Origin of the sequence: Marinobacter oulmenensis (assembly GCF_014201735.1) — a bacterium.
GTDB classification, from domain to species: Bacteria; Pseudomonadota; Gammaproteobacteria; order Pseudomonadales; family Oleiphilaceae; genus Marinobacter; species Marinobacter oulmenensis.
Genome location: NZ_JACHFE010000001.1, coordinates 230,102 through 341,928, shown reverse-complemented (window position 1 = coordinate 341,928; position 111,827 = coordinate 230,102). Strand labels below are relative to the sequence as shown.

The following is a 111,827-nucleotide window of genomic DNA, read 5'->3' as shown; positions in this document are numbered from 1 at the left end:
GTTTTCGGATTCTTTACGGCAATCGGACCGGAAGGCATTGTCGAACTGCCGGACATCAACAGCTACCTGAATTTCGTGCTCAAGATGTTCTTCGCCTTCGGTGTGGCCTTCGAGATCCCCATTGCCACCGTGCTCCTGATCCTGTCCGGTGCCACCACCCCCCAGGATCTGGCCGCCAAACGCCCCTACGTGGTGGTGGCCTGCTTTATCATCGGCATGATGCTGACACCGCCGGATATCATCTCCCAGACGCTGCTGGCCGTGCCCATGTGGATCCTGTTCGAGTTCGGCATCATCTTCGGGCGCATGGCCCACCGGGAGGCGGATGCCGCCAGTGAAGAGCGACAGGAACACGAATGAACCTGGCACTGCTCCCGGACGGAGATTTTCTCTCTGATCACCGGGTACGTCTGACCGGCAGGCGCCTGGAGCACCTGAAAACCGTGCTGCGCGCCAATGCCGGTGACCGCATCCCGGTGGGCCGGGTGAATGGACTGATCGGCGAAGGCCACATCCGGACCCTCACCGACACCGAAGCCGAACTCGATGTCACCCTGCACCGCAAGCCCCCGGCGCCCCTGCCGCTGACACTCGTCCTCGCCATGCCCCGGCCCAAAATGTTCCGGCGGGTACTGCAGACCTGCGCATCACTGGGGGTCAAGGATCTGTGGCTGATCAACAGTTACAAGGTGGAGAAGAGTTTCTGGCAGACCCCGTGGCTGGGCGATGAGGCCTTGCAGGAAAACCTGACCCTTGGTCTGGAGCAGGCCATGGACACGGTCATGCCAAGGGTACACATCCGAAAGCTGTTCAAGCCCTTCGTGGAAGACGAACTGCCGGGCCTGGTGTCGGGCCGGACCGCCCTGGTTGCCCACCCGGGAACCGACCAGCCCTGCCCCACTCACGTGGCCGATCCCACCGTGCTGTGCATCGGGCCAGAGGGGGGCTTTACCGATTACGAGGTGGGCAAACTGGTGGAAGCCGGCTGCCAGGGCGTACACCTGGGGCTGCGGATTCTGCGGGTGGAAACCGCCGTACCGGTGCTGATCAGCCGACTGTTCGATCTCTGCATCTGAACCGCCGCGCCGGGGTACAAGAGCTCAGGCCGGGCTGCTTCCGGCTTTACGGTTCTGCCAGAACCGGATAACGGGCGTCAGCCCCAGCACCAGCAGGGCGCCAGCCACCACGCCGATAATGCCGTTCAGCAGGGTGGGCAACAGCGTCGCCAGCAGCCCGCCAAAACTCTCGGTGAAATGATGCAGCGCCTCATAAACCGGGGGCACGCCATGCACCAGGATGCCGCCGCCCACCAGGAACATGGCAATGGTGCCCAGCACAGACAGGGTTTTCATCAGGTAAGGCGCCAGCCAGAGGATCCAGCCGCCCAGGCGCTGGGCCAGCGCATTGTCCTGCTGGGTCAGATACAGCCCGCCATCGTCCAGTTTTACAATACCGGCCACCAGCCCGTAGACCCCCACGGTGATCATCACCGCGATAATCGTCAGCACCAGGAACTGTATGCCGATCCCCTGCCCCGCCACGGCGCCGAGGGTAATGGCGATGATCTCCGCCGAGAGGATGAAATCGGTCCGGATGGCGCCCCGGATCTTGTTCTTTTCATAGGCCTTCAGATCGGCGTCGGTTTTCTTTGCCGCCGCTTTCAGCTCCTCCCGTTGATGGGCTTCCTCCTCGGCATGAAAGAACCGGTGGGCCAGCTTTTCAAAGCCTTCAAAACACAGGAAGGCGCCACCGAGCATCAGCAATGGCCCAACCAGCCAGGGCGCAAAAAAACTGATGGCCACGGCGGCCGGCACCAGAATCGCTTTATTGATCAATGAGCCTTTTGCCACCGCCCATACCACCGGCAGTTCCCGGGCCGGCTTCACACCGGTCACCTGCTGGGCGTTCAGCGCCAGGTCGTCCCCCAGTACCCCCACGGTTTTCTTGGTGGCGGTCTTGGTCATCAGGGACACGTCGTCCAGCAGCGTGGCAATGTCATCAATCAGGGCAAGCAGGCTGGTTCCAGCCATAGACAGTTCCTTTGTCGTTGGTTAATCCACAAGACCCATGGCCGCGGCGGCAATCCGGTTCTTCACCGGTGGCAACTGGTCAAACCAGCGCATGCCGGTATTACGCAGCCAGCGAATGGGCAGTTCGTCGCGGCCAAAGAGCTGTTTGAAGCTTTCCATGGCCGCCATCATGGTCAGGTTTTCGCCCTTGCGCCGGCGTTGGAAACGCCCCAGCACCAGAGAATCGCCGGGCGACTGGCCCAGATTTCGGGCGCGCTCTAGCTCCTCCAGCAGAACGCGCACATCACCATAGCCCAGGTTGGCCCCCTGGCCCGCCAGCGGGTGGATGGTATGGGCGGCATCGCCCACCAGCACCAGCCCGTCGGCGACATAGTCCTTGGCGTGGCGCTGGCGCAGAGGGAAGGCGTACCGGCGGGAGACCGCCTGAACCTCACCCAGCCGGAACTCAATCGCCTCGTTCAGTTCCCGCAGGAAATCAGCGTCATCCAGTGCCATCAGGCGCCGGGCCTCGATGGTGTCCTGGGACCAGACGATGGAGCAGACATGATCGTCACCCTGCTCGTTCAGCAGAGGCAGGAAGGCCAATGGTCCGGTGGGGGAAAACCGCTGCCAGGCGGTGAATGCGTGAGGCTGCTCGGTCCGCACCGTGCAGACTATGGCCTGCTGGTTGTAATCCCATTCCCGGGTAGGCAGCCCGGCCCAGCCACGCAGTCGCGACCAGCCGCCGTCGGCAGCCACCACCAGATCCGCGTTCAGGTTCCGCCCATCTTCCAGGGTCAGGCCCTCACCCCGGCGCCATCCGGCCACCTGTTGGCCATCAAAGACGGTAACGTCACTCTCGGCCAGGGCGTCGAACAAACCGTGGACAATGTGGCGGTTCTCGACGATGGTGCCCAGATCCCGGGCGTGCAGTTCCGAGGCGTCAAAATGAATACCGGCGGTGCCATCGCCATCCCAGACCGTCATCTCCCGGTAGCGGCAGTGGCGCCACTGAGCCACCTTCTGCCAGACGCCCAGTTCAGCCAGCAGCTTCTCACTGGCCCGGGACAGGGCACTGACCCTTGGTTCGAAGCCTTCCACGTCGGTGGCCGGTGCCGGCTCGGTGCGCAGGGATTCGGCCGATGCCGATTCCACCAGCCCCACTTTCCAGCCCTGCCGGGACAACCCCAGGGCGACAGCGGAGCCAATCATGCCCCCGCCCGCCACCAGCACATCAAACGTGCTGTTTGTGCTCTCATTGCTCATGTTGTGCAGCCTCTTGCCCGGACTGACCGGGCGTTATGGCAGGGCGCCGGCCGCCAGTACCCATGGCGTGACGGGCAAACCAGCGCTTGGCGCCCACCACCAGGTCCAGCCCGATCAGGCCGGCATCCCGGACGCCGGCAACCGGAGCCTTCTGCTGGCCAAACAGACGCACCAGCGAGTCCGAGAACCGAACCGTCTGCTGCCAGTCGGGCCAGTGCAGGCGCTGGTATTCGCCTAGCACCGACAAACTGCCCAACGGCGTGCCCTGCTCCGATGCCACCCGGAACTGCTCAACCAGGGTCATCAGCCCCCGCAGGGCCAGATTGAAGCCCTGGCCCGCCACCGGGTGCAGGGCGTGGGCGGCATTACCCACCAGCACCACGCCGGGCCGGACAGACTCATCAACCGTGGTCAGCTTGAGCGGATAGTGATGACACTCACCAATCCGGGTGAAACGGCCAACCCGCCAGCCAAACCGGTCCTGCAGGCGCCGGCACTTGTCGTCGTCAGACAGGGCCAGCACCTCCGCCAGATCGGCATCCGACAGGGTCCAGACCAGGGCGGACCGGTGTCCGGCCTGTTCCGGCGAACCGTGGGGCAGCAGCGCCATGGGCCCTGCCTCGGTAAAGCGTTCGTAAGCGGTGAACTGATGGGACTCGCTGGTGGTCACGTTGGTGATCAGCGCGTTCTGGCCGTAGGACTCGGTGCGCGCCACAAAGCCCAGCTTTTCGCGCAGGCCCGAACGGCCGCCATCCGCCACCACCAGACACTGGCCTCTGAGCTCAAACTCTTCCTCCGCCTTGCGCACGCGTACCGAGACACCCTCGGTTGTCGGCTGCATGCCGACCACCTCCGCCGGCGCCTGCCAGGTGATACCGGTATCCAGCAGGGCACGCATCAGGCACAGGCCAAGCCACCGGTTATCCACCACATAGCCCATGGCTTCCTGATCATGGTCCCCGGCGTGCAGGCGGGTCGCCCCGAAATGGCCCCGGTCCGAGACATGGATATGGCGGATGGGCGTGGCGAATTCCGACACGCTCTGCCAAAGCCCGAGCTCCTCAAAGACCAGCCGGGAACCCCAGGCCAGGGCCGTGGAGCGGGCGTCATAACTGGGCTGGTAATCGCCGGGCAGTGCGTCCGGCGCCAGTGGTACGGTTTCCACCACGGTCACCCGGATGTCCGGCGCGACACGCGACAGGGCCAGCGCCAGGGTGGCACCCGCCAGGCCGCCACCGGCGATAATCAGGTCGGTATCCAGTTTGGCTTCAGTCACCGTTTCAGTCCGCCATCAGTGCTTCAATCTCGGCAATGGTCTTGGGCACGCCATCGGTCAGCACCCGGCAGCCCTCTTTGGTGACCACCACGTCGTCTTCGATGCGGATGCCAATGCCCCGCCATTTCTCGTCCACTTCGGTGTTATCCGGGCCGATATAGAGTCCCGGCTCCACCGTCAGGGCCATGCCCGGCTCCAGCAGGCGCCAGGCATCGCCAATCTTGTAATCGCCCACGTCGTGGACATCCAGACCCAGCCAGTGGCCGGTGCGGTGCATGAAGAAAGGCTTGTAGGCCTCACTGGCGATGGCGTCATCCAGGGAACCGGACAGGATGCCCAGGTCAATCAGCCCCTGGGTCAACACGTTCAGCGCCGCTTCGTGAGGGTGATTCCAGTGATTGCCCGGTTTGACCGCCTCGATGGCAGCGTACTGAGCCTCAAGCACCACATCATAGACCGCTTTCTGTTCCTCGCTGAAGCGGCCGCTGACCGGGAAGGTCCGGGTGATGTCCGAGGCGTAGCACTCCAGCTCACAGCCGGCATCAATCAGCACCAGATCACCGTCCTTCAGGGGGGCGGAATTCTCGATGTAGTGCAGGATGCAGCCATTGGCCCCACTGCCGACGATGGAGGGGTAGGCCGTGGAGCGGGCGCCGTGCGCCATAAACGTATGGATCAGCTCGGCTTCCAGGTTGTACTCGTAACCGCCCTGCCGGGCCCGTTTCATGGCGCGGCAATGAGCTTCGGCGCTGATGCTGCCGGCCTTCGCCATGACTTTCACTTCCGCCGGGCTCTTGCACAGGCGCATGTCATGGAGCAGGTGTTCCAGGGCAACAAACTCGCCGGGAGGATGGGCACCGGATTTCACCTTGCTACGGATCATGCGGGTCCATTCCAGTACCCGCTGGTCAAAGGTCTGGTCCTTGCCCAGCGGGTAGTAGACCCGGCTGCGGCCTTCAATCATGCCCGGCAGAATGTCGTCGATATCCGCAATCGGAAAGGCATCATCCAGCCCGTAGCGCTCAATCGCGCCCTCGGGCCCCACCAGAAAACCGTCCCAGAGTTCTTTCTCCGGGTGGCGCTCCTTACAGAACAGCACCGTCTCGCCGTGTTCACGGCCGGGAATCAGCGCAAGCACTGCTTCCGGCTCGCCAAAACCGGTCAGATACTGGAAGTCGCTGTCCTGGCGAAACGGATGCAGCACATCCCGGTTGCGGACCCGCTCCGGGGCGGCCGGCAGGATGGCAATACTGTCCGGGGCCATGCGCTCCATCAGCTTGCGCCGGCGCGTGGCAAATTCTTTCATCGGGATCATCGAAGCCATAGGGTCTCCAGATCAGTGCAGGGTCGGACCCTGGGCCGGCTTTTCCGGCTCATTGAATTCGGTGAACACGGTCACCGCGCCCAGACGGACATACTCGGTGATTTCCAGCAGTTGCTGTTCGCTTTCCTCGTCGGCTTCTTCCTCTTCCGACAGCTGGCTGATGGCCACCAGATCCTCGATCAGCTCGCGGATCTCGTCGGGAGCCTGGCCCAGGGATTCCCCGGCGGCCATGGCCATGCCTTCCAGAAAGCCGCGCACCCAGGCCACCAGTGCCTCGAGCCGTTGCTCGATGGCGTAGTCCTCGTCCGGCAACAGCGGTTGGAAAGTCATGTCGTTGGACTGCAACTGCTGCAGGGCATTGCGGTACGCCGCGTTCATGAACGGTACCAGGTCCTCGGACTCGTCCAGGGCCTGTTCGGCCAGCCCCATGTGTTCGCAGACCATGGCCAGCCACTCCGGTTCTTCGATACGTGAGCCGGCCGCCAGCCGACCACTGAGCACTCCGTGCAGTTCGGACGGATGGCTGAACGCCCGGTGGGCGGTAAACACATTGGCCCAGCGCTCGAATTCCGCTGCGCGGGCCGCGCCTGACGTTTCGGTCTCAGACATGAAAACGTGGTTTCCTGCATCGGGGAGCCTGCCGGGCCTGCCGGCAACTCCGGTTCATGGATTGGGTCACTATCCTAGCATTCCGGCACAGCCGGTGGCACTGATACCGGTCAGATGGCTTGCATTTGCGGCGCCTTCAATAAAAAATGTTATAACATATCGAATCTGGAGAGCGATCCATGTCCCGACGAATTCCACACCTGTTTCTGGCACTGCTCCTGCTCCCCCCGGGTACCAATGCGGCGGACAACCCGGGCGCCCACGAGCATGGCCACGCCCAGCTTCAACTGGCCATCGACGGCAGCAAGGTTGAGCTGTTCCTGTTGTCGCCGGCCGTTAACCTGGCGGGCTTTGAACATGCGCCCCGGACCCCGGAACAGCGCCAGACCATGGACGAGCTCGCCGCATGGAGTCGCCAGACACCGCTGGTCAACACCCGCACGGGCACCTGCTCGGTCCAGTCCCACTCACTGCATGCCAGTTGGTCCGGGCATCAGGAAGATCACAATCATGAACATGCCGATGATCAGGAGCATGCCGGCCATGCCGACCTGGAAATCAGCCAGACACTGACCTGCCCGGACCTGATCGGGGCGGACACGCTGGTCACACCCCTGACCACGCGCTTTACCCGGATGGAACAACTGGATGTTCAGTGGGTTGGCCCGGCCGGCCAGGGCGCTGCGCAACTGACCGCTGACGAGGACCGATTCAACACCGGAGACTAACGATACGGCTCGATGGCCGTTGCCTCCATGGAATAGGAAGAGGCGCCCATGGCATTCTCGGTGTCTTCAATCACCAGGGTGCCTTCCACCCAGACCGGCTCGAACAGGAACTCATGCTCAAACCCCTCCGGGTAAGTGATGTGGATGATCTGGTTGGGCGGCGGCGGGGGCACATGGATGCAGGCCCCGTAATACGGCACCAGGAAAAACTCGAGGATACGGCGGTCCGTTGTGGTTTTCAGCGGCACCACAAAGCCGGCAATGCGGCCAGAAACATCGCTCATTTCGGGCACCACACGGCCAGTCATGATCTCGTCCGGCAACAGCGCCGGACCGTCGCCCTCGTGTTCGATTTCCGGCATGCTTTCGAGCAGCGCCAGATCCTCCTTCGGCATGAGTTCCAGCCAGTCGATTTCCCGGGGCTGGGCCTGGAGCAGTGAGGAGAACCCCAGCAGAACAGCCAGAATACAGGCACTCAGGGGGCGATGGGACAGCGGCATTGAAAAGTCTCCAATAAGTAACAGAACCGGCCGGCACAGAACCGACATCATACAGCGACAGGTACCTGAGAAACATGCGCAACAAGGCCACACAAGCCGACACCGGCGACATTCCGGCGGTCCAGACCCGGGGGCTGTCCTTCACCTGGCCGGGCCAACAGCAGCCGATGGCCTTCCCGGACATTGACCTGAACCCGGGCGACCATCTGTTCATTCACGGCCCCAGCGGCAGCGGCAAGAGCACCCTGCTGAACCTGCTGGCGGGCATGATTCTTCCCGGTGCCGGGGATATTCACCTGCTGGGCACCCGAATCGACGCCCTCAGGGCCGGCGCCCGGGACCGGTTCCGGGCCGATCACATCGGCGTTATCTTCCAGCAGTTCAACCTGGTGCCCTACCTCAGCGCTCTGGCCAACGTCACCCTGCCCTGCCGCCTGTCCGCCCAGCGCCTTGCCCGCACCGGCAACCAGGCGGAGACGCAAGCCCGACAATTACTGGACCAGTTGGCCATCCCCGAGGACCACTGGCACCGGGGTGTCACCCGGCTGTCCATCGGCCAGCAACAACGGGTCGCCGCTGCCCGCGCATTGATCGGCGCACCCGGCCTCATTCTGGCCGATGAGCCCACCTCCGCCCTGGATACCGATAACCGGGACCGTTTTCTGGATCTGCTGCTGAAACTGGCCGAACGCAGTCGAAGTTCCGTGCTGTTTGTCAGCCATGACCGCAGTCTGGCGCAGCATTTCCACCAGCAGATCGCCCTGGGAGAGTCAGCATGAAAGCCCTGAAACTGACCCTGTCCCTGGCCGTCGCCAGTCTCTGGTACCGGCGCCGCACACTGTCACTGGTGTGCCTCACCCTCACCCTCAGCGTGACCCTCCTGCTGGGCATCCAGTATCTGCGTACGGAGGTCCGCAGCGCATTCACCAGCACCATCAACGGCACCGACCTGATCGTCGGTGCCCGCAGCGGGCAATTGAACCTGCTGCTATACACGGTTTTTCATATCGGCAATGCCACCAACAACATTCGCTGGTCCACCTACCAGGACCTGAAACAGGACAGCCGTATAAACTGGCTGATTCCGATCTCCCTCGGAGACAGCTACAAAGGCTTCCGGGTGGTGGCGACCAATGACCAGTTCAGCCAACGGTTCCGCTATGGCGACAACCAGGCACTGGAGCTCAACGAAGGGGCATGGTTTGGCGACCTGTTCGATGTCGTACTCGGAGCCGGAGTGGCCCGCCAGCTTGATCACCAGGTGGGTGACCGGATTGTGCTTTCCCACGGCGGGGGCAGCACCAGTTTCAGCAACCACGACCAGCTGCCCTTCCGGGTCTCCGGCGTGCTGTCTGCCACCGGCACACCGGTGGATCAGGCGGTGTACATCAGCCTTGAGGCCATGGAAGCCATCCATGTGGGCTGGCAATCCGGCGTCGCCATTCCCGGGCGCACGCTGACCGGGGACCAGGCCCGGGCGAAAGACTTTACCCCGGATGCCATTACCGCGGTGTTCGTTGGCCTGGAGCAGCCGATTATGACCTTCCGGGTCCAGCGCGAGCTGAACCAGTACCAGCCGGAACCGCTCTCGGCCATCCTCCCGGGCGTCGCCCTGAGCGAACTCTGGCGCATCATGGGCCAATTTGAGCGGGCACTGCTCGGCATCAGCGTTTTCGTGGTACTGACCAGCCTGGTCGGACTGATCACCGTGCTGATGACTCTCCAGGCCCAGCGACAGCGGGAAATCGCCATTCTCAGGGCCACCGGCGCCTCCCCTGCCCTGATCGCCGGGCTTTACATCTGTGAGAGCCTGGCGCTTGCACTCACAGCCTGCGGCGCGGCCGTGCTGATCGGCGCCGGAACCATTGCCTCGCTGTCATCCTGGATACTTGAAAGCTATGGCATTGCCATCAGCCTCCGACCGCTCACGGACCAGGAATGGCTATTGCTCGGGGCCGTGCCGGTGGCAGCGCTGATCGCCTCTCTGGTCCCGGCAATCGGCACAGGGCGGGCCAGCCGGCTGAGGGGGTTCTGATGGTTCGTTCCGCCAGCGGTGACGGCCATCACAGAAGCCCCGTCCATGACAGGGCGGTAAATTGACCGGTCTGGCGTCGGCACTTATAGTTACTGACACTCAGAGAGCCGCCACCGGCTCACTCATTCATCAATGTTGGGCAGGCCATGGAACAGTCCGAAGTAAAGGCGCTGGCGGACAAGCTGGAAAGGCTGATCGAACGCTGTGAAAAACTGGAGCGGGATAACGCCATGCTCCGGGAACTTCAGGATGACTGGAACCGTGAGCGCGCCCAGCTGATGCACAAGAACGATCTTGCCAAAAACAAGATCGAAGCCATGATCGGTCGCCTCCGGGCGCTGGAGCACCATTGATGTCAGAGCAGCCAACCACCGTTGAAGTACGGATACTCGACAAGGACTATCTGGTGGCCTGCCCTCAGGAAGAGCAGGAGGCCCTGTTGCGCGCCGCCCGCCACCTGGACAGCAAGATGCGGGAGATCCGCTCCAGCGGCAAAGTCTTCGGCACCGAGCGCATTGCCGTCATGGCCGCCCTGAACATCACCCACGAACTGCTCGAGCAGGACTCCATGTCGGACGCCACCAGCAGCCTGCTGCGGGCGATGGACAACCGGCTTGACGAAGCCCTCGGAGACACCCCCGAAAACAGATAGTGCAACGGGGTTGCAATCGCCCCCGACACTGGCCCTATAATGGACTCAACTTCCTGGGCTGTTCGGGGTGTCGGATACGTCCTCGAGCCGATGCGCACTACCCAGGTGGCTACTTCAGGGCATTGTGAGCATGCCTCCCACGGGAGGAAGCCTAATATGTCACAGCGGCCACCGACCTTGAACTCTGGGTTCAAGGGCCACATCCGATAACGGCAGCCCGGGAAGCTTTACCACCATGCCCCAGTATCACCCCAGGCAGGCATTCGAGCCTCATCCGGACAATCTCTCCCGAAGCCAGTTACGCAAGCACCTGCGCCAGCAGCGCCGGGCACTGTCTTTCGAACAGCAGCAACGGGCCGCCGAAGGGCTGGCACTGAACCTGCTTCGCCATCCGGACCTGCACCGGGCACGCCACATCGCGGTCTACCTGCCCAATGACGGTGAAATTGACCCGGGCCTGTACATGGACCTGGGCCGTCGCAAGGGCATCCAGTTCTACCTGCCCATTCTGCACCCGATCCATACCGGTCGATTGGTGTTCAGCCCCTACCGTGACGGCGTCGAGCTGAAGGCGAACCGTTTCGGCATCCCCGAACCCTCATTCCGGGCGTCACGGCGTCGGCCTCCCTGGGCCCTCGATGCGGTGCTGTTTCCGCTGGTGGGATTCGATGCCAATGGCGGCCGGCTGGGTATGGGGGGCGGCTTCTATGACCGGACCTTTGCCTTCAGCCGCCTCCGCCCCGGTATGGCACCCAAGCTGATCGGCCTTGCCCACGAATTCCAGCGGGTGGACGAACTGCCCGTTGAGTCCTGGGACGTGCCGCTACAGGGCGTCGTCACAGACCGGCACTGTTACCGGTTCAGGCGCGGGACTTTGCCGCCAAAGACGGATAGCTGACAGGCGATCAATCGCCCGATCGGGCAATGTCGGCGGCAGGAGGAGCAACAGCACTGGCGCCTTTGTCTTCCGACGCCTGGATGGAAGTGAAACCGGTGATGACAAGGCCGACCGCGAAGATGATCACGATGGCTCGGAGGATGTCAGGCTTGCTTCCCATGACTGGTGTTCCCGTTTTCCCTGAAGGTTTTGGCTGGTTTTTCAGATAAATGATTCCATTATCTAGAATCAATATCACAGACTAACACGCGTTTGAAATTTTACAATTTTTTGCCGATTAAAATTGCGTAATCGTTCACTTTTTAACCAAGGCAGGCCTTCCCTGGCCTTCAGGCGACAATGACGGCCCGCCCATACTGAGCCGGCCGCCAGACCATTCCTTACTTTACCTTTCCGTTGCCCGCCCCGAGAAACAGGCGGTAGGCCTCGTTGTCGGTCATGTTCTCGTACTCGAAACCGACCTTGTCGAGCATCTGCTCGAAATCTTCGGCCTCGGCCGCATCCACCTGAGCGCCCAACAGCACACGACTGTAGGCCGCGCCATGGTTGCGGTAGTGGAACAGGGAAATGTTCCAGCGCGTCCCCAGCGACATCAGGAACTTCAGCAGCGCACCAGGACGCTCGGGAAACTGGAACTGGTAGACCACCTCGTTATGCACCGATGGCGCGTGGCCGCCCACCATGTGGCGGATATGCTGCTTGGCCAGGTCGCTGTCAGTCAGATCAATCACCGAGTAGCCGGTTTCCCTCAGCTCCTGGACCAGTTCATCCCGGCCATGGCCTCCGGCCTGGATCTGGATGCCCACGAAAATGACCGCTTCCCGGGAATCTGCGTACCGGTAATTGAACTCGGTGATGCTGCGCTTGTGCAGCGCATTGATAAACGTCTTGAAAGCCCCCGGGCGCTCCGGAATGGTGACGGCCAGGATCGCCTCGCGCTGTTCGCCGATCTCGGTGCGCTCAGAGATGTAACGCAGCCGGTCAAAGTTCATGTTCGCGCCACTAAGCACGCCGGCCAGATTCTCGCCCTCGATACTCTCGCGCTGAACGTACTTTTTCATGCCGGCAATCGCCAGGGCACCGGCCGGCTCCGCAATGGAGCGGGTATCCTCGAACACGTCCTTGATGGCAGCACAGATCTCATCGGTGGAGACCGTGATAACTTCGTCGACATTATCCCTGCAGATCTCCCAGGGTTCGGCTCCGATCTGCCGGACCGCCACCCCGTCGGCAAAGATCCCGACCTGATCGAGCACCACGCGTTCCCCGGCCGCCAGTGCCGCCTGCAGGCAGTTGGAGTCCGCCGGCTCCACCCCGATCACGCGGATTTCAGGGCGCAGGTACTTGATGTAGGCCGCCATACCGGCACACAGGCCACCGCCACCGACGGGGATAAACACTGCGTGTAACGGCTTGGAGAACTGCCACATCAACTCCATGGCCACGGTGCCCTGACCGGCGATCACGTCCGGGTCATCGTAGGGCGGAATGTAGGTGTAGCCGTGTTTCTGGATCAGTTCCTGGGCATGGGCGGCAGCCTCATCAAAGGCATCGCCCTTGAGCACCACCTTCGCGCCACGATCACGCACGGACTTCACCTTGATGTCCGGTGTGGTCTGCGGCATGACAATCACCGCCTTGATCCCCAACTGTTTGGCGGACATAGCCACACCCTGGGCGTGGTTGCCTGCGGAGGCGCAGATCACTCCTTTGGCCTTCTGCTCCTCGGAAAGCTGGGCAATCCGGTTGTAGGCGCCGCGAATCTTGAAGGAAAACACCGGCTGAAGGTCTTCGCGCTTAATCAGAATGTTGTTGCCAAGGCGCTTGGAAAGACTACGGGCTTCAGTCAGGGGTGTTTCGATGGCGACGTCATAGACGCGCGCATCAAGAATCTTCTTGATATAGCGTTGCGGCATGGTGGTTCCGGTGCTGGTGGGTGTATGAAAACCCACAGTGTAGAAAGTTTGCACGCCAGCCGTCTATAAGCCGGGCCCTCCAGGGCGTTATAATGGCTGAAAATTCATTCCTACCCGGAGCCCCCATGAATCAGGACGAGTTGAAGCAAGCCGTAGCCAAGGCCGCCGTGGACCATATTGTCCCGCACCTGGACAGCGACAGCGTGGTCGGCGTTGGCACCGGCAGCACCGCCAACCTTTTCATTGATTATCTGGCCGAGCACCGCAACGGGTTCGATGGTGCGGTTGCCAGCTCCGAAGCCACCGCAGAGCGCCTCAAGGGTCACGGCATTCCGGTCTATGACCTCAACAGCGTCAGCGAACTGGAGTTCTACGTTGACGGCGCCGACGAAACCAATGAACACCTGGAACTGATCAAAGGCGGCGGCGGCGCCCTGACCCGGGAGAAAATCGTGGCGGCCGTGGCCCGGAATTTCATCTGCATCGCCGACGGTTCCAAGAAAGTGGATATCCTTGGCCGTTTCCCGCTGCCGGTGGAAGTGATTCCCATGGCGCGTAGCCATGTGGGCCGGGAGATTGTGAAACTCGGCGGAGACCCGGTCTACCGCGAGGGCTTCACCACCGATAACGGCAACATCATTCTCGATATCCACAACCTGGACATATCCCGTCCCATCGAGATCGAGGAACGCCTGAACAACATTGTCGGGGTGGTCACCAATGGCCTGTTTGCGCTGCGTCCGGCCGACCTGCTGTTGCTGGGCACCGCCGAGGGCGTGCAGCGCATCGAGCGTGATCAGCACTAGGCAGGCGACCAAGGTTTAGTTTCAGAGCGCAACGGACTTACGTATAATTGCGCCGAAATTTCAACCGCAGTTGACGCTGCCTCATACGAATCAGGAAGGATCGCACATGCAATTCGACAACATTCCCGCTGGCAAGAACCCGCCTGAAGACATCTACGTCGCCATCGAGATTCCGGCCAACAGCTCACCGGTAAAATACGAACTGGACAAGGACATGGGCGCCCTGCTGGTTGACCGTTTCATGGCCACCCCGATGTTCTACCCGGCCAACTACGGTTTCATCCCGCACACCCTGGCCGATGACGGCGACCCCCTGGACGTACTGGTTGTAACTCCGTACCCGGTTCAGCCGGGCTCTGTCATCCGCGCCCGTCCGGTTGGCGTGCTCAACATGGAAGACGAAGCCGGCGGTGATGCCAAGCTGGTGGCCGTACCCCACGACAAGCTGACCACCACCTATCACGATGTGAAGGAAATCGAAGACCTGCCGGAACTGCTGCGCGACCAGATCAAGCACTTCTTCGAAAACTACAAAACCCTCGAGCCGGGCAAGTGGGTCAAGGTTCAGGGCTGGGACAATGCGGACGCGGCCAAGAAAGCCATCGTCGATTCCATCAACGCCTACAAGGGTTGATCGCAATCCCATAAAAAAACCGGGCCTGGCGCCCGGTTTTTTTATGCCTGCCAGAATGGAAATCAGCCGCGGGACAGTAGATCCCGCATATCACTGATCGCGGCATTGGCCCGTGACAGGTAAGCCGCCATGGTCAGCGAATGGTTGGCCAGAATGCCGAATCCGCTGCCATTGAGGATCACCGGGCTCCAGACCGGGCGCTGGGCACCCTCAAGCTCGATAATGATCTGCTGCAGACTGGCGGTGGCGTTCTTGTCCTGAAGCACATTGCGGAAATCCACCTCGATGGCGCGGAAAATGTGCAGCAGCGCCCAGGCACTGCCCCGTGCTTCATAGAACACATCGTCAATCTCGGTCCATGGCGTCTGGACATTGCCGGCGGTACCGCCGTCGCCCGCCAGCGGGTCGTCCGGGTCCACGTTGGCAACGGTTTCCGATACCGAGGCCTTGCCGACACTCTCACTCAGTGTCCGGGACAGACTGCCAAGACGGGTTTCCAGGTCCGCCAGCCAGTTATTCAGGTTATCCGCCCGGGCAAAGAACTGGGCCTTGGAACCACTCGGGTCCGAGAGTCGGTCCAGGTAGCGCTTAAGGGCCTCAATGCCACGACGATACTCGTTTTCGGTCGAGGGGATGGCCCAGCTGCCGCTGTCGAAATGGAACTGGGGCTCGGCTATAACCAGATCCGGGTCTTCCGCTGACTGGCTCTGGGAGCGGCTGATGTCACGGCGCATGGCCCGTGACAGATCCCGGATCTGGACCAGGGCCCCGTATTCCCAGTGTGGCATGTTGTCCAGCCACAGCCCTGGCGGAAAGATGTCATTGGAAATATACCCACCGGGCTTGTTCAGCAGGGTTTCGGTCATCCGGATCATCGTGGCCGTGGTGGCAAAACCGGTCACCGGCTCGCGATCCATGCTGCTGGCAAGTGTCCGGGTGTGATCACGGACCGAGAAAGGCTCCGGCTCGCTACTCCAGTACATGCCAAGCCCTGTGGCCACCACCAGGTAAACCACCACGACAGCCAGCACCAGCTTGCCGATCACGCCCCGGCTTCCCGTGTAGTCCTGCACGTCTTCTTTCCGGTCCCGGAAAAACTGTCTGATTCTACCCGGCATAAGACTTCTGCTCTCCATTGATTAGTGGCCAGCCGAACGGTCGATAAGAGACTCGATACCTCGATGGTATCTCATGGCGCGCCCAATACCCAGAGGCTACCGCCTAACCCACCACCCATGCCAGCCGGTATGAGAACTGGCCCGGGTGGGTCGTTGACAAACATTTACAGTCTGCAGCCTACGCCGACACCCCTAAACACTATAGACTCTATACTACGACCTGATGCCTGACCGGAATCTCCGGCACCCGCTCCAGGGCCAAGGCAGTAACCCAGCAGCGTAGGGAGGCAGGCTGGAACGCAATGACCGAAGAGAGCCAGCAAGACAAGCTTCGACAGCACTTTGCCCGACGCGTGACCACCCAGGCCCGCGTGGTACTCGACACCTGGCAGAAACTGCACGAAAACCGTGACCAGGCCCCCGCCTACCGCGAAGAACTGGTAACGGCCAGCGATAAGCTGGTGCGTTATGCCCGGCGTTTCGAGATGGACAGCCACGCCAGTGCCGGCAGCGGCGTTGTCGAAGCATTGGCCTGCTGGCAGGTCGGTCATGCGCTTGAAGGCGACATTTCAGACAACCTGGATCAGGCTATTGAAAGCCTGCGCGCGATCACCCAGCGGCGCACGGATCAGGGCAACTGCGCCCAGCGTTATCGCCGCACCCCGGTTTATATCGCCCTGTCCAACAGCGACCTGGCTACCCGTCTGATCCGCCAGATGGACTTTTTCGGGTTCCGCGCCTCGGCCTTTGATTCCCCCGAAGAGCTGGTTGAGGCCTCCGGCCTGAACAAGCCCGAAACCATCCTCATGGATGTGGACTTCGGCGGTGAGCCCCAGAGCGGCATAGCCACCGCTGAGGTGCTCCAGAAACATCACGAAACCCCGGTCCCGATTATTTTTGTCAGCACCGAGGATGGCGGCATCGAAATCCGGCTGCGCGCGTCACGCTGCGGTGGCGAGGAGTTTTTCTTCCCCGCCATGGACCCCGGCCAGGTTATCGAGAAGATCGAGTCCTACACCCATGGCAACAACATGGAGCCCTACCGGGTGCTGGTGCTTGATGACTCCCATGCCCAGGCCCGTTACACGGAAACCGTCCTGAAAAAGGCCGGCATGATCGCCCATGTCATCACCGACCCCATGGAGATCATACATGCCCTGGACGAGTTCTCGCCGGAGATCATCATCCTGGACATGTACATGCCAGGCTGCACGGGCATGGAGATCGCCCGGGTCATCCGTCAGCAGGACCGTTTCCACAGCGTGCCCATCATTTATCTCTCGGCGGAAGAGGACGTGGGCAAGCAGTTGCAGGCCATGAGCCTCGGCGGCGATGACTTCCTGACCAAACCCATCGACCCCAAACACCTGGTAGCCACCCTGCACAACCGGGGCCGCCGGGCCCGCTCACTGCTGGCCCTGATGATCCGCGACAGCCTGACCGGCCTGTACAATCACACCCACACCCTGCATCTGCTGGAGCAGGAGATCGTACGCGCCGGGCAGAAAGACCAGCCCCTGTGCTTTGCCATGCTGGACATCGACTACTTCAAGCAGGTCAACGACACCTACGGCCACCCCATTGGTGACCGAATCCTGCGAAACCTGTCCATGTTTCTGAAACAGCGCCTGCGCAAGACCGACCACATCGGCCGTTACGGCGGTGAGGAATTCGCCATCATCCTGCCCGAAACCGGGCTGGACGGCGCCACCCAGGTGATCAACGAAATACGCGCCAGTTTCTCCGAGTTGATGCAACAGGCAGGCAACCAGGAGTTCAGCGTCACCTTCAGCTGCGGCATTGCCGACTGGCGGGGCGACACCGCCCAGGCCCTGTGCGAACGGGCCGACAGGGCCCTCTATACCTCCAAATCCGAAGGCCGTAACCAGGTAACCCAGGCCGGCAGCTGAGCCTGGGCGCCGGCCTCACCCCGACGGCCATGAAACCAATGTCGAATACCCGCCAGTGAGTCCTTGGTCAAAAATGGCCGGCATCAACGAAATGTCATCGCCCGGCCGATAATTGCTGTTGTAACCTTCCTCAGACCAATGGAGGGCATCCGGAATTGTCAAAAACTGTTGATCCCTGAACAGCAAGCACGCACCATTGGGGCAACATGCCGTTATCTTCGGCGATCGTGTTGAAAATACATCAAGGTAGTCACAAACATGTCGACCATTCTTGTGCTTCATGGCCCCAACCTCAACATGCTCGGGACCCGGGAACCGGAGGTGTACGGTCACGAAACCCTGGCCGACATTGATGACCGCCTGCGCAATGAAGCGGCGGAGCAAGGCCATCATCTCCTGCACCTGCAATCCAATGCGGAGTATGAGCTGATCGAAAGGGTACACGAGGCCCGGTCGGAGGGTGTCGATTTCATCATCATCAATCCGGCCGCCTTCACGCACACCAGTGTTGCCCTGCGTGATGCCATGCTGGCTTCAGGCATCCCGTTCATTGAGGTTCACCTCTCCAATGTGCATGCCAGGGAGCCGTTCCGCCAGCATTCCTACTTTTCGGATATCGCCGTCGGCGTTATCTGCGGGCTGGGCAGCCAGGGCTACGATCTTGCCCTGAAAGCGGCCCTGCAACGAATTCACTGATAGACCTGAGACACTGTTATGGACATTCGCAAGATCAAGAAACTGATTGAACTGCTCGAGGAATCCGACGTCGAGGAACTGGAAATCCAGGAAGGCGACGATTCCGTTCGCATTTCCCGCCGCCGTGAGCAGGCCGCCGGCCAGTACATCAGCCATTACTCGGCTCCTGCGCCCGCGCCCCAGGCAGCTCCGGCCGCCGCACCGGAACAGCCGGCTGCCGCTCCGGAAGCACCGGCCGAGCCCCAGGGCCATTCGGTCAAATCCCCGATGGTCGGTACTTTCTACCGCGCCCCGTCGCCCACCGCCAGCTCCTTTGTGGAAGTGGGCCAGACCGTCAAAGAGGGTGACGTGATCTGCATCGTGGAAGCCATGAAGATGATGAATCAGATCGAAGCGGACAAGTCCGGCACCGTCACCGACATTCTGGTCGAAAATGGCCAGCCGGTTGAGTTTGACCAGCCCCTGGTCGTCATTTCCTGAACTCGGTGAATCTGAATCATGGCCATGTTAGATAAAGTTCTGATCGCAAACCGCGGTGAAATCGCCCTGCGTATTCTCCGCGCCTGCAAGGAACTGGGCATCAAGACCGTTGCGGTCCATTCCCAGGTCGACCGGGAACTCATGCACGTTCGCCTGGCGGATGAATCTGTCTGCATCGGCCCGAACAGCCCGGTGGACAGCTACCTGAACATCCCGACCATCATCAGCGCGGCGGAAGTCACCGACTCGGTAGGCATCCATCCGGGTTACGGCTTCCTGGCGGAAAACGCCGATTTTGCCGAGCAGGTCGAAAAAAGCGGTTTCCGCTTCATTGGCCCGAAAGCGGAAACCATCCGCCTGATGGGCAACAAGGTGTCGGCCATCGAAGCCATGAAAAAAGCCGGCGTACCGACGGTGCCCGGCTCCGACGGCCCGCTGACCGAGGATGACGAACGCACCCTGCGTATTGCCCGCGAGATCGGCTACCCGGTGATGATCAAGGCCGCCTCCGGCGGCGGTGGTCGTGGCATGCAGGTGGTCCACTCCGAAGCCGCCCTGCTTAAAGCCATCCAGATCACCCAGAGCGAAGCCAAGAACGCCTTCGGTGATCCCACCTGCTACCTGGAGAAATTCCTCGAGGCGCCCCGGCACGTCGAGGTCCAGGTGCTGGCCGACATGCACGGCAATGTCATCCACCTGGGCGACCGCGACTGCTCCATGCAGCGGCGCAACCAGAAGGTGATCGAGGAAGCCCCGGCGCCGAACGTGGATCCGGACTCCCGGGCCCGCACCCTTCAGGCCTGCGTGGACGCCTGCAAGGAAATCGGTTACGTGGGCGCCGGTACCTTCGAATTCCTGTACCAGGATGGTGAGTTCTACTTCATCGAGATGAACACACGGGTCCAGGTGGAGCACCCGGTCTCCGAAATGGTCACCGGCGTCGATATCGTCCGGGAGCAACTGCGCATCGCCAGTGGCGAGCCGCTGCAGTACAGCCAGGACGAAATCACCATTTCCGGCCACGCCATGGAATGCCGGATCAATGCCGAAGACCCGAGAACCTTCGTGCCCAGTCCCGGCACAATCAAGCACTTCCATGCCCCGGGCGGCAATGGCGTGCGGGTTGACTCGCACATGTACAGCGGCTACTCGGTACCGCCCTACTATGATTCGCTGATCGCCAAGCTAATCACCTGGGGCGACGACCGGGAAATTGCCCGTCGTCGCATGAAGATTGCCCTGGACGAGATGCTGGTCGAAGGCATCAAGACCAACCAGCCTCTGCATCGCACCCTAATCCGTGATGGTGGTTTCAAACAGGTGGACTTCACCATTCACCACCTCGAAAAACTGATGCGGGAATAATCATGGCCTGGGTGCAACTCCAGATCCCGGCTGATCCGGATATTGCGGATCAGCTGGAGGATCTGCTCATGGAAATGGGCTCTGACGCGGTGTCCATGGAAGACGCGGCGGACCAGCCCCTGTATGAACCCGATCCTGGCACCACGCCCCTGTGGAGCCAGACCACCGTGACCGGGCTGTTCCAGTCGGATCGCAATATTGAGCAGCTGTGCGCCGACATCCGTGACAGTTGGCATCGCCAGACCCAGCAGTCACTGCCGGAAATCGAAGTCACCCTGGTCGAGGACAAGGACTGGGAGCGTGCCTGGATGGATGACTTCCAGCCGCTGCGTTTCGGCGAACGGCTCTGGATCGTCCCGAGCTGGCATGACGCCCCCGACCCGGATGCCGCCAACCTGATGCTCGACCCCGGACTGGCCTTTGGCACCGGCACCCATCCGACCACGGCACTGTGCCTGGAATGGCTGGACGGCCAGGACGTGGCCGGCAAACAGGTGACGGATTACGGCTGCGGCTCGGGCATCCTCGGGCTCGCCGCCCTGCTGCTCGGGGCCGAGCACGTGATTGGCGTGGACACCGATCCCCAGGCCCTGGAAGCCAGCCGCGACAACGCCCGTCGCAATGGCGTGGATGACAACCGGTTGGACCTCTTCCTGCCCGGCGACGATCCGGATACCCGGGCCGACATCCTGCTGGCCAACATCCTGGCGCAGCCGCTGATCAGTCTGGCATCTCGGATGGCCGCTCTGACCCGCCCCGGCGGCAGCCTGGTGCTGTCCGGCATCCTGTTCAATCAGGCCCGCGAGGTGATGGACGCCTACGAGCCCTGGTTCGATCTCGACGAGCCCGAACAGAAGGAAGATTGGATACGCATCACAGGACGCCGCCGAAACGGATGACGAAACAGGCGTTTATGTCTAAACTGCTTCTGTCGACGTGATCTCGCTTTCAGGATTGAAGCATGACCCACAGCAGCCTGCAGACCCAATGCCCCAACTGTCAGACCCGATTCCGGGTGACCGATGAACAGCTGGGGGTCGCCAAGGGCAAGGTTCGCTGTGGCAATTGCATGAGTGTCTTCAATGCCATCGAGCATCAGGTGAAAACGACCGGGGAGTCGTCCACACCGGAGGCCCCGGCAGAGCCGACAACGCCCGAGGAATCCCCCTCCACAGCCGACGACGATCTGGTCTTCGAGGACAATCCCGAGGAAGATGCCACCGAACGCCACTACACTGGCAGCGCGCTTCGCTTTTCCGATGAAGAATTGAGCGACAGCTTCCGCGGCATGGATGAGCCCGAGCCACCGGGTTACAGTGAGCACGATCCCGACTCCGAGCAGACACCGCCGGACGAAAGCTGGGCTGAAGCCATCCTCCAGGAGGATGACAGCGACAAACCGGGGACTTCTGTCCGGGAATCCGTCCCGCAGGAACCGCCCGAACCGACACCCCCGCCCGAACCCGAGGCACCGGAAGAGCCGGAAAACAGGGACAATCCCGAGGATTTCCATCTTTCCGTCGAGGAAGACGAGCGGGTCACAGAACCGGCCCAGCCATCAAGCACCCACACCGCGCCGGACTCGGGCAATCTCTACCACGACCTCCGGCGGGAACCGGTATCTGTCGGCCGCTCCGGCGGAGGCCTGCGCAAAGCGCTCTGGACCCTGGTCGTGCTGGCACTGCTGGGCGTTCTGGTGGCGCAGGTGGCCTGGTTCCAGTTCGACCGGCTCGCTGCCATCCCGCAATTGCGTCCGTTTTACGAGAAAGCCTGCGAGCTGGCCGGCTGCACCCTGAAACCGCTGGTCAATGTGGAGGCCATCCAGAGCAGAAAGCTGGTCGTGCGCACCGATCCCGACAACCGGGGGCAATTGATCGTCGACGCCGTCATGATCAACCAGGCCGCTTTCGAGCAGCCATTCCCCGCCATTGCCCTGGCTTTTTCCAACCTTAATGGCGATATTGTGGCCCAGAGCACCTTTTCTCCTGACGAGTATCTGGCCGGTGACGCCAGCGATCTGGACGCCATGCCCCCGGAGACGCCGGTTCGCATTGCCATCAACATCCGCGACCCCGGGCGCGACGCCGTCAATTACACGCTGACCTTCCGGCCCCGTTCCCCCTGACCCCGGTCAATTTCCCGGGGCCCGGAAGTTGACAGCACAAAAGTCAACCAGAAAGCGCGAAAAATAATCAGTTTTTTCGGTTGTCCGCCCCTTCAATCAGGCTGCCCCCAAAGGTATTATTACCGCCCTTCGGACAACTGACCGGTCACAATTTGACCAGTCATTCTGTCCGGCTCTTGCTGAACACCCTGTGACACGGACTCAGACCATGCTGCCAACGGCAAAAATCGGGCCGTACACACTGCCTAATCCGCTGATTGTTGCGCCCATGGCGGGCGTGACGGATCGGCCGTTCCGGCAACTGTGCCGCCGAATGGGAGCCGGGCTGGCGGTTTCAGAAATGGTGATCGCCGACAGCAAACTCTGGAATACCCGGAAATCGCGTACCCGCCTGGATCATCAGGGCGAACCCGAGCCGCGGTCGGTACAGATTGCCGGTGGCGATCCGGCCATGCTCGCGGACGCCGCCCGACAGAACGCGCAGTTCGGGGCCCAGATCATCGACATCAACATGGGCTGCCCGGCCAAAAAGGTCTGCAACAAGGCCGCGGGGTCAGCACTGATGAAAGACGAGACTCTGGTCCGTGACATCCTTCAGGCCGTCGTCGCAGCTGTGGATGTACCGGTCACACTGAAGATGAGAACGGGCTGGGACCGGGATCACCGCAATGCCCCGGCGATCGCCCGGATGGCGGAAGACGCGGGTATTCAGGCCCTGGCCGTACACGGGCGTACCCGGGCCGACAAGTACAACGGTGACGCTGAGTACGACACCATTGCCCGGGTCAAGGAGAGTGTGGGCATTCCGGTCTTCGCCAATGGTGACATCAGCACACCGGAAAAAGCCCGGCAGGTGCTCCGACACACCGACGCTGACGGGCTTCTGGTCGGCCGTGGTGCCCAGGGGCGGCCCTGGATCTTCCGGGAGATACTGCATTACCTGGAGACCGGTCAGCATCTGCCCGAGCCGCCACTGGACGAGGTTGAAGGCATCCTGCAGGAACACCTGTCGGAACTGCACCGGTTCTATGGCGAAACCATGGGTGTTCGCATTGCCCGCAAACACGTGGGCTGGTACCTGCAGGCCCATGATGAAAGCAGAGAGTTCCGTAAACGCTTCAATGCCATTGATGACGCGCTGGAGCAGAAAGACAGCATTGAACACTACTTCGCACGCATACGAAATGGAGAGGTATTCGCAGCATGACTGCTGAGACTTTGACAAACGACAACCCGGGCATGCCGGCCAACGACGAAATCAACCAGCTGCAGACCGTCAACGGCAGTGGCAACAGCGTAACACTGCGCGACAGCGTCGAAGTTGCCCTGAAGAACTACTTCCAGCAACTGGACGGCGCACCGGTCACCGATGTTTACCAGCTGGTGCTGTCCGAAGTGGAAGCGCCGCTGCTGGAGCAGGTAATGAAGTACACCCGCAACAACCAGACCAAGGCTTCCACCATGCTTGGCCTGAATCGCGGCACTCTGCGCAAGAAGCTCAAGCAGCACGGTCTGCTATAATACCCGCAACCCTCAAGGGCCTCCCGGATCAGCTTCGCGAGGCCCTTGTTGTTTGCATCGAGAACATTCATTACCCGGCATATCCGACCAGCGAAGAACGTACCCATGGCAAATCAGGCTAATACCCCAGTCCGTCGCGCCCTGATCAGCGTGAGTGATAAAACCGGCATCGTCGATTTCGGCCGAGCCCTGACCGAACGCGGCGTTGAGCTGCTATCCACCGGTGGCACTTTCCGACTGCTCAGGGAAAACAACGTACCGGTTACCGAAGTGTCCGACTACACCGGCTTCCCCGAAATGATGGACGGCCGGGTAAAGACCCTGCACCCGAAAATCCATGGCGGCATTCTCGGCCGTCGTGGTACCGATGATGCAGTGATGGGCGAGCATGGCATCAACCCCATCGACATGGTGGTGGTGAATCTCTACCCGTTCGAAGACACCGTCGCCAACCCGGACTGCGACCTGGCCACCGCCATTGAAAACATCGACATCGGCGGCCCGACCATGGTCCGTGCCGCGGCCAAGAACCACAACGATGTCGCCATCGTGGTCAACGCCTCGGATTACAGCCGGGTACTTAAAGAGCTGGATGACAACGACGGCGAGCTCACCTACAGCACCCGTTTCGACCTGGCCGTAAAAGCGTTCGAGCACACCGCCGGCTACGACGGTGCCATTGCCAACTACCTGGGTGGCCGCACCCCGGACAACGATAACGCCGATTTCCCCCGCACCTTCAACGCCCAGTTCGTGAAGGTCCAGGACATGCGTTACGGCGAGAACCCGCACCAGCGCGCCGCCTTCTATGCCGAGCGCAACCCACGTGAGGCCTGCGTGGCCACCGCCAAGCAGCTGCAGGGTAAAGAGCTGAGCTACAACAACGTAGCCGACACCGACGCCGCCCTGGAATGCGTGAAACCTTTTGCCGATCCGGCCTGTGTTATCGTCAAGCACGCCAACCCCTGTGGCGTAGCCATCGGCGCCGACATTGAGCAGGCCTATGATCTGGCCTTTGCCACCGACCCGACGTCTGCGTTCGGCGGCATCATCGCCTTTAACCGGGAACTGGATGCAGCCACCGCCAAGGCCATCGTGGATCGTCAGTTCGTGGAAGTGATCATCGCGCCGACCATCGCGCCGGAAGCGGTCGAGGTCGTTGCCGCCAAGAAGAACGTGCGTCTGCTGGCCTGTGGCGAGTTTGACGGCACCCGCGCCAAGTCTCTGGACTACAAGCGTGTGACCGGCGGCCTGCTGGTGCAGGATCGTGACCTGGGAATGGTCGCCATGGAAGACGTGAAGGTGGTGACCGAACGCCAGCCCAGCGAGCAGGAACTGAACGACCTGCTGTTCGCCTGGGAAGTGGCCAAGTACGTGAAATCCAACGCCATCGTCTACGCCAAGGCCGGACGCACCATCGGTGTCGGCGCCGGCCAGATGAGCCGCGTGTACAGTGCCAGGATCGCCGGCATCAAGGCCGCGGATGAGAACCTGGAAGTGAAGGGCTCGGTGATGTCTTCCGATGCCTTCTTCCCGTTCCGGGACGGCATTGACGCCGCCGCCGAGGCCGGCATTACCGCCGTCATCCAGCCGGGCGGCTCCATGCGCGACCAGGAAGTGATCGATGCCGCCAACGAGCACGGCATTGCCATGGTCTTCACCGGCATGCGCCATTTCCGCCACTGATCGAGTACTCAGGAGAACAGCATGAACATTCTGGTTATCGGCGGCGGTGGTCGCGAACACGCCCTGGCCTGGAAAGCGGCCCAGTCTCCCCAGGCGGACAAGGTTTTCGTGGCCCCCGGCAACGCCGGCACTGCCCGTGAACCGAACCTGGAGAACGTCGACCTGGACGTACTGGACCTGGACGGCCTGGCCAATTTTGCCGAGCAGAACAACGTCGGCCTGACCATTGTCGGGCCGGAAGCCCCCCTGGTGGCCGGTGTGGTCGACAAGTTCGAGGAGCGCGGCTTGCGTATCTTCGGCCCCACCGCCGGTGCCGCCCAGCTCGAAGGTTCCAAGGCCTTCACCAAGGATTTCCTCGCCCGCCAGAAGATTCCGACGGCTGACTACGCCAACTTCACCGATGTGGACGAAGCCCTGGCCTACGTGCGCGAGAAAGGCGCGCCGATCGTGGTAAAAGCCGATGGCCTGGCCGCCGGCAAAGGCGTGATCGTCGCCATGACCCTGGAAGAGGCCGAGGCCGCCATCCGCGACATGCTCGCAGGCAATGCCTTCGGCGATGCCGGCAGCCGCGTGGTCATCGAGGAGTTCCTGGACGGCGAAGAAGCCTCCTTCATCGTCATGGTGGACGGCCAGAATGTGCTGGCCATGGCCACTTCCCAGGACCACAAGCGCGTGGGTGACGGCGATACTGGCCCCAACACCGGCGGCATGGGCGCCTATTCACCGGCGCCGGTGGTCACCGCCGATGTGCACCAGCGCATCATGGATGAAGTCATCATGCCTACCGTCAACGGCATGGCCGCCGAGGGTCACCCTTACAAGGGCTTCCTGTACGCAGGCCTGATGATTGATGGTCAGGGCGCGCCCAAGGTCATCGAGTTCAACTGCCGGTTCGGCGACCCGGAAACCCAGCCCATCATGCTGCGCATGCAGTCTGACCTGGTGGAGCTGTGTCAGGCGGCGGTGGACGGCAGGCTGGATCAGTGTGACTCCCGGTGGGATGATCGCGCCTCGGTCGGCATCGTCCTGGCAGCCGGTGGCTACCCGGGCAGCTACAATAAGGGGGATGTCATCTCCGGGCTGCCGGAGACCGAAACCGAGGGCGAGAAAGTCTTTCACGCCGGCACCCGGATGGAAGGCGACCAGGTGGTCACCAGTGGCGGACGGGTCCTGTGTGCGACGGCTCTAGGCAACACCGTGACCGAAGCCCAGCAGAGGGCCTATGCTCTGGCTGCACAGGTCACCTGGAACGGTGTATTTTACCGCAAGGACATCGCCCACCGTGCGATTGCCCGGGAACAGGGCTGACACACTCGACAACGGACTTAACAAGGTCTGCTGCTGATGCCTGAAGCCATCTGGATTACCTTCGCCTTCGGACTGGGTCTGATGGTGAAGGCCATCGGCCTGCCTCCTTTGGTGGGCTACCTGGCCGCCGGGTTTGCCCTGAGCGGCCTGGCCACCTTTACCGACCTGTCTGTCGGGCAGACCGACGTTCTGGAGCATATCGCCCACCTCGGGGTGCTGCTGCTTCTGTTCACCGTTGGCCTGAAACTCAAGCTCAAGTCCATCATCAGCCCGGAAGTCATCGGGGGCGGGCTGCTGCATTTCGGCATCACCTGCCTGATCTTCACGCCGGGGCTCTACTGGCTTCTGGATCTGGACTGGATGACGGCCCTGCTGCTGGCGGTGGCGCTTTCCTTCTCCAGCACGGTGCTGGCGGCCAAGGTGCTCGAAGGCAAACGGGAACTGCGGGCCTTCCACGGCCGGGTGGCCATTGGCATCCTGATCATGCAGGACCTGATTGCCCTGGTGGTGATGAGCCTGGCTGCGGGCAAGACCCCGTCTGAATGGGCGCTGATCGTCTTCGGCCTGCCACTGCTGCGACCGGCTCTCTATCGCCTGCTGGATGCCAGCGGTCACGACGAGCTGCTGGTGCTGCTCGGCCTGCTGCTGGCCCTGGTACTTGGCGGTCTGGGCTTCGAAGCCGTCGGCCTGAGCTCGGAGCTCGGCGCCCTGGTGTTCGGCGCCATGCTGGCCAACCATCCCCGGGCCCAGGAACTGGCCAAGTCCCTGTGGAGTGTCAAGGAGATGTTCCTGGTTGGCTTTTTCCTGCAGATCGGTATCGACGGCCTGCCAGACCAGCAGGCGCTGATCTTTGCCCTGGTCGCCGCCCTGGTGCTGCCGCTCAAGGGCATTCTGTTCTATTTCCTGCTGCTGGCTTTCCGGTTGCGCTCACGCAGCAGTTTCCTGACGGCCCTGTCGCTGACCAACTACAGTGAATTCGGGCTGATCGTCGCCAGTGTCGCCCTGCCCCAGTGGCTGGTGCCCCTGGCCATCAGTGTGTCCCTGTCCTTTGTCATTTCAGCCCCGCTGAATCGGGTTTCGCATTCCCTGTTCGAGCGCATCCGTCACCGGATCGGCCGGTTTGAAAGCCAGAAACGGCACCCGGATGAACAACCCATATCCCTGGGCGACACCCGGATTCTGGTGATGGGTATGGGGCGTACAGGAACCGCCGCCTACGACTGGCTGAGAGCCACCGAGAGCCGGCTGATGGGCCTGGACTCGGACCCCGCCAAGGCCGAAAAGCACCGGCACGACGGGCGTAACGTGGTGTTTGCCGATGCCGAGGACATCACCTTCTGGGAAGGTCTGCATATGCCGGAGCTGCAGTCTGTGGTGCTCGCCATGAGTGACATCGAAGGCAAGCTGATCGCCACCCGGCGGCTGCGGAAGCTGGGCTTCACCGGCTACATCGTGGCGCACACCATGTTTGCTGATGAGGCAGACAGAATCCGGGCCGCAGGTGCCAACCAGGCCTACCTCACCATGAGCGAAACCGGTGTTGCCCTGGCCAGCCACCTGCAGGACTACCAGGAACACGCACACCCCGGAAGCCGGACCTCCTAAAGGGCACAGGTCCGGAAGCCGGGATCATGGCTCGTCGTTCTCCATTTCCCGGAATGGGGCCAGGCGTTACCCTCTATAGGAAACACAAAAAAACAGACCCCGCCGGCTTGCGCCATGCGGGGTCTGCTGGATATCCGGGCGGCCAGGGCCGCCCGGCAGACAACCGGAACCGTCGATTAACCGAACTGGTTCATGGTGTTGTCTTTACCTCCGGCCTTCAGGGCAGCATCACCGGCGAAAAACTCTTTGTGGTCATCGCCGATGTTGGAGCCAGCCATATCCTGGTGCTTCACGGTAGCGATGCCCTGACGGATTTCCTGGCGCTGAACTCCTTCGACGTAGGCCAGCATGCCCAGGTCACCGAAGTAGCCCTTGGCCAGATTGTCCGTGGACAGAGCCGCGGTGTGGTAGGTCGGCAGAGTGATCAGGTGGTGGAAGATACCTGCTTCTGCAGAACCCTTGCGCTGGAAGTCACGGCACCATTCGTCGGCCAGCTGGGCCAGCTCAGTGCTGTCGTACTCTTCGCTCATCAGCTTGTCGCGGTCGTAAGCGGACACGTCCTTGCCTTCTTCCTTCCAGGCGTCGAATACCTGCTGACGGAAGTTCAGGGTCCAGTTGAAGGACGGGCTGTTGTTGTAGACCAGCTTGGCATCGGGCACGACTTCACGGATGCGGTTCACCATGCTGGCGATCTGGCCAACGTGGGGCTTCTCGGTTTCAATCCACAGCAGGTCAGCACCATTCTGCAGGCTGGTGATACAGTCCAGGACCACACGGTCCTCGCCAGTGCCCGGCTTGAACTGGAACAGGCCGGAAGCCAGACGCTTCGGCTTCATCAGCTTGCCGTCGGACTTGATGACAACGTCGCCGTTGTTGATGTCTTCCGGCTTCTCGATGTAGTCGCCGTCGAGGAAGCTGTTGTACTGGTCACCCAGGTCGCCCGGCTCGTTGGTTACGGCCAGCTTCTGGGTCAGGCCGGCACCCAGGGAGTCGGTACGGGCAACGATGACACCGTCATCCACACCCAGCTCCAGGAACGCCAGGCGAACCGCGTTGATTTTGGACAGGAAGTCGGCGTGCGGCACGGTGACCTTGCCATCCTGGTGACCACACTGCTTCTCGTCGGAAACCTGGTTTTCGATCTGGATACAGCAGGCACCGGCTTCGATCATTTTCTTGGCCAGCAGGTAAGTCGCTTCGGCGTTACCGAAACCGGCGTCGATGTCGGCAATGATCGGCACCACGTGAGTTTCATGGTTGTCGATCTGCTTGATCAGCTCTTCAGCCTTGGCTTTATCGCCAGCGTTCTCAGCCTCTTCCAGGGCGCGGAACAGGTGGTTCAGTTCCCAGGCGTCCGCCTGACGCAGGAAGGTGTACAGCTCTTCGATCAGGCTGGAAACGGCCGTTTTCTCGTGCATGGACTGGTCAGGCAGCGGGCCGAACTCGGAACGCAGGGCGGCAACCATCCAGCCGGAGAGGTACAGGTAACGGCGTTTGGTGGTGCCGAAGTGCTTCTTGATGGACAGCATTTTCTGCTGACCGATGAAGCCATGCCAGCAACCCAGGGACTGGGTGTACTGGGAGCTGTCCTTGTCATAGTTCGCCATATCTTCGCGCATGATCTTGGCGGTGTACTTGGCGATGTCCAGACCAGTCTTGAACTTGTTCTGGGCGCGCATGCGGGCAGCGTGCTTCGGGTTGATGGCATTCCAGGTCGGGTTCTGCTTCAGGATGGAAGCAATCTGGTCGACGTCTTGTGCGTAAGGCATGGTCTCTGTCCTTTCTACGTTTTATGTTCAAACGGTGCGGAAAAGCTGCTGCCGGGCAGCATCCGAAGCCAACTGCCTGCTCAGGAATACGGGCAGGCGATGACGTTATTGGCTACTTTAGTTTCTCTTATTTTATAATTGAAATTTATATGGTGTATTTTCAACATTTTTACCGTGAATACACAGCGCACTCCTAGCCAGTGTGGCAAAGCACCACCAGACGGTCGGATGCAGTGAGTTCCAGATAGAGGTTGCGGGGAGGATTCAGCTGCAGGTGACGCCCCTGTTCATTGGCTTTGGCCCGGAATACCCCCAAAGCCACCTCACCTTCGGCAGCCACGGTTTTTTCGACCACCCGGAAATCAGCGCTGGCGGGCAACGGGTAATCCGCCGGGTCCCGGAACTGGATCTCGGCGCCCCCCTGGGTAAACAGCTCGTCCAGCACCAGCCGAAGCTCACGGCGCAGGGCCACCTGGGCCAGCACATGGCTCAGGATCATCGGGCTGATCAGCATTTCGCTCTGGTGGCCGTAGAGCAGATGGCGGTTATCCGGGTCACTCAGTTCCATGATCACATTAGGACGGGCATTGCCTTCCCGGAGGATTTCCTCCAACTGCAGGTAGCCCACCATGGCCCGGGCATCCGCTTCCTCATCGGAACCGATCCGGTCACTGCTGAGCAACAGCACCGTGTCGTAACCGGCCGGCTCCAGCCGCTTCAGGTCTTCTTCGACCATATAGTCCGCATCCAGCAGACGGCCGTTGACCCGGGCCAGATCCGAGCCATAGCGATCAAGCTCGCGCTGCCTTTCCTCCATGGGAATCACTGACACCAGATCGAGACTGAACTCGCGATCGGTGTAGCTGGCGAACTCGGTAACCAGGCTCGGCACGCGGCGATTCCAGCCCAGCACCAGCACCCGCTGGCTGGCCCGCTCCCTGGGCGCAGACGGGCGAGGCGCCTGGCGCTCGATTTCAGGCAACAACGCGGCCTTGGGATCGGGCCCGGTATCTTCATAATCCCTTGCCAGAAGCACCACCCGATCCTCGGGCCGGATCACTGCATCGGTCCGCGCCGGCATGTCCATCCGCCAGCCCTGGCCCGACGCCTCCGGGCGCAACAGGCCCAGTACAATGGCATCCGGCCGCCGGGCCGCCAGGCCGGCCACTGTCTGCCCCTCGGCAGTCTCGCCCCCGCGCACGAAGATCTCATTACCGGTGCCGGCCGTCAGCAGTTCGTTGTAGACCTCGGACAGATTCGGGTGCAGGACGTTCTGGACCATAAGCCTGCTGATGGTGGCATCGCCGGCGACTACCTCGACGGGGCCGGGGTACGCCCGCTCGATCACGGCGAGCTTGCGCATGTCCTGGATTTCGGCGACCACAAAAGGCAACGCCGACGACAGGTGGCGTGCTTCGGCAGCAATCGATAGCAATGCTTTGACGGTCTCGACGTCGGCCGGGACCAGTGAATCTGCCCCCTGCACCTGACTGGGCACAATAACGGCGGCGGCCTCCAGACAGGCCACCCGGTGCAGGGCTTCCGGTTGCAGGGCCGAACCGCTGCGAAGAATCACCTCCCGCGCCCGCCGGCGGATGCCGGGCTCACTGGCCAGTTCATGCAACTGGGTGGCGCCGGCCTCATCCGCCAGCACCACCAGCCGCAGTTTCTGGGTGTCGTGCTTCTCCAGGAAACGCGCCATCCGGGCGGAGGAGCCAAACAGTTCCGCCACCAGGGGCGGCGTCTGGGCGGTCCAGCCCAGCACCACAATGTGGTTTTTCAGGGTGACCGGTGTCAGCCCCCGTTCCAGATCCTCCATCTTGGCAATCAGCCAGCGGGTCAGGATCGCCACCAGCGTGCCCATGAACACCACATAGCCGGAGATGGTCAGGAGGGTCGAGACCACCCGCTGCCAGGTGCCGACATCATCCCCCAGGTAGCCGGGATCGGTCAGCCGCAGGAATGCCCACCAGATGGCATCACTGACGCTTTCAAATTTCCCGGCGTGGGGCAGGATAACCAGCAGCCCGCCGATCAGGGAGATCAGGGCGATAAACAGGCCCACCACCAGCAACTGGAAGCCGGCCCCCTTTACCAGTTGGCGCTCAACAACAAACTTGATTCGATCAACAATACGGAAGGGCAGCATGCACTCATCCAGACAGACAGTTATGCCGCCTAGCATAGAACATCCGCACGCCCGGGGTGTACCGGATTCAGGGCTCTCTGCGCACCGATTCCAGAGCGGAAGCCAGGCTGGGAGCAAACCGGCTGACACCGGGTTCCGGCGCCAGGCCGGCACGGGCCAGCGTGCGCAAAGGCTGGAACTGAAGATCCGCCACCACGATCTGACTGCCATTGCCACGGCAGGTGTCAATCAGCCGCGTCAGGGCCGACAGTCCGCCAGCGTCCAAAAGCGTCACGCCATCCATGTAAAGGACAAAGCCCCGGGCCTCACGGGACAGTTCCGCCAGCTCACCAAAAATCCGGTCCGCCGCCGCAAAGAACAGGGGCCCGTTGATTTTCAGGACACGCCAGCCCTCGGGCAATGAGCCCGCCTCGATGCGGGCACTGTCGGTAATGTCGGTCACCCGGGTCATTCGTGCCATTTCCTGCATGAATAGCACCGCTGCCAGCAATACACCGGCGGTAATGGCAATGACCATATCCAGGGCCACGGTCAGCCCGAAACAGGTCAGGAACACCAGCACATCCCCCCGGGGCGCGGTTCTCAGCAAATGTACGGCCTTGGGGGCTTCGCTCATGTTCCAGGCCACCATCATCAGCAGGGCTGCCATCGCCGGCATGGGCAGGTAGGCCAGCACCCCGGCCAGGGAGACCAGTGCCAGCAGAACCACCACCGCATGCACCATGGCCGCCACCGGTGACTGGGCGCCAGCCCGGTAATTGGCCGCCGAGCGGGCGATGGCTGCGGTCGCGGTAATCCCTCCAAACAACGGCACCAGCATGTTGCCCACCCCCTGCCCGAGCAGTTCGCTGTTGGCACTGTGGCGCTTGCCCGACATGCCGTCGAGCACCACGGCACAAAGCAGCGATTCAATGGCCCCCAGCATGGCTATGGCAAAAGCCGCCGGCAGCAGTTCCGATATCAGGTTCCAGGACAGACCGACCGGATGGCCATCCGGACCGGGCTGTTGCCAGGGCCAGGTGAATTCCGGCAGGAAGGGAGGAATGCCGGCTCCCTGGCTGCCGTCGGGCAGCAGATAGCTGAATCGGGAGCCGATGGTTTCTATGCCCGCGCCGCTGGCATTCAGCCACAGCGCCAGGGCGCTGCCCACCAGCACCGCTGGGAGGTGCGGCGGCACGGGTGTGCGCAGCCGGGGCCAGAGCAGCATGATCGCCAGGGTCACCACCGCCACGAGAGTGCTCATGGCATCCAGGCCCGGCAGAGCCTCGCCCAGCACTGCCAGCTTGCTCCAGTAATGCTCCGGCAGCTCCGCCACCGATAACCCGAAAAAGTCCTTCAGCTGCAGGGTGGCAATCACCACCGCGATGCCTGCGGTAAATCCGAGCGTGACGGCTTCGGGTATATACTCAATAAACCGGCCCAGGCGCATCACCGACATGATGACCAGCAATATGCCGGACATCAGGGTGGCCACCAGCAGGCCACCCAGGCCGTAGGTCTGGGCAATGGGATAGAGGATCACCACGAACGCAGCCGTGGGACCGGAAATACTGAACCAACTGCCGCCGGTCAGGGCAATGATGAAGCCACCGATGAAGGCGGTGTACAGACCGTACTGGGGCGCCACGCCACTGGCGATCGCCAGGGCCATGGACAGGGGAATGGCGATGATGCCGACCGTTATGCCGGCCATCAGATCTTTTGAAAAACGACGGCCATCGTAGGTTTCATTCAGGCAGGCATCGCGGAAGGCATGGGCAATGCGCAGGGAAAACAGGTGGGCACGATGGGACATGGGATCACTCGCCGGCCGGAAATGTTCTTTACATTATATGCTCACAGTTTGTACATTCAATGTTAATCCTATTAACATGCAACAAACAAACCCGCTACAGGATCCGCGTTCATGGAAAACCGCACCGCCCGACTGACACTACTGATTGACCCGGAAAAGAAAGCCGCCTTTGAAGAATTGTGCAAGGAGGACGACGTCACCCCATCCCAGAAAGTCCGGCAGTTCATCCGGGAATACGTGGAATCAAAGCTGGGCCCGGACTGGCGCGAGCAACGCCAGCAGAACTGCGACTGAGCCATGGAATAGGGAGCAAAGGGATGCGAGCCACACATACCTGCCTGCTAAGCTTCTGTGTATTACTCACAGGATGTGCCGCCATGTCCCCGAATGCTCCGTCATTGACAGCCCCGGACTCCCAGTATGATGCCTGCCTGGTTATCCCCGGCGATGGCTCGTTGCTGACCGTCCCGGAGCTGGCCCGACGGCTGGCCGAAACAGACGTGATCGTGGTCGGCGAATACCACGGTCACCATGGCTCCCATCTGCTGCAGGCCCGCCTCCAGCAGGCACTGTACCGGCAACACCCGGAGCAGTTGCTGACCATGGAACAGTTCAATGTCGACCACCAGCAGGATCTGGACCGGTATCTGTCCGGGCAAACCGGCGAGACCGAAATGATCGAAGACGCCGCAGCCTGGGACAACTACCGGGCCTCCTACCGGCCTCTGGTGGAGTTCGCCCGGCAGCACAACCTGCCAGTCATCGCCGCCAATGCTCCGGCAGACATGGTCCGCTGTGTGGGCCGCCAGGGCCCGGCGTACCTGGAGTCGCTGTCCGGGGACGCACGCAGACAGGTGCCGGAGTCCCCGTTTATCGAACCGCCCGGCTACCGGGAAAAGTTCATCGAAGCCATTGGAGGCAGCCATGGCACCGGCGGCCCGGCAATGTCCGAGCGCATGCGCAATACCTACAAGGCCCAGCTGTTACGGGATAACACCATGGCCTCGGCCATTCTCAAGGCCCATGAGCAGTACCCGGAGTATCAGATCCTGCATACCACCGGCGCCTTCCACAGCGAACAGCGCCTGGGCACAGTTGCGGTACTGGAGCAACGGGCGCCGGCCCTGAGCATTGCCGTGATCTCCCCCGTCACCTGGCCGGAAGACCAGACAGACGCACCGCTGACCGATCATACCGATGCCGGCGATTACCTCTATTTCGTCCAGCCCCTGCCCGAGGAGTTCAGGGACCGGGAGCGCCAGCGCAAAGCCATGGCGGCCCGGTTTCGCAACAGCCCGGAAACCGACTGTGACTGACACCCGCCCTGCCCTGGCGCCTACGACTGAGCGAGCCCGCTGTCCTGCAACGCAGCACGGAAGGCAGCCAGGTCTTCAGCGGTAAACAACACCAGCCGGATGCGCCGGATGTGCTCCAGCGTCGGCATGGTTTCCCGTATGGCTCCTGCCGCCACAGCCGCCGCCTCAGTCAGGGGGTACCCGAAAACCCCGGTGGAAACCGCCGGGAAAGCAATGGACTCCAGGCCGGCCTGATCGGCCAGTTGCAGGGCATGGCGGAAGCAATCCGCCAGCAACTGACCAGACGGCTGATCGACACCATACACCGGCCCCAGGCAGTGGATGACATGGTCATTGGGCAGGCCATGGCCACCGGTCATAACCGCCTGGCCGGGTTCAATCGGTGCCAGTGCACGGCACTCCTCGGCCAGGCCCGGTCCCGCAGCCCCATGGATGGCTCCTGCCACACCGCTACCCGGCAGCAGGCGGGCGTTGGCAGCGTTGACGATAACGTCGATATCCGGCTGATGGGCGATATCGCCCTGGACACACTCGATCAGTATACGGTTCATTACACCTCCAGCCCGCCGCTTCCAAGGGGAAGCGGTTACCGGTAATCTTTGGGCTTTACACAGGATACCAGTCTGGCTACCTGCCACCGACTGACACAAGGAGTCTGCCATGAAAGTTCTATCTGCAGTGATCCTCGGCCTCAGTGCCATTATGGCCGCTGCACTGCTCGCCAACGGCCTGACTGACCTGCGCACCGGCGACCGATACGTCACCGTCAAAGGGGTGGCCGAGCGGGAAGTCCAGGCAGACCTGGCCCTCTGGCCCCTGCGGTTTGTTGCCACCGGCAACACCCTGGACGAAGCCCAGAAGCGGGCCAGCCAAAGCCGGGAAGCCATCATGGCTTTCCTGAATCTCCAGGCCATCAATAAATCGGCGGTGGAGCTGCAGCGACTGGACGTCACCGACACCCGGGCCAATGCCTACGCAGCCAACAACAACCCGCAGAAGTTCATCATCAACCAGACCCTGATGGTGCGCAGCGAAGACATCGATAAAATCCGCCAGGCCGCCCAGAATGTCAGCGAACTGGTGGACTCCGGTGTGGTGTTGTCCTCCGACTACGGTCCCAGCGGCCCGACCTATCTGTTCAGCCGCCTGAACGACATCAAGCCGGACATGATCTCACAAGCCACCGCCTCCGCACGGGAAGCGGCCGAGCAGTTTGCCCGGGATGCCGATGCCAGCCTCGGGGGCCTGCGCCGGGCCAATCAGGGGGTGTTCCAGATTCTGGCCCGGGATCAGGCGCCGGGCGTATCCGAAAAGCAGCAACCGGTGAAGACCGTCCGGGTGGTCTCCACGTTCGACTACTACCTCAAGTAATTTCCTGTGGGCTACTGGGTGCGGACCTGTTCGTCCGTAACCTGGTAATCGCCGGAAAGCCAGCGCACAACCTCACCCGCCGCCGGGTGATCGAAGGCATCGTAGGTATGCATCAGCGCCTGCCGGCGCTCATCACTGAGCCGGCCCAGCCCGGAATCCTGCAACAGCAACAGGTCCCGCTGCATTTGCAGGGCCAGCTCCGTCCCCAGCAGTTCCCGGGCAGCATGGGCAAACGCCTGGCCATACTGGTAATCCGGCCCCAAGCGGTAGCTCTCGGCCAGGGTCATTGCGGGTATCGCAGTCAGTGTCGGTTGCAGGGCCGGATTGATGCCATGTCCCCGGATCCAGGCGGCATTGCCCGCCGGGCGCCCGCTGAACCCCCGCAGGTGCAGGTGCTGTGACATCCGATCACCGTCATTGACCGGGTAGTTGTCCCAGAGCACGGGCTTACGCCCAAGCAACCGGGAAATCCGCTTGAGATGGCCCGGTGATATTTCCCGGGAACAGACTTCCTCGCCGGTCCAGAACACATCCACCGCTGGGTCCAGCGCCTCGCCCAACGTCTGCAGGTAGTCTGCAGGACGCTCCCCGAACACCCGGTCCAGCACCGCATCATCCGAGTAGTAGCTGGGACACATGCTCAGATGTCCGATGCGGGTGTGTTCCCGCACCCAGTGCACAATGTCCGCCTGGGTGCGCGCCAGGTCCGGATAATCCGAACTCATGTCGTCAAACAGGATGGCCAGTTCATCCGGTCCGACGGCTTCCAGGGCCTCCAGCTTGCGCGCCAGCGCCGCCCGGGCCTCATCATCAAACTGGTTGAAAATCTCAAACGGGCTCAGGCCAATGCCAAAGCGAACCCCCTGTTGCCGGCAGAACCGGCCAAACTCCGCGAGCGCCTTCGCTTCGGCCTCCGGATGGGGGTCCTGCCAGCGCCGGCGCAGCCAGGGGTCCGCCTTGGGCGCATACAGGTAAAATCCGTAACCGTGAGGGGCCAGGGTTTTCACCAGTTGCTGGCGTTCCCGCCAGCTCCAGAGCGGCCCGTAAAAGCCCTCAATTATTCCCAGTGTCGCTGTCATCTCCGTCTCCGGGACCGTCATCCGTTCGTTCATCCTCGTGCTTACAGCATAGCCCTATCCGTCGTTAGCTGCCGTTTCTGACGGGGCCTCAAGGAGAATCTCCACCCGGCGGTTCCGGGCCCGTCCACGACTGGTATCATTTCGGGCCTCGGGCCGGGTATCAGCATACCCGGTCGCCCGCATCCGGCCTGCCGGGACGCCCGAGGCTTCCAGCAGTCGCACCACACTGCCAGCGCGGGCAGATGACAGTTCCCAGTTCGAAGGAAAGCGGGCACTGCGGATAGGCACATTATCCGTGTGGCCAGCCACTGTGATGTGATGTTCATTGCGGTTGAGCAGGGGGACCAGCTTCTCCAGTTCGGTCATCCCCGGATTGGAGAGCGCCGCCTCACCCGACGCAAACAAGATGTCATTGCTGATGCGCAGGCTGATACCTCCCGGTGTTTCAATGACCTGGACCCGGTCCCCCAGACCGGCCTCCTGCAGAAACGCCCGGGCCTCCCGGGCCAGACGGACCGACGCCGGCAGCGACGGTTGCCCGACCGTCTCTTTGTCCGCTTCAGCTGTGGGTTCAGCCTGGCTGCGGGCCATCGTGACCTGCTCGGTCAGTTGCTGCCCCGGCGTGTCCGAAGGCCCACCGGACAACGCCAGCATCACCACAAACATCACCAGCAGCAGGGTAATCACATCCAGATAGGTCATCAGCCAGCCGTCTTCCCCGGTACTCTGCACCAGCGGGATACGCTGGCCCCGGGAACGGCGGGCAGAGGGAGAACCGGCCGGGTCCAGCTCAGCCATTGCCGGACTCCCCGCCGACGCCCGCCCGGGCGCTGGAAGGCTGGGCCGCGGGCGGCCGCACATCGCGAATTTCGTCGTCGTAGCTGGCGATAAAGGATTTCAGGGTTTCCCGCATCAGTGAGGGGCTGCGCTTGCGGCACATCATGGAAATGCCCTGCATCACCATGCGCATGAGGATTATGCGCTGCTCGGTGCGCCGCTCCAGTTTCACCGCCACCGGACGGAACACCAGATTTGCCAGCAGAATGCCGTAGAAGGTGGTCATCAGGGCCACCGCCAGTTGATGACCGATGGCCTCCATGTTGCCGCCACCCAGCAGGAACATCATGTTGATCAGCCCAACCAGGGTGCCGATCATGCCGAAGGCCGGGGCAAAGCTCGCCATCACCCGGAACAACTGGGCCTCGGCGTGCTCACGGGCGCGCAACCGGGCGACCCGCCATTCCAGGAAATCCATGATGTCGTCTTCGGTGTTCAGCTCGATCACCAGCTGCACCCCGGACCGCAGGAACGGATTGCGCACACTTTCCAACTGGCGCTCCACCGCTGCCAGGTCACCATCGATCCAGAGCCGGGAGATACGCACCAGTTCTTCAATATCATGCTGGGTGTAGAGCTTTTCGTTGCGCACCACCGTGCCAAACAAACGAAACACCCGAAGCACTTCCCGCAGAGGAAAGGAAATAAAAGTTGCCGCCAGGGTGCCGCCCACCACAATGGCCAGGCCGGGCAGATTGACGAACAGGGCCGGGTCTTCGGCTGACCAGAACAATACACTGGCCAGCACCCCGATGCCCGCTAACATGCCGATGAGCGTGGAAGGATTCATTGGATCTCCATCAAGCCACAATCCCGCTAGACTGTTACCATAGACAAAAATGAGAAATAACATTCTGACCGGAGTGGAACCATATGGAAATCAAAACCTTTGCCGATCTGATTGACTGGACCCGCCAGCTTCATGCTCACCTTGCCCGATGCCTGCATGAATCTGCGGCCCTCAATAAGGATGAGCGTGCCAGCGCCCTGCTCGACTATATCAGCAGTCACGAGTCACTTCTGGAGAAAGCGGTGAGTGAATACCAGAAGCAGGCGGATCAAAAAGCCATGCAGACCCGGCTTTATGACTACGGTGTACACAAACCCATCTCCAAGAACCAGGCCTGTGACACCCATTACCAGGAGCTGGATTTTGCCGGCATTGCCCGTGAGATTTTTGATTTCCATGACCAGGTGATGAGCCTGTACGACGCCCTGATCGGCAAGGCCGAAATCCCGGAAGCCAAGGAACTGCTCGAGGACCTCAAATCCCTGGAACAGCATGAAGCCATGCGCATGGCCAGCCAGATCGGTTCGATGAACGATATGTAGCGGGACACTACCAAATGGTCTGAGGTCGACTATCGGATACCCAACATAGTTGCTATCCTGAATGACGGTTCAGGGTGGAGGTTCGCACACACTCGCGGACCGGCACCGACGATAAAAACGACAAGAGGATAGAAGAGCAATGAAGATCCGTTCTGTTCTTTCCGCGGCTGTACTGGCAGTGGCAACCACCTTTGCCGCCACTCAGTCGCTTGCACAGGAGAGGTTCACTCTCAGGCTGGCAGAAACCTGGGGGCCCAACTTCCCGATCTTTGGTGACACCAGCAAACGCATGGCCAAACTGGCCGAAGAAATGTCCGATGGCCGCCTGCGCATCCGCATCGACTCCGCCAACAAGCACAAGGCGCCGTTCGGCGTGTTCGACATGGTCAAGGCCGGTCAGTACGACCTGGGCCACTCCGCGTCCTACTACTGGAAAGGCAAGGTTCCCGAAACCCTGTTCTTCACCAGCATGCCCTTCGGCATGACCGCCATTGAGCAGTACGCCTGGTTCTACCACGGCGACGGCATGGATCTCATGCAGGAGGTGTATGAGCCGCATAACATGCTGTCGTTCCCGGGCGGTAACACCGGCATCCAGATGGGTGGTTGGTTCCGCAAGGAAATCAACTCACTGGAAGACCTGAAGGGTCTGAAGATGCGGATCCCGGGCTTTGCCGGGGAGGTCTTTGCCGAAGTGGGCGTCAGCCCGACCAATATTCCTCCGGGTGAGCTCTACACCGCGCTTGAACGCAACACCATCGACGCGGTTGAGTGGGTCGGTCCGGCACTGGATCTGCGCCTGGGTTTCCAGCAGATCGCCGACTATTACTACACCGGTTGGCACGAACCGGCAACCGAACTGCAGTTCCTGGTTAACAAGGACACCTGGGAAGAACTCCCGGCTGACCTGCAGGCCATCCTGAAGACAGCCATGCGCGTCTCCGCCTACGACATGCTGGTTCAGTCCCAGCACGCCAATGCGGAAGCCTGGGCTAACATCAAGGAAGAGTATCCGAACGTTCAGATCAAGAACTTCCCGGAAGACGTCTTTCAGGCCATGTACGACGCCAACAAGAAACTGCTCAAGGAAGCGGCCGGAAGGAACGAACTGGCAGCACGCATTGTTGAGTCACAGGAGAACTACCTGGACAAGACCCGTGCCTACACCGACATTTCTACCCGCGCCTACCTCAACACCATGGGCGAAGTCGAGTAAACTGTCGGCCGCTCGTGCATAAGGAGCCGGGATTGCTCTTGCAGTAATCCCGGCTTTCTTGTTTAAGCAACCGGAAAAATCGCCAGTCCGCTTGGCGGAGGATCAGCAATAATGCGGTGGATAATCAAACTGGATGAAGGCCTCGCACGCCTCTCCAGCCTGTGTGGCTGGGTGGCGTGCGTGGCCATGATCCTGATGGCGGCCAACGTTTTCTACGATGTGGTCGCCCGTTACGCCTTCAACGAAGTCTCAATCGGCCTGCAGGAAATGGAATGGCACCTGTATTCGGTGGTGTTCATGCTCGGCATTCCCTATGCCCTGCGTTCTGATGGCCATGTCCGGGTGGATGTTTTCTACACCAACTGGGGCCAGAAGACCAAAGCCATGGTGAACCTGATCGGAGCGCTTATCTTCATCATTCCGTTCGCCTACCTGATCGGCACCTATGGTTACGAATTCGCCCTGGATTCCTACAACATGGGCGAAGGTAGCGGCGACCCGGGGGGTCTGCCCAACCGGTGGATCATCAAGGCCGTCATTCCCCTGACCGCGTTCTTCATTGCCACCGCCGGCCTGAACATGGCGACCTTTGCCCTCCGTGTTCTCAGTGGCGAGAAAAGCTATGAAGTCGAGCACAGCGGGGAGGGTCTGGCATGATCGGTATGATTATGTTCGGGGCCGCCCTGGTCCTGCTGATGCTGGGTTTCCCGGTCGCCTTCACCTTTGGTGGCGTGGCCCTGTTCTTTGGCGTCTTTGCCGAAGGCATGGACCTGTTCGCTTTCATGCCGTTCCGCATCATGAGCGTGATGCAGAACAAGGTACTGATGGCCGTTCCCCTGTTTATCTTCATGGGCGTGGTCCTGCAGCGTACCAGGCTGGCAGAGCAACTGCTGACGTCCATGGGGCGCCTGTTTGGCGGCCTGCCCGGTGGCCTGGCCATTTCCACCATTCTGGTGGGTGCCCTGCTGGCCGCCTCAACCGGTGTGGTCGGGGCCAGCGTGGTGGCGATGGGCCTGATTTCCCTGCCGGTCATGCTCGCCCATAAATACGATAAGCGCCTGAGTACCGGTACTATCTGTGCCTCCGGTACGCTGGGCCAGATCGTGCCGCCGTCGATTATCCTGATCATCCTGGGTGATGTTCTCGGGCTGCCGGTGGGCGATCTGTTCAAGGCCGCCGTATGGCCGGGCGTGGTGCTGATCGGCCTGTACATCGCCTATATTCTGGTACTGACTCGCCTCAAGCCGGAAACGGCGCCGGCCATGCCCACCGACAACACCCGCTCCCGAAAACGCGAGATTGTCGATGCGCTGATCGCCATCATCCCGCCACTGGCGTTGATTGTGGTGGTCCTGGGTTCCATCTTCACCGGGATTGCCACCCCCACAGAATCCTCCGCTCTCGGCGGTGTGGGTGCGGTGGTTCTGGCCATCATCTACCGTCAGTTCTCCTTCCGCATGGTCTGGGACAGCGCCCGGGATACCGTCAAGGTCACTGCAATGGTGTTCGCCATCCTGATCGGTGCAACCGCCTTCTCCATGGTGTTCAGCTATACCGGTGGCGACTATCTGCTGGAAGACTGGCTGCACATGCTGCCGGGCGAGGAATGGGGCTTCATCATCCTGTCCATGCTGGTCATCCTGGTGCTGGGTTTCTTCATCGACTTCGTGGAGATTTCCTTCATCATCGTGCCGATCCTGGCGCCGGTCGCAGAGGCCATGGGCATCAACATGCTCTGGTTTGCCATCCTGATTGCCATGAACCTTCAGACCAGCTTCCTGACACCACCGTTCGGGTTCTCGCTGTTCTACCTCAAGGGCGTGGCACCACCGGAGGTCCGAACGATCGACATCTACAAGGGGATTATTCCGTTCATTCTGATCCAGATTCTGGTGCTGGCCAGCATCATTATTTTCCCGGAATGGTACGGCATGAGCTCCACTTACTGATGGCCTCCCTGCGGACCGGGCGCCCTGCCCGGTCCGTTCTCCCCCTCCCGGCTTTTATTAGCAATCTGACATTTCCCCATCGTTTTCTATACTGATGCACAGGCCCTGACTGCGGACCGGGCCCTGACGTAATCACATGAATAATGACAACAAATGACCGCACTCACTCAAGGGGTCGTAATGGACTACTACGATGCCATTATCGTCGGCGCCGGCCCGGCCGGTTCAACGCTCGCCAGAACGCTGGAATCGGCAGGGCGACAGGTGCTCATTATCGACAAAGCGCCTTTTCCACGGGACAGGACCTGTGCCGGGTGGATCACCCCCTCGGTGCTCGACAGCCTTGGAATTGACCCGGTCAGCTACAGTACCGGCCGCACCCTTCAACCCATCCGGCGTTTCCGCATAGGCATGATGGGTCAACAGTCGCCGGTGGAAAACGACCATCGGGCGGTGGTCAGCTATGGTATCCGCCGATGTGAATTCGACACCTTTCTGCTGGAACGGGTGACCTCGCAAAAGTGCCTGGCCACCCCGGTGGACAGTATCGTCCGGCGAAACGGTAACTGGGTGGTCAATGAACGGTGGCAGGCACCATTGCTGGTGGGAGCCGGCGGGCACTTCTGTCCGGTTGCCCGTCTGTTGGGCGAAGCGCCTGGCGGCCACGAAAGTGTCGTCGCCGCCAAAGAAGTGGAATTCGAAATGACCCGTGAACAGGCCCATGCCTGTGAAACCCGGGGTGACACGCCGGAACTCTGGTTCTGCCGGGACCTGAAAGGCTACGCCTGGGTATTCCGCAAAGGACGCTTCCTCAACATCGGGCTGGGGCGCGAAGACAGCCATCGCCTCACCGAACACCTGGAAGCCTTTGTCGCCAGCATGAAAGCCCATGGCCGTGTTCCGGAAGAGCTGCCGGGGCGTTTCAAGGGACACGCCTACCTGCTCTATGGTCACGCCCACCGGCCACTGGTGGACGACGGCGTCATGCTGATCGGGGATGCCGCCGGTCTTGCCTACACCCAGAGTGGCGAGGGCATTCGACCTGCCATTGAATCCGCTTTACTGGCGGCCGAAACCATCCTCCGGGCGTCGGACTGCTCGGCTACCGCCCTGCAACCCTACGGCGAGCGCATTGCGGATCGCTTTGGTCGCCGTGACGCTGGTATCGAGCCCCAATGGCAAGTGCCTCACTGGGTCAAGCAGTCCGTGGCCAGTGCCCTGATACGTTCGCAATGGTTTACCCGCAAGGTGATTACGGAAAAGTGGTTCCTGCATCAGGAGGTGCCGGCACTCACGCCTCTCACCTGAACGCAGAGAGGCCGGGCACAGGCCCGGCCTCTCTGGAAGCAACGCCCGAAGCGGGCGACTGATCCCGGGGATCAGAACTTGACGCGCATGCCGGCCAGGTAACCCATGTCGACGTCGTCTTCATCGGTATCGCCGATTTCAGCGAACAGGCGGACATTCTTGGCAGACGGGAACTTGTAGGTCACGTTGGCGTACCACTCAGTGATGTCTTCGCCTTCGTCCGGATCGGTGTTCACCATACCCAGGGCCAGATCAGTGGTGCTGGCCACTTCCAGGACGGTGGCAATGTTGTACTGCTTGGTTTCCGGCTCGATGTCACCGTCGTCTTCGTATTCGTCAGAGACGCTGTAGTCAGCCGCCAGGCTCATGAAGCCGAAGTCGTAGGAAGCACTGACACCGTAGGTATCCACGGAGTCACCACCGTCGGATTCCTGCAGGGTACGCTGCTGAAAAGCGGCGGCCAGGGTCAGGTCGGCCAGATCGGTGGAAACGAACACGTCGAAGTACTCATCACCCTCGCTGTCGGTGTCCTCGGCTTCCAGCTCATAGGATGCCACCAGATAGACGTTTTCCAGATCAACGTCGACACGCAGGGTGTCGTCACCGTCGGTGCCCTGGCGGTCGAACTGGTCCTCATCGGAATCCAGCTCAACAGACTCCTCGATACCGAACTCGTCAGACGCGAAGTTCTGCTTACCGAATGAGAAAGAGGCGACGCCGTACTTCATGCCCACATAGGCTTCTTCCAGCAGGTCCTCCTCGCCTTCGTCATCCTGGTTGGCGTAGTCCTTGAAACCGAAATCGACACGGCCGAAGGCGGTCAGATCGTTGTTCAGGTCATAGCTGACGTAGTTCTTCATCTCCAGGTCGTCGAAATCGACACCCAGGTTTTCATCCTCACCGACTTCCTGGCGCAGTTGCACCTGAAAGTCGCCATTCAGCTTGTAGGTAAAGCCGTCCTTTTCGTAAATGGTTGCAGCGCTGGCAGAACCCGCGGCTACAGAGGACACAGCAACAGCCAGAAGAAGCTTCTTCATTGGTTTCGACTCCACTAATCGATTGGTTTTATGGGTGTTATTCGCTGGAAAGGATCCAGTTCTTCCACTCGTTCCGAGTTTTCGGGTCGGCTTTCAAATACCAGTAGCGCAGCATTTGATTCACCAGTTCCTGATCCGGAGCCGCCGCGCCAGAAGGCTGGCCGGCCGACGCCTTCACATCAGTCGCAGCTCCGGCCACCGCCGGAGCCCGAAAGCCGCTTGTGGCAGCCGGTGACGAAGAGCGATTGAAGACTTCCACTTCCCGGAGGTAATCCCGGAACACCTGGAAACCCTCTTTCTCCAGCACCGCCACCTGATACCCCACCTCATCACCGCCAGCCGTTTGCAGACGCAGGTCCCGGGAGCGGTTGAACGCCTCCAGTTGCTGCCGGCTGCGGATCGTCGGCGCTGCCAGCGTCAGGGCCGAGTCCGATGCGTCGAAACGCACCACCAGGGCTTCGCTGGTTTCCGGGAAGGTCTCATCCTCCGATCGGCCCACCGACACGGTGCAGTCCACCACCAGTTGGTGAACGCCGTTGGCCAGCACCAACTCGGCTCCCGGCCCCAGGTTCCGCTCTTTGCCGTCGACAACGTGGGTGTCGAGACACTCTCCAAGGGTCAGCCGGACCTCGGCCATAACCGGGGCCGCAGCCACCGAAGCCGTCAGGCCGAAAGAAACAGCAAGGGTTTTCAGACAATGGGTCATCAGTGGTCTTACTCTCGTGGCGGACCGGAAACATCGGTTGATCCTGTTCCGGGCCCGCTCTGAATCTGGAAAAAAGCCGGGGAAACCCGGCATAAAAGTCTCGCTACTCACAACGCAACATGAGCTCAAAGCCGGTTCGCATGGCGTCAACGCCCCAAGCTTTGAAACTAAAATTTATAGGGTGCTCATTACGAGCAAATTACATAATTGCAAAGGTTTTGTTTCAGCTGAAAGACAGGCGGGAAAACCAGAACCAGGGCAACGCCTGGTCCTGGTTTCATGGGATCAATGTGCGCCCTGGCGCACTTCGTAGATGGTGGTGGTGCCGCTCACTTCGTTCCCCACCAGCAGGAGGGGATGCTCGCCCGGAGCCTGGGCGGCCGGGACAAAGAGAATGCTTTCCGGCCCCAGATCGCCTGCGGCATAGGCCGGTGCATTGCCATCGTCAATGCGATCCTCGATGTCGTAGGAGAAATCCCGATTGTTCACATAGTCGACGAACATCGACTGCCCGGGGCGGGAGATGTCGTAGATCATGATGCCCCCGGTGCGCTCCAGGCCGATGAAGGCGTAGGTGTGACCGCCAATGTGGCCCGTTTCGATGGCTTCGGGCTCCGGCCCTTTGGCGTCACTGCGGCTGTCACCGCTGTTCTCATCGTTGTCGTTATTGAAGTCATCCCCCAGACGGTCTGCGGTGATGGCCTCGAACTGGCTGCCACTGTCGAACACCTGCTCCCCGTCAGCGCTCCAGATACTGAAGCTCCGGGCACCGTAGGCCAGAGGTTCATCCAGTTCCCCATCGCGGTTCCGGTCCGCCGTCAGTGTGGTCAGCAGCCGGCCAACGCCCCGCTTGTCGGTGAAATCCGCCTGCCCGAAGAACCCGTTGTCGGCCAGGGGCGCATCGGCAAAGCGGATTTCTTCAACAAAGCCATCGTATGCCCGGGCGTCCCCTTCGTTGGCCATCAGGTAGTAGACTTCGCCGCCTACAGCGGCCGATGCAATGGTGTCCGGCTGGTACATACCCAGAACCGGCCAGTTGGCAATGTTCACGCCGTCGTCCTTGTCGGACACATCCAGTTCGTTGCCGGGCAGACTGTGATCCTTGGTGCCCAGGGCGATGATCCGGCGAACCCTCGCCTGCTCGATATCAATCACCGCAACGGCGTTGTTTTCCTGCAGGGTCACCCAGGCCTCAGCGCCATCCGGGGAGACGGCAATGTATTCCGGTTCGAGATCCTGGGCGACCGAGGAGGCGCCGTCGTGAAGGAAGGCCCGCAGACGGGTATCGCTGTCACCGGCTTCGGTGTCGCCGTCAAACCCCGTGGTCAGGGTAATGCGGTTGCCGGATACCGACGCCACCTGGTAGGGAATAGGGTCGCCTTCGCTGCTGGCAACGGTGAGCCACATGCCCGGATTGACCCGGTAGGCATCCTCCACCGTCAGGGTGGCCGGCTCCTGGTCTGAATAACCGGTGATCATCAATTCGGTGCGGCCGTAGTTACCAAACACCCGGACCTCTGCCGGGAGTTCATTGGCCCGGGTTCCGTCACGATTGAAGTCGGCAAAACCGATGGTGGTCACCACTGGTCGGCCTGGCTCAGAGGCATCGATCAGGCTGACCGAGCCTTCCGGATCGACACTGTAATCGGCATTGGGCTCTCCTTCGTTGGCGACCAGCAGGTGATGACCATCCGGGGTAAAAGTCAGCATATCGGGCAAGGCGCCCACCTCGGCCTGCCCGAGAAACGACAGATCGTCTGCCGAATAAATCTGGACCCGGCCGGTCTCCGTTTTCTCGCGGTTCTCCACGGCAACAGCAACACGCCCGCCGGCCACACTAACGCTATTGATGGCGCCGGCGTCACGCCAGTGGGCACTGGCCGCCAGCGTCGCCGTTTTCCGCGGGGCCCGCGGGTCTGACAGGTCCAGAACATCCAGCGCGCCCTGCTGGGCATTGACGACAAAGGCCTGCCGGGAATCCGGATCATAGGCGACGATCTCGGCGGCACTTTCATCAAATTCGTTGTCGTCGGAGGCATAGCGGCCAATCTGGACCAGAGAAATCCGGGCCGGTGAATCGCCGTCCATTGCCTGGCCGGCGGAATGGCTGGCGTTATTGCCGGCGCAGGCAGCCAGGCCAAGGGTGGCCGAAAGGATACTTGCCGTGAGCACGGCTTTACACAATTCCATGGACATCTCCCTGTTTCTGTCGTGTTTTGGTTGGTGACAGAAACTAGTGAGAAGCCATGACAAAGAAGGGTCAGAAAGAAGACAGTTTCAAGGCAGGACTGTTACAAAAACGGCGACCCGAAGGTCGCCGCTCTATTCACACGCTTACACGCCGGGATTATTCACCCAGGTAGCTGCGGTACATCCACACGGTTTTTTCCTGCTCGGTGATGTAGTCGCTCATCAGCGAGGCGGTGCCTTCGTCCTCGGCATCACCGGCCAGGTTCAGCAGTTGGCGCTGTTTGGCAATCAGCTTGCCCATGCTCTCCACAATGTCACCAACGGCTTCTTTACCATCGGACACGTCCTTGCGCTCAGGCACTTCGGATTTCTCCATGTACGTGCTGTAGGCGTGCGCCGGACGATGCCCAAGGGTCAGAACCCGCTCGGCGATCTCGTCGATTTTCAGCAGCAGATCATCGTACAGCTCCTCGAACTTCGCGTGCAGTTCAAAGAAGTTGTCGCCCTTGATGTTCCAGTGGTAGCCACGGACGTTCATGTAAAAGATCTGGTAGTTCGACAGCAGGTTGTTCAGTGCGTCTGCCAGATTCTGAGTTTTCTCGGTATCGAGGCCGATGAAGTTCTTACCCATGTTGAACCTCCTGATTCGTTGCTGGGTTTTACTCTGGTTTTAACTATAAACTGCAAGGTTTCAATACCCCAGTTTAATCACTCAATTCCGCTTATAGATCCAGCTTATGACTGCCACGGGCAGCTCATAGCAATCACCTATCAAAAGCCATCAAACATTTTATTTGGAAACAATTATCGTTTGCCCTTAAATACAAGCATACACCTGTGATTTGCGGAGCCCGTCATGAGCACACTGAAACTGTTTGTCCACAACCATGGCACGAAGGGTGACCAGTCGTTACTGAAGACCATGACCTTCGCCATTACCCACTTTACGGTGGCCTTCACGGTGGCTTACATCCTGACCGGCGATATCCTGATCGGCAGTCTGATCGCTATGGTCGAACCGGCCATTAACACCGTTGCCTACTTCTTCCATGAAAAGATATGGGCCCGGCACCAGAGAAATACAACCGGGGGCGCGGGCCATTTGCCGCCCGGCGCCCACCAGACTGTCTGATCAAAGGCAACAGCGCCCGGGCTCAGGTGCCCGGGCCACATTCCATACAGTCCTCTCCCGCGCCCGGCCCCATGTTGAGCTTGCCGTTCAGATCCTTCAGCGCTGTGCGCACGCCCTCCTCGATGACCGGATGATAGAACGGCATGGCCAGCATTTCGGCCACATTCATCCGCTGCTCGATCGACCAGGCCAGCAGATGGGCGATGTGCTCGGCCGCCGGCCCGAACATTTCCGCCCCCATGAATCGGCCGGAGCCATGCTCGCCATAAACCCTCAGCAATCCCCGGTTTCGGCCGATGACCCGGCTGCGGCCCTGGTTTTCAAAGCTCACCTCACCCACAGCGAAACAGCCTTTGCAGGCATCCGACACCTGGTCCAGGGTCAGACCAACCCGGGCAATCTGGGGATCGGTGAACACCACGGATAACGGGGTCTTGCGCAGTCCGGCCTTAACCTCCGGCCAACTGGCCGCATTGTCCCCGGCAATGCGGCCTTCGTCTGCGGCCTCATGCAACAGGGGGCGGTCATTGTCGACGTCACCGGCGACAAAGATATGGCTCTCGCCACAACGCAGGGTGTAAGGATCGAACACGGGCATCCCCCGGTCGTCCAGATCAATCCCGGCATTCTGGATATCAAGCTGATCCACGTTAGGGCGACGGCCCGTTGCCGCCAGCAGGTAATCAAAGGTTTCCCGGGCCTGCCGGCCATCAACGCTGTAAGCGATCTCAACGCCGTCATCCGTTCGGCGAACCTCACTGACCTCCGCCCCCGGTTCCAGCGGGAATTCCGAGCGGAAGGTCGCCAGTGCGTAATCCCGGATGCGCCCGTCCTGGATCGAGCCCAGTGAGCCACCCCGTCCGAAAACCCGCACACGGACGCCGAGCCGGCTCAGCGCCTGGCCAAGCTCCAGCCCGATCACCCCGGGGCCGAAGACCGCCACAGAATCGGGCAGATCCTCCCAGTCAAACAGGTTGTCGTTGACCACCAGACGATCCTTTGCCCCCTTGAGCTGGCCGGGGATGGCCGGGCGTGAGCCGGTGGCGATGACAATACGTTCCGCCGTGACTTCGGTGTGATCCCCCACCACCAGGCGGTGAGCATCCAGAAAACGGGCGTGCCCCATCAGCCGATGGGCCTCGGGCAGGGACTGCATGGAACGGACCACAGGCTCCACGAACCGGTCCCGTTCATTGCGTACCCGCTCCATGACCCGGCGGCCGTCGATGGAAACTCCACCCGGGGCGACCCCGAAGAGTTCGGCATGGGCCATCTCGTGGGCCCGGTCTGCCGCGGCGATCAACAACTTGCTGGGCATACAGCCTACCCGGGCACAGGTGGTGCCATACTGGTTGCCCTCGATCAGCACAACCCGGTCGGTGACCCGGCTGACCTGCCGGTAGGCCACCATGCCAGCTGTTCCGGCACCGATAACGGCAACATCCACCTCGCGCTTGTTCATAGCTCTCCCCTGGCATCAAAACTGGCGTCTTTCCGGTAGATTACGGGATCAGTATAGAAACCCGATGGCATTATGACAGGTGCAATTCCGGAAAATTGCCCTTATGCTTGCGCCATATCACATCGTGGACATCACCGGGGGAAGACAAACTGTGCAGACGTATTGGCTGGAATTCGCAACGGTGGCTCTGGTTCATCTGCTGGCCGTTGCCAGCCCGGGACCGGACTTTGCGGTGATGCTTCGCCAGGCTCTGACCCAGGCCCGCCGCAATGCCATGCTCACCGCCGTGGGAATTGGTCTGGCCATCCTGGTGCATGTGGCCTATTCACTGCTCGGAATTGGCCTGATTATCCAGCAGTCCATCCTGCTGTTTACCGTCCTGAAAGTGGTCGGTGCCGTCTATCTGTTGTGGATTGCCTGGCACTGCCTGCGCGCGAAGGCCGGCGGCCTGCACGTGGATACCACCAAACGGGAGTACCAGAGCGGCTGGTCGGCGTTCCGGCTTGGTTTTCTGACCAACGCGCTCAATCCCAAGGCCACCCTGTTCTTCGTGTCGCTGTTCTCGGTTGTGATTGATCCACAGACACCGGTGCTGCTGCAGGCAGCCTATGGCCTCTATATGGCTCTGGCCACCGGCCTCTGGTTTGCCATGGTCGCCCTGTTTTTCACCCACCCCAGGGTACGCCGTGGTTTCAACCGTTTCGGACACTGGCTGGACCGGGTGATGGGCGGCATCCTGCTCCTGCTGGCCGGGCAGCTTCTGCTGTCTACAGTGAGCGGATCAGAGCCTCCGTCTGTTCCCAGCCCAGGCACGGATCGGTAAGCGAGCAACCATAGATCAGCTCGTCGCTGTCATCCTGGCGCCCGAAGACCAGGAAGCTCTCCAGCATGAGTCCCCGGATGGCGTCGTTGCCCGCCCGTCTCTGGGCCATGACATCCCGGGCAATCTCCATCTGCCGTTCTGCCTGTTTGCGGGCATTGTCGTGACTGCAGTCCACCATCACCGCCCGGTTCACGCCGGCCAGTTCCAGCTCTTCCAGAGCCCGGGCGATGCTCAGCTCGTCGTAGTTGGTCATGCCCCGGCCGCCGCGCAGCACCAGATGGGTATCCGGATTGCCCGGTGTGGAGATCATCGCCGGTGAGCCACAATGGGAAATGCCCATGTGGTGATGGGGATGGGCTCCGGACTTCATGGCATTGATGGCCACGGCAGTGCCACCATCGGTGCCGTTCTTGAAGCCCACGGGCATGGGCAGGCCACTGACCATTTCCCGGTGGATCTGGGACTCGGTGGTGCGGGCCCCGATCGCCGTCCAGCTCACCAGGTCGCCCAGGTAATCCATCATGAACGGGCTCAGTGCTTCGGTTGCCACCGGCAGACCCAGATCGGTCAGCGCCAGGAGCAACCGGCGGGATCGTTCCAGCCCCAGTTTCAGATTGCCGTCACCGGTGCGTTCGGGATCGTAAAGCAAACCTTTCCAACCCACCGTGGTGCGCGGCTTCTCCAGATAGGCGCGCATGACAATCAGGAAACGGTCGCTGACCTCATCCGCCAACGCCTTTAACCGGCGGGCGTAATCCAGGGCTGCGTCCTCATCATGAATCGAGCAGGGGCCCATCACAATCAGCACCCTGTCATCCTCGCCGTGGAGCACCTGGCGAACCTGCTCACGATACCCGGCGATCCGGCGAGTCGCCGCCTCGCTTACCGGAAACTGCGCCCGAAGCTCCAGAGCCGTGGGCAGTCGGGTTTCCTGGCGGTTCTGGCAACGGCTCAGTTGCTGCGAGTCCAGAGTTTCAGCGCTCAGTGGCATGTTCATGTCTTGCTTCCTGTTTCCCTGTGTCAGAATCAAAAAAGCCCCGGCTGGGCTACCAGTCGGGGCTTTCTGAGTCCGGTGGCAGCCTGGGTTGCTTGCCGGGCTGCCTTCCTCGTTGTGTTCGGTCGATGAAGTTCCTATGGGCGGCCCGGGCTCTGGCTAAAATAAAAGCCATAACCAAACCACCAGAAAAACACAGCAGAACCTGCGGCCTTCAGCTCTTGGCCGAAAGCTTTCAGAACATTCAATTGACAGGCTGCGTTTAAGGTCTTCATGCTTTCCACTATATACCCGTGGTTTTAAGTTTGGCAACACCTGTTACCGGGAATTCCTGTTTGCCGCCCCTATTCCACTCCGGAGGCCCTGATGAATCCTGCTGCCCTTCTCCGCTCACGCCTGTCGGCCGTGACTCTCTGGCTGCTGCTGTTACCAGCACTGATTGCCACATCCAACCTGGCCCACGCCGAAACCCGGGTTTTCGAACTCAGCAATCGCCCGGCGGAAGACGTGGCCGGACAGATACGCCCACTCTACCAGCAGGATGGGGTTGTCCTGACCTCTCAGGGGCAGCAACTGGTGGTCCGTGGCGAGCCCCGGTTGCTGGAGGAAATCGGCATGCTGGTAAACTCGTTCGATGTGCCACCGGTGCAGATGCGGGTGACCGTGCGCTACCGTCAGGACATCGGTGGCAAGCGTTCCGGCGGTGGCGTTTCCATGAACAATGGCGCCGCCAGTGCCAATGTGCAGAGCAAGACTATCAGCACAACGTCGAGCCGCCAAAGGCAGTTGGTGGTGCAGGACGGTCAATCGGCCCATATCACTTCTGGCACTGTCCGCACCCTGCCCTTTGCCGTTAAAGGCGGGCGTAACCCTGCGGCCATCCTGCAACAGGTCTCAACCCGCAGCGGCTTTGTGGTCAGCCCCCGGGCCCTGTCGAATCAGGCAGTAGAACTGACCATTGTATCCTTCGAAGAAGATCCGGCCGCCATTGAGGGTTATGAAACTGAAGCCCTGATGACCATCCGCCAGGTAGAACCGGGACAATGGGTGCCACTGGGTGGAACAAAAACGGAAATGACCGGCCAGCAGGAGGGCATCACCTACCGCGTGACCGGCAAGCGTTCAGAAAACATGGCGGTGGAAGTGAAGGTGGACGTACTGCCCTGATCAACCGCCCCGCCGGCCGATCAGAATATCCCGGGCCTCATTCAGTCGGGCGGCCAGATAATCATTGCCGCCCCGGTCCGGATGCAGTTTTAGCATCAGTTTACGGTGCGCCGCCATCACCTCCTCACGACTGCATCCCGGCGCCACCCCGAGTACGGCACAGGCTTCCTGCTCATCCATGGCGCCGCCACTGCCCCCGGCACTCTTATCCTGGCGCTGTTCATGGTCGCTCGCAGTATTCTGCCCCAGCCACTGGCGAATGGTCGGGAGATGCTTCAGCAATGTCGGCAGTTTCCGCAATAACGGTACCAGCGCCGCCAGCCCGGCAGTGATGACGTGGACCCGTCCGGTCAGCACCATGAACAGCAGAAGCGCACCGGCGACGATCAGGGCGACTTTCCAGATCGCCCCTTTACGGCGCTCCGGGCTCAGGGCGCCCCATTTTTTCAGCACAACAAACACCGCCAGTGCCAGGGCCAGGCCCAGAATCAGTTGCATAAAACCCATCCGATTATTACGCCCACTAGTCCGATAACGAACCGCTATCGTAAATGAGACGCAGTATTTATACTGTCTTTTCTCCGTCAACGGGTGACAAAGGCAAACAGCTTTTGTAGCATCCTATTCTTAAACTTGAACTGACATTCTATTAATAGACCCTGTCTTTGTCGCCACCGTCTGATTGTCATCTAATGATGTCAGCCTTCCTTATCGTGGCGACTGTATCGTCATCAGGAACCCCAGCTCCAGGAACAGACTTATGCGCACTGCTTCCCGCTTCGTTATCGTGATCATTTTCCTCGGCCTCGTGCTGGGTGGAATCTTTGGCTACAAGTTCTACCAGTTCGGCCAGATGGAAAAACAGCTCTCACAACCCCAACCACCGGCCCAGATCTCGGCTACCGACGCGATCACCGAGAAATGGAAGCCCACCATCAAGGCGGTGGGCAGCATCGAAGCCATCAATGGTATTGAGGTCGCCAACGAAGTACCGGGCGTAATTGAGTCCATCAGTTTCGAATCCGGCGACACCGTCAGCAAGGGCGACGTGCTGGTACGCCTGGATGCAGACGTCGACAAGGCCGCCCTGCGCACCAGCCGTGCCGAACTGGAACTGGCCCAGCAGGAATTCCGGAGAGTCTCGGACCTGCTGCCGAAGCGTGCCATCTCCCAGTCCCAGTATGACGAAGCCAAGGCCAATTTTGATGTCGCCAAGGCGGGTGTCAACGAGGCTGAAGCACAGCTTAACAAGAAAGTGATCCGGGCACCGTTCGACGGCACCCTCGGTATCCGTATGGTCGACCAGGGCGAGTACATCGCCACCGGCACGCCGATCGTTGAAATCAACATGCTGGATCCGATCTACGTGGACTACACCCTGTCTGAAAAATACCTGCCGCAGATCGCCCGCGGCTATCCGGTCAGTGTGACCGTGGCTGCGGTGCCGGACCAGACCTTTGAAGGGGAGATCAGCGCCATCAACACCTCGGTCAACCCGGAAACCCGGACCGTTCGGGTGCGGGCAACCCTGGACAACGAAGGCAAGCTGCTCAAGCCGGGCATGTTCGCCACTATCCAGACTGGCGAGCCGAGGGACAACGAAGTAGTCACCCTTCCCAGAACCGCCATTTCCTACAACACCTACGGCGACTTCGTCTTTGTGGTTGAAAACAACGACAACGATGAGCTGGTGGTTAAACGCCGCACTGTGGTGACCGGCGATACCCGTGACGGCCGCGTTGCCATCGTGTCCGGTCTGAAAGAGGGCGAAACCGTGGTTTCCAAGGCTCTGCTGAGACTGCGTGCCGGCCAGCGGGTAGAGGTCACCGAAACCGTAGGGGAAGCACAGGAGGCGTCTGAATAATGCGATTTACCGACATATTCGTTCATCGCCCCGTGCTTGCCACGGTGGTGAGCCTGCTGATCTTTCTGATCGGCGCCCGGGCAGCGATGGAGATGGAAATCCGGCAGTATCCGCAGCTGGAGAGCACCACAGTCACCGTCACAACGGCCTACCCTGGCGCCAGCTCGGACCTGATCAAGGGCTTCATTACTCAGCCGCTGCAGCAGGCCATCGCCGAGGCCAGTGGCATCGACTACCTGACTTCCACCAGTTCCCAGGGCTCTTCCACCATTGAAGCCAAGATGGAACTGAACTATGACGCCAACGCCGCCCTGGCCGAGATCCAGGCCAAGGTAGCCAGTCAGCGCAACGTACTGCCCGCGGAGTCGGAAGACCCCGTTATCACCTCGACTACCGGTGACAGCACCGCGCTGATGTACATTGCCTTCTACAGTGAAGAGCTGGGCGTACCTCAGATCACCGACTACCTGACCCGCGTGGTCCAGCCCAAGCTGCAGGCACTGGCCGGCGTGGGTAAAGCCGAACTGCTTGGGCGCAAGTTCGCCCTGCGGGTCTGGCTGGACCCGGAACGGCTCGCCGCCGTGGATATGACCCCCACGGAAGTGGCAGCAAAACTGCGCGCCAATAACTATCAGGCCGCCGTGGGTAACACCAAGGGCCAGTACGTCGAAGTGGCCATGACCAGTGATACCGACGTGGCGGACCCCGACCAGTTCGGCAACCTGATCGTCAAAAACCAGGATGGCACCCAAATCCGCCTGCAGGACATTGCCAACGTCGAGCTCGGCTCCGAGACCTACGACTCACTGGCCCTGTATAAGGGGCAGCCTGCTACCTATGTCGCGATTGAAATGGCCCCCGGGGCCAACCCTCTTACGGTTGCAGGACTGGTGAAAGACACGCTGCCGGAGATCGAAAGCCAGTTGCCGTCAGGCATGAATGTACGCCTTGCCTACGACGCCTCCGACTTCATCGATGACTCCATCAACGAGGTTATCAAGACTCTCGTTGAGGCTATGATTATCGTACTGGTGGTGGTGTTCCTGTGCCTGGGTTCTATCCGTGCCTCGGTGGTGCCGTCCATTGCCGTACCCCTGTCACTGGTGGGCGGCGCCTTCATCATGCTGATGTTCGGCTTCTCGCTGAACCTGCTGACGCTGCTGTCCATGGTGCTGGCCATCGGCCTGGTGGTGGATGACGCCATCATCATGGTGGAGAACGTGCACCGGCACATTGAGGATGGTGAGACCAAGTTCGAAGCGGCGCTTCATGGCGCCCGAGAGATGGCGACCCCCATTATCGCCATGACCACCACGCTGGTGGCCGTGTATGCGCCCATCGGCTTCATGGGCGGCCTGATTGGCTCCCTGTTCACCGAGTTCGCCTTTACCCTGGCGGGCACCGTTGTGATCTCAGGCATCGTGGCCCTGACCCTGTCGCCCATGCTCTCGGGCATGGTGCTCAAACCGCACGGTAATCCGGGCCGCTTCGAGCAGGTGGTGGAACGTACCTTCTCCGGCCTGTCTTCCGGCTACAAGTCAGCCCTGTCCTCACTGATGCAGACCAAATCCGTGGTGATTTTCTTCGCGGTGGTCGTGCTGGCCTCTATCTACTTCATGGTCAGCATGAGTGAGAACGAACTGGCACCGACCGAGGACCAGGGCATCCTGTTCTACCAGGGACTTGGGCCACAGACGTCCACCCTGGAATACCTGCAGGAACATGGGGATGAGGTCCAGAACCGCATGTCCGACATTCCCGGCTACAGCGAAGACTTCATGATTCTGGGGATCACCGGCCCGAACGCCGTCTTCGGCGGCTTCAAGCTGAAGCCCTGGAGTGAGCGGGAAGTAACCCAGTTCGACGTCCAGCCGCAACTGGACGGCGAGCTGAAGAAAGTGACCGGCCTGCAGACCGCGGTATTTGCGCCGCCGGCCCTGCCGGGTTCCGGTGGCGGCCTGCCGTTCCAGTTTGTGGTCACCACCGGTGGCAGCTATGAACAACTGGACCAGGTGGCCGATGAAATGGTGGGCAAAGCCATGGCCAGCGGTAACTTTATGTTCCTGCAGAAGTCCATCAACTTCGACCGGCCAGTCACCCGCATCCACGTGGACCGTGACCGGGTGGCCGATCTGGGACTGTCCATGCAGGATGTAGGGCAATCACTGTCCAGCATGCTGGGCGGCGGCTACATCAACCGCTTCAGCATGGAAGGCCGTTCCTATCAGGTCATCCCGCAGGTAGACCAGAAGTTCCGGCTGGACGAGCAGGCCCTGAACGATTACTACATCCGCGCGGACAGCGGTGAGTTGATATCCCTGGCCAGCGTGGTGAGCTTCAGGAAGGATGTTGAACCGTCCAACCGTACCCAGTTCAACCAGCTCAACTCCCTGACCATCCAGGGCGTGCCCATGCCGGGTGTGGCCATGGGTACGGCCATGGACTTCATGGAGCAGGCCGCGGACGACGCCTTCCCGCAGGGCTTCAGCTACGACTACACCGGCCAGACCCGGCAGTTGGCCAATCAGGGCAGCGCCCTGATGGTGACCTTCTTCCTGTCACTGCTGGTCATCTACCTGGTGCTGGCTGCCCAGTTTGAGAGCTGGCGCGACCCGTTCATCATTCTGGTGTCGGTGCCCATGTCTGTCGCCGGGGCTATGGCCTTCATTGTGCTTGGCTTCGCCACCATGAACATCTACACCCAGGTGGGCCTGATCACACTGATCGGGGTGGTTTCGAAAAACGGTATCCTGATCGTGGAATTTGCCAACCAGTTGCAGAAGCAGCAGGGCATGAACAAGATCGAAGCCGTGATCGAGGCAGCCGCCATCCGGCTGCGCCCGATCATCATGACCTCCCTGGCACTGATCTTTGCCATGGTACCGTTGCTGATCGCCATTGGCCCGGGCGCCGAAAGCCGGTTCGCCATCGGCCTGACCATCAGTGCCGGTCTGGGGATTGGTACCCTGTTCACGATCTTCGTGCTGCCAGCCTTCTACATCCTGCTGGCCAGGGAGCATAACGATCCGGACAATGACTCATCCTCAGAGGATCAGGCGCCGACCGGAGCCACTCCGGCCAACAGCCACTGACCTTCGGGCCAGTAACAAAAAAGCCCGTCAGGAGTACCTGACGGGCTTTTTTTATGTCCGGGGAAAAACACCCGGCGTTTATCAACTCAGGCGTTAGCAGCCACCGCAGACGCTGCTTCCCGGTGGCTGGCCTCCCGCGCCTGCAGCGCCCGACGCCATTGTACGGTTTCACTGGGCAGTTCACCGAAGTGTTCACGATAAAGCGCCGCAAAACGGCCAAGGTGGGAGAAGCCCTCATCCGCCGCGTACCAGGAAATGTGTGGAACATCGCAGGTGCAGTCCACCAGGCGACGACGAACCCGGATCAGCCGACAGCGCTGATAGAAGCGATACGGCGTCAGCCCGGTTTCCCGTTTCATCAGGTAGTAGAGGTTGCGCTCGCTGACCCCGGAATGACTGGCCAGTTCACGTAGATTGAACGCCCACTCGGGCTCATTCCGGATCTTCTCAATGACCCGAACCAGACGACGGTCCAGTTCCGGCGACAGACTCACCTCCCCATCACCGCCGGCGTTCAGCGCCATCTCCAGCTGGGAAAACAGGGCTTCGGCCCGACGACAGGCATCGCGATGATCCCGGAAATAGTCCGATAGAAACAGGAAACGGTGAACCTCTGCTGCCAGTGCCTCGGACAGTTGCCGATCCGGCCAGCGGGGAATGTCCCCATTGACTGGCAATACCAGAATCAACGTTGTGGCCTCTCCGGCGCGCAAGACAAACTCTCGTTCTGCAGGAATCATCGCCAGGGGGAAAACGGGCAATTGGGCACCGCCGCCAAGGGTAACATCACAGCGGCCCTGCACCGGAATAACGAGCAAAGCCGTCGGCAGACGGCAGGCAGTGAGGGTCATATCCTGGGTGGTGGTCAATACCGAGACGGTGCCGGCTTCGGCATGGAGCGCCGACAGGGACCCTACAACCGACTGGCTCCGGTCGACTTCGCAGTCGATGGCCTGGCACCCCAGCAAATCCCGGATCGCGTGTAACCATTCTCCGGAGGCGGCCTGATTCAGCCGCAGGTAGGCATCCAGTTCCATTTTTGCATCCTGGTGGCGCATAAGGGCTTATATGAAAAGTGAGTGATCGGGCCTTTTTAAGGCACTCACGCTTCAGGCCCTAGCCAAATTTTGCAAAACGCTCAAAAACTGGACAGCATTTCATTTTTTCTTGACGCCTATCAAGCAGGGGTACGGTTGCTGGAAGGCTCCGCGTCCGCCAGGGAAAGGCCTGCCAGTGGAGACGGCCGGGCCATCAGATAGCCCTGCCCCCGGTGGCAGTTGAGTTCCTGTAACCGGCTCTTCTGCAGTTCGGTTTCGATCCCCTCCGCTATTACCTCCAGATCCAGGGCATCGGCAATGGCCAGGATCGCAGCGACGATTCGGGAATCCCGCCGATCCGGCCCCAGCCGGCTGACAAACTGACGATCAATCTTGAGCACGTGGACCGGCAAAGTCTGGAGGTATGCCAGCGACGAATAGCCAGTGCCAAAATCATCCACCGCCACTGTGACGCCCTTGTCGCCAAAGGCCCTGAGTTGTTCCAGGCTGCGCCTGGACAGATTCATCAGATGGGTTTCGGTGATTTCCAGTTCGGGTAGCCAACCAGCCTGACGGGTGGCCTCAAAGAAAGGGTCCAGCAGGTGTTCAAGACGGCTGTCGGCAATCTGGCGGGCCGAGATATTGATCGCCAGCCGCTGATCACCCTTGCCAATGAACGTATCGGAGTCCAGGTCCCGACGAATGCAACGGACCAGTTGCTCCGTCAGCTCATGAATGACGCCACGCTGCTCCGCCAGCGGTACAAATTCGGCCGGTGAAACCGCCCCAAACTCCGGATGCTGCCACCGCAACAGTGCCTCCAGGCCCACCAGTCGGCCGCTGTCGAGGTCATACTGCGGCTGATACACCACGGAGAATTCCTCGGGTGAAACCTTGAGCGACGCCACCAGCGATTCAGAGATCCGGCGCTTGTGTTGCCCGTGCTCGCTCTCCTCCGCACTGTAGACGCGGTAACAGGCCCGCCCCGCCATCTTGGCGCTGTACATGGCCCGGTCCGCTTTCAGCAGCAGATCACCGGCAGTCTCCGCGTGTCTCGGAAAAATCGCCGCCCCGACCGATGCTGACAGGAAATACTCATGCTCACCGACCACAACTGGCCCCTGGAAAACACTGTTCATGCGACGACACACCGGCTCCAGTTCCGCCTCTTCCCGTAACTCGATGATGGCGGCAAACTCATCGCCAGACAGCCGGGCAACCACATCGCCTTTGCGGAGCACGCCCTGGATGCAGGCCGCCGCCTGCTGTAACACCCGATCACCACTGTCATGGCCATGCAGGTCATTGACCGACTTGAAAAAATCGAGATCTATATACAGAACCGCAAAAAGATTCTGCACCGATTTACGCTGGCTGGCCCGCGCCTTCAGAAATTCCTGGAACAGGGTCCGGTTGGGCAGTTCCGTCAGGGGATCGTAATAGGCCATCGCGGCCAGGCGTTCATCATTGGCGGTGAGTTCGCCCACGTCCATGAAAACACCAACATAGAAGGCCCGAGCACCACAATGGACCGTGTAGATGGTCAGCCACTGGGGATAGTTTTCTCCGCTTTTACGGCGGTTCCAGATCAAGCCTTCCCAGCGTCCGGAGTGTTCAAGGCGCTGCCACATGTTCTGGTAGAAATCCGCGGAGTGCATGCCCGAGCTGAGGATCGCTGGTGTTTTCCCGATCACCTCGTCCGCCCGGTAACCGGTCAGGGATCGGAACCGGTGATTCACATAGGTGATGTGGGCGTCCATCGTGGACAACAGAATCGCCTTGGGGTGATTGTCCACAAGCGCTCTGAAATCCTGATCCTCCAATACGTGCATACGACCCGCCTTCCCTGATGATATTCGCGATTTTTGTACACCAGCATATGCGTTAACCGGACAGGACCTATCCATATATTGCAGAAAGTACCACCGGTTTGACGAAAGTCGCCGCAAACCAGGCGTGGCCCCACCAGAATTGCAGAATACGGATATCGGCCTGCATCTCACCGGCGGGAACCACTGTCCCTTATCCCGTTCACTACCAATCCCAAAAGCCAGATCAGCGCGGCCAATGAAGACGTCCTGCACATGCTCCGCGACCGCCCGAAACTGACGGCTGACCGCAACCCGACCGGTCGCGGGAATTTGCCGAACCCGCCCAATAAGGTAATCTGGCGGTCCGATCAGGATTCACGACACCACAGGACCGCCAACACCTTGACTCTGGGCACCCTCTTCTGGCTTTTCATCGCCGGCCTCGCCATCTGGTACTGGTGGCGCGCCAAGGCCATCAAGGACTTCGTACTGAAGGCCGCCCAACGCTACTGCAAGTCCATGGATGTGCTGCTTCTGGACGATGCCGTCTATCTGCGCGGCCTCTGGTTCAAACGGGATAGCGACGGCAAGCTGCGGGTCTGGCGGCGATTCCTGTTCGATTTTACCACCACCGGCGAAGAGCGCTATACCGGCCGCATTATCATGCTTGGGCGGCAGATCCTGAACATGGAGCTCGACCCTCACCGCTTCTGAAACCCTCGCCCCTGGCGGACTGCAACAAAAATGTCACATTTATCCGCCAATCTTGGGGGATCATTTCCATCGGTGTGAGCAGGCATAAGACAGATGATTCAGGAGCACAAACTTCGGGGCTGTACCGGCAAAGCCAGGGCGCTGATCGGCGCACTTCTTCTGGCAATCACCCAGGCCTCCGCAGGCCATGATCTGGAGATCCACGGTTCCAACACGGTCGGAGCCACTCTGGCACCGATGCTGGTCACCGGTTATCTGGAGCAACTGACCGGCGGCTCTGTCAGCACCGGCGGCACTGGCGCCCCCAATGAGAAGATTCTCAGTGTCGGACAGGACAACGACAGGATCAGCGTTCTGGTCGCCGCCCATGGCTCCAGCACCGGTTTCCGTGCCCTGAATGAAGGCCAGGCCAACATCTGGGCGGCATCACGCCCCGCCAAGCCCGCCGAGGTGGAACAACTCAGTGACCGGGCGGACATGACCTCACTGGACAGCGAACATGTGATCGCCATCGACGGGCTCGCCATCCTTGTTCATCCGTCCAACCCCATCGTCAGGCTGAGCATCGAAAACCTGGCCCGGATTTTCTCAGGCGAGGTCCGCAACTGGTCAGAGCTGGGCGGTCCCAACCGCGAGATCCACCTGTACGCCCGGGACAATCGTTCCGGCACCTGGGACACCTTCAGTTCCCTGGTACTGGGCAAGGCGTACGAGTTGCACGAATCGGCGCGACGCTACGAGTCCAACGACCAACTCTCCGATGACGTGGCCCGGGACCCGGCCGGCATTGGTTTTTCCGGCCTGGCCTCGGTTCGCGACAGCAAACTGCTGGCCATCTCCGACGGCAATGCCCCGGCTCTCAAGCCTAACCAGCTCACGGTGGCCACTGAAGACTACCCACTATCCCGCCGGCTGTTCATGTACACCCTGGGCAACCAGACCACCACCATGGCTTCCGGCCTGATCGAGTTCGCGCTCGGTCAGAAAGGTCAGGACCTGGTGGCGGATTCCGGTTTCATTTCCCAGAATCCCATCGCCGTCAAACCCGAGTTTGACGCCACCGTTCCCCGGACCTTCCAGCAGCTCACGTCCAACTACCAGCGCCTGACCGTTAATTTCCGGTTTGCCGAAGGGCGCACCCGGCTCGACAACAAGGCCCTGCGGGATCTGCTTCGGGTGAAGCAGTACCTGCGCCGACACAACCGGACACCGGATGACCTGATGCTGATCGGTTTTGCCGATGCCCAGAGTCATGAACTCCGGGCCCAGATGATTTCCGAACTCCGTGCCCTGTCCGTCAGCACAGCGCTGCGCAAAAACGGCCTGCTGGATGTGGCCTATACCGGCTATGGCCAGTACATGCCGGTTGGCGATACCGGCAGCCCCCGGAACGGGCGGGTTGAAGTCTGGATCAAGCAGTAAGGGGCCCGGCCGGGTGCTTCGGCAATCCCTTATCCGCCTACATACAACTTATATGTTTGGCCCCCTATACTGCCCGGTGCCAACATTCACCAACAGACCGGGACAATGGACATAAAAAGCGAACATCTGTACGCCATCAACCTCAACGTCCGGGGCATCCAGCCCTCGGCGACCCTCCGGATCAACGAGCTGAGCAACCACCTGCGCGCGCAGGGCAAAGACATCATCAAACTGGGCCTGGGTCAGTCGCCCTTCCCGGTTCCCGAGCGCGTGGTCGAGTCCCTCAAGGCTCACGCCCACGAAAAAGACTACCTGCCGGTGCGGGGCCTGAAGGATCTGCGTGAAGCCATCTCCGGCTATATCAACCGCAGTGAGCGCATGCGTTCCACCTGGGAAGATGTACTGATCGGCCCCGGCTCCAAGGAGCTGCTCTTCATGCTGCAACTGGCCTACTACGGTGATCTGCTGATTCCACGGCCGAGCTGGGTGTCCTACGCGCCACAGGCCCGTATCATCGGCCGTTCCGTACACTGGCTGCCAACCCATGCCGAGAACAACTGGCAGTTAACAGCGGAAGAGCTCGACATCATCTGTCGGGACGACCCGTCACGCCCGCGCATCCTGATCCTGAACTACCCGTCCAACCCGACCGGCTGCACCTACACCGACGATCAGTTGCTGGCGATTGCCAACGTGGCCCGCAAGTACAACCTGATCCTGCTGTCGGATGAAATCTACGGCGAGGTGCACTTCGAGGGCAAACACAAGTCCATTGCCCGCTACTACCCGGAAGGCACCATCATCAGCACGGGCCTGTCCAAGTGGGCCGGCGCAGGCGGCTGGCGCCTGGGCGCGTTTATCTTCCCACCGGAACTGCGGCCCCTGCAGGACGCCATGGCGATCATTGCCAGCGAAACCTTCACCTCGACCAGCGCGCCAACCCAGTACGCGGCGATTACTGCCTTCAACGGCGGTGATGACATCACCGAGTACCTGACCCAGTCGCGCCGGGTGCTGAAGGTGGTCGGCGAGTACATGCACCGCCGCCTGAACGAGATGGGCGCGGTGGTACAGAAGCCGGAGGGCGCCTTCTATCTGTTCCCGGATTTCTCCAGCTTCCGCGACAGGCTGGCCAGCCAGGACATCAAGACGGCCCAGGCCCTGTGTACGGCGCTACTGGAAAAAACCGGGGTGGCCATCCTGCCCGCCAGCGACTTCGGCTTCTCACCGGATCACCTGGGCGCACGCCTGGCCTTTGTGGACTTTGACGGCGGCCAGGCCCTGGCTATCGCCGGCGACGAATACGCGGAAAAAGAGCTGGACGACGCGTTCGTACAGCAAGCCTGCCCCCGCCTGGTCATGGCCATGGACAAGATGGAGGGCTGGTTCAACAGCCTGTAATCCCTCCGTGTTAGACTGGCACCCTCGAAATCCAACGCCGGGGGTGCCATGCCCAATCCCGATTACCTGCAAGCCATTACCGATTTCGGCGAAGCGCTGGCCCTGGAGGCCGGTGAACTGATTCGGCGCGAACGCGAGGAAAACACCCTCCGCACCGATTACAAAGAGCAGACGGAACTGGTCACCCATGCCGACGTCATGGCAGACGAGTTCATTACCGGGGCGATCCGCAAGCGCTTCCCGGACCACCGCATCCTCTCCGAAGAAACCATGCCGGACCTGTCCCAGGCTGAGGAACTGGACACTCCGCTGTGGATCGTGGACCCCATCGACGGCACGGTGAACTACGCCTACGGCCACCCGCAGGTAGCCGTCTCCATCGCCTATGCCGAAAACGGCCAGGTGCGCTCCGGCGTGGTGCACGCCCCCTTCCCCGGCGAAACCTTCCGGGCCACCGAAAGCATGGGAGCCACACTGAACGGTGCCCCGATACGCCACAGCGGGGCAGATACGCCGCGCCAGTCGCTGTTCGCCACCGGCTTTCCCTACACCAAAGACGATCTGGCGCCACTGATCCGGCGACTGGATGCCATGATCCACCAGTGCCGGGATCTGCGCCGCATCGGCTCAGCGGCTCTGGACATCTGCTGGGTGGCCTGCGGCCGGCTGGATATCTACTACGAGAACGTCAGCCCCTGGGATTTTGCGGCGGCAAGATTGATCGCAAAAGAAGCCGGGGCCACCGTGGGCCACTTTGGCGAAGTGCCAGAGGGCTACCCGGCAGACCTTTGGGGGAAGGATATCCTGATTTCAGCGCCCGGAGTCTGGGCACCGGTCCGGTCGATTCTCCGGCAGGCGTCCGGGTACGAGTAAGGCCGTTAAAAGGATTCGGAGGGGCGAACGCCGCACAGAATGTTGAAGGCCAGGGATGGCCTGAAACAAGCGCACATGGACGTGCTTGTAGCGGTTCTGTGCGGCGTTTGCCCCTCCGGTCCTCGTTCGCTCCGGGAACTCAGCCCCAGAGGCTCTCAGACACCAGACCCCAGGCCTCATCGAAGTCCGAGGACGGCAGGCGGGTAAACGATGAGCGCACAAAGCGCTGAATGCGGCCCTCGATAAACACCATCACGAAATCCGCACCACGGGTGGCGCTGGTCCGGGGCCGCAGGCCCTGACGGATCTCCCCCTCTTTGAGGGTCTGGCGAATCTGGGTTTCCAGACGCTCAAAGAACTGCGAGGCCCGCTTGCGCAGGGAGACATCCTCGCCCATCAACGCGTCACCGGTCAGCACACAGCACAGGCCCGGGTTGCGCTCGGCAAACACCAGTACCAGATGCACCAGTTGCTGTATCCGCACCCGGGCATCCTCCTGTTCCTGCAGGATTACCTGACAGCGGGAAAACACCGCCTCTTCGGCAAACTCGATCAGCGCCTCAAACATCTTCCGCTTGCTGGGAAAATGCCGGTACAGGGCCGCCTCGGTCACACCGACGGTTCGGGCCAGCCCGGCGGTGGTGATACGCACCCCCGGGTCGCTTTGAAGCAGTTCAACAAGCGCCCGGAGGATACTCTCCCGACGACTGGGTTTGGTATTGGTCATGTAACAGCTACAGCGCTTTTATGGTTTCTGGTTTTCGTTTTTTATCAGAAAAAGGTGCCATCAATGGGCGAAGAGGCACTGGCATAGAGTTTCTTGGGCATGCGGCCGGCCAGATAGGATTCCCGGCCGGATTCAATGGCCAGGCGCATGGCATTGGCCATACGGATCGGGTCCCGCGCCTGGGCGATGGCGGTGTTCATCAATACACCATCACAGCCCAGCTCCATGGCGATGGTGGCGTCGGATGCCGTACCGACGCCCGCATCCACCAGCACCGGCACCTGGGCGTTCTCGATGATCAGGCGCATGTTGTAGCGATTCTGAATACCCAGGCCGGAGCCGATAGGCGCGCCCAGTGGCATGATCGCGACACAGCCCATTTCCTCCAGGCGCATGGCCAGCAGCGGGTCATCGGAGCAGTACACCATGACTTTGAAACCGTCCCTGATCAGTTCCTCGGCGGCGATCAGGGTTTCCGGCATGTTCGGGTACAGCGTCTTGTGCTCACCGAGCACCTCAAGCTTGACCAGGTCGTGGCCGTCCAGCAGTTCCCGGGCCAGCTTGCAGGTCCGTACCGCGTCCTTGGCGGTGTAGCAGCCGGCGGTGTTGGGCAGGATGGTGTAGCTGTCCGGGGACACCACATCCAGCAGGTTGGGCTCATCCGGGTTCTGGCCAATGTTGGTCCGGCGCACGGCAACGGTCACGATCTCTGCGCCACTGGCTTCAATGGCATGGCCGGTCTCGGCCAGATCCCGGTATTTACCGGTGCCGACCAGCAGTCGGGACTGGTAGACCCGGCCGGCGATTTCCAGAGGTTTGTCTTCGGGGAGCTGAATGTCTGCTGAATCTGTCATAGCCTTCCTGAGTCTGTTAAGAAGAAATCCTGAACGGGGTGGGCGGCGGCTCAGCCACCACCGATGGCGTGCACCACTTCCACCCGGTCGCCGTCGTCCAGGATGAATTCCGGGTGCTGGCTGCGGGGAACGATATCCTCGTTAACCTCAACGGCCAGCCGCTTGCCGGCCAGAGCCAGCTTTTCGATCAGCACCGCCACGGTGCTGCCTGCCGGCAACTCTATGGTTTCACCGTTCAACTGAATCTGCATGACTGCCGTCACCTCCGCTCTCGTTTCAAAGCCGCCGCGATCAGCAGTGCCCAGCCAACCATGAAGCAGACACCGCCAACCGGCGTCACCGGCCCCAGCCAGTGGGTACCGGAGAGAACCAACAAATACAGGCTACCGCTGAATAGCACTATACCAGCCACCCAGAAACCACTGGCAACAGCCAGCAGTCGCCGCTTCAACCCCAGCGCCGGCATGAGCGCCGTCACGATGAGGGCCAGGGCATGATACATCTGGTAACTGACGGCGGTTTCGAAGACCGACAGGGCACGCTCGGTCACCACACCACGCAAACCGTGAGCGCCGAAGGCACCGGCGATCACCGCCAGCAAAGCCGCCAGGCCACCAATGGCCAGCGACCAGCGGATGATGGAACCCGGGGTTGTCTTAACTGCAGTCACAGGCGATGGTCTCTCCGGTATCAAGGTTCATCAGGGTCAGCTCGTTGCCCCAGACACAGCCGGTATCCAGGCCGATAAACTGGTCACTGCCGGTTTGGCCCACCAGTGCCGCCCAGTGGCCGAAAACCACGCGGGTTGAGTCCGGCCGGGGAAAACGGAACCAGGGCGCATAGCCTTCCGGGGCTTTATCCGCCGATTCCTTGGCAGAAAGTTCCAGCGTGCCGTCCTCGGCGATAAAACGCATCCGGGTGAAATAGTTGGTGATCGCCCGCCAGCGTTCCATGCCGCTCAGATCATCCCGCCAGCAGGCCGGCTCATTGCCGTACATCTGCCGGAAGTAATCCTCTGCGTCCGGCCCCTGGATCACCGCTTCGACTTCACGGGCACAGGCCATGGCCTTCTCCACGCCCCAGATGTGAGGGACACCGGCATGGGCGACCAGAAGATTGCGCCCGGCATCGTGAATGCACAGCCGCTGCTGACGCAGCCAATGGAGCAGGTGATCACAGTCCGGGGCGTCGAGAATCGACTGCAGCGTATCCTTGCGACGGAGTTTGTGGCCTCCAAGGGCCACCGCCAGCAGATGCAGATCGTGATTGCCCAGCACCACCCGGGCCGAATCCCCGAGGCCTTCAGCATAGCGCAGGGCCGCCAGCGACGACGGCCCGCGGTTGATCAGGTCGCCGGCAAACCAGAGCCGGTCCCGGGACGGCGAGAATCCGGCCTTGTCGACCAGATCCTGCAGACGCTCATAGCAGCCCTGGATGTCGCCAACGGCGTAGTCAGTCATCACTTACCTCGTTGCTGTTTTCCCCGGAATGCTCAAACAGGAAATCGGCAATGTGTACGTAGTCGGCCAGTGTCAGGTTTTCCGGCCGCAGGCCGTCATTGATGCCCAGCGCCTGCAACTGTTCGACCGTGATCAGGCTGGCCAGGGCCTTGCGCAGGGTTTTCCGGCGGGCATTGAACGCCGTACGCACCACGGCCTGCAGGGTTTTCAGGTCTTTGGTCGGGTGCGGCAGTTGCTCATGGGGCACCAGGCGCACAATCGCAGACGCGACTTTGGGTGCCGGACGGAAGGCTCCCGGCCCCACCTCGAACAGCGGCTGCACCCGGCAGAAATACTGGGCCATGATACCCAGGCGGCCGTAGTGATTGTCCCCCGCCTGAGCGGCCAGACGCTGTACCACTTCTTTCTGCAGCATGAAGTGCATATCACGCACCACACCGGCCTGCTCCAGCAGATGGAAAATCAGTGGCGTGGAGATGTTGTACGGCAGGTTGCCGACGATCCTCAGCGGACCGTCCGTCATCAGTTGACGGAAATCGAAACTCAGGGCGTCCGCTTCATGAATCTGCAGGTCCGGGTAATTGAAAAACTTGGTGCGCAGAACCGGGATCAGGTCTCGATCCAGCTCCACGACCTGCAGGCGCGGGTTGGCCTGCAGCAGTTCTTCGGTCAGCGCCCCCAGCCCGGGCCCGATTTCCACGATGGTCTCGTCAGGCTTCGGGTGGATGGCCCGGACGATCTTCTCAATCACACCGGGGTCATGGAGAAAGTTCTGGCCAAAACGCTTGCGGGCCTGATGGCCGTGCTTGTTACTCATTCAGTGTCTCCAGACCGTGCCGCTTTGCGGCAGCGAGCCATGTGTCCGGCCACGCGAATGGCGGTGTGCAGACTGCCGGCATCGGCACGCCCGGTTCCGGCCAGGTCCAGGGCGGTGCCATGGTCCACCGAAGTGCGCACGATGGGCAGGCCAAGGGTAATGTTGACCGCCCGGCCGAAGCCCTGGAACTTCAGCACCGGCAGTCCCTGATCGTGATACATCGCCAGCACCGCATCGGCGTCGTCCAGCCAGTGCGGCGTAAACAGGGTATCCGCCGGCAGCGGACCGGTCAGACGGAGGCCTTCGTTCCTGAGCTGATTCAGGGTCGGCTCAATCACCTCGATCTCTTCACGGCCCAGATGTCCGCCTTCCCCGGCATGGGGATTCAGCCCCGCCACCAGAATGCGCGGCTGCTGAATGCCAAAGAAGGTCTGCAGATCGGCATTGAGGATACGGGTAACCTGGGTCAGCCGCTCCGGTGTGATCGCCGCAGAAACATCCTTGAGGGGTAAGTGAGTGGTCACCAGTGCCACCCGCAATTCCTCGGTCGCCAGCATCATCACAACCCGTTCCACCTCGCAGATCGCCTGCAGGAACTCCGTGTGGCCACTAAAGGCGATGCCGGCTTCGTTGATCACACCCTTGTGTACCGGTGCCGTCACCATGCCATCGAAGTCACCGGCAAGGCAGCCTTCGGCGGCAGTGGTCAGGGTGTCCAGAACATACTGGCTGTTGCTGGCGTCGAGTTGTCCAGGCTCCGAGGCGTGACAGCCTTCGACGGTCAGGACAGAAAGGTGCCCCGCTCTTTGCTCGGGGCGCTCGCCCGGCTGCCAGTCACGCAGGGTAACCGGCAGCTCCATGCATTCCGCACGGGCCGCCAGCAGCTCCCGACTGGCAACCACCACCAGCCCCTCGTCCCGGTCTTCGCCCGCCAGTTGCAGGCACAGTTCCGGTCCAATGCCCGCGGGCTCACCGGCGGTCAGGGCGAGGATTACCGGCTCGGTCATGACGCGTTGTCATCTCCAGTCTCGGCATTCATATCGGCGTACTGGCCCTTGAACTCAACAAAGGCCTCGTCGCGGATCTCACGCAGCCAGTTCTGCAATTCGGTATCAAACTTGCGGCGATAGATGGTCTGGCGGGCCTGGGACTCCTGGTTGGCCTCGGTGACGTCCTGCTGACGACGGTCCTGAACCTGCAGGATGTGCCAGCCAAAGCGGGAACGGACCGGCCCGTAGATTTCGCCGACCTCGGCGTTCATCATGGCTTCCTCGAAGGCCGGCACCATCTGACCGGGGCTGACCCAGCCCAGGTTGCCGCCGTCGGAGCCGGACACCGGGTCGTCGGAGACTTCCTTCGCCAACGCCGCGAAATCCGCACCGCTCTGCAGTTGCTGATAGATTTCCTGGATGCGTTGCTCGGCCTGCGCCTCAGTCACCGCGTCAGACGGACGGATCAGGATGTGGCGCACCTTGTTCTGCTCAACCACCTGCTGCTGTTCGCCGCCCCGTTTGTCCATCACCATCACCAGGTGAAAACCGCTGTTGTTTTCCAGCACTTCGGACGTCTGGCCGACGTTCAGCTCCTGGACCACCGGCGCCACCAGTGACGGCAGTTGGCTTTCAGCCCGCCAGCCCATGTCACCACCTTCCAGGGCATTGCTGGCATCCGACTGGGCGACAGCCACTTCACGGAAGTCTCGGCCGTCCAGGATCTGCTGGCGCAGGTTCTCGGCTTTGGCTCGGGCCTCATCCACAGAGGCGTCGTTACCAGGCTCATCCACTTCAACGAAAATGTAGGCGAGGTGGTACTCCGCCTCGTTGCCGCCCCGGGCATCTTTTGCCGCCAGGAAATTATCCACTTCCCGGTCCGTCACCCGCACGCGGCTGCCCACGCGGCGCTGCTGTACACGACTGGTGAGCATTTCATTACGGATCTGCTCACGAGCCTGCTGGTAGGTCACCCCTTCCTGGGCCAGTTGGCTCTCGAATTGCTCCATGGTCATGCCATTGTTGCTGGCGATGTTGGCCAGGGTCTGGTTCAGCTCGTTATCACTGACCCGCATACCCATGTTATTAGCCATCTGCAGTTGGATGGATTCGGTGACCAACTGCTCCAGCACCCGCTCCTCAAGCAGCCCACGGGGCGGCAGGCCGGTGCCCTGGGCACTCAGTCGGCCCACGATGGTGTTCACCCGTGCCTGCAACTCGCTCTGCAGAATGGCCTCGTCATCCACAATGGCCACCACCTGGTCCAGCAGTTTGCGTTCGGCCTGGGCGGAAACCGACAACGCCATCATTACCAGTGTCAGCAGCAGTGTCAGTCCCTGGCGGACAGTCGCCTTCATAGTCACCTCTTGGTTGATCATTTCTAAGCCGCATCCCCTACCGGGCTTTGCAGGCCTTGGTTCGTTTTACCGGCTTGGAGTTCCAAAACGGCGACGCTCGCGTTCGTCGTAGCCATAAATGGCTTCGGCAATGCTATCGGACGCACCGCCACCGCCGCCAAGCCCTTTCAGCTCGATACGGAACAGCAGACGGGAATCCAGAATCTGGTCATCGGTCAGGTAGTTCTGATGCACCACCTGGACACTCCAGCAGCAGTTGTTGTATTCCAGACCGGCCAGACTGCCAACGGTGCGGTCGAGATCGGCATCATACACCCAGCGGCCGATCACGCTCAGCCGGTCGGTCACAGGGAAGACGGTACCAATGTCGGTCTGATCGAGTACATCCCGGTCCGGATCGGAGGCTGTGCTGTCGTAGGTGTGCCCGACGGTCGCCAGATAGCGGTAATCCTCCGAGTGGAAGGTCAACTGACTCCGGCCCTCGACCGTCTCCCCGGTATCATGATCCCAGAGCCCTGAGGAACGGATTTCCAGATTATCCAGAGGGTGCAGCACCAGTTCGCCGGCAAAGGGGGAACGGGCCCGGCTGGAGGCCCCGTTGCCGAAGAGCGTCACTTCGCGATCATCAAAGTAGCGCACCTGCCCGATACTGATCCGGGCCCGCTCGGCACCGGTTTCCAGATCATTGATCCGGCTGGTCAGCGATACCGTCAACTGGTTGGCATCGCCCACCCGGTCGCCACCCGTAAAACGGTTACGGCGGAACAGCTGCTCATAGCGGAAGCTGCGCAGCCCGGTGTCGAAATCGGGGATATGGTTCTGGTCTGCGTCCGCGTCGGCCCAGGCGTAATAGAGGCGCGGTTCCAGCGTCTGATTGTAGGGCACATCGAACAGACTGGAACGGCGGTCAAAATACAGGCCGTTGTCCCACTCGAAAACCGGGACCGAACGATCGAAGCTGCCATCGCCCTGGGTGTAGTCGTCCAGCTCGTAACGGGTGTAATCGAGGCTGACCGACGGCCGGCTGTAGCCCCAGAGCGCGCGCATGGGCAGCGCCACCTCGGGAATGGCCCGCAGGCGCTGGCCAGTGGCGCGATCCAGGCCCGTCAGCCCTTCGTTATCCCGATCAAACCAGGTGTACTGGCTCTCCAGATTGGCTTCCAGCCAGCCGGCTTCCAGGGTACCGCCGTACAGGAGTTCCGGAAGCTGGTCGTATGGCCGGTTCTCGTCAAGGATACGATCCTCAATGGTCTGGTAACCGTTCAGGTAGGCCTCAAAGTACTGGTCGTCACTCTGGTAACGCACCCCGCCCCGGCGGCGCAGGTGGGTGCTCTGGTTGATCGCCAGGGACCGGTTCAGATCGTCCAGGTAATCGTCATCGGAGACCACGGAATAATCCCCGTAGCCCCGCCAGCCATTGCCGAAACCGGCACGGGTGGTGAAATCCAGGGCCCAGCGTTCACCGTCTTCGCCGGGGTTGTCGTCTTCGTAGGCGGAATCGTTATTGATGTAGCCCACCTGCAGCACACTCTGGCCATATTCGCTCAGGTAGCGGCCTTCGGCCTCGGTGAACAGGCCCCGTCCGGAGATGAACTCAGGGGTTAGTGTGGCGTCATAATGAGGCGCCAGATTCAGGTAATAGGGAGTTGCCAGATAGCCACCACCACCGGCACTGGACGAACCGAAAGAGGGATAGAGAAAGCCACTCTTGCGGCGGTCATCAATCGGGAAGCTGATGTAGGGCCAGTAGAAAACCGGTGTATCGAGCACTTCCAGGCGCACGTGTTTGGCGGTGCCTGTGCCCTCGGCCCGATCCAGGCGGATATCCGAGGCGACGATGGACCAGTCATTCTGCTGCGGGGCGCAGGTGGTGAGCATGCCATCGGTGATCTGAACCTCGCTCTCGCCGATCCGGCTCAGCCCCGCGGCCTGCCCCCGAAGCTCCGCCTCATGCAGCAGGAAAGTGGCCGTATTAACGTCCATCCGACCGGAGGACACCGAGTACCGGGCCTCTTCCCCGGTCATCAGAAAGCCCTGGCCACGGCTGACAATCGGCCCCTGCATGCTGACTTCGCCGGTCGCTTGGTTATAGACCGCTTCGGAACCCGACGCCCGGAACTCACCCTGCCTGAGTTTTACGTCCCCCTGCAGGTACAGTTCCGAATCCATCCGGTAACGGGCATTGAGAGCGCTGGCCTGCAGAGGCAATTCACCGGAGGCTGGAGTCTCCTCGTTGGCCTCTGTGGCGGGCATTGAGGGCAGGTAGCCGCCCTGACAGGAAGCGGGGATGGTCTCGGCCACTTCCGGTGGCAGTTCACTCTTCGGGCGCCAGTCAATTTCCGCTGCTGTCGGGGGCTCGTTTGCCTCCGCCGCGAAGACCGCTGGCGGCAGAACCATCGCCATGATGAACCCGGCAAGGCGCTTCCTGGACCCACTCAGGGAATGACGATGGCTGGGCACGGTAGAGAGTTTCCTGTTCCGGGTGAATGACAGTCGGGGTTGAACCGGCTCACTAGTTTACACGCGCCCCCCGGCCTTGTTAACGGAAACGCCGCTGCAAATCCGATTTACCCTATTTATACTTGGGCCTGTTCGCACTACTTGCATCGCGTCTGCTACCGTTCCAGAGCATGCCCCGGAATCAGAGGAAGCCAATAATAACCATGGATACCCGCCTGCAACTGCTGACCGAATGGGTCAGGCAACACCCTGGCTTGGAATCGGCAAACCCCGAGCCGGTGTCCGGCGACGCCAGTTTCCGCCGGTATTTCCGGGTATGGCGCACCAACGGGGGAGGAAATCCGACACCGTTGATTGTCATGGACGCACCGCCCGCCCATGAAGACTGCGCGCCCTTCCTGGCCATCGCCCGGCACTGGCACCAGCACGGTATCGCAGTGCCCGCCATTGAAGCGGAAGACCTGGACCAGGGCCTGCTGATGCTCGAAGACCTGGGCGACCAGCAGATGCTGGCGGAACTGGACGACCGCAATGCCGACCCTCTTTATCACCAGGCCCTGGACGAACTGTTGTTGATTGCGCGCCAGGACTCCCCCACGGACTATACTCTGCCGCCCTATGATGCCGCCCTGCTGGACCGGGAGATGGCCCTGTTCCCGGACTGGCTGCTGGAGCAGCACCTGGGCCTGGAACTGGGCAATCACGACCGGGCGATGCTCGATACCGCTTTCGGTCTGCTGAAGGAAAGCGCCCTGGCCCAGCCGGTTGTGACCGTGCACCGGGATTACCACTCGCGCAACCTGATGATCCGGACCGGCGACTCACGCCCGGGCGTGATCGACTTTCAGGATGCGGTGCGTGGTCCCATCACCTACGACGCCGTGTCCTTGCTCAAGGACTGCTACATCCGCTGGCCCCGGGAACAGGTGGAGCAATGGCTGGAGTACTACCGCCAGGCGACCGTCAAGGCCGGCCTGCACCGGGCGGACCCGGAAACCTTTGCCCAGTGGTTTGATTTGATGGGCATGCAGCGGCACCTGAAGGCCGCCGGCATTTTCGCCCGCCTGGCCATCCGGGATGGCAAGACCGGCTATCTCCAGGACATTCCCCGGACCATCAGCTACCTGTGCGAAGCCAGTGCCCGCCAGCCCGCCTTCCGGCATTTCCATGAATGGCTGTGCGATACCGTCATCCCCAAAGTGGAACAGCAGATCGGCCCCTTGCCGTCCGGGGAGTGCCAGCCGCAGTGAAAGCCATGATCCTCGCTGCCGGGAAAGGCGAGCGTATGCGCCCACTTACCCTGAGCACCCCGAAGCCGCTGCTGGTTGCCGGCGGCAAGCCATTGATTGTCCATCACATAGAACACCTGCAGGCAGCCGGTTTCCGAGACCTGGTCATCAACCATGCCTGGCTGGGAGAACAGATCGAGCAGGCATTGGGGGACGGTCGCGATTACGGCGTTCGCATCCGCTATTCCGCCGAAGGCGAGCCCCTGGAAACCGCCGGAGGCATCATCCGCGCCCTGCCCCTGCTGACCGACGAGGGCGACACGTGGTTTCTGGTCATCAATGGCGACATCTGGACCGATTTTCCCTTGTCCCGACTGATACCTCCGGACGATGACTGCACCGATGCCGTGCTGGTAATGACAGACAACCCGGACCACTACCCCAACGGCGATTTTCACCTGGGCAGCGACGGAGTGCTCGCCAGTGATGGCCCGAACCGGCTCACCTTCAGTGGTATCAGCCTGCTGCACCGCCGCCTGTTTGCCGGACTGGACGACAGCGCCGGAAAGCTCGGCCCCGTGCTTCGCCGCGCCATGGCAAACGACCGCGTGCGCGGGGTACACCACACCGGACAATGGCTGGATGTGGGCACGCCCCAGCGCCTGGACGAGCTGGATAAACGCCTGAGCCATGGCGGAGTCCCATCATGAGCAAGGCCAAAGCCAATGCGCGCCTGTCTCCACGCCTTGAGTCGGCACTCGCGGAGCTGCTGGGCGAACTGTCAATCTGCGATTACCGTGCGGACCGTTTGGTCAGCCGTACCAGCCTGCCCTTCTGGTGCCGTCCGCCACTGTTTTTCTTTCTGGGTCATCTCGCCAAAGCAGAAGGGCGGGTCACAGAAACCGACATAGGCTACGCCGAGGCACTGATCAAGGCCCTGAAACTGTCCTCCCGGCAGCGCCAGCAGGCCATCAAACGGTTCCGGCAGGGCAAAGACGCCTCGAACCTGCCCATGCGCCGCGGCCTGATGTTCCGGTTTTTCGGCCGGCTGTGGCCGGATCTCGCCCTGAAGGTGGCCATTTGCCTGTGCCATGGCGCCCAGATCAAAGGCCAGCCCGGCAAAGCCCGACGCTACCGGTGCGAAGATGCCATCGCGGCCATGGGCCTGCCGGTGACCGTCAGCGATGAGATTCTGGAAAGCTACGGCGCCCGGGCCTGGATGCGGGATGCACCACCCGCCGCGCAACCCACCACCTATGAACAGGCCTGCCGGATACTCGGCGTCAGCCGCCGGGACAGCCTGGAAGCCGTAAAAAAAACTTACCGCCGGAAAGTCTCCAGTTGCCACCCGGACAAACTCGCCCGGCAGTCCCTCACCGCCGCCGAGCGCGACCGGGCCAAGGATCAGCTACTGCGCTATCAGCAGGCCTGGGAACTGATACAGCGGCGTCACAACTTAACCTGAGCCTGCCTGTCGGAGCACCCAGGTCACCACGCGATTGGCCACCCATCGGGCGTCTTCAGCCACCGGTGGACTGGCCATAGGCAGGGGCTGTCGCTGGTAGTCCGCCACTCCCTGGCGGGCGAAGGCTCCGGCCCGCTGTTGGGCCCGGAGGTCTGCCCTGCCGTTGGTATCGTGCAGGTCCAGCAGACGCCAGGAACGCTCGCCCGCCAGCTGTTCGGGCAGTGCCGCCAGTTGTTGGGGGTAGAACCTCGGCGCCAGCCAGATCACGCCAGCGGGTGTCCCGGTGGCTGCCGCCCATTGAGTGACATAGTCGGCGGACCAGCCAACGCCGATCAGATACACCCGCTGGTAGCCCCGTGCCGCCAGCTCTGCCGCCGCAGCATCCAGCGCGGCACTGACGGCGGTGCGGTATTCCGACGCCAGACCCTCCAGGTTGTTGCTCTGCGCCACATTGATGGCAGCCTGATTTCCGGCAACTGCCTGCGTCGATTCTTCCTCGCCCTCAGGCGTGGGGACGTTCCGTTCCTCGCGGGCTTCGCGCAGGGGTTCCGGCGGCTCATTCAGGCCCAGCGTCATGGTGGCCAGCCCGGATTCGGCAAGGGCCTGGCGCAACGGGCCGAGCACCGCTTCGTCGGCCGTCTGGCCTTCGTCTGCCAGTACCAGCACGGCGCCCCGGGTGGGCGTTTTCAGTTCCGGCTGGAACAGGGCCAGTGCCCGGTTATCCTCATTCGGTGACAGCCAGACCGCCTGATCCGGGTACAGGCGGGCAAGCGCCCACTCCCCCAGGCCCGTGATCACGCTGGAACGCTCCATGGAACCATTGCCGGTGGTCGGAGCCGGTTCTGGCGGGGCCTCCGCATTCTCCGCCGCCTGCGCCCACAGGTTCGCCGATAACACAGCGAGCAGGCCTGCCAGACCAGCCGTTTTCAGACATTTCCCAATCAACAAAGCCTGTACCCCACGCTGCGAAATTCACCGCCAAGCTGATAGACTAGCAGGGTTCCCAGAAAGCCGATAACCCGGCCCAACACTGAACCCGACAGACAACCGAGAGAGTCCAGATGAACCCGTACCTGATTGCCCCATCCATCCTCTCTGCCGATTTTGCCCGCCTGGGCGAAGAAGTGGATAACGTACTGGCCGCTGGTGCCGATGTCGTGCACTTCGATGTGATGGACAATCACTATGTCCCCAACCTAACCATCGGCCCCATGGTGTGCCAGGCTCTGCGCAAGCACGGCGTGACCGCACCGATTGATGTGCACCTGATGGTCTCTCCGGTGGACGATCTGATCCGCATGTTCATTGACGCGGGCGCCAGCTACATCACCTTCCACCCGGAGGCGAGCAACCACATCGACCGCTCCCTGCAACTGATCCGCGATGGCGGCTGCAAGGCCGGCCTGGTGTTCAACCCGGCCACGCCGCTGAGCCACATGGACTACGTGATGGACAAACTGGACATGGTGCTGATGATGTCCGTAAACCCCGGTTTTGGCGGGCAGAAGTTTATCCCGGGCACCCTCGACAAACTCCGTGAAGCCCGCCGGAAGATCGATGCCAGCAACTACAACATCCGCCTGGAAATCGACGGCGGTGTAAAAACCGAGAACATCCGTGAAATTGCCGAAGCCGGCGCCGACACCTTCGTGGCCGGGTCCGCCATCTTCAACACGCCGGACTACAAAGCCACCATCGATGGCATGCGTGAGGAACTGGAACAGGCCCGCAAGGTTATCGGCGGATGAACCTGAACGGCCTGTTCAATGACCGCTGGCCCGGTGTCGCGCTGTTCGATCTTGACGGCACACTCGTGGACAGCGCCCCGGATCTGGCGGCGGCCACAGACCGGATGCTCGAACACCTGGGTCGCCCACGGGCGGGGCTCGAGAAGGTCCGGAACTGGGTGGGTAACGGCTCGCCGGTACTGGTCCGCCGGGCACTGGCCGACCAGGCGGACTGGGAGCCGGCCCGCCCGGAAGACGACGCCCTGTTCGAGGATGCCCTGGCCATTTTCTTCCAGGCCTATGGCGAGCTGAACGGACAACACGCCCGGGTATACGACGGCGTGCTGGACTGCCTGGCACACCTCAAGCACCATGGCTGCCGGATGGCCGTGGTCACCAACAAACCCGAACGTTTCGTGGCGCCTTTGCTGGAGCGCCTGGGCCTGGCCGAGTGGTTTGAACTGACTCTCGGTGGCGACACCCTGCCGGTGAAAAAACCCGACCCGGCGCCGCTGCTCCGGGCCATGGAAGCACTCAACGGCACACCGGGCACCACGGTCATGGTGGGCGATTCCGCCGCTGACGTGGACGCAGCCCTGGCCGCCGGCATTCCCAGCGTGGCCGTACGTTACGGCTACAACTTCGGCAAGCCGGCCGATACTCTCGGCGCAGACGCCGTTGTTGATTCGCTGGCCGAGCTTTTGTAATCTCGCAAGGACGTTATATTTTGGACTCACTACTTCGGGAGATTCCTGCCGTGCAGGGACTGCATCTGACTGCAACGCGAGGCATTCTGACCAGCCGCGCAACACGATGGTGGCGATGGCGCACCGGCTGAGCAGGCCACGGGGCGGACGCCCACACCACCGGTCATGACGGTAACGGACCGTTGTGACAAAAAGCAGATCAGTTTTCAGGAAATCGACCCATGACACCCGAGCAATTCTCCGAGCTCGCCGAAGCCGGCTATAACCGTATCCCTGTCTACCGCGAAGTACTGGCGGATCTCGACACCCCACTCAGCACCTATCTGAAACTGGCCAGCGGCCCTTACTCGTACCTGTTTGAATCGGTACAGGGCGGTGAAAAATGGGGCCGTTACTCCATCATCGGCCTGCCCAGCCGGGAGATTCTGAAAGTCTTCGATTACCGTATTGAAGTCTCCCGCAACGGCGAGGTTGTCGAGGAAGCCGAGGTCGAGGATCCCCTCGTCTTTGTGGACGAATACCAGAAGCGTTTCAACGCGCCGGACCTGCCGGAACTGCCGCGATTCAACGGCGGCCTGGTGGGCTATTTCGGCTACGACACCGTGCGTTACATCGAAAAGCGCCTGCGCAACAGTTGCCCGCCGGACCGCATCGGCACCCCGGATATCCTGTTGATGGTGTCGGATGAAATTGTCGTGTTCGACAACCTGCGCGGCAAACTGCACCTGATTGTGCACGTGGACCCGGCCAGCGAAGGCGCCTACGAACAAGCCCAGGCCCGCATTGACGATCTGGAGTCCCGGCTGCACCGCCAGACTGCCGACGCACCGCGCACGCCCGAACACCTGCGCGGCAAGGAAGTCGACGAGACCGACTTCATCTCCGGCTTCAGTCAGGACAAATTTGAAAACGCCGTCGAGAAGATCAAGGAATACGTCCTGGATGGCGATGTCATGCAGACGGTGATCTCCCAGCGCATGTCCATCCCCTTCGAAGCGCCACCGCTGAACCTGTACCGGTCACTGCGCGTGCTCAACCCCTCGCCGTACATGTATTTCCTGGACCTGGACGACTTCCACATCGTCGGCTCCTCGCCGGAAATCCTGGCGCGGGTGGAAGATGAGGAAGTCACGGTGCGGCCCATTGCCGGTACCCGCAAGCGCGGCGCCACCGAGGCCGAAGACAAGGCGCTGGAAAAGGAACTGCTGGCAGACCCTAAAGAAATCGCCGAGCACCTGATGCTGATCGACCTGGGCCGCAACGACGCCGGGCGGGTTTCAGAAACCGGCACCGTGCGCCTCACCGACAAGATGATCGTGGAACGCTATTCCCACGTGATGCACATCGTGTCCAACGTCACCGGCCGGCTGAAGCGCGACACCAGTTGTCTGGACGTGCTGCGCGCCACCCTGCCCGCCGGCACCCTCAGTGGCGCCCCGAAAATCCGGGCCATGGAAATCATCGACGAACTAGAACCGGTGAAACGGGGCGTCTATGGTGGGGCTGTGGGCTACCTGTCGTTCAATGGCAACATGGACACGGCCATCGCCATCCGTACCGCCGTCATCAAGGACAAGACCCTGCACATCCAGGCAGGCGCCGGCATCGTCGCCGACTCTGTTCCACGCATGGAATGGAAAGAAACCATGAACAAGGGCCGCGCCATTTTCCGCGCCGTGTCCATGACTTACAACGATTACGACCACTGAGTCATTGCAAGGGAGGGAGCAGACCTACCCGATCTGCTGCACACAGTATACTAAATCGGGAGTCGCGTTCCCTCCATATTGATTCAAGGGACCTGCAGTGCAGACACATCCGTCGGAAGCTCACTGGCTACATCACTGGCTATTGACCGGCACAATAGCTGCGCCATCGCCTGGGACAACTGGACATTGCTCCAATCCCCCATTTCCGTAAACCATTTAGGTACCCAGTTAACCGCACCAAAAATCGAAAAAATTGCCAACTTGGGATCGCAGGGAATAATGCTTCCGTCATTGATCCCCTCTCTCACCATGTCCCTGAGGGCATGCTCATACTGATCGCGTTGTTTTACAATCTCGGCCCTATCCTCGTCCAGCAGAGCGTGTTCTTCGGTAAGAATCACGCACCGGCTAAGCTCTCCCAACGCCACTTCAAGGTATCTCTGGATAGAAAACTGTAGCTTTTCCAAACCGGTACGACCGCTTTGCTGAGCGATTTCAAGGCTTTCAAAAGCGACTCGCAAGGCTTCCTTGAAAGCCTCAAAAAGCAGCGCGTGTTTACTGGGAAAATAATGGTAAAGCGCCGCTTTCGTGACACCCATGCTATTCGCTATGTCCTCCAGGGAAGTGGCATAAAATCCCTTTTGGTTAAAAGCTGAAACCGCTTCCCGCAACAAGGCCTCACTCTTCATTTTATGAAGGTGATTCCGAGTTGGCACGGTGTTCTTCCACCTTGCCATCACCGTCCCCCTTTCCAAGAATTCAATTGATGATCCGGGCTCCCTAGAAGAGCCCTGCCACTAATATGGCCCGCCATGATAAATCATTTGTCCTTCCCCAAATACAACTCGGTCAAGGTGCCCTCAAATGCTTCAGAGGCAAACGCAAACGTCTCAGACAGCGTAGGATGCGCATGTATCGTCAATGCGACATCCCCAGGCTCGCACCCCATTTCGATTGCCAGAGCGGCTTCGGCAATAAGCTCGCCCGCGTGAGAACCAACCATACCGACACCCAGGATCGCATGCGTCTGGGCATCGGTTACAATTTTGGTCAGTCCGTCGCCACTGTTCATGGTGAGAGCCCGACCACTGGCCATCCATGGAAAAGACGCGACTTCCACTGCAAGCCCCCTACTGTTGGCCTCTTCCTCAGTCAGCCCCACCCAGGCCACTTCAGGGTCGGTATAAGCAACCGATGGAATCACCTTGGCGTCATTTATTGCCCCCATGCCAGCAGCCACCTCCCCCGCAACCTTAGCCTCGTATGTAGCTTTATGGGCCAGCATGGGATTGCCGACAACATCTCCAATCGCAAAAATGTGGGGGACATTGGTCCGCTGATGCTGATCAACCGCAATAAAGCCATGCTCATTAACGCTCACACCGGCTTTATCTGCATCAATAAGGCCGCCATTCGGCTGGCGCCCTACGGCTACCAAAATTCGGTCATAGACCTCTGTTTTGGTGCCATCAGCACTTTCAAAAAGCACTTTAAGACCCGACGGCAAGGCCTCTACCCCGGTTACGCGGGTACCAGTCAAAACCGATTCGTAACGTTTGGCTATACGTCTTTCGAGGGGCCGAACCAAATCCCGGTCGCACCCAGGGATCAGTCCGTCTGTGACTTCAACAACCGTTACGGACGAACCGAGGCCAGAGTATACGGTCGCCATTTCAAGGCCGATTATACCACCACCAATCACCAGCAAGCGTTCAGGGATCTCTTCAAGGGCTAACGCACCTGTAGAATCCATTATCCTGGAATCAGCCGGCAGGAAAGGCAGCGTTGCCGGTCGCGACCCTACAGCAATAATGGCCTTGTCGAAGCGAACCACTGTCGAGCCAGCCTCCAGAGAATGCGCCCCCGTAAAGCGTCCTTCTCCAGTTATCACCCTTACCTTGCGCCGACGCGCCAGGCCCGACAGGCCATCGGACAGCTTCTTAACTGTGCCGTCTTTCCAACTACGCAACTGTTCAAGGTTAATATCCGGCGAAGCAAACTCAACTCCCCGGTTGCCCAAAGCTCGCGCCTCCTCCATGACAGCAACGGAGTGCAGCAATGCCTTGGAGGGAATACAACCCACATTCAGACAGACACCGCCGAGGGATTCACGTTTTTCCACCAAAACCACGGAAAGCCCGAGATCTGCTGCCCTGAAAGCCGCTGTATATCCCCCCGGGCCACCACCAAGTACAACAAGATCCGCTTCAAGCTCATCACTTACTTCTTTACTCATGACATTCCCCCAAACGAAGCCCGCTCACAGAGCATCCATCGAACACCGGGCATAGGCTCATCCCGTCGTACCAAGGTAGGCGCTGGACAGATCAGCCACACCATCATTGAGCTGTTTCCGGTCACCATCAAAGACCACCTGGCCATGCTTGAGGACATAACCATAATCCGCCACCTTCAAGGCCAGAGTCGCCATCTGTTCTGACAGCAGCACTACCCGGTTTCCCTCCGCGCTATAGGCTTTGATGTATTCGAAAATCTGCGTGACGATAATTGGAGCTAGCCCGAGGGAAGGCTCGTCAAGTAATACAACCGGCGGCTCATGCTGAGTTGCCATCGACAAAATCAACATCTGTTGCTGCCCTCCAGAAAGAGTGCCGGCCTTTGCCCGACGCCTCTCAGCCAGCACAGGAAAATTGGAATAGACCTTTTCCAGGGCTTGTTTGAAGCTCCCTGGAGGTTTCCGGAAATGCCATGCCGTGACCAGGTTTTCCTCTACCGTATGCTGGTGCAGAATCCGCCGCCCCTCCATGGCATGGGCCACACCCACCCGTGCTCGCTCATGAGGCTTTAAGCGAGTGATATCCCTTCCATTGACCAGAATCTGCCCACTCGTGGCAGGAGTCACCCCCGATATGGCGCGCATCAAAGATGATTTCCCCGCACCATTGGCACCAATCAAGGCCGTTATATGCCCTGACCTGGCTGATAGCGATACATCCCGAACTGCCTCGATGGCGCCATAGCTTACCTGTAGATTTCGCACTTCAAGCATTTTCGGTTTCCTCCGCTCCCAGGTAGGCTTCGATGACCGCAGGGTCCGTACGCATACCGTCCATATCGCCCCGGTATATCTCCTCTCCTGCCTCAAAGACCACCACCTCATCTACCAGGCCAGCCAGAAAATCCATGTGGTGGTCGATGACGATCACGGCAACACCATGACGCTGAGCCAATCGAATCAATCCCACCAGCTGTTCCGCTTCAGCCTCGGACAAGCCAGCAGCAGGTTCATCCAGAAGTAAGAGTTCCGGATCCGATGCCAAAGCACGAGCAACCTCCGCCAGTCTCTGAGTACCGTATGGCAAATCTCCAATGACCTTATCTCCAGAATCGGACAGGCCGGCAGCACCCAGTAACGCCTCCACCCGAGCAAGTTCCCGGGACTCCTCAACTTTTGCCCATTTGGCATTGACTGCGGCCGACAATGCATTGTGTCGATATAGCCGATTGGCCCCCATCAACACGTTCTCCCGGACGGTAAAGGCGGGGACATTACGAGGATCCTGGAAGGTACGCGAAACGCCCGCCTGCGCAATCACATGTGATGGCAGTCCTGAAATGTTTCGGCCTTGAAAATAGATTTTCCCGTGGGTCGGGGCATATATGCCGCTGATCACATTCACCAACGTGCTTTTCCCCGAACCATTGGGTCCCACCAACGCCATTACACTGCCACGGCGAAGTTCAAGTGATACCCCAGCCAGCGCTCTCAGACCGGAGAATTCCATCACTACATCTTCCACCCTAAGCAGGGGATCAAAGGCGGGGGTCCGCATAGTCAACGCCGCATTTGCATCCGTAGTCAGCTTCAGCTGATCACGCTTGCTAAATCGGGTATGCACATTGAACAGCCCGGCCAATCCCTTGGGCAGCAGGGTGAACGTGAGTAAAAGCACCAAGCCATACACGATATACTGATAGTCATTGAATGCCTGTAGTTTTTGCGGCAGATACGTAAAAAGCACAGCCCCCAGCACAGGACCAACAAGCGATCCCAACCCACCCACGATGGTCATGACGAGAATCTCCACCGAACGCATCATCGTAAAGCTCTCGGGCGTCAGGTACCCCACAAGGAAGGCATAAAAACCACCGGCAAGCCCGGCAATACAACCTGATAACGCGTAAGCAAAGCGTTTGGTAGCGCCCTGGGATATACCCAACGACCCAGCAGAAAGTTCAGAGACATGCACTGCATAAAAGGCACGCCCAAAATGGCTTTTTACAAAATTGCGAAGCATCCACATCACTACCAGAACTGCAAACAGAAGCCCCCAGAAATACTCTACGGTGCCTAATTCAATGCCAAACAGTTCCAATGTACCAATCTGTGCAGAGGGTATGCCCCGCATACCCATTACTCCGCCAGTCACACCGCGCCATTCCCGAAGCAGCTCATATACAATCAGACCGAAAGCCAACGACATCATGGCAAGATAAAACTCTCTCACCCTTCCGGCAGGAATAGAGAGCAGATACCCCACCGCCGTGCCCATCAGGCTCGAGAACGCAACTGCCAGTGGCAGAGGAACGCCCCAGTTCGTCATGGCGATTGCACTCGTATAGGCCCCGATTGCAAAGAAACCTGCGTGGCCAAGTGAGATCTGTCCGGCAATCCCTGTTAACAGGTTTACACTCTGCGCCAGCAGAACGTTAATGGCGGCGAAGCACCACATCTGAACAGTGCCAGCGTCTGAAAATGGAGCAGCAACAGCCATAGCAAGCATCAGGACTATCAATACATAGGCATTGGAGATTACGCCCTGAAGTTTATTCAGCATCGATTTCATACTTTGACAGCCTCCGGTTTGCCAAACAGTCCTTGGGGCCGAATCGTCAATACACCGACGAGCAGGATAAACGCCACGATCTCGGCTGCTGCAGGCGACCAATACCCCCCCACTAGCTTTTCAAGCACACCGAGAAGCAAGCCTCCAACCAACGATCCAAAAGCGCTGCCCATTCCGCCAACAACTGTTGCGACAAATGCCAGGATCAGGAGATGCATACCGAAGCCGGGATCAACCGTGCCGGAAACCTGGGAAACCAGAATACCGGCTACACCTGCTAGCAGACCGCTAACCATAAATGAGGCGAGAACAACCCGACGTACCGGAATGCCAAGCAATGCAGCGAATTCGTTATCATGAGCGACTGCACGTACTGCATATCCCCATGTTGACCGGCGAAGGAAAAGTTCCATCAGAACAACGATCAGAACACTGATTACAAAGACGGCTATATACTGCACAGAGATGTAAGCACCGAGGAACTGCACAGTATCAGCACTTGAGAACAACACGTCCGGAAAGGCAACGGCCTGTGTTCCAAAGCGCCAACTGGCCAGACCCTGAAGAAGGATGCCGGCACCTAACGTAGACACGATCCAGCCCATTGAGCCTGTCGCCTTGGCCAGCGGACGCACCGCCAAGGCTTCAATGAGAATCAGAATAAAAGCCGCCGTCAGCAGAGCAACTGCCACCGCGAAAATGACATGCGTACCTGATGCAATCAGTACCGCAGTGACCATCGCCCCAACCATTAGTACCGCTCCCTGGCCAAAGTTGAGCACTCGAGTGGTCCAGAAAGTCAGGTTCAAGCCCAAGCCAACCAAGGCGTATACCGCCCCGACACTCAGCCCCGATGCCAGCATCTGTATAAAAAAGTCCATGCCTAGCTCTCCGAATAGCAGTAACCAACCTGTGCACTGGGCCGCCTGGGCAGCCCAGTGCTCTGTTTACTCGGTCACGGGCTCCAAGTGCATATTGGAGCCCTGTTTCACGTACTCGAAGACTTTGATGGAATCGGGGTCGATGCCGTGGTGGCGCCCCTCGGAGAAGCTATAAACAGCATTCACCCCTTCATAATCCAGAATGGATTCAATGCCATTGATAATAGCCTCAGGCTCCGTCGATTCCGCCCTACGGATCCCCTCAAAGAGTATGTTTGCTGCGTCATAAGCGTTGGACACGGAGATAGCCATAAACAGCTGCGGGGACTGCGGATCGTTACCCCACCAGCGGTCAGTACCATATTTGTCCTTATAGGCCTGGGCAAAATCAGCCGTCGCCTCACGCATGGGTTTGGAGAAGGCACCGATCATCGTTCCGAGAGTACCGACGGTCAGGTCACCTGCACCTTCCTGGTAGGGCTGCCCAAGAGCTCCATTAGAGGCAAGAAGTGGTACATCAACGGCCAAGCGAGCCATGGTTCTACGCAGAACTGCCAAATCCGTCCCCAGACCGATGGCAGAAATTACATCGACATTGTCCCGTTTAAGGCGTGCCACCTGGGCCGTCATATCCTGAGCACCCTGGTTATAGGAATATACGGCCACGGGCTCATCGGCCCCGTTTTTATCCAACGACGCTGCAAGCTGATCAGCGCCAGTTACCCCATAAGCGGTACTTTCATGGATGACACCAACCCGTTCAAAGTTATCAGCCAGGTATTGACCCATCGCGACAGCTTCAACGTCATTCTGCAACGCAAAAGAGAATATATTTCCCCTGGGATTTTCCCCCGTGGTGCCATCTGGGTAAGTAATCACCGGAGTCTGAGCAATGGGGTTCATATAGGGTCGACCATCGGCCTCAACCATATCCATTACAGCCAGGGTTGGGCCGCTACCCGCCGGACCAATAATTCCAACGATCTCTTCGTTATCAAGAATACGCCGCATATTCTGAACTGCCCGATCGGGGTTCAACTGATCATCCAGAAGTTCAGCAACCTCAATTTCTCTACCATTGATGCCACCTTGTGCATTCCATTGTTCCACGGCCAGTTCTACCGCGCGCCGGTTGCCCTCCCCAAATTCGTTGTATGGTCCCGTCAGGGCGGAAGTCATACCGATTTTAATAGTGTCTTCGGCCAAAACCGTTGTTGTTGAAAAAAGTGCAGCTACAAATGATATCGCTGTAAGGGTTTTAGTTTTTGTCATGTTTTTCTCCTTCATTTATTTGTACTTATTGTCAGCATGCCACCCGAATGGTGAGCACTTTCCACTGAGTTAGCCGGCTTTCTGTATATTTTTAAACGCGGCAAACACATCATTAAGATCAGCGTAAGGCAGTTCGTTGGTGAATTTTTCCAGACGATCATAGGCAGCCGGAGGCACACCGGTTTCCTCTCCGATACGACGAACCAGTTCCGATACCTGCTTTCTGTCGTAGGCATACTCGGTGTGATCCACACGCCGATCGATGCAGATTGATTCTCCTTCCACATCCGCTTCAATGCGGCAGGACAGCAGCCCCATGTCAGGATCCGCCAAGGGCTTGACCCTTGGAATCAGGTGGCTGACCCCTGGATCGTCAAAATGACCCATCCGCGCAATCGTTGGAGTGCCATATAAGAGCGTGGTGGCGACACAAAACTGAATACTCATCAGGGTGCCGGAAACACTATGGAAAGGCCCCTCAGTATCCATGCCTGCGTAGCCAACAACGGTTGGGTTGAGATAAACCCGAACCGCCTCAATCCGGCGGCCATCCAAGCGGTCACGCAATTCAATAGCAGCGCTAACCGGTGTCTGGTTCAGAGCGCATACAGGGTGGGGTTTGAAGGTTACTTTAAGAACCGACCAGTCCTTGCCCAGCTTTTCGGCAATGGCATCCACATCAGGCGCCTGACGGACAAACGCCTGTATAAAGCCACTTCGCCCCTCAAAAGCATTTACCGCCGAAACGGACCCCGCTCGTGCCAGCCAGGCGGAAGCAAGCCCATTCCTGCCAGCCATGCCAACCTGGTAACGCCACTCATCCGTGCCGTCACCAAATGACTGAAGGATACCGCCGGTAAAACTCGCCGCATTCGCCAGGGCGGAAGTCGTCTGCTCTACAGAAAGATTCCAGAGCCGGGACACCGCGGCCGCTGCAGCTACGCTACCGTATAACGGCGAAGCCCTAAGGCCGGCGGCTGTCGTTATCGGGGAATAGGCGCTCTCCAGCGCGCCGCCTATCTCATAGCCGGCAATCAACGCTGGGAGGAAGTCCTCTATGACGCCATTACCTTCCTCCAGCAGGCCGGTTAGCAATGGCAGCAGAACGGCACCAAAATGGGCCACGCCGCATGTATCTTCCTGGGCTCGTCCATGAAAGAGTGCTGCATTGGCAAGCGTCGCGCCGGCTGTCGTAGTTCTGCGACCGTCACTGAGCAACGTTGCCCCGCATTCACGTTCACCATCCATGGCCAACACAGCCTTACCCGCTACGGGCGCAAACGCTGTCGTATGTGACCCCAAGGCAATCCCATAACCATTAAGAACGCAGGTCCGCGCCTTGTTGATAACCTCCTCGGGAATGTGTTCAAGTCGAAGGCCTTTTATAAAATGAGCAAAGTGTTGAGCAAGAGTCATTGTTATTGTTCCCCCGTTTCATTTCCCCGGGACCGCTCCTGCAAATCTTCCCGTAGCCTACGCTTCAGAATCTTCCCGGATGGATTGCGCGGAAGCTGTTCGAAGATATGCAGTTCCCGCGGTACTTTGAAACCAGCCAGTTGGGCCCGACAGTGATCCCTTAATTGTTCATAGGTAAGGTCTGCGTCGGGGTTGGGAACAACAGCTGCAACAATGCGCTCACCCCATTCCACGTCTGGCACCCCAATCACCGCCGCTTCAGCAACCTGATCCAACTCATAGATAACACCTTCAACTTCGCAAGAGGCCACGTTCTCCGCTCCAGTCAGGATCATGTCCTTGGCACGGTCAGTGATGAACAGAAAGCCTTCGTCATCCAGCACTCCGATGTCCCCAGTGCGCAACCAGTCGTCGAAAAAACTCTCGGCCGTTTTGTCTGGAGCATTCCAGTATCCCTTGGTCACCTTTGGCCCACGCACACAGATTTCGCCCTGAGTGTTTGGCGGCAGCGTCATCCCCTTGCTATCAACGATCCGGATTTCCACGTGAGCCAGCGCTCTCCCGACAGAGCCGATCTTGTCGAACTCCCGGCCCGGCTCCATTAACGTGTCACCACTACAGGTCTCGGTCATACCAAAGCCATCGATAAACCGACCATCACTGAATACCCGCGTAAAATCCCGAATACGGACTTCCGGAGTTTTTTCGCCGCCAGCTATACACCACTGAAAGGAACTGAGATCAAAACGGCCCGGGTTATCGGTAGCCAATACACGCGAGAGCATGACCGGCGCCATCCAGCCACAGGTGATTTTGTGTCGTTCAATTGAGGCAAGGACCTGCTCGGGATCAAAATCCCGATGCAACACCAGGGAGCCACCCACCAACATCACAGCCATACCTGGCAGATCAAAGGCTCCCACATGGTAGAGCGGCCCAACCACGAGCAGGCGCTGATCACAGGTCAGTGATAAAGCAATAATGTGGTCGAACGATTTCCAGTAAAAGTTACCGTAGGTGTGCATAACCCCCTTCGGGCGGGATGTTGTTCCGGAGGTATACATCAATCGCATCAGATCATTTTCGCTACGCTGCACCGGGTAGGGTGCTGGAAGATCATCTGGCACCAAATGTCGGGAATCACCCTGAGCGACCGCACCCACAATGATCTTCATAAATCCCAGGGTTTTCAGCCTGGCAAACTCTTCGTCCATGAAAAGCAGCTTGGCCCCTGCATCCTTGAGAATATGCTCAGCTTCACCAGCCGCCAGCCGAAAATTAATCGGCAGGAAAACCGCTCCGACGTAGCTAATCGCCAGAGCGATCTCCACAAATGCGGGGCTGTTCTTCATAAACATGGCGACTACATCGTTTTGCCCTATACCCTTTGCATGGAGCAAGGAGGCCATTCGGGTAACCCGGTGGTAGAGCTCTCCGTAACTAATAACCTCATCGTCATAGATGATTGCCACGCGGTCAGGCGCCCGTTTCGCGTGGTAGGAAACTGAAGCAGTTAGGTTAAGCATCGTAATCCTCTCCTCCGGCTTACTGACGTCGGGACAGCCCCCGCCAGGAATGTCAGCCTAGTAGGACTTGGGCATACCCAGGTCGTGAGTGGCGATAAAGTTAAGGATCATTTCCTCGGAGATTGGAGCAAACTTGAACAGGCGTGCATCACGCCATAACCGCTCAACGTGGAACTCCTTGGCATACCCCATTCCTCCCATCGCCTGCATGCTGCGTTCAATGGCATGGGTAGCAGCCTGTGAGCCAATCAGCTTTGCGGTATTTGCCTCACTGGCATAGGGATGGCCAGCGTCGTATAGCGCGGCTGCGTGAAGGTTCATCAGCCGGGCGCACTTCAGCTCGGCATGCGACTGAGCCAACGGGAACTGCAATCCCTGGTATGCAGATATCGGTCGACCTCCAAAGACCTTCCGGTCATTGGCGTACTGTATCGCAAGCCGCTCCGCCAACCTGCCGGCTCCCACCATGCAGGCGGTGGTTACAACACGTTCCGTGTTGAGCACATGTAGGAGTTCCTTGAAACCATTATCCAATGTTCCAATCAGCTCATCCGATCTGATAAAAACATCATCAAAAAACACTGAACAGGCGCTAAGGGTACGTGTACCAACCTTATCTATCGGGGTATAACTAAGGCCTTCACGGTCCACGTCAATCACGAACATTGAGATGCCCTGGGTAGGCCTTTCCACCTCTTCAGCTTTTCTGGTTCGGGCGACAACCAGCATTTTCTGGGCAGCATCAACCGCCGTAATCCAAATCTTGCGACCGTTAAGACGCCACCCGTCCCCTTCAGGCGAAGCAAAGGTTTTCATCGCCAGAGTATTCGTTCCCGCGTCGGGTTCTGTGAGCGCCATGCAGAAATTCAGACGACCATCAGCAAGAGCCGGCAACAACTCATTCTGCATAGCTGGGCTACCAAATTTGGAGACAGATACCCCGCCAAAAATCGGGTTGATCATAAACATCTGCCCGACCGTAGCTCCAGCACCGCTGGCGGCCAGCTCTTCAATGATCAGAGCCATCTCCAACATGCCAAGGTTGGAGCCACCAAACTCCACCGGCAGGCTTGCGCCTGCCAGCCCCGCATCACAGATCGCCTGCCAGCACTCCGTCGGGAATTCTTTCTTTTCGTCCTTTTCAGCCCAATACTCCAGACCAAACTCTGAGCCCACCTTGCGCGCGGTCTCGATAATCATTTGTTGTTCTTCGGTCAGTGAAAAATCCATTATTTTTGCCTCTATTCATTACACGCCGCGAAGCAGTCGATATGGGTCCTGCAATAATTCGATGACCCGATTGAGGAAACGCAACCCACTGGCACCGTCATGCAGACGGTGATCACCTGCCAGAACCACACCCATCTCCCGGTGCAATACTGGGGTACCATCCGTTGCCGGCCGGAAAAGCTCACGCACGCTTCCTATTCCGAGAATGGCGGACTGTGGCGGGTTAATGATTGGCGTCATGTAGGTGACATTGAACATGCCCGCATTCGATATCGTGATTGCTCCGCCCTGAAGATCGTCTCTGGTTGCCTGGCCTTCACGAGTGCGGTCAACCAAATCAGTGGCACGGAGGGCGATATCATCCAGGGAACAACTATCCAGATCGCGCAGTACCGGAGCCATTAGCCCTTTTTCCGTGGACACCGCGACACCGACATCCACACTCTGAAACTGGACAATGTCCCCGTTATCCCATATCCGGTTTTGCTCCGGCATCGCACGCAGAGCTGAGGCAACGGCTGCGATAATAAAATGGTTGATGGTCAGTTTGGGGGCATCGTCATTATCGTTAAGGCGTTCCCGCAAGCCCATCAGCTCCGTCACTTCAACCTCAGTTGCAAGGTAAAAATGGGGCACGGTCTGCTTGGCTTCGACCATCCGCCGGGCCATCGTCTGGACAACGCCCCCTGCCGGTGTGCGCTCGGCAGCCTGTTCAAGGAAAGCAGACCTCGCCTGATCACTCCGACTCACCACAGCTCGCACATCCTCGGCCTTAATTCGGCCTCTGGGGCCGGACCCCGTAATGCCAACCATGTCCACACCATGCTCATGGGCCAGTCGACGTGCCAGAGGTGTTGCAACCACCCGCACAGAGGAGGAGACCACGCCCTGCGGCTCAGGCATCGATTCAGAGATATCAGCAGACTTTGCCGCGTGCTTCTCTTTCGAGGACATGGAGGCCCCATCAGCCGGAGCACCCCCCTCATCGGGCTGGTCAGTAGTAAACCCTTGCCCTGGCCCGGTCCAACGGGCAACGACGGCCCCCACAGAAACCGTTTCCCCTTCCTGGACCAGGAGTTCACCAATGGTTCCACCCGCTTGGGCCGACACCTCTGTGGCCACTTTATCGGTCTCGACGATAAAAATGACATCGCCTTCACTGACTGCGTCTCCCGGGCTCACACACCATTCAGACAGGAGGCCTTCGGTCATCGTCAGGCCAAGCTTAGGCATCAGCAGATCGTTGAGCTCACTCATAACTTAGCGTCCGATGAAGTTTGCTTTGCGCTTCTCCAGGAAGGCACCGATGCCCTCATGGGCATCTCTGGAGTCAAACACCAAACTGACCATCGCCTGCTCGTGAGCGAGGGCCCCGGCCAAAGGCATATCAGCTCCATCCCGCAAAGTTCGCTTAAGGAGTTTCAGGACGAGCGGTGATTTCTTCGCGATGGTTTCCGCAAGGGACATCGCCTCATCCATCAGTTGTTCTTTGGGCACGACACGGTTTGCCAGGCCAACCCGGACAGCCTCTTCGGCAGTCATTCGCTCTCCGGAAAACATCATTTCCTTAGCCCTACACAGAGGAATCTGTCGGATAATTCTCTGGCTCCCACCTGCGCCCGGGAAAAGGCCAAGATTGATTTCCGGCAGAGCCAACATTGCGTGATCCGCGAGCAAACGAATATCAAGAGACAGCAACAACTCGGTTCCCCCTCCCAAGGCCCAGCCATTGACTGCGCAGATGGTTGGTTTGTCAGAAACCTCAAAACGCCTGAAGATCCGATGTATATCTTCAGCAAACTCCTGATAGTGAGCGATCCCCTGACGTTCATTCATCTCCGCCAGATCGCCGCCGGCCACAAAACTTTTTTCCCCGGCCCCCGTCAGGACAATGACCCGCACCTGCTCATTGGACTCCAGCTCAGTCAAGGCCTTCTCCAGGGCCAATAAAGTTCGGGAATCAAGCGCGTTGTGGACCTCAGGACGATTAATGGTAATCAACCCGACAAGTCCACGAACTTCAGTAAGGACAATTTGGTCAGCCATGATTTGACTCCTTTTCAGGCGCAAAGGTTGCGTGCCGCGGCGACGATATCGTCGGCACCTGGTTGATATTGCTGCTCAAGACTCGGAGCAAAAGGAACAGGGACGAACGGGGCACCAAGACGGGAAATCGGCGCATCCAGCTCGTCGAAGCCAATATCGCCCATACGCGCCGCAATTTCGGCGCCAACCCCAAAGGCCTCGACAGCCTCATGAACAATTAGCAGCCGATGGGTCTTCCTAAGCGATGCCAATACTGCACTCTCGTCCCATGGCTGAATGCTGCGCAGGTCGAGTACATCCGCTTCGATGCCACTATCGGCCAGAATTTCGGCTGCCCGCTTCACCGTATGGACCGTAGCGCCATAGGTAACAATGGACAGATCCTCCCCTTTCCGAACCTGAAGAGCCTTGCCAATTTCTATCGAAGCAGCCTCTTCCGGGACCTCTCCTTTCATGGCGTAGAGGGCCTTGTTCTCGACGAAAATCACTGGATCGGGGTCCGTGATTGCTGACTTGAGGAGGCCATAAGCATCAGCCGGGTTGCTGGGGCAAAGCACTTTCAAGCCGGGAATATGGGCAAACCAGGCTTCAAGACACTGTGAGTGCTGAGGCCCTGCGTTAATGCCGCCACCATGGGGTGTTCGCACCACCATTGGCACACTCGTCTGCCCACCAAACATGTAACGGGCCTTGGCCGCCTGGTTAACAACCGCATCCATGGTCAAGGTCATAAAATCCATGAACATAATTTCCAATACAGGCCTCAGTCCGGTAAGCGCCGCACCAACTGCTGCATTAGCCATGGTGGCCTCCGAAATTGGTGTATCGCGTATCCGGTCCTCACCAAACCGGGACGCCAATCCACGGGTTACCCCAAACGGGCCACCGGCATCAGCCACGTCTTCACCAAATACGAAAACCGTCGAATCCTCTTCCATGCACTCCGCAAGTGCACGATTAATCGCATGGGCATACCGCAACTCAGCCATATCAAACAGCTCCAACCTGGGTGTAAACATCATTGCGCGCGCGCTCCCACTCCGGGGAATTACCAGCACGGGCCTTTTCAACCGCTGCTTCTATTGCCGCATCCACATCTGCTCGAATGCTTTCCAGCACATTGGCCTCAATGCCCTTCTCCACCAATGCCGCTTCGAATCTTGGAATAGGGTCATGGTCCTCAAGGCCTTCAAGTTCCTCACTCGGACGATATTTCTGAGGATCACCCTCATAGTGCCCCCGCCACCGATGGGTCATGCACTCCAATACCTGAGGCCCGCCACCCGCTCGAATGCCATCAACACACTTAGCCACCGCGCTCTGAACCGCCATCACATCGTTACCGTCTGCCTTTGCATGGGGTATGTCGAAGGCTGCCGCGAGCTTATCGAGCGGTGCGATAAACTGCTTATGCGTTGGTGAGAATTCTGCCCAGCCGTTGTTCTCACAAAGGAACAACAACGGAAGCTGCCAGAGAGCCGCCAGATTCAAGCTTTCATGAAATACTCCCTCGGCCATCGCTCCATCACCAAAAAAGGCCACTGCCACGGAATCGGTCTTCCGAAGCTGATGGGCCAAAGCGCTCCCCAAGGCGATAGGAATCGACGCCCCAACAATCGCATTAGCACCCAACATTCCGAGACTCAGATTGGCCACATGCATGGAGCCTCCACGTCCTCTGCAGATGCCTTCCTCCCTGGCCATAAGCTCGGCAAAAAAGTCATCAATGGCGATGCCTTTCGACAGAGCATGACCGTGGCCTCTATGGGTTGAGGCAACCGTGTCATCACTACGCAATACACTACCCGCACCGGCGGCAACGGCCTCCTGCCCCAGACTCAGATGGATAAAGCCAGGGACCTCGCCATCGGCAAACAGACGACTCAAGCGCAACTCGACCATGCGAATGGTCACCATCTGTCGGTACATATCGAGCAGCTCATCATTCATCTGGTGGCTCACCTTCCCCCCTCCTGTAAACAGGCATTTTTTGTTGAACTGACACGGGCTGCCGCACAATCCTAACGAAAAGAAAAACAACTAACCCGTCGGTTAATTAACTTTATGTTCGGTTGATTTGCTTTGTCAAGCGTTTTTCAAGACAGATCCGGAGGCTTTACGGGCTTGGTTGACGGTCACTCACGGGGAAAGCAGAGAGAGGGCGGGGCAACGGGTTACGTTTTTCAAAGCATGTTTCCGGACGCAGTAACCCTATTGCGAGGGGACCAAGACCCGAAAGTTGCTTTTTTCCAGCTATCGTAGAAACTTCTGGATGTGTCGACACATCATCCATGACATGACCGAAACAAGAAGGAAACCGAAGTGACCAACAACGCCATCCTGATCATCATCCTGGGGAGCCTGGCCTTCTGGAGTACCACCGCCAGCAGCCAGAGTGTCTACAAATGGGTTGATGACAACGGCGTTGTTCACTTCGGGGCGCAACCGCCCGCCGTCAATTCTGGCGGGGAAGAAGACAAGGTAGAACTGATCGATGAAGATTCCCGGAAAAGCAGGCTCGAACGCCTCGCCGGCAGCTGGTGGGGACGGAGCCCGGACGGCGCCACGATCAACCTGCGGTTTTACCCGGGAGGTGAGTTCTGGCACGAAGAACACCGCCCCGACAGCCGGCAGTTCAGGACACGCGTAAAGGGGCGCTACCAACTCAGCAACGATGCCCTCACCCTGGACTACGGCAACTCCAACCGCTATGAGGCCAGGTTCAACGAGCCACAGGAGTACATCGTCTCCCGGCTGGACGACCAAACCCTGAAGCTGACCCGGCAGGGCCAGCAACTCTCGCTCAAACGTCTTCAGCCCACCCGGGTCACGCCCCTGTCCAGCGATCTTTACGGCAAGTGGTTTAACACCGAAAACCGGACCCGTATTTACGAGTTCGGCCATGGCCGTTTCAAGCTGCTGACCCACAATGGCCCGCGTCGCTACAAGACCCGAGCCGAAGGAAACTGGCACTGGCAGGACCCGGTCATGTCACTGGAGGTGATCGTCGACTATACCCGGGAGCGTTATTACACCGGCGATACCTACGAGTGGCGCATCCTCGACAGACGCCCGGAATCGATCACCCTGAGGCGGACAAGCGACGGTCGCGAAATCAAGCTGCAGAGGCTCGACGCCCTCTAGGGCACGGCCATTAGTAGACTGTCTTGTCGATAAAGTCTGCTTCATTGAGGGACGTCGCCATGCACTCGGTCAGCCACATCTGTTGCTGATCGATGTGTCTGCAGGCCACCTTCACGTCCTTGGCTTCGTTGGTGAACGTCATCTCCCCGGACTCGGACAGTGATGCAATGACTATGTCCGGGTTATTCTCCTCCAGGCGCCCCATAATGTACCAGGCCGGGTTGAACCGCTCCCGGTCCAGATCGGACCGGACCCGCTTGGCCAGCTCCACCACCCTGTCATCATTCATAATTGACCGGGCGACCCGCTGCTGCTCCAGAAAGACCTTCGTATCTTTCTGGTACTCCCGCTGGGCCTCAACAGCCTGAACCTGACTCTCAGAAGGCATCATGTAGTATGCGAACGCCAGCAATACGCCGGCGCCCATGATCATCCTAACCATCCAGTTTCTCCTTGATTGCAAAGTACACTTTCTTCAGGTCGCGTAGCCTCTGCTCGATCTCGTTCAGGCTGTCGTAACGGTCCAGGCATTGCACCATGTCCCGCGCTTCCTCTCCCACATACAGGGTCTTGTCTTTATCGGAATAGCAACCGTCTTTGCTTTTCTCCATGGCGACACGGCGCTTTTCCAGTGTCTCGTATTCGCGCCGGATCTGATCAATCCGGTTGCTGTGCTGCTGCAATTCGTTGGTGTAATACTGGGCCTTGCAGCGAAGCACATCCCGCCGTTCGGTATCGCTTTCCGCGCCCACAAGCTGCTCAAACCGGTCCTTTTCCTCAATCAGGAAATAGATGGTGTTCTCAACGTCATAGGACTTGATCTTGTACAGCTTCTCGCCGGCACAGTAGGTTTCGCCATCCTTTTCACGGGGGAAATACTTGCGCGACAGCCCCGTCATCACCTCCGAGTCTTTCGCCGTCACTATCGCTTTGGGCGGCGGCGTTTGGGAATAATGCACCTGCCCCTGTGCATCCACCCATTTGTAGACCTTCGCCTGCACCGTGCCTGTTTCCAGCAGCAGAACAGAGATCAGGGTGAACAGAAACAAACGCCCCCGCGGGGCCTGTAACTTGGACATGCTTTTCTACTATGCAGGTGAGGGCTGGATGGAAAGCCAGAAAACATGAGTATTACACAGGCTTAACCTATGCAGGGAGAGAATATTGATCAAGCGGAAACGCTGAAATACTACAATTGTTTACAGTTTGTGCACTATCCAGGCAGCGACAAGACGTGTCGACGCACCCGCATAGGTGCGTCGACAACAGCCATTTATTGACTTCAATTGGTGCCAGTGAACTGGATAATGTTGCTCGGAAACTTCCGGGACCCAACCTCCCTGGAAAATTCGTTCGCCACTTTCAGCACGGTTTTGCTGACGTAAGCATACTGCTTCGAGAATGGCGGCCAGTAATCACCAAGGCCCAACGCATCATTGATGACCAGGACCTGCCCATCACAATCCGGGCCCGCGCCAATACCAATAGTGGGAATCGACAAAGCCTTGGTAATCTCGCCTGCCAGTGAATAAGGGATATGTTCAAGCACCACCATGAACGCCCCCGCATCTTCAATGGCCTGGGCGTCATTCAGGATTCTCGTCGCTTCCTCGCTGGACCGGCCAACCTGCTTGAAGTTTTTGGCCGTCTGAGGAAGCAGACCCGTATGGCCTACCACTGGAATATTGTGCTCCACCAGGTGCCGGATAACCTGCACATTGGCGCCTTCGAGTTTCACGCTATCTGCACCGGCCCGGATAAGCCGCTGAGCGTTGGTCAATGCGGTTTCCGGATCAACATCGGTACCGTATGGGAGGTCACCGATTATATGGGTTTCCTTGGCGCCACGGCGCACAGCGCCTATGTGATATTCCATGTGCTCAATGGTGACATCTCGGGTGCTATCAAAGCCCATCTCAACCATTCCGACCGTATCGCCAACAAGAATCACCGGAACCTCGGCTTCTTCGATGCTTCTGGCAACGGGACAGTTATAGGCGGTCAGCATAGGGATAGGCCTGGCGCCTTTCATCACGACAAAATCCTGCGGGTTCAGTTTCATCCCTGTTCTCCTCCTGTAATGGAATAGATCGCATGATCTACATGTTTCCCTACTGTGTTTTCATAAGGTTAGCAGGCTTTCTTTTGTTTGCAGCGGGGTTTTGCGAACGCGTTCGTATAACTCCCGGGTTGGTAGGCGTGGGTGCTGGTCAGGTTTCACCCCGGCAACCCGATATTGTACCGGCGGCGGCTGGCTGCAATAATCCTCCTTCTATTCCTTTCACACGCCGGGCAACGGTTACGTGAGCAGAATGTTTGGTAACTCCGCCGGCATGGCGAGCCAATCCACAGTCAACACGCACGGGTAGTCGCTATGCTGCTGATGATCGACAACTACGATTCCTTTACCTACAACGTGGTCCAGTACCTGGCGGAGCTGGGTGCGGATGTACAGGTGCATCGGAACGATGAAATCACCGTTGAAGAAATTGAGGCACTGAAGCCGGAACGGCTGGTGGTGTCCCCAGGCCCCTGTACGCCCAACGAGGCCGGCATTTCCATGGAGGCGATTCGCCACTTTGCCGGTAAGCTGCCGATTCTGGGCATCTGCCTGGGGCACCAGGCCATTGGCCAGGTGTTTGGCGGCGATGTGATTCGCGCCGGCCAGGTGATGCACGGCAAGGTATCGGCGGTGTACCACAGCGACAGCGGCGTGTTCCGCAGCCTGGACAACCCGCTTCAGGCCACCCGCTACCACAGCCTGGTGATTGACAAGACCACCCTGCCGGACTGCTTGGAAGTCACCGCCTGGACCCGCCAGTCCGACGGCTCGGTGGAGGAGATCATGGGGGTTCGCCACAAAACGCTGCCCATTGAAGGCGTGCAGTTCCACCCCGAATCCATCATGACCGGGCAGGGTCACGAACTGCTGCGCAATTTCCTGAGAATGTAAGAGGCCGACACATGGACATGAAACAAGCGCTCAACCGCATTGCCTCCAACCTGGACCTGTCCCGGGAGGAAATGAAGGAGGTCATGCGCATCGTGATGAACGGTGAGGCCACGGATGCCCAGATCGGCGCCTTCCTGATGGGGTTGCGCCTGAAGAGCGAAACCATTGATGAAATTACCGGCGCCACCGAGGTGATGCGGGAGCTGGCCACTGGCGTCACGGTGGATGCCAGCCCGATGGTGGACATCGTAGGCACCGGCGGCGATGGCGCCAATCTGTTCAATGTGTCGTCTGCGGCCGCTTTCGTGGTGGCCGCCGCCGGCGGGTTTGTCGCCAAGCACGGCAACCGGGGTGTGTCGTCCAAGAGCGGCAGCGCGGATCTGATCGAGAAGGCCGGCATCAACCTGGACATGAAGCCGGAGGAAGTCGCCCGCTGCGTTGCCGAGATCGGTGTCGGTTTCATGTTTGCCCCGGCCCACCATGGCGCCATGAAGAATGCCATCGGTCCGCGCAAGGAACTGGGCTGCCGTACGCTTTTCAACATTCTGGGCCCGATGACCAACCCGGCGGGCGTTACCCGCCAGTTGATCGGCGTGTTCACCAAAGAGCTCTGCTACCCGATGGCGGAAGTGCTGCATCGGCTGGGCGCCGAGCACATCATGGTGGTGCATTCCAAGGATGGCCTGGATGAAATCAGCCTGGCGTCTGCCACTCACGTGGCGGAACTGAAAGACGGGAAGATCACCGAATACGACATCACCCCCGAAGACCTGGGCATCAAGAGCCAGTCACTGGTGGGGCTGTCTGTGGATTCCTCCGAGGAATCCCTGGCGCTGATCCGTGCCGCCTTCGGCCGCACCCATGACGAAATCACCGAGAAGGCACGCGACATGATCGCCCTGAATGCCGGCGCCGCTATCTATGTATCCGGCCTGGCCGACACCGCGAAGGAAGGGGTGGATATGGCGCTGGACGCCATGGGCTCAGGCCTGGCCGCCGGCAAGATGTCGGAACTGGCCGATTTCTCGCACTGCTTCTGAGGCCAAGGCATGACCGACAGACATCTGGATAAAACGCCCACCATCCTGCGCCGGATTGTTGAGCGCAAATGGGAAGAGATTGAGGAGCGCCAGCGTGACCTTTCCCTGGCGGACCTGAAGGCCATGGCCGGCGATCAGCCCGCCGCCCGTGGTTTTGCAGACGCCATGCGCCAGCGCATCGAGCAACAGACACCGGCGGTGATTGCGGAGATCAAGAAGGCCTCTCCCAGCCGGGGCGTGATCCGCGATCCGTTTGTGCCCGAGCAGATTGCCACCAGTTACGAACACGGTGGCGCCGCCTGCCTGTCGGTTCTGACCGACCACGACTTTTTCCAGGGCCACGAGGACTACCTGAAAGCAGCCCGCGAGGCCTGCGCCCTGCCTGTAATCCGCAAGGATTTCATGGTCTCGCCCTACCAGGTGTATGAAAGCCGGGCCATCGGGGCGGACTGTATCCTGCTGATTGCCGCCTGCCTGAGCCGCCACCAGATGCAGGAGCTGGAGGGCATCGCCCATGAGATCGGGCTGGATGTGCTGGTGGAAGTCCACAATGGCGAGGAACTGGACGACGCGCTGACGCTCTCCACCCCGCTGGTGGGTATCAACAACCGGGACCTGCACACCTTCGACGTCTCGCTGGACACCACCTACAACCTGCACCAGCGCATTGGCGATGACCGTCTGACCATCACCGAAAGCGGCATCATGACCATTGCCGATGTGCAGGCCATGGCCAGCCGGGGCATTCACGGGTTTCTGGTGGGCGAGTCGTTCATGCGCGCACCGGAACCCGGCGAAAAACTGCGGGAGCTGTTCTTTCCGGAGGCCTGATCAGGCCTCCGGATCCGCCAGCGCCTCCTGCAGCAGTTCCAGCAGATGGGCCGGCATGCCCTCCGCCAGCTTCAGCGCCGCCTCGTGGCCACGAGGGGTCATCTTGCCCCAGGTGCGGCGAACGATGCGTAGCCACTTTTCCCGGTCGTACTCGGCTTTCTCCTCGTAGAACCGGGCGAAGTACCGCTCCAGGAACACCATGCAGGCCACGTCTTCGAGTAGCTGGGTATCCGGGTCCTGGCGCAGTTCCCGTTTGGTCAGAATGGTCTGGACCCGCTCATACTCTTCCGCCGGATACCCGCACTGGGCCATGATCGCAGCCGCTCGCCGGCCGTGCATACGCCCGCAGGCCTGGCGCCACAGGTAGTAGTTCTTGCGGCCCTCGCCAAAGTCGCTGCGCGGAATAGTCCAGCGCTCGATATGCTGGGCCCGGCAGGCAATCTGCATGCGTTCGGACGGGCTGGCTTCCAGGGCAAACAGCCAGCGTGTCATATGCAGGCTGTAGGCGTATTCCCGTGGCAGGGTCTCGCTGTCCACCTGCTCGGTGTTCGGGTCTGCCCGGTTGGCCTGGTCGATGCGATCGAGCGCGCAACTCAGCCGGTCCTGGTCGGTCATGGGGTATCCTTCTTCAGTTATTGGGTCAGGCGCCCGCCGACGGCCGGGCCTTGATGCGATCAAACCAGGCCTGAAGACTGGCCTGTTCCGGCGCGATGCGGATTTTCACTACCCGGGCAAAGGCCAGGGTGGTAAAGGCATTAATATCGGCGGCGGTCAGTGTATCACCGCAGATGTATTCACGGCCTTCCAGGTGCTTATCCAGAAACGCCATGAAATCCAGCACCTGCTTGCCGCACTCGTCGCCCCATTCCTTGATTGGGTTCATGCGGTCCTTGAAGTAGCCGGTGGTGTGCTGGAAACACATGCCGGTGGGCAGGAAGAAATAGAAGTCGATCCAGCGCAGCCACTGTTCCACCAGGGCTTTGTGTTCCGGGTTCTCACCCAGCAGTTTCGGGGTATCCGGGTAGGCTTCCTCAAAATAACGGCAAATGGCCATGGTCTCGGCGATGCAGGTGCCGTTATCCAGCTCCATCACCGGGACTTTTTTCATGGGGTTGCGGGCGATGAACTCGGGCGTGAGGTTCTCGCCTTTCTCGATGTCCACTTCCACAAACTCAGCTTCTTCAAGCAGGCCTTTCTCGGCCATGAACATGCGGACCCGGCGGGGATTGGGGGCGGTCTTGGTTTCGAAGATTTTCATATTGTTGTTAGCTCCGTCAGGAAATTGAACCTGGAAGCTCTGAGGCTGCCGTTAACCGGTCACCGCGTCAAGCAGTCCTGGTCCGCCAGCCATTCCCGAAGCTGGCGGATACACCAGTCGGGGTCGTCCAGGGGCAGGTCATGGCCGGCACTGCCATGGCATGTCAGTGTCCAGCACCAGCGACGGGCCAGTTCGGCACTGCAGCGCCAGCTCACAATGCGGTCGGCTTCACTGGCCAGCAACAGGGCATCACTCATGGGGCGCTTCTTACGGGGTCGATAGCGGGCGGCCGCGAACAGTTGCCTCATGGCGTTAGCCCGGCTGACCGGCCGCTGGCGCTGGATGCTGTACCAGCGTTTATTGAGCGCCAGGGGAATATCGTTGTTGGAGGTCAGCCGCAGGATGTCGCCCTCCCGGTGGAAACATTCCCGCCGGGCCAGCAGCCGCAGCATCTTTGGCCAGGCGCCTGGCCGCATACGCCGCCAGAACGGACTGAAGCCGGTGCTGGTGTTGATCAGTACCAGTTGCTGCACCTCTCCCGGGTCTGCATGCTGGGCCCAGTCGATGGCCACCATGGCGCCCATGGACAGGGCGATCAGCCCCAGTGGCCTGGGAATATGCCGGACCTGCCCGGTCACCCGTTCGCGGATGCCGGCAATGCTGGCCGGGGATTCGTCCCGGAAACGGATACCGGTGCCGGGCAGATCCACGGTGTGAAACTGCTGGTCAGGAAACGCCTCGCGCAACTGCGTGGGGAAATGGCCCCAGTGGGCATGCTCACGGGTAAGCCCCCGCAGCAGAATCCAGTGCATATCAGTTGCGCTCCTGATACCAGTGCATGATGGCGGCCTGTCGCAGCAGGGGCTCGTCGGCCTCACCCGGCAGCCAGTTCCGGTGGTTGGCAGCCGCACGCACCAGAAAGTCCAGCCAGGGCAGATGACTGCGTAGAACCCGTTGTTGCCGGTGGGGCGCCAGCGGGTTGAAAAAGCCCTGCAGTCGCAACAACTGCCTCGGGCGTTTGCGTATCCAGCGCCAGGAGCCCATTTCCAGGGTCAGGGGCAGGAATACCCCCTGACTGGTCCGGTTCATCTGTTTATAAAAATAGTCCCAGAGGTCGCCGTGCGTCAGGTAATGGGCAGACTGGGGCTCAAACTGGTAGGTGTGATTGGGGTAGGCCTGCTCCCAGATCAGTTTGAGCGCCATAACCGAGCCGATACGGCGCATGGGCCGGCGGCGATAGGCGTAGGGAAACCAGATCTGGTCCTGCCAGCCAAAACCGGAGTGGCAGTCCAGCGCCAGGCTGAAGGGCCGGCCCGGCAGCACGTCCCGGATGACCGACTCCAGGGCCCGGTTTTCCGCCTCCATGCCCTGCTCCGGATCCCCGATGTACCAGGGCAGACGGGGTGAAAAACGCTGGCCACCCAGCAGGAAGGTGCTGCGGTCCTGGGCGGTGATGGGCGCATTACGCATGAGGTCCACGCCATTGGGGTTGGCGCGCTGGTTCAGGTACATGCCGCCCGGGTTGAGGATGGGCAGCAGGGTAATGTGCACCCGCTCCAGCAACTGGCCCAGGCCGTCATCCCAGCCCAGCCGGGCCAGAAAGGAAGCCAGCCAGGCAACCACTACCTGGCTGCCGATGCGTTCCAGGCCATGGACGCCACCCACCATCAGCACCACCGGCGCATCGGCGTTGGGTGAACCAATATCCACCCGGTAAATGGGGAGTTCCAGATCCTTGAGGGGGATACGGGAGACCACCGAACTGGTCACCCGTGCCGGCGCTTCCGCCAGCAGCCGTTCCAGTTCGATCATCTCCGGCAGGAAATTGCGCAGCAGGCGCTTCTGCCGGCTATCCCGGCGCGCCTGTTCGGCAGGAATCACGCTGTGGGGTGTCAGTGCTTTCAGTTCCGTCATACCAGACTCCTTGCCATGTCCAGATGACAGTCTGAAGACAGAGTGCTGCAGTCCTTTGACAGTCTGGCACCGACGCCCGTTTATTCAGACCGCTTCCGAGCCTTTGGGTACGGCGGTGATCGTCACACCTTCCGGCGTTTCCAGAACCAGCCGGCCATCGGCTTCGAGCTGGTACCGGTGCACATCTTCCAGCAGTTCCAGGAAGCGGTTTTCCTGGGCCATGGCCGGGTCCGGACACACCATGCGGGTCGCCGCCATCTGGGAAAATTCCAGGGTACCGCCCTGAACGTGCCAGCCACCGTTGTAGCGATTGCAGGAGGAGGAACCAAACACCCGGCCGTCTTCACTGAACCCAATGGTCACGGTGCTGCCTTCAGCCACCGGCTGATCACCGATGGCTTCAACCCGCCATTGGCTGCCGGCCAGGGTCTCGCTGCCGTCGCCCTCACGCTCCTGGCTGAGTGAGCAGCCCCAGAGTGACCCCGTCACCAGCAGCATGGCCATGATATTCTTTGCAAGACTCATATAAACCCCTGAAAATCCGTCACATACTGTTTCATTTTACGCCTCCCGTATTGGGAAAACCCTGACAGAAAGGTTAATCTTGCGTCACCAGACACCGGGAGTATCGCCATGGCCATCAAACTCTATCAGTTCTGCATTTCGCACTATTCGGAGAAGGTCCGCTGGGCACTGGATTACAAGGGTATCCAGTATCAGCCGGTCAACCTGTTGCCCGGCCAGCATGTCAAAACCATCAAGAAGCTGACCGGGGCCGGCTCCTCGGTTCCGGTGCTGGACCACAACGGCGACATCATCCAGGGGTCCTCTGCGATCCTCGATCACCTGGATCAGGCCTTCCCGGAAAAACCGCTGACACCGGCAGATCCGGCTGCCCGTGAGGCTGCCCTGGCCTGGGAAAAACGCCTGGATGACGAAGCCGGCCCGGCGGTGCGCACCTGGGTCTACCACTACTTCCTGCAGCGCCCGAAGGTGGTGGTGCCGATGCTGACGGCAGGCACACCCTTCTACAACCGCATCCTCCTGAGCCTGGCTTTCAGCCGCGTGGATGAGGTGATGCGCAACTGGATGAAGATCAACCAGAAAACCGCAGACGCGGCGCAGGAGATCCTGGAACAGCTGATTACGGATCTGGCCGAAAGCTATCGCCAGCAGCCGTTCCTGGCCGGCGATAGCTTCTCACGGGCCGACATCACCGCTGGCTCACTGCTGGCGCCCCTGTTCCAGCCGCCGCAATACCCGGTGCCCTGGCCAAAGCCTGGCAAGACGCCCAAGCCGGTGCAGCAGTGGCTGGACCAGTGGCAGACCACGCTGGAGCCACTGGTGGACATGTACCGCCAGAACCGCTAATCCGCCGGAGCCCACACCATGCCCCATAAGCCTGTCCGTCAGCTGGTTGCTGCCCTGCTGCTCATGACCACCGTCAGCGTCAGCGCCGGCGAGGTCAGCCTGGGGGTGGCCGCCAACTTTACGGACACCACCCGCGAACTGATTCAGGCCTTCGAGGCCAGCACCGGGCACACCGCATCAGCCAGTTTTGGCTCAACCGGCAAGCTCTACGCCCAGATCCGTAACGGCGCCCCCTATCACGTGTTCATGGCGGCCGATGTTCAACGGCCGGAGCGCATCGAACAGGAAGGCGTGGGCGTGCCCGGCACCCGCTTTACCTACGCTCAGGGCAAACTGGTGCTCTGGAGCCCGGAACCGGAGACTTTTGATTCACCGCAGGATTACCTGGCAGATGGTGACTTCCAGCGCCTGGCCATTGCCAATCCGAAAACAGCCCCGTATGGCCTGGCGGCACAACAGGTGCTGCAGGCACTGGAGCTGTGGCAGCCGCTTCAGCCCAGACTGGTCCGTGGTGACTCCATCGCCCAGGCCTTCCAGTTTGTGGCAACCGGCAATGCCAAAGCCGGCTTTGTCGCCCTGTCCCAGGTGCGCGCCTGGCCGGAACAGGAAGGGCGAGCCTGGCAGGTGCCCCAGCGCCTTTACCAGCCGATAGAGCAGCAGGCCATTCTGTTACGCCAGGGCGAGGACAACGCCGCAGCCCGGGCCTGGCTGGGCTTTCTGCAGACCGAAACCGCCCGGGACATCATTCGCCGCTTCGGTTATGACATCCCGGACTGACCATGCTTGAAACCTACTGGGAGCCGGTCTGGCTGACCCTGCGCCTGGCGTCACTTACCACCCTGGTGCTGCTGTTCATTGCCACCCCCATGGCGTGGTGGCTGGCCCGAACCCGCCATTGGTCACGCCAGCCGATATCGGCGATAGTGGCCCTGCCTCTGGTGCTACCTCCCACAGTGCTGGGCTTTTATCTGCTGCTGGTGATGGGGCCGGAGGGCTGGATCGGCCAGCTGACCGAAAACCTGGGGCTGGGGCTATTGCCGTTCAGTTTCTGGGGACTGGTGGTGGCGTCGGTCGTCTATTCCCTGCCGTTTGCCGTGCATCCACTGCAGAATGCCTTTGGGGAGGTGCGGGAAAGCCTGCTCGAGGCGGCCGCCACCCTGGGCGCGTCACCGGCGGAAAGGTTCTGGCGGGTGGCACTGCCGCTGGCCCGTAACGGGTTTGTCAGTGCCGGTGTGTTGACCTTCGCCCACACGGTGGGCGAGTTCGGGGTCATCCTGATGATTGGCGGCAACATTCCGGGGGAAACGCGGGTGTTGTCCGTGGCCATTTATGACCACGTGGAATCGCTGGAATACGCCCAGGCCCACTGGCTGTCGGCCGGGCTGGTGGTGTTTTCCTTCCTGGTGCTGGTGACGCTCTATGCGCTCAATGGCCGCGCCCGCACCGGCATGATCCGCTAAGCCACCCTCAGCGGGTGCCGTGCACCACCATGGTCTTGCCCTTCACCTTGACCAATCCCTGATCTTCCAGGGTTTTCAACACCCGGCCGACCATCTCCCGGGAGCAGCCCACAATACGGCCGATTTCCTGACGGGTGATCTTGATCTGCATGCCATCAGGGTGGGTCATGGCATCCGGTTCCTTGCACAGGTCAAGCAGCGTGCGCGCCACACGGCCGGTGACATCCAGGAACGCCAGATCGCCCACCTTGCGCGTGGTCTGGCGCAGGCGGGAGGCCATCTGTTCACCGATAAAATAGAGCACCCGGGGGTCTTCCTGGGCAATCTCCCGGAACTTGGTGTAGCTGATTTCAGCCACTTCGCATTCTGTTTTCGCCCGCACCCAGGCACTGCGGGAATCCATGTTATCGAACAGGCCCATTTCGCCGAAGAAGGCCCCGGCGTTGAGGTAGGCCATGATCATCTCGCGACCTTCGTCATCCTCAATGATGACCGTCACAGATCCCTTGACGATGTAGAACAGTGAATCACTGCTGTCACCGGCGTAAATGATGGTGCTTTTGGCCGGATAGTGCCGACGGTGGCACTGGGAAAGAAAATAATCCAAGTGCTTGGTTTTCTGTTCAACCGGCTTAACGATAGTAGCCATGGTGCGGCGCGAGCCTCCTGAAAATGTGGCTTTTCCCTGGTTATTATTGTTTTTCTGTCGCTTTTCCCTACAAGTTTTGGGGAATTGTCAGATTAACATCCAGTTATAACAAGACGGTTAACTTTCGGCAACAAGCGCCCCCTGTTGTTGCGGGCTTATCCACACATTCCATGATGTTTTTCTGCTGCTGTAGCTGTAACCCGTCTGTGCTAGCATCGCGGGTATTTCACCATGGCAAGGTGCCATCACAGATACGCCTGACGGAGATCCCTAAATGCGAGCAACCATTGACTGGACAGGCAATGCCAGTTTCAAGGCCACCAGTGGCACGGGCCACAGCGTTCAGTTGGATGGACCGCCCGACCACGGCGGCGAAAACCTCGGCCCCCGGCCCATGGAACTGCTGCTGATGGGTGTTGGCGGCTGCTCCTCATTTGATGTGATGAGCATCCTGAAGAAGAGCCGCCAGGACGTCACCGCCTGCCATGCCGAGCTTGAAGCAGAACGGGCGGACGCCGTACCGGCGGTGTTTACAAAGATCCACCTGCACTTCGTGGTGACAGGCAACAACCTGAAAGAGAAGCAGGTCCAGCGGGCAGTCAGCCTGTCCGCAGAAAAGTACTGTTCCGCATCGATCATGCTCGACAGCGCAGGGGTGGACATCACCCACAGCTATGAAATCCGGGCGGCGGAATAAGGAGGCCGGATCATGGAAAGCAAACTTCAACTCCACGGTTTCAACAACCTGACCAAATCCCTGAGCTTCAACATCTACGATATCTGCTACGCGCAGACCGAAGAGCAGCGCGAGGCGTACATCGACTACATTGACGAGATGTACAACGCCGAGCGACTGACCCAGATTCTCACGGATGTGGTGAAGATCATCGGCGCCAACGTGCTGAACATCGCCCGCCAGGACTACGAGCCCCATGGCGCCTCGGTGACCATGCTGATCGCTGAGCACGAACTGACCGACGGCGAGGCCAACAACGAGGAATCGCCCGGCCCGCTACCGGACACCATCGTGGCCCATCTCGACAAGAGCCACGTGACCGTGCACACCTACCCGGAGAGCCACCCACACGATGGCGTGAGCACGTTCCGGGCGGATATCGATGTGTCCACCTGCGGGCTGATTTCGCCGCTGAAGGTACTGAACTACCTGATCCACAGCTTTGATTCCGATGTAGTGACCGTAGACTACCGGGTGCGAGGCTTTACCCGGGATGTGGACGGCACCAAGCACTACATTGATCATGATATCAACTCGATCCAGAACTATCTGACCGAGGACACCCGCAACGCCTACCAGACAATCGATGTGAACGTGTATCAGGAGAACCTGTTCCACACAAAGATGATGTTGAAAAACTTCGACCTGGATAACTACGTATTCGGGGTGAATGCCACCGACCTGGACCCAGCTGAGGCCCAGTCCATTGAAGACCGGCTACGCCGTGAGATGCTGGAGATTTTCTACTCCCGCAACGTGGAGTGATACCTCCGGGTGGCAGCTCCCGCTGCCGCCCTTCAGTTTTTTTGAATTGCCCCGCCAGAATTCTGCGTTTTCATCCTCTGCGTCACCCCGGTTTAATAACGGGTATAACCAAGACAGGAGGACGAAATGACGCTTCGTTCAATCACCCGCACCATCGCCGCCCAGGAAACCTCCGACGGCGCCGGTGTGCGCATCCGGCGCTCGCTGGGCAACAATCCCCATGCCCGCATGGACCCGTTCCTGATGCTGGATGAGTTCGGCTCGGACCAGCCCCAGGACTACATTGCCGGCTTCCCGCCACACCCTCACCGGGGCTTCGAGACCGTGACCTATATGATCGACGGTCACATGCTCCACGAGGATCACCTGGGTAACCGGGGAGATCTGCGCAGCGGGGGCGTGCAGTGGATGACCGCCGGCCGTGGCATCGTGCACTCCGAAATGCCCCAGCAGGAATCCGGCCTGATGCGCGGCTTCCAGCTCTGGCTGAACCTGCCAGCGGATGAAAAAATGAAACCGGCGGGCTACCGGGACATCCAGCCCGAGGACATTCCGGCGTTCCAGGTGGGCGATGCCAGTGTCCGCCTGATTGCCGGAGAACTGGACATCGAAGGCCAGACCCTCGCTGGCGCCGTCGTCGGCGGCACCACCCGGCCACTGTACGCGGACATCCATCTGGCGCCGGGTAGCGACATCATGCTGCCGGTAGACG

The 111,827-nt window shown here is 60.0% G+C and carries 111 protein-coding genes and 1 other RNA gene (2 of these 112 running past the window's edge); 55 read left to right on the top strand and 57 right to left on the bottom strand.

What is annotated here, in order from left to right:
• Together tatC and HNR38_RS01570 are read left to right on the top strand one after the other, a co-directional pair.
• On the top strand, positions 1-360 hold the 3' portion of the coding sequence (tatC, locus tag HNR38_RS01575; RefSeq protein WP_183699077.1) for a twin-arginine translocase subunit TatC. It extends 429 nt beyond the left edge of the window; the window shows 360 of its 789 coding nt (coding positions 430-789); its start codon lies off the left edge, out of view; the stop codon is at positions 358-360.
• Positions 357-1,076: a 16S rRNA (uracil(1498)-N(3))-methyltransferase gene (locus HNR38_RS01570; RefSeq protein ID WP_183699075.1), complete on the top strand. Its 720-nt coding sequence runs from the start codon at positions 357-359 to the stop codon at positions 1,074-1,076. Before tatC ends, HNR38_RS01570 begins: the two co-directional genes overlap by 4 nt.
• Before the next feature lie 24 nt (positions 1,077-1,100).
• Here the strand turns inward: HNR38_RS01570 and HNR38_RS01565 are convergent, their stop codons facing one another.
• Genes HNR38_RS01565 through HNR38_RS01545 form a run of 5 tightly spaced genes read right to left on the bottom strand, consistent with a single transcriptional unit; the run spans position 1,101 to position 6,484 of the window.
• Positions 1,101-2,030 carry a DUF808 domain-containing protein gene (locus tag HNR38_RS01565; protein WP_183699073.1) on the bottom strand — a complete coding sequence of 310 codons (930 nt, stop codon included), beginning with the start codon at positions 2,028-2,030 and terminating at the stop codon, positions 1,101-1,103.
• 21 nt (positions 2,031-2,051) lie between these two features.
• Positions 2,052-3,275: an FAD-dependent monooxygenase gene (locus HNR38_RS01560; RefSeq protein ID WP_183699071.1), complete on the bottom strand. Its 1,224-nt coding sequence runs from the start codon at positions 3,273-3,275 to the stop codon at positions 2,052-2,054.
• Positions 3,265-4,551 (bottom strand): 2-octaprenyl-6-methoxyphenyl hydroxylase, encoded by a 1,287-nt coding sequence (gene ubiH / locus HNR38_RS01555; RefSeq protein WP_183699069.1) that lies wholly within the window; start codon positions 4,549-4,551, stop codon positions 3,265-3,267. Before ubiH ends, HNR38_RS01560 begins: the two co-directional genes overlap by 11 nt.
• A 4-nt stretch (positions 4,552-4,555) precedes the next feature.
• Complete coding sequence (gene pepP / locus HNR38_RS01550; protein WP_183699067.1) at positions 4,556-5,875, bottom strand: Xaa-Pro aminopeptidase; 1,320 nt, start codon at positions 5,873-5,875, stop codon at positions 4,556-4,558.
• Between the two features lie 12 nt (positions 5,876-5,887).
• Entirely contained in the window at positions 5,888-6,484 is a 597-nt protein-coding gene (locus HNR38_RS01545; RefSeq protein WP_183699065.1) for a UPF0149 family protein, read from the bottom strand.
• 179 nt (positions 6,485-6,663) lie between these two features.
• Between HNR38_RS01545 and HNR38_RS01540 the strand changes: the two genes are divergently transcribed.
• On the top strand, positions 6,664-7,212 hold the full coding sequence (locus HNR38_RS01540; protein ID WP_183699063.1) for a ZrgA family zinc uptake protein: 549 nt from the start codon (positions 6,664-6,666) through the stop codon (positions 7,210-7,212).
• Here HNR38_RS01540 and HNR38_RS01535 read toward each other — a convergent pair.
• Entirely contained in the window at positions 7,209-7,712 is a 504-nt protein-coding gene (locus tag HNR38_RS01535) for a DUF3299 domain-containing protein (protein WP_183699061.1), read from the bottom strand. The two genes, HNR38_RS01540 and HNR38_RS01535, sit on opposite strands and share 4 nt — an antisense overlap.
• A 74-nt stretch (positions 7,713-7,786) precedes the next feature.
• On the opposite strand from HNR38_RS01535, the gene HNR38_RS01530 reads away from it, so the two are divergent.
• The 6 genes from HNR38_RS01530 to HNR38_RS01505 all read left to right on the top strand — a co-directional run bounded on the left by HNR38_RS01530 (position 7,787) and on the right by HNR38_RS01505 (position 11,297).
• Complete coding sequence (locus HNR38_RS01530; protein ID WP_183699059.1) at positions 7,787-8,491, top strand: ABC transporter ATP-binding protein; 705 nt, start codon at positions 7,787-7,789, stop codon at positions 8,489-8,491.
• On the top strand, positions 8,488-9,747 hold the full coding sequence (locus HNR38_RS01525; protein WP_183699058.1) for an ABC transporter permease: 1,260 nt from the start codon (positions 8,488-8,490) through the stop codon (positions 9,745-9,747). The genes HNR38_RS01530 and HNR38_RS01525 overlap by 4 nt, the downstream gene beginning before the upstream one ends.
• Positions 9,748-9,893: 146 nt before the next feature.
• Positions 9,894-10,100: a TIGR02449 family protein gene (locus HNR38_RS01520; RefSeq protein WP_183699056.1), complete on the top strand. Its 207-nt coding sequence runs from the start codon at positions 9,894-9,896 to the stop codon at positions 10,098-10,100.
• A complete protein-coding gene (locus HNR38_RS01515) occupies positions 10,100-10,399 on the top strand; it encodes a cell division protein ZapA (protein ID WP_183699054.1) in 300 nt (99 codons plus the stop codon). Before HNR38_RS01520 ends, HNR38_RS01515 begins: the two co-directional genes overlap by 1 nt.
• 47 nt (positions 10,400-10,446) lie before the next feature.
• Positions 10,447-10,627, top strand: a non-coding RNA gene (ssrS, locus tag HNR38_RS01510) — 6S RNA.
• Between the two features lie 7 nt (positions 10,628-10,634).
• A complete protein-coding gene (locus HNR38_RS01505; protein ID WP_183699052.1) occupies positions 10,635-11,297 on the top strand; it encodes a 5-formyltetrahydrofolate cyclo-ligase in 663 nt (220 codons plus the stop codon).
• A gap of 7 nt (positions 11,298-11,304) precedes the next feature.
• Here the strand turns inward: HNR38_RS01505 and HNR38_RS01500 are convergent, their stop codons facing one another.
• Both HNR38_RS01500 and ilvA read right to left on the bottom strand, forming a co-directional pair.
• The gene (locus tag HNR38_RS01500) at positions 11,305-11,457 is read right to left on the bottom strand and encodes a hypothetical protein (RefSeq protein ID WP_183699050.1); all 153 of its coding nucleotides are present in this window, start codon (positions 11,455-11,457) and stop codon (positions 11,305-11,307) included.
• Between the two features lie 220 nt (positions 11,458-11,677).
• On the bottom strand, positions 11,678-13,213 hold the full coding sequence (gene ilvA, locus HNR38_RS01495; RefSeq protein ID WP_183699048.1) for a threonine ammonia-lyase, biosynthetic: 1,536 nt from the start codon (positions 13,211-13,213) through the stop codon (positions 11,678-11,680).
• 125 nt (positions 13,214-13,338) lie between these two features.
• Here ilvA and rpiA point away from each other — a divergent pair, with 125 nt between their 5' ends.
• Together rpiA and ppa are read left to right on the top strand one after the other, a co-directional pair.
• Complete coding sequence (gene rpiA, locus HNR38_RS01490) at positions 13,339-14,019, top strand: ribose-5-phosphate isomerase RpiA (RefSeq protein WP_183699046.1); 681 nt, start codon at positions 13,339-13,341, stop codon at positions 14,017-14,019.
• Positions 14,020-14,125: 106 nt separating this feature from the next.
• On the top strand, positions 14,126-14,653 hold the full coding sequence (ppa, locus tag HNR38_RS01485; RefSeq protein ID WP_183699044.1) for an inorganic diphosphatase: 528 nt from the start codon (positions 14,126-14,128) through the stop codon (positions 14,651-14,653).
• Between the two features lie 62 nt (positions 14,654-14,715).
• Here ppa and HNR38_RS01480 read toward each other — a convergent pair whose 3' ends face one another.
• On the bottom strand, positions 14,716-15,771 hold the full coding sequence (locus tag HNR38_RS01480; protein ID WP_183699042.1) for a DUF2333 family protein: 1,056 nt from the start codon (positions 15,769-15,771) through the stop codon (positions 14,716-14,718).
• Positions 15,772-16,073: 302 nt separating this feature from the next.
• Between HNR38_RS01480 and HNR38_RS01475 the strand changes: the two genes are divergently transcribed.
• From HNR38_RS01475 to HNR38_RS01425, 11 genes are all read left to right on the top strand, one after another.
• Positions 16,074-17,681, top strand: coding sequence for a diguanylate cyclase (locus tag HNR38_RS01475; protein WP_183699040.1), 1,608 nt, complete (start codon positions 16,074-16,076; stop codon positions 17,679-17,681).
• A gap of 258 nt (positions 17,682-17,939) precedes the next feature.
• Complete coding sequence (aroQ, locus tag HNR38_RS01470) at positions 17,940-18,377, top strand: type II 3-dehydroquinate dehydratase (protein WP_183699038.1); 438 nt, start codon at positions 17,940-17,942, stop codon at positions 18,375-18,377.
• A gap of 18 nt (positions 18,378-18,395) precedes the next feature.
• Positions 18,396-18,857 (top strand): acetyl-CoA carboxylase biotin carboxyl carrier protein, encoded by a 462-nt coding sequence (gene accB, locus HNR38_RS01465; RefSeq protein WP_183699036.1) that lies wholly within the window; start codon positions 18,396-18,398, stop codon positions 18,855-18,857.
• An 18-nt stretch (positions 18,858-18,875) separates the two neighbouring features.
• Positions 18,876-20,222: an acetyl-CoA carboxylase biotin carboxylase subunit gene (gene accC / locus HNR38_RS01460; protein WP_183699034.1), complete on the top strand. Its 1,347-nt coding sequence runs from the start codon at positions 18,876-18,878 to the stop codon at positions 20,220-20,222.
• Between the two features lie 2 nt (positions 20,223-20,224).
• A complete protein-coding gene (gene prmA, locus HNR38_RS01455) occupies positions 20,225-21,121 on the top strand; it encodes a 50S ribosomal protein L11 methyltransferase (protein WP_183699032.1) in 897 nt (298 codons plus the stop codon).
• A gap of 62 nt (positions 21,122-21,183) precedes the next feature.
• On the top strand, positions 21,184-22,347 hold the full coding sequence (locus HNR38_RS01450; RefSeq protein WP_183699030.1) for a DUF3426 domain-containing protein: 1,164 nt from the start codon (positions 21,184-21,186) through the stop codon (positions 22,345-22,347).
• A gap of 211 nt (positions 22,348-22,558) precedes the next feature.
• The gene (gene dusB, locus HNR38_RS01445) at positions 22,559-23,554 is read left to right on the top strand and encodes a tRNA dihydrouridine synthase DusB (RefSeq protein WP_246362319.1); all 996 of its coding nucleotides are present in this window, start codon (positions 22,559-22,561) and stop codon (positions 23,552-23,554) included.
• Entirely contained in the window at positions 23,551-23,868 is a 318-nt protein-coding gene (gene fis / locus HNR38_RS01440) for a DNA-binding transcriptional regulator Fis (protein ID WP_183699026.1), read from the top strand. Before dusB ends, fis begins: the two co-directional genes overlap by 4 nt.
• A 105-nt stretch (positions 23,869-23,973) precedes the next feature.
• Positions 23,974-25,554: a bifunctional phosphoribosylaminoimidazolecarboxamide formyltransferase/IMP cyclohydrolase gene (purH, locus tag HNR38_RS01435; protein WP_183699024.1), complete on the top strand. Its 1,581-nt coding sequence runs from the start codon at positions 23,974-23,976 to the stop codon at positions 25,552-25,554.
• Between the two features lie 21 nt (positions 25,555-25,575).
• Entirely contained in the window at positions 25,576-26,862 is a 1,287-nt protein-coding gene (purD, locus tag HNR38_RS01430; protein ID WP_183699022.1) for a phosphoribosylamine--glycine ligase, read from the top strand.
• 36 nt (positions 26,863-26,898) lie between these two features.
• Positions 26,899-28,467: a cation:proton antiporter family protein gene (locus HNR38_RS01425; protein ID WP_183699020.1), complete on the top strand. Its 1,569-nt coding sequence runs from the start codon at positions 26,899-26,901 to the stop codon at positions 28,465-28,467.
• A gap of 176 nt (positions 28,468-28,643) precedes the next feature.
• Here HNR38_RS01425 and HNR38_RS01420 read toward each other — a convergent pair whose 3' ends face one another.
• The 3 genes from HNR38_RS01420 to dauA all read right to left on the bottom strand — a co-directional run bounded on the left by HNR38_RS01420 (position 28,644) and on the right by dauA (position 34,180).
• Positions 28,644-30,236, bottom strand: a complete 1,593-nt coding sequence (locus HNR38_RS01420) for an isocitrate lyase (RefSeq protein ID WP_183699018.1) — start codon at positions 30,234-30,236, stop codon at positions 28,644-28,646.
• 193 nt (positions 30,237-30,429) lie between these two features.
• A complete protein-coding gene (locus tag HNR38_RS01415; protein ID WP_183699705.1) occupies positions 30,430-32,385 on the bottom strand; it encodes a CASTOR/POLLUX-related putative ion channel in 1,956 nt (651 codons plus the stop codon).
• A 67-nt stretch (positions 32,386-32,452) separates the two neighbouring features.
• Complete coding sequence (dauA, locus tag HNR38_RS01410) at positions 32,453-34,180, bottom strand: C4-dicarboxylic acid transporter DauA (RefSeq protein ID WP_183699016.1); 1,728 nt, start codon at positions 34,178-34,180, stop codon at positions 32,453-32,455.
• 111 nt (positions 34,181-34,291) lie between these two features.
• Between dauA and HNR38_RS01405 the strand changes: the two genes are divergently transcribed.
• Positions 34,292-34,474: a CopG family transcriptional regulator gene (locus tag HNR38_RS01405; RefSeq protein ID WP_183699014.1), complete on the top strand. Its 183-nt coding sequence runs from the start codon at positions 34,292-34,294 to the stop codon at positions 34,472-34,474.
• A gap of 83 nt (positions 34,475-34,557) precedes the next feature.
• On the top strand, positions 34,558-35,496 hold the full coding sequence (locus tag HNR38_RS01400; protein ID WP_183699012.1) for a ChaN family lipoprotein: 939 nt from the start codon (positions 34,558-34,560) through the stop codon (positions 35,494-35,496).
• A 20-nt stretch (positions 35,497-35,516) separates the two neighbouring features.
• Here the strand turns inward: HNR38_RS01400 and HNR38_RS01395 are convergent, their stop codons facing one another.
• Positions 35,517-36,047 (bottom strand): macro domain-containing protein, encoded by a 531-nt coding sequence (locus HNR38_RS01395; RefSeq protein ID WP_183699010.1) that lies wholly within the window; start codon positions 36,045-36,047, stop codon positions 35,517-35,519.
• 109 nt (positions 36,048-36,156) lie between these two features.
• Here HNR38_RS01395 and HNR38_RS01390 point away from each other — a divergent pair, with 109 nt between their 5' ends.
• Positions 36,157-36,867, top strand: coding sequence for an SIMPL domain-containing protein (locus HNR38_RS01390; RefSeq protein ID WP_183699008.1), 711 nt, complete (start codon positions 36,157-36,159; stop codon positions 36,865-36,867).
• A gap of 11 nt (positions 36,868-36,878) precedes the next feature.
• On the opposite strand, the gene HNR38_RS01385 is transcribed toward HNR38_RS01390, so the two are convergent.
• From HNR38_RS01385 to HNR38_RS01375, 3 genes are read right to left on the bottom strand one after another with little or no spacing between them, the layout of a single operon-like run.
• The gene (locus HNR38_RS01385; protein ID WP_183699006.1) at positions 36,879-37,946 is read right to left on the bottom strand and encodes a beta-N-acetylglucosaminidase domain-containing protein; all 1,068 of its coding nucleotides are present in this window, start codon (positions 37,944-37,946) and stop codon (positions 36,879-36,881) included.
• A gap of 54 nt (positions 37,947-38,000) precedes the next feature.
• Complete coding sequence (locus tag HNR38_RS01380) at positions 38,001-38,744, bottom strand: OmpA/MotB family protein (protein WP_183699004.1); 744 nt, start codon at positions 38,742-38,744, stop codon at positions 38,001-38,003.
• Positions 38,737-39,573, bottom strand: coding sequence for a motility protein A (locus HNR38_RS01375; RefSeq protein WP_183699002.1), 837 nt, complete (start codon positions 39,571-39,573; stop codon positions 38,737-38,739). Before HNR38_RS01375 ends, HNR38_RS01380 begins: the two co-directional genes overlap by 8 nt.
• Before the next feature lie 83 nt (positions 39,574-39,656).
• On the opposite strand from HNR38_RS01375, the gene HNR38_RS01370 reads away from it, so the two are divergent.
• The 5 genes from HNR38_RS01370 (at position 39,657) to HNR38_RS01350 (ending at position 44,588) form a co-directional block, all read left to right on the top strand.
• On the top strand, positions 39,657-40,115 hold the full coding sequence (locus HNR38_RS01370) for an ATPase (protein ID WP_183699001.1): 459 nt from the start codon (positions 39,657-39,659) through the stop codon (positions 40,113-40,115).
• Between the two features lie 139 nt (positions 40,116-40,254).
• A complete protein-coding gene (locus HNR38_RS01365) occupies positions 40,255-41,331 on the top strand; it encodes a TRAP transporter substrate-binding protein (RefSeq protein WP_183698999.1) in 1,077 nt (358 codons plus the stop codon).
• 111 nt (positions 41,332-41,442) lie between these two features.
• Positions 41,443-41,988 (top strand): TRAP transporter small permease subunit, encoded by a 546-nt coding sequence (locus HNR38_RS01360; RefSeq protein WP_183698996.1) that lies wholly within the window; start codon positions 41,443-41,445, stop codon positions 41,986-41,988.
• A complete protein-coding gene (locus HNR38_RS01355; protein WP_183698994.1) occupies positions 41,985-43,280 on the top strand; it encodes a TRAP transporter large permease in 1,296 nt (431 codons plus the stop codon). The genes HNR38_RS01360 and HNR38_RS01355 overlap by 4 nt, the downstream gene beginning before the upstream one ends.
• Positions 43,281-43,460: 180 nt before the next feature.
• Positions 43,461-44,588 carry an NAD(P)/FAD-dependent oxidoreductase gene (locus HNR38_RS01350; RefSeq protein ID WP_183698992.1) on the top strand — a complete coding sequence of 376 codons (1,128 nt, stop codon included), beginning with the start codon at positions 43,461-43,463 and terminating at the stop codon, positions 44,586-44,588.
• A gap of 71 nt (positions 44,589-44,659) precedes the next feature.
• Here the strand turns inward: HNR38_RS01350 and HNR38_RS01345 are convergent, their stop codons facing one another.
• The 4 genes from HNR38_RS01345 to HNR38_RS01330 all read right to left on the bottom strand — a co-directional run bounded on the left by HNR38_RS01345 (position 44,660) and on the right by HNR38_RS01330 (position 49,152).
• Positions 44,660-45,625: a porin gene (locus HNR38_RS01345; RefSeq protein WP_183698990.1), complete on the bottom strand. Its 966-nt coding sequence runs from the start codon at positions 45,623-45,625 to the stop codon at positions 44,660-44,662.
• 37 nt (positions 45,626-45,662) lie between these two features.
• Entirely contained in the window at positions 45,663-46,331 is a 669-nt protein-coding gene (locus HNR38_RS01340; protein ID WP_183698988.1) for a DUF2057 domain-containing protein, read from the bottom strand.
• A 285-nt stretch (positions 46,332-46,616) separates the two neighbouring features.
• On the bottom strand, positions 46,617-48,521 hold the full coding sequence (locus tag HNR38_RS01335) for a choice-of-anchor I family protein (RefSeq protein WP_183698985.1): 1,905 nt from the start codon (positions 48,519-48,521) through the stop codon (positions 46,617-46,619).
• Positions 48,522-48,678: 157 nt separating this feature from the next.
• On the bottom strand, positions 48,679-49,152 hold the full coding sequence (locus HNR38_RS01330) for a Dps family protein (RefSeq protein ID WP_183698983.1): 474 nt from the start codon (positions 49,150-49,152) through the stop codon (positions 48,679-48,681).
• Positions 49,153-49,377: 225 nt separating this feature from the next.
• On the opposite strand from HNR38_RS01330, the gene HNR38_RS01325 reads away from it, so the two are divergent.
• The gene (locus tag HNR38_RS01325) at positions 49,378-49,653 is read left to right on the top strand and encodes a DUF2061 domain-containing protein (protein WP_183698981.1); all 276 of its coding nucleotides are present in this window, start codon (positions 49,378-49,380) and stop codon (positions 49,651-49,653) included.
• Positions 49,654-49,675: 22 nt separating this feature from the next.
• On the opposite strand, the gene HNR38_RS01320 is transcribed toward HNR38_RS01325, so the two are convergent.
• The gene (locus tag HNR38_RS01320) at positions 49,676-51,115 is read right to left on the bottom strand and encodes a dihydrolipoyl dehydrogenase (RefSeq protein ID WP_183698979.1); all 1,440 of its coding nucleotides are present in this window, start codon (positions 51,113-51,115) and stop codon (positions 49,676-49,678) included.
• A 103-nt stretch (positions 51,116-51,218) separates the two neighbouring features.
• Here HNR38_RS01320 and HNR38_RS01315 point away from each other — a divergent pair, with 103 nt between their 5' ends.
• Entirely contained in the window at positions 51,219-51,938 is a 720-nt protein-coding gene (locus HNR38_RS01315; RefSeq protein ID WP_221275611.1) for a LysE family translocator, read from the top strand.
• On the opposite strand, the gene HNR38_RS01310 is transcribed toward HNR38_RS01315, so the two are convergent.
• Complete coding sequence (locus HNR38_RS01310) at positions 51,883-52,935, bottom strand: 3-deoxy-7-phosphoheptulonate synthase (RefSeq protein ID WP_183698977.1); 1,053 nt, start codon at positions 52,933-52,935, stop codon at positions 51,883-51,885. The two genes, HNR38_RS01315 and HNR38_RS01310, sit on opposite strands and share 56 nt — an antisense overlap.
• A 363-nt stretch (positions 52,936-53,298) precedes the next feature.
• Between HNR38_RS01310 and HNR38_RS01305 the strand changes: the two genes are divergently transcribed.
• Entirely contained in the window at positions 53,299-54,099 is an 801-nt protein-coding gene (locus HNR38_RS01305; RefSeq protein WP_183698975.1) for a secretin N-terminal domain-containing protein, read from the top strand.
• Here HNR38_RS01305 and HNR38_RS01300 read toward each other — a convergent pair whose 3' ends face one another.
• Entirely contained in the window at positions 54,100-54,597 is a 498-nt protein-coding gene (locus HNR38_RS01300; RefSeq protein ID WP_183698973.1) for a DnaJ domain-containing protein, read from the bottom strand. It abuts the gene before it with no gap.
• Between the two features lie 262 nt (positions 54,598-54,859).
• Between HNR38_RS01300 and HNR38_RS01295 the strand changes: the two genes are divergently transcribed.
• Together HNR38_RS01295 and HNR38_RS01290 are read left to right on the top strand one after the other, a co-directional pair.
• Entirely contained in the window at positions 54,860-55,963 is a 1,104-nt protein-coding gene (locus HNR38_RS01295; RefSeq protein WP_183698971.1) for an efflux RND transporter periplasmic adaptor subunit, read from the top strand.
• On the top strand, positions 55,963-59,055 hold the full coding sequence (locus tag HNR38_RS01290; RefSeq protein ID WP_183698969.1) for an efflux RND transporter permease subunit: 3,093 nt from the start codon (positions 55,963-55,965) through the stop codon (positions 59,053-59,055). The genes HNR38_RS01295 and HNR38_RS01290 overlap by 1 nt, the downstream gene beginning before the upstream one ends.
• Before the next feature lie 86 nt (positions 59,056-59,141).
• Here HNR38_RS01290 and HNR38_RS01285 read toward each other — a convergent pair whose 3' ends face one another.
• Positions 59,142-60,092, bottom strand: coding sequence for an AraC family transcriptional regulator (locus HNR38_RS01285; protein ID WP_246362268.1), 951 nt, complete (start codon positions 60,090-60,092; stop codon positions 59,142-59,144).
• A 140-nt stretch (positions 60,093-60,232) separates the two neighbouring features.
• Positions 60,233-61,924 carry a putative bifunctional diguanylate cyclase/phosphodiesterase gene (locus tag HNR38_RS01280; protein WP_183698965.1) on the bottom strand — a complete coding sequence of 564 codons (1,692 nt, stop codon included), beginning with the start codon at positions 61,922-61,924 and terminating at the stop codon, positions 60,233-60,235.
• A 381-nt stretch (positions 61,925-62,305) separates the two neighbouring features.
• Between HNR38_RS01280 and HNR38_RS01275 the strand changes: the two genes are divergently transcribed.
• The 4 genes from HNR38_RS01275 to HNR38_RS01260 all read left to right on the top strand — a co-directional run bounded on the left by HNR38_RS01275 (position 62,306) and on the right by HNR38_RS01260 (position 66,313).
• Positions 62,306-62,617, top strand: coding sequence for a DUF3301 domain-containing protein (locus tag HNR38_RS01275; protein WP_183698963.1), 312 nt, complete (start codon positions 62,306-62,308; stop codon positions 62,615-62,617).
• Between the two features lie 93 nt (positions 62,618-62,710).
• Entirely contained in the window at positions 62,711-64,039 is a 1,329-nt protein-coding gene (locus HNR38_RS01270) for a substrate-binding domain-containing protein (protein WP_183698961.1), read from the top strand.
• Positions 64,040-64,144: 105 nt separating this feature from the next.
• On the top strand, positions 64,145-65,440 hold the full coding sequence (locus HNR38_RS01265; protein WP_183698959.1) for a pyridoxal phosphate-dependent aminotransferase: 1,296 nt from the start codon (positions 64,145-64,147) through the stop codon (positions 65,438-65,440).
• Between the two features lie 48 nt (positions 65,441-65,488).
• Positions 65,489-66,313, top strand: coding sequence for an inositol monophosphatase family protein (locus HNR38_RS01260; protein ID WP_183698957.1), 825 nt, complete (start codon positions 65,489-65,491; stop codon positions 66,311-66,313).
• A gap of 139 nt (positions 66,314-66,452) precedes the next feature.
• Here the strand turns inward: HNR38_RS01260 and slmA are convergent, their stop codons facing one another.
• The 9 genes from slmA to HNR38_RS01215 form a co-directional block, all read right to left on the bottom strand.
• Positions 66,453-67,040: a nucleoid occlusion factor SlmA gene (slmA, locus tag HNR38_RS01255; protein ID WP_183698955.1), complete on the bottom strand. Its 588-nt coding sequence runs from the start codon at positions 67,038-67,040 to the stop codon at positions 66,453-66,455.
• Between the two features lie 44 nt (positions 67,041-67,084).
• On the bottom strand, positions 67,085-67,894 hold the full coding sequence (locus tag HNR38_RS01250) for a thiazole synthase (RefSeq protein ID WP_183698953.1): 810 nt from the start codon (positions 67,892-67,894) through the stop codon (positions 67,085-67,087).
• Between the two features lie 50 nt (positions 67,895-67,944).
• Positions 67,945-68,145 (bottom strand): sulfur carrier protein ThiS, encoded by a 201-nt coding sequence (gene thiS, locus HNR38_RS01245; RefSeq protein ID WP_183698951.1) that lies wholly within the window; start codon positions 68,143-68,145, stop codon positions 67,945-67,947.
• A gap of 8 nt (positions 68,146-68,153) precedes the next feature.
• Positions 68,154-68,564: a DUF423 domain-containing protein gene (locus HNR38_RS01240; protein ID WP_343068199.1), complete on the bottom strand. Its 411-nt coding sequence runs from the start codon at positions 68,562-68,564 to the stop codon at positions 68,154-68,156.
• Positions 68,551-69,354: a symmetrical bis(5'-nucleosyl)-tetraphosphatase gene (locus tag HNR38_RS01235; RefSeq protein ID WP_183698949.1), complete on the bottom strand. Its 804-nt coding sequence runs from the start codon at positions 69,352-69,354 to the stop codon at positions 68,551-68,553. The genes HNR38_RS01240 and HNR38_RS01235 overlap by 14 nt, the downstream gene beginning before the upstream one ends.
• Positions 69,347-70,171 carry a 16S rRNA (adenine(1518)-N(6)/adenine(1519)-N(6))-dimethyltransferase RsmA gene (gene rsmA, locus HNR38_RS01230; RefSeq protein WP_183698948.1) on the bottom strand — a complete coding sequence of 275 codons (825 nt, stop codon included), beginning with the start codon at positions 70,169-70,171 and terminating at the stop codon, positions 69,347-69,349. Before rsmA ends, HNR38_RS01235 begins: the two co-directional genes overlap by 8 nt.
• On the bottom strand, positions 70,168-71,178 hold the full coding sequence (pdxA, locus tag HNR38_RS01225) for a 4-hydroxythreonine-4-phosphate dehydrogenase PdxA (protein ID WP_183698946.1): 1,011 nt from the start codon (positions 71,176-71,178) through the stop codon (positions 70,168-70,170). The genes rsmA and pdxA overlap by 4 nt, the downstream gene beginning before the upstream one ends.
• On the bottom strand, positions 71,175-72,518 hold the full coding sequence (locus HNR38_RS01220) for a peptidylprolyl isomerase (protein WP_183698944.1): 1,344 nt from the start codon (positions 72,516-72,518) through the stop codon (positions 71,175-71,177). The genes pdxA and HNR38_RS01220 overlap by 4 nt, the downstream gene beginning before the upstream one ends.
• Positions 72,519-72,584: 66 nt before the next feature.
• The gene (locus tag HNR38_RS01215) at positions 72,585-74,921 is read right to left on the bottom strand and encodes an LPS-assembly protein LptD (protein WP_183699699.1); all 2,337 of its coding nucleotides are present in this window, start codon (positions 74,919-74,921) and stop codon (positions 72,585-72,587) included.
• 260 nt (positions 74,922-75,181) lie between these two features.
• On the opposite strand from HNR38_RS01215, the gene HNR38_RS01210 reads away from it, so the two are divergent.
• From HNR38_RS01210 to HNR38_RS01200, 3 genes are read left to right on the top strand one after another with little or no spacing between them, the layout of a single operon-like run.
• Positions 75,182-76,228, top strand: a complete 1,047-nt coding sequence (locus tag HNR38_RS01210; protein ID WP_183698942.1) for an aminoglycoside phosphotransferase family protein — start codon at positions 75,182-75,184, stop codon at positions 76,226-76,228.
• Positions 76,225-76,917, top strand: a complete 693-nt coding sequence (murU, locus tag HNR38_RS01205) for an N-acetylmuramate alpha-1-phosphate uridylyltransferase MurU (protein WP_183698940.1) — start codon at positions 76,225-76,227, stop codon at positions 76,915-76,917. Before HNR38_RS01210 ends, murU begins: the two co-directional genes overlap by 4 nt.
• Complete coding sequence (locus tag HNR38_RS01200; protein WP_183698938.1) at positions 76,914-77,672, top strand: co-chaperone DjlA; 759 nt, start codon at positions 76,914-76,916, stop codon at positions 77,670-77,672. The genes murU and HNR38_RS01200 overlap by 4 nt, the downstream gene beginning before the upstream one ends.
• Here HNR38_RS01200 and HNR38_RS01195 read toward each other — a convergent pair.
• A complete protein-coding gene (locus tag HNR38_RS01195) occupies positions 77,664-78,569 on the bottom strand; it encodes a DUF3530 family protein (protein ID WP_183698936.1) in 906 nt (301 codons plus the stop codon). The two genes, HNR38_RS01200 and HNR38_RS01195, sit on opposite strands and share 9 nt — an antisense overlap.
• A gap of 164 nt (positions 78,570-78,733) precedes the next feature.
• On the opposite strand from HNR38_RS01195, the gene rpe reads away from it, so the two are divergent.
• From rpe to trpE, 3 genes are all read left to right on the top strand, one after another.
• Positions 78,734-79,420, top strand: coding sequence for a ribulose-phosphate 3-epimerase (gene rpe, locus HNR38_RS01190; protein WP_183698934.1), 687 nt, complete (start codon positions 78,734-78,736; stop codon positions 79,418-79,420).
• The gene (locus tag HNR38_RS01185; RefSeq protein ID WP_183698932.1) at positions 79,417-80,106 is read left to right on the top strand and encodes a phosphoglycolate phosphatase; all 690 of its coding nucleotides are present in this window, start codon (positions 79,417-79,419) and stop codon (positions 80,104-80,106) included. The genes rpe and HNR38_RS01185 overlap by 4 nt, the downstream gene beginning before the upstream one ends.
• Positions 80,107-80,327: 221 nt before the next feature.
• Positions 80,328-81,815 carry an anthranilate synthase component I gene (trpE, locus tag HNR38_RS01180; RefSeq protein WP_183698930.1) on the top strand — a complete coding sequence of 496 codons (1,488 nt, stop codon included), beginning with the start codon at positions 80,328-80,330 and terminating at the stop codon, positions 81,813-81,815.
• A gap of 83 nt (positions 81,816-81,898) precedes the next feature.
• Here trpE and HNR38_RS01175 read toward each other — a convergent pair whose 3' ends face one another.
• The 13 genes from HNR38_RS01175 to HNR38_RS01115 all read right to left on the bottom strand — a co-directional run bounded on the left by HNR38_RS01175 (position 81,899) and on the right by HNR38_RS01115 (position 96,944).
• On the bottom strand, positions 81,899-82,504 hold the full coding sequence (locus tag HNR38_RS01175) for a TetR/AcrR family transcriptional regulator (protein WP_221275609.1): 606 nt from the start codon (positions 82,502-82,504) through the stop codon (positions 81,899-81,901).
• 131 nt (positions 82,505-82,635) lie between these two features.
• The gene (lpdA, locus tag HNR38_RS01170) at positions 82,636-84,051 is read right to left on the bottom strand and encodes a dihydrolipoyl dehydrogenase (protein ID WP_183698926.1); all 1,416 of its coding nucleotides are present in this window, start codon (positions 84,049-84,051) and stop codon (positions 82,636-82,638) included.
• Between the two features lie 57 nt (positions 84,052-84,108).
• Positions 84,109-84,825: an ABC transporter ATP-binding protein gene (locus HNR38_RS01165; protein ID WP_183698924.1), complete on the bottom strand. Its 717-nt coding sequence runs from the start codon at positions 84,823-84,825 to the stop codon at positions 84,109-84,111.
• Positions 84,818-86,623: a branched-chain amino acid ABC transporter ATP-binding protein/permease gene (locus HNR38_RS01160; RefSeq protein ID WP_183698922.1), complete on the bottom strand. Its 1,806-nt coding sequence runs from the start codon at positions 86,621-86,623 to the stop codon at positions 84,818-84,820. Before HNR38_RS01160 ends, HNR38_RS01165 begins: the two co-directional genes overlap by 8 nt.
• Positions 86,620-87,504: a branched-chain amino acid ABC transporter permease gene (locus tag HNR38_RS01155; protein ID WP_183698920.1), complete on the bottom strand. Its 885-nt coding sequence runs from the start codon at positions 87,502-87,504 to the stop codon at positions 86,620-86,622. Before HNR38_RS01155 ends, HNR38_RS01160 begins: the two co-directional genes overlap by 4 nt.
• A 66-nt stretch (positions 87,505-87,570) precedes the next feature.
• A complete protein-coding gene (locus HNR38_RS01150) occupies positions 87,571-88,776 on the bottom strand; it encodes an ABC transporter substrate-binding protein (RefSeq protein ID WP_183698918.1) in 1,206 nt (401 codons plus the stop codon).
• A gap of 69 nt (positions 88,777-88,845) precedes the next feature.
• Positions 88,846-90,192, bottom strand: a complete 1,347-nt coding sequence (locus HNR38_RS01145; protein WP_183698916.1) for an MmgE/PrpD family protein — start codon at positions 90,190-90,192, stop codon at positions 88,846-88,848.
• Between the two features lie 2 nt (positions 90,193-90,194).
• Positions 90,195-91,718 carry a long-chain-fatty-acid--CoA ligase gene (locus tag HNR38_RS01140; RefSeq protein WP_183698914.1) on the bottom strand — a complete coding sequence of 508 codons (1,524 nt, stop codon included), beginning with the start codon at positions 91,716-91,718 and terminating at the stop codon, positions 90,195-90,197.
• 57 nt (positions 91,719-91,775) lie between these two features.
• Complete coding sequence (locus HNR38_RS01135) at positions 91,776-92,948, bottom strand: acyl-CoA dehydrogenase family protein (RefSeq protein WP_183698912.1); 1,173 nt, start codon at positions 92,946-92,948, stop codon at positions 91,776-91,778.
• A gap of 18 nt (positions 92,949-92,966) precedes the next feature.
• Positions 92,967-94,205: a dihydrolipoamide acetyltransferase family protein gene (locus tag HNR38_RS01130; RefSeq protein ID WP_183698909.1), complete on the bottom strand. Its 1,239-nt coding sequence runs from the start codon at positions 94,203-94,205 to the stop codon at positions 92,967-92,969.
• A 3-nt stretch (positions 94,206-94,208) separates the two neighbouring features.
• On the bottom strand, positions 94,209-94,994 hold the full coding sequence (locus HNR38_RS01125) for an enoyl-CoA hydratase/isomerase family protein (RefSeq protein WP_183698908.1): 786 nt from the start codon (positions 94,992-94,994) through the stop codon (positions 94,209-94,211).
• A 14-nt stretch (positions 94,995-95,008) separates the two neighbouring features.
• Entirely contained in the window at positions 95,009-95,983 is a 975-nt protein-coding gene (locus tag HNR38_RS01120) for an alpha-ketoacid dehydrogenase subunit beta (protein ID WP_183699697.1), read from the bottom strand.
• Between the two features lies 1 nt (position 95,984).
• On the bottom strand, positions 95,985-96,944 hold the full coding sequence (locus HNR38_RS01115) for a thiamine pyrophosphate-dependent dehydrogenase E1 component subunit alpha (RefSeq protein ID WP_183698906.1): 960 nt from the start codon (positions 96,942-96,944) through the stop codon (positions 95,985-95,987).
• 372 nt (positions 96,945-97,316) lie between these two features.
• On the opposite strand from HNR38_RS01115, the gene HNR38_RS01110 reads away from it, so the two are divergent.
• Positions 97,317-98,138 (top strand): DUF4124 domain-containing protein, encoded by an 822-nt coding sequence (locus HNR38_RS01110; protein WP_221275608.1) that lies wholly within the window; start codon positions 97,317-97,319, stop codon positions 98,136-98,138.
• 10 nt (positions 98,139-98,148) lie between these two features.
• Here the strand turns inward: HNR38_RS01110 and HNR38_RS01105 are convergent, their stop codons facing one another.
• The 3 genes from HNR38_RS01105 to panB all read right to left on the bottom strand — a co-directional run bounded on the left by HNR38_RS01105 (position 98,149) and on the right by panB (position 100,200).
• Positions 98,149-98,580, bottom strand: a complete 432-nt coding sequence (locus HNR38_RS01105; RefSeq protein ID WP_183698904.1) for a hypothetical protein — start codon at positions 98,578-98,580, stop codon at positions 98,149-98,151.
• Positions 98,573-99,217: a DUF4124 domain-containing protein gene (locus tag HNR38_RS01100; protein ID WP_246362263.1), complete on the bottom strand. Its 645-nt coding sequence runs from the start codon at positions 99,215-99,217 to the stop codon at positions 98,573-98,575. The genes HNR38_RS01105 and HNR38_RS01100 overlap by 8 nt, the downstream gene beginning before the upstream one ends.
• 203 nt (positions 99,218-99,420) lie before the next feature.
• Complete coding sequence (panB, locus tag HNR38_RS01095; RefSeq protein WP_183698902.1) at positions 99,421-100,200, bottom strand: 3-methyl-2-oxobutanoate hydroxymethyltransferase; 780 nt, start codon at positions 100,198-100,200, stop codon at positions 99,421-99,423.
• Positions 100,201-100,512: 312 nt separating this feature from the next.
• Here panB and HNR38_RS01090 point away from each other — a divergent pair, with 312 nt between their 5' ends.
• From HNR38_RS01090 to trpC, 3 genes are read left to right on the top strand one after another with little or no spacing between them, the layout of a single operon-like run.
• Complete coding sequence (locus tag HNR38_RS01090; protein WP_183698900.1) at positions 100,513-101,091, top strand: aminodeoxychorismate/anthranilate synthase component II; 579 nt, start codon at positions 100,513-100,515, stop codon at positions 101,089-101,091.
• Between the two features lie 11 nt (positions 101,092-101,102).
• Complete coding sequence (trpD, locus tag HNR38_RS01085; RefSeq protein WP_183698899.1) at positions 101,103-102,131, top strand: anthranilate phosphoribosyltransferase; 1,029 nt, start codon at positions 101,103-101,105, stop codon at positions 102,129-102,131.
• A 9-nt stretch (positions 102,132-102,140) separates the two neighbouring features.
• Positions 102,141-102,962 (top strand): indole-3-glycerol phosphate synthase TrpC, encoded by an 822-nt coding sequence (trpC, locus tag HNR38_RS01080; RefSeq protein ID WP_183698897.1) that lies wholly within the window; start codon positions 102,141-102,143, stop codon positions 102,960-102,962.
• Here the strand turns inward: trpC and HNR38_RS01075 are convergent, their stop codons facing one another.
• From HNR38_RS01075 to HNR38_RS01055, 5 genes are all read right to left on the bottom strand, one after another.
• Positions 102,963-103,577, bottom strand: coding sequence for a DUF4202 domain-containing protein (locus HNR38_RS01075; protein ID WP_183698895.1), 615 nt, complete (start codon positions 103,575-103,577; stop codon positions 102,963-102,965). It lies immediately after the preceding gene.
• Positions 103,578-103,602: 25 nt separating this feature from the next.
• Positions 103,603-104,220, bottom strand: coding sequence for a glutathione S-transferase family protein (locus HNR38_RS01070; RefSeq protein ID WP_183698893.1), 618 nt, complete (start codon positions 104,218-104,220; stop codon positions 103,603-103,605).
• Between the two features lie 59 nt (positions 104,221-104,279).
• Positions 104,280-105,032, bottom strand: a complete 753-nt coding sequence (locus tag HNR38_RS01065) for an alpha/beta fold hydrolase (protein WP_183698891.1) — start codon at positions 105,030-105,032, stop codon at positions 104,280-104,282.
• A 1-nt stretch (position 105,033) separates the two neighbouring features.
• A complete protein-coding gene (locus HNR38_RS01060) occupies positions 105,034-106,134 on the bottom strand; it encodes a M14 family zinc carboxypeptidase (RefSeq protein WP_183698889.1) in 1,101 nt (366 codons plus the stop codon).
• Positions 106,135-106,218: 84 nt separating this feature from the next.
• Entirely contained in the window at positions 106,219-106,659 is a 441-nt protein-coding gene (locus HNR38_RS01055) for an META domain-containing protein (RefSeq protein ID WP_183698887.1), read from the bottom strand.
• 108 nt (positions 106,660-106,767) lie between these two features.
• Here HNR38_RS01055 and HNR38_RS01050 point away from each other — a divergent pair, with 108 nt between their 5' ends.
• From HNR38_RS01050 to modB, 3 genes are read left to right on the top strand one after another with little or no spacing between them, the layout of a single operon-like run.
• A complete protein-coding gene (locus HNR38_RS01050; protein ID WP_183698885.1) occupies positions 106,768-107,505 on the top strand; it encodes a glutathione S-transferase family protein in 738 nt (245 codons plus the stop codon).
• Between the two features lie 18 nt (positions 107,506-107,523).
• On the top strand, positions 107,524-108,282 hold the full coding sequence (gene modA, locus HNR38_RS01045) for a molybdate ABC transporter substrate-binding protein (RefSeq protein WP_183698883.1): 759 nt from the start codon (positions 107,524-107,526) through the stop codon (positions 108,280-108,282).
• A gap of 2 nt (positions 108,283-108,284) precedes the next feature.
• A complete protein-coding gene (gene modB, locus HNR38_RS01040; RefSeq protein ID WP_183698881.1) occupies positions 108,285-108,965 on the top strand; it encodes a molybdate ABC transporter permease subunit in 681 nt (226 codons plus the stop codon).
• A 7-nt stretch (positions 108,966-108,972) separates the two neighbouring features.
• On the opposite strand, the gene crp is transcribed toward modB, so the two are convergent.
• Entirely contained in the window at positions 108,973-109,614 is a 642-nt protein-coding gene (gene crp / locus HNR38_RS01035; RefSeq protein ID WP_183698879.1) for a cAMP-activated global transcriptional regulator CRP, read from the bottom strand.
• 274 nt (positions 109,615-109,888) lie between these two features.
• On the opposite strand from crp, the gene HNR38_RS01030 reads away from it, so the two are divergent.
• The 3 genes from HNR38_RS01030 to HNR38_RS01020 all read left to right on the top strand — a co-directional run.
• Positions 109,889-110,311 carry an OsmC family protein gene (locus HNR38_RS01030; RefSeq protein WP_183698877.1) on the top strand — a complete coding sequence of 141 codons (423 nt, stop codon included), beginning with the start codon at positions 109,889-109,891 and terminating at the stop codon, positions 110,309-110,311.
• A gap of 12 nt (positions 110,312-110,323) precedes the next feature.
• Complete coding sequence (speD, locus tag HNR38_RS01025; RefSeq protein ID WP_183698875.1) at positions 110,324-111,115, top strand: adenosylmethionine decarboxylase; 792 nt, start codon at positions 110,324-110,326, stop codon at positions 111,113-111,115.
• Between the two features lie 126 nt (positions 111,116-111,241).
• A protein-coding gene (locus HNR38_RS01020; protein WP_183698873.1) for a pirin family protein crosses the window boundary here: on the top strand, positions 111,242-111,827 show its 5' portion. Its footprint extends 272 nt past the window's final position; 586 of the gene's 858 nt are visible here — the first part of the coding sequence; the start codon lies at positions 111,242-111,244; its stop codon lies off the right edge, out of view.

What these genes read in the sequence shown, in the direction of transcription:
- HNR38_RS01120 (WP_183699697.1), bottom strand. Translation starts at nt 95,983, where the DNA reads ATGGCTGAGTTGCGGTATGCCCATGCGATTAATCGTGCACTTGCGGAG.
- HNR38_RS01480 (WP_183699042.1), bottom strand. Translation starts at nt 15,771, where the DNA reads ATGCCGGGTAGAATCAGACAGTTTTTCCGGGACCGGAAAGAAGACGTG.
- HNR38_RS01350 (WP_183698992.1), top strand. Translation starts at nt 43,461, where the DNA reads ATGGACTACTACGATGCCATTATCGTCGGCGCCGGCCCGGCCGGTTCA.
- rpiA (WP_183699046.1), top strand. Translation starts at nt 13,339, where the DNA reads ATGAATCAGGACGAGTTGAAGCAAGCCGTAGCCAAGGCCGCCGTGGAC.
- modA (WP_183698883.1), top strand. Translation starts at nt 107,524, where the DNA reads ATGCCCCATAAGCCTGTCCGTCAGCTGGTTGCTGCCCTGCTGCTCATG.
- HNR38_RS01135 (WP_183698912.1), bottom strand. Translation starts at nt 92,948, where the DNA reads ATGGATTTTTCACTGACCGAAGAACAACAAATGATTATCGAGACCGCG.
- HNR38_RS01450 (WP_183699030.1), top strand. Translation starts at nt 21,184, where the DNA reads ATGACCCACAGCAGCCTGCAGACCCAATGCCCCAACTGTCAGACCCGA.
- HNR38_RS01055 (WP_183698887.1), bottom strand. Translation starts at nt 106,659, where the DNA reads ATGAGTCTTGCAAAGAATATCATGGCCATGCTGCTGGTGACGGGGTCA.
- HNR38_RS01295 (WP_183698971.1), top strand. Translation starts at nt 54,860, where the DNA reads ATGCGCACTGCTTCCCGCTTCGTTATCGTGATCATTTTCCTCGGCCTC.
- HNR38_RS01250 (WP_183698953.1), bottom strand. Translation starts at nt 67,894, where the DNA reads ATGACAGATTCAGCAGACATTCAGCTCCCCGAAGACAAACCTCTGGAA.
- HNR38_RS01370 (WP_183699001.1), top strand. Translation starts at nt 39,657, where the DNA reads ATGGAAATCAAAACCTTTGCCGATCTGATTGACTGGACCCGCCAGCTT.
- HNR38_RS01285 (WP_246362268.1), bottom strand. Translation starts at nt 60,092, where the DNA reads ATGGAACTGGATGCCTACCTGCGGCTGAATCAGGCCGCCTCCGGAGAA.
- pdxA (WP_183698946.1), bottom strand. Translation starts at nt 71,178, where the DNA reads ATGACCGAGCCGGTAATCCTCGCCCTGACCGCCGGTGAGCCCGCGGGC.
- HNR38_RS01260 (WP_183698957.1), top strand. Translation starts at nt 65,489, where the DNA reads ATGCCCAATCCCGATTACCTGCAAGCCATTACCGATTTCGGCGAAGCG.
- crp (WP_183698879.1), bottom strand. Translation starts at nt 109,614, where the DNA reads ATGGCTACTATCGTTAAGCCGGTTGAACAGAAAACCAAGCACTTGGAT.
- HNR38_RS01570 (WP_183699075.1), top strand. Translation starts at nt 357, where the DNA reads ATGAACCTGGCACTGCTCCCGGACGGAGATTTTCTCTCTGATCACCGG.
- HNR38_RS01340 (WP_183698988.1), bottom strand. Translation starts at nt 46,331, where the DNA reads ATGACCCATTGTCTGAAAACCCTTGCTGTTTCTTTCGGCCTGACGGCT.
- lpdA (WP_183698926.1), bottom strand. Translation starts at nt 84,051, where the DNA reads ATGAGTAAAGAAGTAAGTGATGAGCTTGAAGCGGATCTTGTTGTACTT.
- HNR38_RS01090 (WP_183698900.1), top strand. Translation starts at nt 100,513, where the DNA reads ATGCTGCTGATGATCGACAACTACGATTCCTTTACCTACAACGTGGTC.
- HNR38_RS01305 (WP_183698975.1), top strand. Translation starts at nt 53,299, where the DNA reads ATGAATCCTGCTGCCCTTCTCCGCTCACGCCTGTCGGCCGTGACTCTC.
- HNR38_RS01325 (WP_183698981.1), top strand. Translation starts at nt 49,378, where the DNA reads ATGAGCACACTGAAACTGTTTGTCCACAACCATGGCACGAAGGGTGAC.
- purH (WP_183699024.1), top strand. Translation starts at nt 23,974, where the DNA reads ATGGCAAATCAGGCTAATACCCCAGTCCGTCGCGCCCTGATCAGCGTG.
- HNR38_RS01560 (WP_183699071.1), bottom strand. Translation starts at nt 3,275, where the DNA reads ATGAGCAATGAGAGCACAAACAGCACGTTTGATGTGCTGGTGGCGGGC.
- rpe (WP_183698934.1), top strand. Translation starts at nt 78,734, where the DNA reads ATGAACCCGTACCTGATTGCCCCATCCATCCTCTCTGCCGATTTTGCC.
- HNR38_RS01320 (WP_183698979.1), bottom strand. Translation starts at nt 51,115, where the DNA reads ATGAACAAGCGCGAGGTGGATGTTGCCGTTATCGGTGCCGGAACAGCT.
- HNR38_RS01105 (WP_183698904.1), bottom strand. Translation starts at nt 98,580, where the DNA reads ATGGTTAGGATGATCATGGGCGCCGGCGTATTGCTGGCGTTCGCATAC.
- HNR38_RS01215 (WP_183699699.1), bottom strand. Translation starts at nt 74,921, where the DNA reads ATGGCGATGGTTCTGCCGCCAGCGGTCTTCGCGGCGGAGGCAAACGAG.
- modB (WP_183698881.1), top strand. Translation starts at nt 108,285, where the DNA reads ATGCTTGAAACCTACTGGGAGCCGGTCTGGCTGACCCTGCGCCTGGCG.
- HNR38_RS01315 (WP_221275611.1), top strand. Translation starts at nt 51,219, where the DNA reads ATGCTTGCGCCATATCACATCGTGGACATCACCGGGGGAAGACAAACT.
- HNR38_RS01175 (WP_221275609.1), bottom strand. Translation starts at nt 82,504, where the DNA reads ATGAAGAGTGAGGCCTTGTTGCGGGAAGCGGTTTCAGCTTTTAACCAA.
- HNR38_RS01330 (WP_183698983.1), bottom strand. Translation starts at nt 49,152, where the DNA reads ATGGGTAAGAACTTCATCGGCCTCGATACCGAGAAAACTCAGAATCTG.
- HNR38_RS01415 (WP_183699705.1), bottom strand. Translation starts at nt 32,385, where the DNA reads ATGCTGCCCTTCCGTATTGTTGATCGAATCAAGTTTGTTGTTGAGCGC.
- HNR38_RS01505 (WP_183699052.1), top strand. Translation starts at nt 10,635, where the DNA reads ATGCCCCAGTATCACCCCAGGCAGGCATTCGAGCCTCATCCGGACAAT.
- HNR38_RS01185 (WP_183698932.1), top strand. Translation starts at nt 79,417, where the DNA reads ATGAACCTGAACGGCCTGTTCAATGACCGCTGGCCCGGTGTCGCGCTG.
- HNR38_RS01100 (WP_246362263.1), bottom strand. Translation starts at nt 99,217, where the DNA reads ATGTCCAAGTTACAGGCCCCGCGGGGGCGTTTGTTTCTGTTCACCCTG.
- HNR38_RS01115 (WP_183698906.1), bottom strand. Translation starts at nt 96,944, where the DNA reads ATGAATGATGAGCTGCTCGATATGTACCGACAGATGGTGACCATTCGC.
- HNR38_RS01270 (WP_183698961.1), top strand. Translation starts at nt 62,711, where the DNA reads ATGATTCAGGAGCACAAACTTCGGGGCTGTACCGGCAAAGCCAGGGCG.
- HNR38_RS01075 (WP_183698895.1), bottom strand. Translation starts at nt 103,577, where the DNA reads ATGACCGACCAGGACCGGCTGAGTTGCGCGCTCGATCGCATCGACCAG.
- HNR38_RS01140 (WP_183698914.1), bottom strand. Translation starts at nt 91,718, where the DNA reads ATGCTTAACCTAACTGCTTCAGTTTCCTACCACGCGAAACGGGCGCCT.
- rsmA (WP_183698948.1), bottom strand. Translation starts at nt 70,171, where the DNA reads ATGAGTAACAAGCACGGCCATCAGGCCCGCAAGCGTTTTGGCCAGAAC.
- HNR38_RS01290 (WP_183698969.1), top strand. Translation starts at nt 55,963, where the DNA reads ATGCGATTTACCGACATATTCGTTCATCGCCCCGTGCTTGCCACGGTG.
- HNR38_RS01145 (WP_183698916.1), bottom strand. Translation starts at nt 90,192, where the DNA reads ATGACTCTTGCTCAACACTTTGCTCATTTTATAAAAGGCCTTCGACTT.
- HNR38_RS01400 (WP_183699012.1), top strand. Translation starts at nt 34,558, where the DNA reads ATGTCCCCGAATGCTCCGTCATTGACAGCCCCGGACTCCCAGTATGAT.
- HNR38_RS01310 (WP_183698977.1), bottom strand. Translation starts at nt 52,935, where the DNA reads ATGAACATGCCACTGAGCGCTGAAACTCTGGACTCGCAGCAACTGAGC.
- HNR38_RS01030 (WP_183698877.1), top strand. Translation starts at nt 109,889, where the DNA reads ATGCGAGCAACCATTGACTGGACAGGCAATGCCAGTTTCAAGGCCACC.
- ilvA (WP_183699048.1), bottom strand. Translation starts at nt 13,213, where the DNA reads ATGCCGCAACGCTATATCAAGAAGATTCTTGATGCGCGCGTCTATGAC.
- HNR38_RS01535 (WP_183699061.1), bottom strand. Translation starts at nt 7,712, where the DNA reads ATGCCGCTGTCCCATCGCCCCCTGAGTGCCTGTATTCTGGCTGTTCTG.
- HNR38_RS01335 (WP_183698985.1), bottom strand. Translation starts at nt 48,521, where the DNA reads ATGGAATTGTGTAAAGCCGTGCTCACGGCAAGTATCCTTTCGGCCACC.
- HNR38_RS01050 (WP_183698885.1), top strand. Translation starts at nt 106,768, where the DNA reads ATGGCCATCAAACTCTATCAGTTCTGCATTTCGCACTATTCGGAGAAG.
- HNR38_RS01200 (WP_183698938.1), top strand. Translation starts at nt 76,914, where the DNA reads ATGAGCAAGGCCAAAGCCAATGCGCGCCTGTCTCCACGCCTTGAGTCG.
- HNR38_RS01210 (WP_183698942.1), top strand. Translation starts at nt 75,182, where the DNA reads ATGGATACCCGCCTGCAACTGCTGACCGAATGGGTCAGGCAACACCCT.
- HNR38_RS01425 (WP_183699020.1), top strand. Translation starts at nt 26,899, where the DNA reads ATGCCTGAAGCCATCTGGATTACCTTCGCCTTCGGACTGGGTCTGATG.
- slmA (WP_183698955.1), bottom strand. Translation starts at nt 67,040, where the DNA reads ATGACCAATACCAAACCCAGTCGTCGGGAGAGTATCCTCCGGGCGCTT.
- HNR38_RS01300 (WP_183698973.1), bottom strand. Translation starts at nt 54,597, where the DNA reads ATGCAACTGATTCTGGGCCTGGCCCTGGCACTGGCGGTGTTTGTTGTG.
- HNR38_RS01355 (WP_183698994.1), top strand. Translation starts at nt 41,985, where the DNA reads ATGATCGGTATGATTATGTTCGGGGCCGCCCTGGTCCTGCTGATGCTG.
- trpC (WP_183698897.1), top strand. Translation starts at nt 102,141, where the DNA reads ATGACCGACAGACATCTGGATAAAACGCCCACCATCCTGCGCCGGATT.
- ppa (WP_183699044.1), top strand. Translation starts at nt 14,126, where the DNA reads ATGCAATTCGACAACATTCCCGCTGGCAAGAACCCGCCTGAAGACATC.
- HNR38_RS01405 (WP_183699014.1), top strand. Translation starts at nt 34,292, where the DNA reads ATGGAAAACCGCACCGCCCGACTGACACTACTGATTGACCCGGAAAAG.
- HNR38_RS01360 (WP_183698996.1), top strand. Translation starts at nt 41,443, where the DNA reads ATGCGGTGGATAATCAAACTGGATGAAGGCCTCGCACGCCTCTCCAGC.
- HNR38_RS01150 (WP_183698918.1), bottom strand. Translation starts at nt 88,776, where the DNA reads ATGACAAAAACTAAAACCCTTACAGCGATATCATTTGTAGCTGCACTT.
- HNR38_RS01220 (WP_183698944.1), bottom strand. Translation starts at nt 72,518, where the DNA reads ATGAAGGCGACTGTCCGCCAGGGACTGACACTGCTGCTGACACTGGTA.
- trpE (WP_183698930.1), top strand. Translation starts at nt 80,328, where the DNA reads ATGACACCCGAGCAATTCTCCGAGCTCGCCGAAGCCGGCTATAACCGT.
- trpD (WP_183698899.1), top strand. Translation starts at nt 101,103, where the DNA reads ATGGACATGAAACAAGCGCTCAACCGCATTGCCTCCAACCTGGACCTG.
- HNR38_RS01280 (WP_183698965.1), bottom strand. Translation starts at nt 61,924, where the DNA reads ATGCACGTATTGGAGGATCAGGATTTCAGAGCGCTTGTGGACAATCAC.
- accC (WP_183699034.1), top strand. Translation starts at nt 18,876, where the DNA reads ATGGCCATGTTAGATAAAGTTCTGATCGCAAACCGCGGTGAAATCGCC.
- prmA (WP_183699032.1), top strand. Translation starts at nt 20,225, where the DNA reads ATGGCCTGGGTGCAACTCCAGATCCCGGCTGATCCGGATATTGCGGAT.
- HNR38_RS01515 (WP_183699054.1), top strand. Translation starts at nt 10,100, where the DNA reads ATGTCAGAGCAGCCAACCACCGTTGAAGTACGGATACTCGACAAGGAC.
- aroQ (WP_183699038.1), top strand. Translation starts at nt 17,940, where the DNA reads ATGTCGACCATTCTTGTGCTTCATGGCCCCAACCTCAACATGCTCGGG.
- fis (WP_183699026.1), top strand. Translation starts at nt 23,551, where the DNA reads ATGACTGCTGAGACTTTGACAAACGACAACCCGGGCATGCCGGCCAAC.
- HNR38_RS01375 (WP_183699002.1), bottom strand. Translation starts at nt 39,573, where the DNA reads ATGAATCCTTCCACGCTCATCGGCATGTTAGCGGGCATCGGGGTGCTG.
- panB (WP_183698902.1), bottom strand. Translation starts at nt 100,200, where the DNA reads ATGAAACTGAACCCGCAGGATTTTGTCGTGATGAAAGGCGCCAGGCCT.
- HNR38_RS01385 (WP_183699006.1), bottom strand. Translation starts at nt 37,946, where the DNA reads ATGACAGCGACACTGGGAATAATTGAGGGCTTTTACGGGCCGCTCTGG.
- dauA (WP_183699016.1), bottom strand. Translation starts at nt 34,180, where the DNA reads ATGTCCCATCGTGCCCACCTGTTTTCCCTGCGCATTGCCCATGCCTTC.
- HNR38_RS01345 (WP_183698990.1), bottom strand. Translation starts at nt 45,625, where the DNA reads ATGAAGAAGCTTCTTCTGGCTGTTGCTGTGTCCTCTGTAGCCGCGGGT.
- HNR38_RS01520 (WP_183699056.1), top strand. Translation starts at nt 9,894, where the DNA reads ATGGAACAGTCCGAAGTAAAGGCGCTGGCGGACAAGCTGGAAAGGCTG.
- HNR38_RS01540 (WP_183699063.1), top strand. Translation starts at nt 6,664, where the DNA reads ATGTCCCGACGAATTCCACACCTGTTTCTGGCACTGCTCCTGCTCCCC.
- HNR38_RS01160 (WP_183698922.1), bottom strand. Translation starts at nt 86,623, where the DNA reads ATGAAATCGATGCTGAATAAACTTCAGGGCGTAATCTCCAATGCCTAT.
- HNR38_RS01545 (WP_183699065.1), bottom strand. Translation starts at nt 6,484, where the DNA reads ATGTCTGAGACCGAAACGTCAGGCGCGGCCCGCGCAGCGGAATTCGAG.
- HNR38_RS01380 (WP_183699004.1), bottom strand. Translation starts at nt 38,744, where the DNA reads ATGGCTGAGCTGGACCCGGCCGGTTCTCCCTCTGCCCGCCGTTCCCGG.
- HNR38_RS01565 (WP_183699073.1), bottom strand. Translation starts at nt 2,030, where the DNA reads ATGGCTGGAACCAGCCTGCTTGCCCTGATTGATGACATTGCCACGCTG.
- HNR38_RS01525 (WP_183699058.1), top strand. Translation starts at nt 8,488, where the DNA reads ATGAAAGCCCTGAAACTGACCCTGTCCCTGGCCGTCGCCAGTCTCTGG.
- HNR38_RS01125 (WP_183698908.1), bottom strand. Translation starts at nt 94,994, where the DNA reads ATGGCTGACCAAATTGTCCTTACTGAAGTTCGTGGACTTGTCGGGTTG.
- HNR38_RS01530 (WP_183699059.1), top strand. Translation starts at nt 7,787, where the DNA reads ATGCGCAACAAGGCCACACAAGCCGACACCGGCGACATTCCGGCGGTC.
- HNR38_RS01235 (WP_183698949.1), bottom strand. Translation starts at nt 69,354, where the DNA reads ATGACTGACTACGCCGTTGGCGACATCCAGGGCTGCTATGAGCGTCTG.
- HNR38_RS01265 (WP_183698959.1), top strand. Translation starts at nt 64,145, where the DNA reads ATGGACATAAAAAGCGAACATCTGTACGCCATCAACCTCAACGTCCGG.
- thiS (WP_183698951.1), bottom strand. Translation starts at nt 68,145, where the DNA reads ATGCAGATTCAGTTGAACGGTGAAACCATAGAGTTGCCGGCAGGCAGC.
- HNR38_RS01390 (WP_183699008.1), top strand. Translation starts at nt 36,157, where the DNA reads ATGAAAGTTCTATCTGCAGTGATCCTCGGCCTCAGTGCCATTATGGCC.
- HNR38_RS01060 (WP_183698889.1), bottom strand. Translation starts at nt 106,134, where the DNA reads ATGACGGAACTGAAAGCACTGACACCCCACAGCGTGATTCCTGCCGAA.
- HNR38_RS01365 (WP_183698999.1), top strand. Translation starts at nt 40,255, where the DNA reads ATGAAGATCCGTTCTGTTCTTTCCGCGGCTGTACTGGCAGTGGCAACC.
- HNR38_RS01155 (WP_183698920.1), bottom strand. Translation starts at nt 87,504, where the DNA reads ATGGACTTTTTTATACAGATGCTGGCATCGGGGCTGAGTGTCGGGGCG.
- HNR38_RS01070 (WP_183698893.1), bottom strand. Translation starts at nt 104,220, where the DNA reads ATGAAAATCTTCGAAACCAAGACCGCCCCCAATCCCCGCCGGGTCCGC.
- HNR38_RS01130 (WP_183698909.1), bottom strand. Translation starts at nt 94,205, where the DNA reads ATGAGTGAGCTCAACGATCTGCTGATGCCTAAGCTTGGCCTGACGATG.
- speD (WP_183698875.1), top strand. Translation starts at nt 110,324, where the DNA reads ATGGAAAGCAAACTTCAACTCCACGGTTTCAACAACCTGACCAAATCC.
- HNR38_RS01475 (WP_183699040.1), top strand. Translation starts at nt 16,074, where the DNA reads ATGACCGAAGAGAGCCAGCAAGACAAGCTTCGACAGCACTTTGCCCGA.
- accB (WP_183699036.1), top strand. Translation starts at nt 18,396, where the DNA reads ATGGACATTCGCAAGATCAAGAAACTGATTGAACTGCTCGAGGAATCC.
- HNR38_RS01065 (WP_183698891.1), bottom strand. Translation starts at nt 105,032, where the DNA reads ATGCACTGGATTCTGCTGCGGGGGCTTACCCGTGAGCATGCCCACTGG.
- HNR38_RS01165 (WP_183698924.1), bottom strand. Translation starts at nt 84,825, where the DNA reads ATGCTTGAAGTGCGAAATCTACAGGTAAGCTATGGCGCCATCGAGGCA.
- pepP (WP_183699067.1), bottom strand. Translation starts at nt 5,875, where the DNA reads ATGGCTTCGATGATCCCGATGAAAGAATTTGCCACGCGCCGGCGCAAG.
- HNR38_RS01395 (WP_183699010.1), bottom strand. Translation starts at nt 36,047, where the DNA reads ATGAACCGTATACTGATCGAGTGTGTCCAGGGCGATATCGCCCATCAG.
- purD (WP_183699022.1), top strand. Translation starts at nt 25,576, where the DNA reads ATGAACATTCTGGTTATCGGCGGCGGTGGTCGCGAACACGCCCTGGCC.
- HNR38_RS01500 (WP_183699050.1), bottom strand. Translation starts at nt 11,457, where the DNA reads ATGGGAAGCAAGCCTGACATCCTCCGAGCCATCGTGATCATCTTCGCG.
- HNR38_RS01420 (WP_183699018.1), bottom strand. Translation starts at nt 30,236, where the DNA reads ATGCCTTACGCACAAGACGTCGACCAGATTGCTTCCATCCTGAAGCAG.